This is a genomic window from Dokdonella aquatica (assembly GCF_051987395.1).
In the GTDB taxonomy this organism is placed as follows: domain Bacteria; phylum Pseudomonadota; class Gammaproteobacteria; order Xanthomonadales; family Rhodanobacteraceae; genus Dokdonella.
Map to the genome: position 1 here is coordinate 4,435,738 of NZ_CP197094.1, position 112,672 is coordinate 4,548,409.

Annotated in this window: 104 protein-coding genes, 4 tRNA genes and 1 pseudogene (2 of these 109 running past the window's edge); 43 read left to right on the forward strand and 66 right to left on the reverse strand. The window is 67.5% G+C overall.

All coding sequences use genetic code 11. The features are described from left to right. The 7 genes from ACQQ2N_RS19725 to ACQQ2N_RS19755 form a co-directional block, all read right to left on the reverse strand. Positions 1-330 carry the 5' portion of a DMT family transporter gene (locus ACQQ2N_RS19725; protein WP_440223282.1) on the reverse strand. Its footprint begins 588 nt before the window's first position, so the window shows 330 of its 918 coding nt (coding positions 1-330); its start codon is at positions 328-330; its stop codon lies beyond the left edge, outside the window. Between the two features lie 55 nt (positions 331-385). After that, the gene (gene hutG / locus ACQQ2N_RS19730; protein WP_440223283.1) at positions 386-1,165 is read right to left on the reverse strand and encodes an N-formylglutamate deformylase; all 780 of its coding nucleotides are present in this window, start codon (positions 1,163-1,165) and stop codon (positions 386-388) included. A gap of 41 nt (positions 1,166-1,206) precedes the next feature. Then, positions 1,207-1,677, reverse strand: a complete 471-nt coding sequence (locus ACQQ2N_RS19735; RefSeq protein WP_440223284.1) for an energy transducer TonB — start codon at positions 1,675-1,677, stop codon at positions 1,207-1,209. A 78-nt stretch (positions 1,678-1,755) separates the two neighbouring features. Continuing rightward, positions 1,756-2,304 carry a hypothetical protein gene (locus ACQQ2N_RS19740; protein ID WP_440223285.1) on the reverse strand — a complete coding sequence of 183 codons (549 nt, stop codon included), beginning with the start codon at positions 2,302-2,304 and terminating at the stop codon, positions 1,756-1,758. A 10-nt stretch (positions 2,305-2,314) separates the two neighbouring features. Beyond that, a complete protein-coding gene (pyk, locus tag ACQQ2N_RS19745) occupies positions 2,315-3,778 on the reverse strand; it encodes a pyruvate kinase (RefSeq protein ID WP_440223287.1) in 1,464 nt (487 codons plus the stop codon). Between the two features lie 97 nt (positions 3,779-3,875). Further along, the gene (locus ACQQ2N_RS19750) at positions 3,876-4,856 is read right to left on the reverse strand and encodes a YcjF family protein (RefSeq protein WP_440223288.1); all 981 of its coding nucleotides are present in this window, start codon (positions 4,854-4,856) and stop codon (positions 3,876-3,878) included. Between the two features lie 73 nt (positions 4,857-4,929). After that, complete coding sequence (locus ACQQ2N_RS19755) at positions 4,930-5,715, reverse strand: AraC family transcriptional regulator (protein ID WP_440223289.1); 786 nt, start codon at positions 5,713-5,715, stop codon at positions 4,930-4,932. A 309-nt stretch (positions 5,716-6,024) separates the two neighbouring features. On the opposite strand from ACQQ2N_RS19755, the gene ACQQ2N_RS19760 reads away from it, so the two are divergent. Together ACQQ2N_RS19760 and ACQQ2N_RS19765 are read left to right on the forward strand one after the other, a co-directional pair. After that, positions 6,025-6,246, forward strand: a complete 222-nt coding sequence (locus ACQQ2N_RS19760; protein WP_440223290.1) for an AbrB/MazE/SpoVT family DNA-binding domain-containing protein — start codon at positions 6,025-6,027, stop codon at positions 6,244-6,246. 8 nt (positions 6,247-6,254) lie between these two features. Then, positions 6,255-6,686, forward strand: a complete 432-nt coding sequence (locus ACQQ2N_RS19765) for a type II toxin-antitoxin system death-on-curing family toxin (protein ID WP_440223291.1) — start codon at positions 6,255-6,257, stop codon at positions 6,684-6,686. Between the two features lie 28 nt (positions 6,687-6,714). Here ACQQ2N_RS19765 and ACQQ2N_RS19770 read toward each other — a convergent pair whose 3' ends face one another. Continuing rightward, a complete protein-coding gene (locus ACQQ2N_RS19770; RefSeq protein ID WP_440223292.1) occupies positions 6,715-7,050 on the reverse strand; it encodes a WYL domain-containing protein in 336 nt (111 codons plus the stop codon). A 205-nt stretch (positions 7,051-7,255) separates the two neighbouring features. Here ACQQ2N_RS19770 and ACQQ2N_RS19775 point away from each other — a divergent pair, with 205 nt between their 5' ends. After that, positions 7,256-8,281: a hypothetical protein gene (locus ACQQ2N_RS19775; RefSeq protein ID WP_440223293.1), complete on the forward strand. Its 1,026-nt coding sequence runs from the start codon at positions 7,256-7,258 to the stop codon at positions 8,279-8,281. A 76-nt stretch (positions 8,282-8,357) separates the two neighbouring features. Then, positions 8,358-9,533, forward strand: a complete 1,176-nt coding sequence (locus ACQQ2N_RS19780; RefSeq protein ID WP_440223294.1) for a hypothetical protein — start codon at positions 8,358-8,360, stop codon at positions 9,531-9,533. Positions 9,534-9,560: 27 nt separating this feature from the next. Here the strand turns inward: ACQQ2N_RS19780 and ACQQ2N_RS19785 are convergent, their stop codons facing one another. The 3 genes from ACQQ2N_RS19785 to hisS all read right to left on the reverse strand — a co-directional run bounded on the left by ACQQ2N_RS19785 (position 9,561) and on the right by hisS (position 13,506). Further along, positions 9,561-10,064: a GNAT family N-acetyltransferase gene (locus ACQQ2N_RS19785; RefSeq protein ID WP_440223295.1), complete on the reverse strand. Its 504-nt coding sequence runs from the start codon at positions 10,062-10,064 to the stop codon at positions 9,561-9,563. A gap of 164 nt (positions 10,065-10,228) precedes the next feature. Then, positions 10,229-12,127 (reverse strand): HAL/PAL/TAL family ammonia-lyase, encoded by a 1,899-nt coding sequence (locus tag ACQQ2N_RS19790; protein ID WP_440223296.1) that lies wholly within the window; start codon positions 12,125-12,127, stop codon positions 10,229-10,231. Further along, positions 12,124-13,506, reverse strand: a complete 1,383-nt coding sequence (gene hisS / locus ACQQ2N_RS19795) for a histidine--tRNA ligase (RefSeq protein ID WP_440223297.1) — start codon at positions 13,504-13,506, stop codon at positions 12,124-12,126. Before hisS ends, ACQQ2N_RS19790 begins: the two co-directional genes overlap by 4 nt. Before the next feature lie 152 nt (positions 13,507-13,658). Between hisS and ACQQ2N_RS19800 the strand changes: the two genes are divergently transcribed. The 3 genes from ACQQ2N_RS19800 to ACQQ2N_RS19810 all read left to right on the forward strand — a co-directional run bounded on the left by ACQQ2N_RS19800 (position 13,659) and on the right by ACQQ2N_RS19810 (position 14,661). After that, positions 13,659-13,735: transfer RNA gene (locus tag ACQQ2N_RS19800), tRNA-Pro, on the forward strand. A gap of 25 nt (positions 13,736-13,760) precedes the next feature. Further along, a complete protein-coding gene (locus ACQQ2N_RS19805) occupies positions 13,761-14,045 on the forward strand; it encodes a hypothetical protein (protein ID WP_440223298.1) in 285 nt (94 codons plus the stop codon). A gap of 292 nt (positions 14,046-14,337) precedes the next feature. Further along, entirely contained in the window at positions 14,338-14,661 is a 324-nt protein-coding gene (locus ACQQ2N_RS19810; RefSeq protein ID WP_440223299.1) for a hypothetical protein, read from the forward strand. A gap of 24 nt (positions 14,662-14,685) precedes the next feature. Here the strand turns inward: ACQQ2N_RS19810 and ACQQ2N_RS19815 are convergent, their stop codons facing one another. From ACQQ2N_RS19815 to prpB, 5 genes are all read right to left on the reverse strand, one after another. Beyond that, a complete protein-coding gene (locus ACQQ2N_RS19815) occupies positions 14,686-15,111 on the reverse strand; it encodes an endonuclease domain-containing protein (protein WP_440223300.1) in 426 nt (141 codons plus the stop codon). 830 nt (positions 15,112-15,941) lie between these two features. Continuing rightward, the gene (locus tag ACQQ2N_RS19820) at positions 15,942-16,493 is read right to left on the reverse strand and encodes a 2'-5' RNA ligase family protein (protein ID WP_440223301.1); all 552 of its coding nucleotides are present in this window, start codon (positions 16,491-16,493) and stop codon (positions 15,942-15,944) included. Positions 16,494-16,504: 11 nt separating this feature from the next. Next, a complete protein-coding gene (acnD, locus tag ACQQ2N_RS19825) occupies positions 16,505-19,120 on the reverse strand; it encodes a Fe/S-dependent 2-methylisocitrate dehydratase AcnD (RefSeq protein ID WP_440223303.1) in 2,616 nt (871 codons plus the stop codon). Positions 19,121-19,333: 213 nt separating this feature from the next. After that, positions 19,334-20,485 (reverse strand): bifunctional 2-methylcitrate synthase/citrate synthase, encoded by a 1,152-nt coding sequence (gene prpC, locus ACQQ2N_RS19830; protein WP_440223304.1) that lies wholly within the window; start codon positions 20,483-20,485, stop codon positions 19,334-19,336. Beyond that, entirely contained in the window at positions 20,482-21,384 is a 903-nt protein-coding gene (gene prpB / locus ACQQ2N_RS19835; RefSeq protein ID WP_440223305.1) for a methylisocitrate lyase, read from the reverse strand. The genes prpC and prpB overlap by 4 nt, the downstream gene beginning before the upstream one ends. 129 nt (positions 21,385-21,513) lie before the next feature. Between prpB and ACQQ2N_RS19840 the strand changes: the two genes are divergently transcribed. Next, positions 21,514-22,731 (forward strand): citrate synthase, encoded by a 1,218-nt coding sequence (locus ACQQ2N_RS19840; RefSeq protein WP_440223306.1) that lies wholly within the window; start codon positions 21,514-21,516, stop codon positions 22,729-22,731. 611 nt (positions 22,732-23,342) lie between these two features. Here ACQQ2N_RS19840 and ACQQ2N_RS19845 read toward each other — a convergent pair. Next, positions 23,343-24,182, reverse strand: a complete 840-nt coding sequence (locus tag ACQQ2N_RS19845) for an oxidoreductase (RefSeq protein WP_440223307.1) — start codon at positions 24,180-24,182, stop codon at positions 23,343-23,345. A gap of 135 nt (positions 24,183-24,317) precedes the next feature. On the opposite strand from ACQQ2N_RS19845, the gene ACQQ2N_RS19850 reads away from it, so the two are divergent. From ACQQ2N_RS19850 to ACQQ2N_RS19860, 3 genes are all read left to right on the forward strand, one after another. Then, the gene (locus ACQQ2N_RS19850) at positions 24,318-25,217 is read left to right on the forward strand and encodes an AraC family transcriptional regulator N-terminal domain-containing protein (RefSeq protein WP_440223308.1); all 900 of its coding nucleotides are present in this window, start codon (positions 24,318-24,320) and stop codon (positions 25,215-25,217) included. A 317-nt stretch (positions 25,218-25,534) separates the two neighbouring features. Further along, positions 25,535-26,587 carry an NACHT domain-containing protein gene (locus ACQQ2N_RS19855; protein ID WP_440223309.1) on the forward strand — a complete coding sequence of 351 codons (1,053 nt, stop codon included), beginning with the start codon at positions 25,535-25,537 and terminating at the stop codon, positions 26,585-26,587. A 39-nt stretch (positions 26,588-26,626) separates the two neighbouring features. After that, complete coding sequence (locus ACQQ2N_RS19860) at positions 26,627-30,283, forward strand: AAA family ATPase (protein WP_440223310.1); 3,657 nt, start codon at positions 26,627-26,629, stop codon at positions 30,281-30,283. Between the two features lie 993 nt (positions 30,284-31,276). Here the strand turns inward: ACQQ2N_RS19860 and ACQQ2N_RS19865 are convergent. From ACQQ2N_RS19865 to ACQQ2N_RS19890, 6 genes are all read right to left on the reverse strand, one after another. Continuing rightward, positions 31,277-31,366: transfer RNA gene (locus ACQQ2N_RS19865), tRNA-Ser, on the reverse strand. Positions 31,367-31,794: 428 nt separating this feature from the next. Continuing rightward, on the reverse strand, positions 31,795-33,069 hold the full coding sequence (gene serS, locus ACQQ2N_RS19870) for a serine--tRNA ligase (RefSeq protein WP_440223312.1): 1,275 nt from the start codon (positions 33,067-33,069) through the stop codon (positions 31,795-31,797). Between the two features lie 207 nt (positions 33,070-33,276). Then, positions 33,277-33,633, reverse strand: coding sequence for a VOC family protein (locus ACQQ2N_RS19875; protein ID WP_440223313.1), 357 nt, complete (start codon positions 33,631-33,633; stop codon positions 33,277-33,279). A 514-nt stretch (positions 33,634-34,147) separates the two neighbouring features. After that, entirely contained in the window at positions 34,148-34,708 is a 561-nt protein-coding gene (locus tag ACQQ2N_RS19880) for a hypothetical protein (protein WP_440223314.1), read from the reverse strand. Between the two features lie 305 nt (positions 34,709-35,013). Beyond that, on the reverse strand, positions 35,014-36,588 hold the full coding sequence (gene dacB / locus ACQQ2N_RS19885) for a D-alanyl-D-alanine carboxypeptidase/D-alanyl-D-alanine endopeptidase (protein ID WP_440223315.1): 1,575 nt from the start codon (positions 36,586-36,588) through the stop codon (positions 35,014-35,016). Between the two features lie 59 nt (positions 36,589-36,647). Next, positions 36,648-37,994 (reverse strand): replication-associated recombination protein A, encoded by a 1,347-nt coding sequence (locus ACQQ2N_RS19890; RefSeq protein WP_440223316.1) that lies wholly within the window; start codon positions 37,992-37,994, stop codon positions 36,648-36,650. Positions 37,995-38,074: 80 nt separating this feature from the next. Here ACQQ2N_RS19890 and ACQQ2N_RS19895 point away from each other — a divergent pair, with 80 nt between their 5' ends. Next, positions 38,075-38,824: a CsgG/HfaB family protein gene (locus tag ACQQ2N_RS19895; protein WP_440223317.1), complete on the forward strand. Its 750-nt coding sequence runs from the start codon at positions 38,075-38,077 to the stop codon at positions 38,822-38,824. Next, complete coding sequence (locus tag ACQQ2N_RS19900; protein ID WP_440223318.1) at positions 38,821-39,837, forward strand: hypothetical protein; 1,017 nt, start codon at positions 38,821-38,823, stop codon at positions 39,835-39,837. The genes ACQQ2N_RS19895 and ACQQ2N_RS19900 overlap by 4 nt, the downstream gene beginning before the upstream one ends. A 544-nt stretch (positions 39,838-40,381) precedes the next feature. Here ACQQ2N_RS19900 and ACQQ2N_RS19905 read toward each other — a convergent pair. The 8 genes from ACQQ2N_RS19905 to ACQQ2N_RS19940 all read right to left on the reverse strand — a co-directional run bounded on the left by ACQQ2N_RS19905 (position 40,382) and on the right by ACQQ2N_RS19940 (position 49,353). After that, a complete protein-coding gene (locus tag ACQQ2N_RS19905) occupies positions 40,382-44,254 on the reverse strand; it encodes a YhdP family protein (protein WP_440223319.1) in 3,873 nt (1,290 codons plus the stop codon). A gap of 62 nt (positions 44,255-44,316) precedes the next feature. Then, positions 44,317-45,795 (reverse strand): ribonuclease G, encoded by a 1,479-nt coding sequence (gene rng / locus ACQQ2N_RS19910; protein ID WP_440223320.1) that lies wholly within the window; start codon positions 45,793-45,795, stop codon positions 44,317-44,319. Between the two features lie 101 nt (positions 45,796-45,896). Beyond that, complete coding sequence (locus tag ACQQ2N_RS19915; protein WP_440223321.1) at positions 45,897-46,484, reverse strand: Maf family protein; 588 nt, start codon at positions 46,482-46,484, stop codon at positions 45,897-45,899. Next, positions 46,481-46,966: a 23S rRNA (pseudouridine(1915)-N(3))-methyltransferase RlmH gene (gene rlmH, locus ACQQ2N_RS19920; protein WP_440223322.1), complete on the reverse strand. Its 486-nt coding sequence runs from the start codon at positions 46,964-46,966 to the stop codon at positions 46,481-46,483. The genes ACQQ2N_RS19915 and rlmH overlap by 4 nt, the downstream gene beginning before the upstream one ends. 10 nt (positions 46,967-46,976) lie before the next feature. Further along, entirely contained in the window at positions 46,977-47,315 is a 339-nt protein-coding gene (gene rsfS / locus ACQQ2N_RS19925) for a ribosome silencing factor (protein ID WP_440225809.1), read from the reverse strand. Between the two features lie 375 nt (positions 47,316-47,690). Continuing rightward, positions 47,691-48,557 (reverse strand): sulfurtransferase, encoded by an 867-nt coding sequence (locus ACQQ2N_RS19930; RefSeq protein WP_440223323.1) that lies wholly within the window; start codon positions 48,555-48,557, stop codon positions 47,691-47,693. Next, positions 48,554-49,171: a CoA pyrophosphatase gene (locus ACQQ2N_RS19935; RefSeq protein WP_440223324.1), complete on the reverse strand. Its 618-nt coding sequence runs from the start codon at positions 49,169-49,171 to the stop codon at positions 48,554-48,556. The genes ACQQ2N_RS19930 and ACQQ2N_RS19935 overlap by 4 nt, the downstream gene beginning before the upstream one ends. Further along, on the reverse strand, positions 49,168-49,353 hold the full coding sequence (locus ACQQ2N_RS19940) for a DUF1289 domain-containing protein (RefSeq protein WP_440223325.1): 186 nt from the start codon (positions 49,351-49,353) through the stop codon (positions 49,168-49,170). The genes ACQQ2N_RS19935 and ACQQ2N_RS19940 overlap by 4 nt, the downstream gene beginning before the upstream one ends. A gap of 23 nt (positions 49,354-49,376) precedes the next feature. On the opposite strand from ACQQ2N_RS19940, the gene ACQQ2N_RS19945 reads away from it, so the two are divergent. Then, positions 49,377-49,793, forward strand: coding sequence for a hypothetical protein (locus ACQQ2N_RS19945; RefSeq protein ID WP_440223326.1), 417 nt, complete (start codon positions 49,377-49,379; stop codon positions 49,791-49,793). 72 nt (positions 49,794-49,865) lie between these two features. Here the strand turns inward: ACQQ2N_RS19945 and ACQQ2N_RS19950 are convergent, their stop codons facing one another. Then, a complete protein-coding gene (locus tag ACQQ2N_RS19950) occupies positions 49,866-50,546 on the reverse strand; it encodes an FKBP-type peptidyl-prolyl cis-trans isomerase (protein ID WP_440223327.1) in 681 nt (226 codons plus the stop codon). Positions 50,547-50,758: 212 nt separating this feature from the next. On the opposite strand from ACQQ2N_RS19950, the gene ACQQ2N_RS19955 reads away from it, so the two are divergent. Continuing rightward, positions 50,759-51,541 carry an enoyl-CoA hydratase/isomerase family protein gene (locus ACQQ2N_RS19955; RefSeq protein ID WP_440223328.1) on the forward strand — a complete coding sequence of 261 codons (783 nt, stop codon included), beginning with the start codon at positions 50,759-50,761 and terminating at the stop codon, positions 51,539-51,541. Between the two features lie 16 nt (positions 51,542-51,557). On the opposite strand, the gene ACQQ2N_RS19960 is transcribed toward ACQQ2N_RS19955, so the two are convergent. The 5 genes from ACQQ2N_RS19960 to ACQQ2N_RS19980 all read right to left on the reverse strand — a co-directional run bounded on the left by ACQQ2N_RS19960 (position 51,558) and on the right by ACQQ2N_RS19980 (position 57,771). After that, positions 51,558-52,448, reverse strand: coding sequence for a DUF1684 domain-containing protein (locus tag ACQQ2N_RS19960; protein ID WP_440223329.1), 891 nt, complete (start codon positions 52,446-52,448; stop codon positions 51,558-51,560). 26 nt (positions 52,449-52,474) lie between these two features. Further along, the gene (gene mutL, locus ACQQ2N_RS19965) at positions 52,475-54,313 is read right to left on the reverse strand and encodes a DNA mismatch repair endonuclease MutL (RefSeq protein ID WP_440223330.1); all 1,839 of its coding nucleotides are present in this window, start codon (positions 54,311-54,313) and stop codon (positions 52,475-52,477) included. A gap of 59 nt (positions 54,314-54,372) precedes the next feature. Next, a complete protein-coding gene (locus ACQQ2N_RS19970) occupies positions 54,373-55,698 on the reverse strand; it encodes an N-acetylmuramoyl-L-alanine amidase (protein ID WP_440223331.1) in 1,326 nt (441 codons plus the stop codon). A gap of 106 nt (positions 55,699-55,804) precedes the next feature. Then, a complete protein-coding gene (gene tsaE / locus ACQQ2N_RS19975; RefSeq protein ID WP_440223332.1) occupies positions 55,805-56,284 on the reverse strand; it encodes a tRNA (adenosine(37)-N6)-threonylcarbamoyltransferase complex ATPase subunit type 1 TsaE in 480 nt (159 codons plus the stop codon). After that, positions 56,281-57,771, reverse strand: a complete 1,491-nt coding sequence (locus ACQQ2N_RS19980; protein WP_440223333.1) for an NAD(P)H-hydrate dehydratase — start codon at positions 57,769-57,771, stop codon at positions 56,281-56,283. Before ACQQ2N_RS19980 ends, tsaE begins: the two co-directional genes overlap by 4 nt. 82 nt (positions 57,772-57,853) lie before the next feature. Here ACQQ2N_RS19980 and queG point away from each other — a divergent pair, with 82 nt between their 5' ends. Next, a complete protein-coding gene (queG, locus tag ACQQ2N_RS19985) occupies positions 57,854-58,948 on the forward strand; it encodes a tRNA epoxyqueuosine(34) reductase QueG (RefSeq protein WP_440223334.1) in 1,095 nt (364 codons plus the stop codon). A 4-nt stretch (positions 58,949-58,952) separates the two neighbouring features. Here queG and panD read toward each other — a convergent pair whose 3' ends face one another. The 5 genes from panD to pcnB all read right to left on the reverse strand — a co-directional run bounded on the left by panD (position 58,953) and on the right by pcnB (position 63,353). Continuing rightward, the gene (gene panD / locus ACQQ2N_RS19990) at positions 58,953-59,333 is read right to left on the reverse strand and encodes an aspartate 1-decarboxylase (protein WP_440223335.1); all 381 of its coding nucleotides are present in this window, start codon (positions 59,331-59,333) and stop codon (positions 58,953-58,955) included. Positions 59,334-59,714: 381 nt separating this feature from the next. Next, complete coding sequence (gene panC, locus ACQQ2N_RS19995; protein WP_440223336.1) at positions 59,715-60,575, reverse strand: pantoate--beta-alanine ligase; 861 nt, start codon at positions 60,573-60,575, stop codon at positions 59,715-59,717. A gap of 9 nt (positions 60,576-60,584) precedes the next feature. Further along, positions 60,585-61,406 (reverse strand): 3-methyl-2-oxobutanoate hydroxymethyltransferase, encoded by an 822-nt coding sequence (gene panB / locus ACQQ2N_RS20000; RefSeq protein WP_440223337.1) that lies wholly within the window; start codon positions 61,404-61,406, stop codon positions 60,585-60,587. A gap of 43 nt (positions 61,407-61,449) precedes the next feature. After that, entirely contained in the window at positions 61,450-61,968 is a 519-nt protein-coding gene (gene folK, locus ACQQ2N_RS20005; protein ID WP_440223338.1) for a 2-amino-4-hydroxy-6-hydroxymethyldihydropteridine diphosphokinase, read from the reverse strand. Continuing rightward, a complete protein-coding gene (gene pcnB / locus ACQQ2N_RS20010; RefSeq protein WP_440223339.1) occupies positions 61,965-63,353 on the reverse strand; it encodes a polynucleotide adenylyltransferase PcnB in 1,389 nt (462 codons plus the stop codon). The genes folK and pcnB overlap by 4 nt, the downstream gene beginning before the upstream one ends. Positions 63,354-63,451: 98 nt before the next feature. On the opposite strand from pcnB, the gene ACQQ2N_RS20015 reads away from it, so the two are divergent. Then, a tRNA-Glu gene (locus ACQQ2N_RS20015) sits at positions 63,452-63,527 on the forward strand. 47 nt (positions 63,528-63,574) lie between these two features. Continuing rightward, positions 63,575-63,898 carry a ferredoxin FdxA gene (gene fdxA, locus ACQQ2N_RS20020; RefSeq protein WP_440223340.1) on the forward strand — a complete coding sequence of 108 codons (324 nt, stop codon included), beginning with the start codon at positions 63,575-63,577 and terminating at the stop codon, positions 63,896-63,898. Positions 63,899-63,965: 67 nt separating this feature from the next. On the opposite strand, the gene ACQQ2N_RS20025 is transcribed toward fdxA, so the two are convergent. Both ACQQ2N_RS20025 and dapA read right to left on the reverse strand, forming a co-directional pair. Continuing rightward, the gene (locus tag ACQQ2N_RS20025; RefSeq protein ID WP_440223341.1) at positions 63,966-64,586 is read right to left on the reverse strand and encodes a hypothetical protein; all 621 of its coding nucleotides are present in this window, start codon (positions 64,584-64,586) and stop codon (positions 63,966-63,968) included. Positions 64,587-64,615: 29 nt separating this feature from the next. Beyond that, complete coding sequence (gene dapA / locus ACQQ2N_RS20030; RefSeq protein WP_440223342.1) at positions 64,616-65,518, reverse strand: 4-hydroxy-tetrahydrodipicolinate synthase; 903 nt, start codon at positions 65,516-65,518, stop codon at positions 64,616-64,618. 136 nt (positions 65,519-65,654) lie between these two features. Here dapA and ACQQ2N_RS20035 point away from each other — a divergent pair, with 136 nt between their 5' ends. The 5 genes from ACQQ2N_RS20035 (at position 65,655) to ACQQ2N_RS20055 (ending at position 69,760) form a co-directional block, all read left to right on the forward strand. Next, positions 65,655-66,269 (forward strand): glycine cleavage system protein R, encoded by a 615-nt coding sequence (locus ACQQ2N_RS20035; RefSeq protein ID WP_440225810.1) that lies wholly within the window; start codon positions 65,655-65,657, stop codon positions 66,267-66,269. Positions 66,270-66,286: 17 nt separating this feature from the next. Beyond that, a complete protein-coding gene (locus ACQQ2N_RS20040) occupies positions 66,287-66,763 on the forward strand; it encodes a peroxiredoxin (RefSeq protein WP_440223343.1) in 477 nt (158 codons plus the stop codon). Positions 66,764-66,839: 76 nt separating this feature from the next. Next, entirely contained in the window at positions 66,840-68,237 is a 1,398-nt protein-coding gene (locus ACQQ2N_RS20045; RefSeq protein ID WP_440223344.1) for a PhoH family protein, read from the forward strand. A 61-nt stretch (positions 68,238-68,298) separates the two neighbouring features. After that, positions 68,299-68,862, forward strand: a complete 564-nt coding sequence (locus ACQQ2N_RS20050; protein WP_440223345.1) for a nitroreductase family protein — start codon at positions 68,299-68,301, stop codon at positions 68,860-68,862. A gap of 10 nt (positions 68,863-68,872) precedes the next feature. Continuing rightward, the gene (locus tag ACQQ2N_RS20055; RefSeq protein WP_440223346.1) at positions 68,873-69,760 is read left to right on the forward strand and encodes a 5'-3' exonuclease; all 888 of its coding nucleotides are present in this window, start codon (positions 68,873-68,875) and stop codon (positions 69,758-69,760) included. 6 nt (positions 69,761-69,766) lie between these two features. Here the strand turns inward: ACQQ2N_RS20055 and ACQQ2N_RS20060 are convergent, their stop codons facing one another. Next, complete coding sequence (locus ACQQ2N_RS20060; RefSeq protein ID WP_440223347.1) at positions 69,767-71,281, reverse strand: hypothetical protein; 1,515 nt, start codon at positions 71,279-71,281, stop codon at positions 69,767-69,769. Between the two features lie 201 nt (positions 71,282-71,482). Here ACQQ2N_RS20060 and ACQQ2N_RS20065 point away from each other — a divergent pair, with 201 nt between their 5' ends. Then, the gene (locus ACQQ2N_RS20065) at positions 71,483-72,031 is read left to right on the forward strand and encodes an NUDIX hydrolase (protein ID WP_440223348.1); all 549 of its coding nucleotides are present in this window, start codon (positions 71,483-71,485) and stop codon (positions 72,029-72,031) included. Positions 72,032-72,038: 7 nt separating this feature from the next. Here the strand turns inward: ACQQ2N_RS20065 and ACQQ2N_RS20070 are convergent, their stop codons facing one another. The 9 genes from ACQQ2N_RS20070 to rsmD are packed head-to-tail and all read right to left on the reverse strand — an operon-like array spanning position 72,039 to position 78,302. Continuing rightward, entirely contained in the window at positions 72,039-72,434 is a 396-nt protein-coding gene (locus tag ACQQ2N_RS20070) for an MAPEG family protein (RefSeq protein ID WP_440223349.1), read from the reverse strand. Between the two features lie 12 nt (positions 72,435-72,446). Continuing rightward, positions 72,447-73,133, reverse strand: coding sequence for a TMEM43 family protein (locus ACQQ2N_RS20075; RefSeq protein ID WP_440223350.1), 687 nt, complete (start codon positions 73,131-73,133; stop codon positions 72,447-72,449). 4 nt (positions 73,134-73,137) lie between these two features. Further along, positions 73,138-73,647: a DUF4920 domain-containing protein gene (locus ACQQ2N_RS20080; RefSeq protein ID WP_440223351.1), complete on the reverse strand. Its 510-nt coding sequence runs from the start codon at positions 73,645-73,647 to the stop codon at positions 73,138-73,140. A 59-nt stretch (positions 73,648-73,706) separates the two neighbouring features. Further along, a complete protein-coding gene (locus tag ACQQ2N_RS20085) occupies positions 73,707-74,576 on the reverse strand; it encodes an MBL fold metallo-hydrolase (protein WP_440223352.1) in 870 nt (289 codons plus the stop codon). Between the two features lie 4 nt (positions 74,577-74,580). Further along, complete coding sequence (ggt, locus tag ACQQ2N_RS20090) at positions 74,581-76,338, reverse strand: gamma-glutamyltransferase (RefSeq protein WP_440223353.1); 1,758 nt, start codon at positions 76,336-76,338, stop codon at positions 74,581-74,583. Beyond that, complete coding sequence (locus ACQQ2N_RS20095; RefSeq protein WP_440223354.1) at positions 76,335-76,589, reverse strand: YfhL family 4Fe-4S dicluster ferredoxin; 255 nt, start codon at positions 76,587-76,589, stop codon at positions 76,335-76,337. Before ACQQ2N_RS20095 ends, ggt begins: the two co-directional genes overlap by 4 nt. A gap of 43 nt (positions 76,590-76,632) precedes the next feature. Further along, positions 76,633-77,139, reverse strand: coding sequence for a hypothetical protein (locus ACQQ2N_RS20100; RefSeq protein WP_440223355.1), 507 nt, complete (start codon positions 77,137-77,139; stop codon positions 76,633-76,635). 12 nt (positions 77,140-77,151) lie between these two features. Further along, positions 77,152-77,655 (reverse strand): pantetheine-phosphate adenylyltransferase, encoded by a 504-nt coding sequence (gene coaD / locus ACQQ2N_RS20105; RefSeq protein ID WP_440225811.1) that lies wholly within the window; start codon positions 77,653-77,655, stop codon positions 77,152-77,154. Between the two features lie 47 nt (positions 77,656-77,702). Continuing rightward, positions 77,703-78,302 carry a 16S rRNA (guanine(966)-N(2))-methyltransferase RsmD gene (gene rsmD / locus ACQQ2N_RS20110; protein WP_440223356.1) on the reverse strand — a complete coding sequence of 200 codons (600 nt, stop codon included), beginning with the start codon at positions 78,300-78,302 and terminating at the stop codon, positions 77,703-77,705. A 66-nt stretch (positions 78,303-78,368) separates the two neighbouring features. On the opposite strand from rsmD, the gene ftsY reads away from it, so the two are divergent. From ftsY to ACQQ2N_RS20125, 3 genes are read left to right on the forward strand one after another with little or no spacing between them, the layout of a single operon-like run. Continuing rightward, positions 78,369-79,481 carry a signal recognition particle-docking protein FtsY gene (ftsY, locus tag ACQQ2N_RS20115; RefSeq protein WP_440223357.1) on the forward strand — a complete coding sequence of 371 codons (1,113 nt, stop codon included), beginning with the start codon at positions 78,369-78,371 and terminating at the stop codon, positions 79,479-79,481. A gap of 10 nt (positions 79,482-79,491) precedes the next feature. Then, positions 79,492-80,562 carry an A/G-specific adenine glycosylase gene (gene mutY, locus ACQQ2N_RS20120; protein ID WP_440223359.1) on the forward strand — a complete coding sequence of 357 codons (1,071 nt, stop codon included), beginning with the start codon at positions 79,492-79,494 and terminating at the stop codon, positions 80,560-80,562. Then, entirely contained in the window at positions 80,541-80,813 is a 273-nt protein-coding gene (locus ACQQ2N_RS20125; RefSeq protein WP_440223360.1) for an oxidative damage protection protein, read from the forward strand. The genes mutY and ACQQ2N_RS20125 overlap by 22 nt, the downstream gene beginning before the upstream one ends. Positions 80,814-80,816: 3 nt before the next feature. On the opposite strand, the gene ACQQ2N_RS20130 is transcribed toward ACQQ2N_RS20125, so the two are convergent. Both ACQQ2N_RS20130 and ACQQ2N_RS20135 read right to left on the reverse strand, forming a co-directional pair. Then, a complete protein-coding gene (locus ACQQ2N_RS20130; protein ID WP_440223361.1) occupies positions 80,817-81,221 on the reverse strand; it encodes a DUF6491 family protein in 405 nt (134 codons plus the stop codon). Positions 81,222-81,351: 130 nt separating this feature from the next. Then, the gene (locus ACQQ2N_RS20135) at positions 81,352-81,576 is read right to left on the reverse strand and encodes a hypothetical protein (RefSeq protein ID WP_440223362.1); all 225 of its coding nucleotides are present in this window, start codon (positions 81,574-81,576) and stop codon (positions 81,352-81,354) included. 186 nt (positions 81,577-81,762) lie between these two features. Between ACQQ2N_RS20135 and ACQQ2N_RS20140 the strand changes: the two genes are divergently transcribed. From ACQQ2N_RS20140 to ACQQ2N_RS20150, 3 genes are all read left to right on the forward strand, one after another. Next, the gene (locus ACQQ2N_RS20140; RefSeq protein WP_440223363.1) at positions 81,763-82,065 is read left to right on the forward strand and encodes a hypothetical protein; all 303 of its coding nucleotides are present in this window, start codon (positions 81,763-81,765) and stop codon (positions 82,063-82,065) included. A 345-nt stretch (positions 82,066-82,410) separates the two neighbouring features. Then, positions 82,411-82,698 carry a hypothetical protein gene (locus ACQQ2N_RS20145; RefSeq protein WP_440223364.1) on the forward strand — a complete coding sequence of 96 codons (288 nt, stop codon included), beginning with the start codon at positions 82,411-82,413 and terminating at the stop codon, positions 82,696-82,698. Positions 82,699-82,929: 231 nt separating this feature from the next. Beyond that, positions 82,930-83,322 carry a hypothetical protein gene (locus tag ACQQ2N_RS20150; RefSeq protein ID WP_440223365.1) on the forward strand — a complete coding sequence of 131 codons (393 nt, stop codon included), beginning with the start codon at positions 82,930-82,932 and terminating at the stop codon, positions 83,320-83,322. Positions 83,323-83,482: 160 nt separating this feature from the next. Here the strand turns inward: ACQQ2N_RS20150 and ACQQ2N_RS20155 are convergent. After that, positions 83,483-83,558, reverse strand: a tRNA-Phe gene (locus tag ACQQ2N_RS20155). 197 nt (positions 83,559-83,755) lie between these two features. On the opposite strand from ACQQ2N_RS20155, the gene ACQQ2N_RS20160 reads away from it, so the two are divergent. Then, the gene (locus ACQQ2N_RS20160) at positions 83,756-84,493 is read left to right on the forward strand and encodes a 2OG-Fe dioxygenase family protein (RefSeq protein WP_440223366.1); all 738 of its coding nucleotides are present in this window, start codon (positions 83,756-83,758) and stop codon (positions 84,491-84,493) included. On the opposite strand, the gene recQ is transcribed toward ACQQ2N_RS20160, so the two are convergent. Further along, complete coding sequence (gene recQ, locus ACQQ2N_RS20165; protein ID WP_440223368.1) at positions 84,480-86,294, reverse strand: DNA helicase RecQ; 1,815 nt, start codon at positions 86,292-86,294, stop codon at positions 84,480-84,482. The genes ACQQ2N_RS20160 and recQ overlap by 14 nt on opposite strands. A gap of 139 nt (positions 86,295-86,433) precedes the next feature. On the opposite strand from recQ, the gene ACQQ2N_RS20170 reads away from it, so the two are divergent. Further along, entirely contained in the window at positions 86,434-87,735 is a 1,302-nt protein-coding gene (locus ACQQ2N_RS20170) for a hypothetical protein (RefSeq protein ID WP_440223369.1), read from the forward strand. 4 nt (positions 87,736-87,739) lie between these two features. Here ACQQ2N_RS20170 and ACQQ2N_RS20175 read toward each other — a convergent pair whose 3' ends face one another. Further along, positions 87,740-89,230, reverse strand: a complete 1,491-nt coding sequence (locus ACQQ2N_RS20175) for a rhomboid family intramembrane serine protease (RefSeq protein WP_440223370.1) — start codon at positions 89,228-89,230, stop codon at positions 87,740-87,742. Positions 89,231-89,540: 310 nt separating this feature from the next. Between ACQQ2N_RS20175 and ACQQ2N_RS20180 the strand changes: the two genes are divergently transcribed. Further along, positions 89,541-90,422, forward strand: coding sequence for a DUF1684 domain-containing protein (locus ACQQ2N_RS20180; protein WP_440223371.1), 882 nt, complete (start codon positions 89,541-89,543; stop codon positions 90,420-90,422). A 609-nt stretch (positions 90,423-91,031) separates the two neighbouring features. Here ACQQ2N_RS20180 and ACQQ2N_RS20185 read toward each other — a convergent pair. The 3 genes from ACQQ2N_RS20185 to ACQQ2N_RS20195 all read right to left on the reverse strand — a co-directional run bounded on the left by ACQQ2N_RS20185 (position 91,032) and on the right by ACQQ2N_RS20195 (position 94,186). Beyond that, positions 91,032-91,589, reverse strand: coding sequence for a molybdopterin-dependent oxidoreductase (locus ACQQ2N_RS20185; RefSeq protein WP_440223373.1), 558 nt, complete (start codon positions 91,587-91,589; stop codon positions 91,032-91,034). 14 nt (positions 91,590-91,603) lie between these two features. After that, the gene (locus ACQQ2N_RS20190; protein ID WP_440223374.1) at positions 91,604-93,607 is read right to left on the reverse strand and encodes a TonB-dependent receptor plug domain-containing protein; all 2,004 of its coding nucleotides are present in this window, start codon (positions 93,605-93,607) and stop codon (positions 91,604-91,606) included. Between the two features lie 216 nt (positions 93,608-93,823). Next, positions 93,824-94,186 carry a winged helix-turn-helix domain-containing protein gene (locus ACQQ2N_RS20195; protein WP_440223375.1) on the reverse strand — a complete coding sequence of 121 codons (363 nt, stop codon included), beginning with the start codon at positions 94,184-94,186 and terminating at the stop codon, positions 93,824-93,826. Between the two features lie 47 nt (positions 94,187-94,233). Here ACQQ2N_RS20195 and modA point away from each other — a divergent pair, with 47 nt between their 5' ends. The 7 genes and pseudogenes from modA to ACQQ2N_RS20230 all read left to right on the forward strand — a co-directional run bounded on the left by modA (position 94,234) and on the right by ACQQ2N_RS20230 (position 100,110). Continuing rightward, complete coding sequence (gene modA, locus ACQQ2N_RS20200; protein ID WP_440223376.1) at positions 94,234-95,034, forward strand: molybdate ABC transporter substrate-binding protein; 801 nt, start codon at positions 94,234-94,236, stop codon at positions 95,032-95,034. After that, positions 95,031-95,723, forward strand: coding sequence for a molybdate ABC transporter permease subunit (gene modB / locus ACQQ2N_RS20205; RefSeq protein ID WP_440223377.1), 693 nt, complete (start codon positions 95,031-95,033; stop codon positions 95,721-95,723). Before modA ends, modB begins: the two co-directional genes overlap by 4 nt. Further along, positions 95,716-96,321: pseudogene (locus tag ACQQ2N_RS20210) on the forward strand (ATP-binding cassette domain-containing protein); the annotation flags it as partial. The gene modB and the pseudogene ACQQ2N_RS20210, both read left to right, overlap by 8 nt. Positions 96,322-96,486: 165 nt before the next feature. Then, entirely contained in the window at positions 96,487-96,933 is a 447-nt protein-coding gene (locus ACQQ2N_RS20215; RefSeq protein WP_440223378.1) for a hypothetical protein, read from the forward strand. 31 nt (positions 96,934-96,964) lie between these two features. Continuing rightward, positions 96,965-98,755, forward strand: a complete 1,791-nt coding sequence (locus ACQQ2N_RS20220; protein ID WP_440223379.1) for an acyl-CoA dehydrogenase C-terminal domain-containing protein — start codon at positions 96,965-96,967, stop codon at positions 98,753-98,755. Positions 98,756-98,775: 20 nt separating this feature from the next. Next, on the forward strand, positions 98,776-99,258 hold the full coding sequence (locus ACQQ2N_RS20225; protein ID WP_440223380.1) for an N-acetyltransferase family protein: 483 nt from the start codon (positions 98,776-98,778) through the stop codon (positions 99,256-99,258). Positions 99,259-99,498: 240 nt separating this feature from the next. Next, a complete protein-coding gene (locus ACQQ2N_RS20230; RefSeq protein ID WP_440223381.1) occupies positions 99,499-100,110 on the forward strand; it encodes an HNH endonuclease in 612 nt (203 codons plus the stop codon). Between the two features lie 381 nt (positions 100,111-100,491). On the opposite strand, the gene ACQQ2N_RS20235 is transcribed toward ACQQ2N_RS20230, so the two are convergent. Continuing rightward, positions 100,492-102,048, reverse strand: a complete 1,557-nt coding sequence (locus tag ACQQ2N_RS20235) for a GNAT family N-acetyltransferase (protein WP_440223382.1) — start codon at positions 102,046-102,048, stop codon at positions 100,492-100,494. A gap of 152 nt (positions 102,049-102,200) precedes the next feature. Here ACQQ2N_RS20235 and ACQQ2N_RS20240 point away from each other — a divergent pair, with 152 nt between their 5' ends. Both ACQQ2N_RS20240 and dxs read left to right on the forward strand, forming a co-directional pair. After that, entirely contained in the window at positions 102,201-103,583 is a 1,383-nt protein-coding gene (locus ACQQ2N_RS20240; RefSeq protein WP_440223383.1) for an EAL and HDOD domain-containing protein, read from the forward strand. Between the two features lie 124 nt (positions 103,584-103,707). Next, positions 103,708-105,603 (forward strand): 1-deoxy-D-xylulose-5-phosphate synthase, encoded by a 1,896-nt coding sequence (dxs, locus tag ACQQ2N_RS20245; RefSeq protein ID WP_440223384.1) that lies wholly within the window; start codon positions 103,708-103,710, stop codon positions 105,601-105,603. A 223-nt stretch (positions 105,604-105,826) separates the two neighbouring features. On the opposite strand, the gene prmC is transcribed toward dxs, so the two are convergent. The 3 genes from prmC to ACQQ2N_RS20260 all read right to left on the reverse strand — a co-directional run bounded on the left by prmC (position 105,827) and on the right by ACQQ2N_RS20260 (position 111,567). After that, entirely contained in the window at positions 105,827-106,660 is an 834-nt protein-coding gene (prmC, locus tag ACQQ2N_RS20250) for a peptide chain release factor N(5)-glutamine methyltransferase (protein ID WP_440223385.1), read from the reverse strand. 151 nt (positions 106,661-106,811) lie between these two features. Then, complete coding sequence (locus ACQQ2N_RS20255; protein ID WP_440223386.1) at positions 106,812-110,945, reverse strand: hypothetical protein; 4,134 nt, start codon at positions 110,943-110,945, stop codon at positions 106,812-106,814. Positions 110,946-111,018: 73 nt separating this feature from the next. Further along, positions 111,019-111,567, reverse strand: a complete 549-nt coding sequence (locus tag ACQQ2N_RS20260; protein ID WP_440223388.1) for a Pycsar system effector family protein — start codon at positions 111,565-111,567, stop codon at positions 111,019-111,021. A gap of 851 nt (positions 111,568-112,418) precedes the next feature. Here ACQQ2N_RS20260 and ACQQ2N_RS20265 point away from each other — a divergent pair. After that, a protein-coding gene (locus tag ACQQ2N_RS20265; RefSeq protein ID WP_440223389.1) for a LysR substrate-binding domain-containing protein crosses the window boundary here: on the forward strand, positions 112,419-112,672 show its 5' end (the start). It continues 700 nt past the right edge of the window; the window shows 254 of its 954 coding nt (coding positions 1-254); the start codon lies at positions 112,419-112,421; its stop codon lies off the right edge, out of view.

Below are 112,672 nucleotides of genomic sequence, written 5' to 3' on the forward strand. Positions count from 1 at the left end.
GCGTTCGAGCGTCGCGGTGATGTAGGCCAAGCCGGCGAAGTCGAGGAAGCTCGCGAGGTAATAGCCGAAGAACCCGAGCATCACGATGCGCAGTGCGTCGGGTGTGCCGATGCGCGTGCGCGTGAGCGAACGCCGCGCCCACGCCGCCATGGCGAGGAAGAACGGCAGCGCGACGAGCATGCGCAGCGCGAGCAGCGTGACCGCATCGGCACCGTAGCGGAAGCCGAGCTTGACGATGATCGCCTTGCCCGAGAACGCGATCGCACCGAACGCGGCGAGCGCAAAGCCGATCCAGCGCCGACCTGGATCCCTCGCCGCGGCGGCCGTCACCGACGAAGATCGCTCGCGGCGATCGGCCGGCGTGGCGGTGCCGTGAAGCGTGGTCTCACGCGAGCGCCGCTTCGAGAAGGCGCCTGATCAGCGCCTGGGTCGGTGCCGCGACGTCGTCGCGGTACGCGAAGCTGTCCTCGTCCATGTAGTTGAGCTGGGCGAGCTCGAGCTGCACGGCGTCGACGCCGTGGTCGGGGCGTCCGTAGTGGCGCGTGATGTAGCCGCCCTTGAAGCGGCCGTCGAGCACGACCGAATACGCATCCTGCGCATCGAGGACGCCGCGCAGGCGTTCGCGCAGCGCGGTCGAGCAGCTCGTGCCGGAAGCCGTCCCGACGTTGAAGTCCGGCAGGCGGCCTTCGAAGAGGAACGGCACGAGGCTGCGGATCGAATGGCCTTCCCACAGCACCACGCGGCCGTGCGCGTCGCGCAGCCTCGCGATCTCCTCCGCGAGCGCCTCGTGGTAAGGCCGCCAGTACGTGTCGACGCGCGCCTCGATCTCGTCGCGCGACGGTGCCTGCCCGTCGAGGTACACCGGTTCGCCGCTGAACTGCACGATCGGGCACAGACCCGTCGTGTTCTGGCCCGGGTACAGCGAGACGTCGTCCGGAGGACGGTTGAGGTCGACGACGTAGCGCGAATGGCGCGGCGCGAGGATCGACGCACCGAGTGCTTCGGCGAACGCATAGAGGCGCGAGACGTGCCAGTCGGTATCGGGCACGCGGCGAGCCGATGGCGTGAGCCGCGCGGCGATGCCGTCGGGAACCGCACTGCCGTCATGCGGCAGGCTGATCAGCAACGGCGCGCGGCCGCGGTGCAGCGTGAAGATGTCGGTCATGCGCGCAAGTCTAGCGCGGCGCGACCGCGTGATCCGTCGCGTTACTTCGCCGCGGCGGCAGCCGGACGTGCAGCCGGATCGCTCCAGCGCAGCGGCTCGATCGCGCAGCGCTGCATGATCGCGGTACGCGCCTCGGGATCGGGCGGCAGGTTGAACGGGAAGATCAGCGAGCTGAACATGCGGTCGCGCCCCGCATTGATCATGGTCGGCTCGAACTGCAGGTTCGCCGCGGCGCTGTAGGCCACCGTCGCCAGGTCGCCGGCCGGCTCGACCTTCTGCACCTTGATGTTGCTCGTGCGGCCGTTCTTCTCGACGACGAACGACACCGTCGCACAACCCGGGACGTTCATGTTCTTGCCCGAAAGCGGTACGTCGGCCTGGATCGACGCGTGCATCATGACCCAGTACTTGGACAGGCTTTCGGGACGAACCGATTTCGGAGCGTCCTCCTGCGCGACCGCCGCGAGCGGCAGTCCGGCGAGGGCGAATGACAGGGCGAGATTGCGCAACATCGTGATTCTCCGGATCGACGGCGCGCAGCATAACGCCATGGCGTGAACCCTGCCCGGACGACGTGCTTTCCTCGTCGCTCAGTCCGCGGACGGTGCCGATGACGTCGACGTGGCCGCGGCACGTCCGTGGCGCATGCGATGAAGCAGTGCCACGAGCCCCTTCGATCCGAACACGAGCGCGAGGCCGAGCACGATGTCGAACGCGTAGCCGATGCCTTCGACGACCCGCGCACGCCGCATGTCGTCGGTCAACCGGACGTACTCCGAAGCCGCCGCATGCGAAAGCCCCCAGTACGCCACATGGCTCAGGCCCGTCATGACGAACCACATGCCGAGCACGCTCAGCGCGATCCACTGCAACTCGGCGACACCGATCGGACTCTCGAACACCTCGTGGCGACCGCGGCCGAGCGCGAAGCTCGCGAGCGGCGACGGGAACCGCCACAGCAGCACCGCGATGACGAACGAGACCGCTGCTAGGCCGCCGACCAGCCACGGCGACACGCCGCCTTGCTCGAGCATGCCGCCGGCCACCAGAGCGAGGACCTGCGCGAACGTCGCCCACGCCATCAGCACCGCGCCGAGGCGGATCGCGATGCACAGGATCGAATGGATACTGGTCCTCACACGCGCCGCCTCACAGATCGCCGAGGCCTTCGGCGAGCCCCGCAGGCCCCACGCGCAGCAGCTTGAGCGTGTTGGTGCCGCCGAGACGCCCCGTGTGATCGCCCGTGGTCAGGATCACGCGGTCGTCCTCGGCGAGGTGGCCGAGGTTGAACAGGTGCTGGATCGCCGCGCGTGCGGCCTGGGTCGGGCCGACGTCGTGCGGATCGAACTCGATCGGGTAGACGTCACGGAACAGCAGCATGCGGCGACGCGCGGCCGCGTTGCGCGAGAGCGCGTAGATCGGCACGCTCGAGCGATGCCGCGACAGCCAGCGCGCAGTCGCGCCGGATTCGGTCAGCGCGACGATCGCACGTACGCCGATGCGCGCGGCGAGGAACATCGACGCGAGCGCGATGGCCTGGTCGGTGCGATCCAGCGGTGCACCCGGGGCGAAGTCGGCCGAGGCCTCGAACTGGCGCTCGGCGCCGAGGCAGACACGGCGCATCGCGGCGACGGCCTTGTCGGGATGCTTTCCGGATGCGGTCTCCTGCGAGAGCATGACCGCGTCGGTGCCGTCGATCACCGCGTTGGCGACGTCGAGCACCTCGGCGCGCGTCGGGATCGGCGACTCGACCATCGACTGCATCATCTGCGTGGCCGTGATGACGACGCGGCTGCGCTCGAGCGTCTCGCGGATGATCTTCTTCTGCAGACCCGGCAGCTCGGCATCGCCGATCTCCACGCCGAGGTCGCCTCGCGCGACCATGACCACGTCGCTCGCGTCGATGATCTCGCCGAGCACGGCGATCGCCTCGGTGCGCTCGATCTTCGCGACGATCGCGGCATCGCCGCCGGCTTCGCGCAGCAGCGTGCGCGCCTGCTCGACGTCGGCCGCGTTCTTGACGAACGACACCGCGAGGAATTCGACGCCGAGTTCGGCGGCGAGGCGGATGTCGGCGCGGTCCTTGTCCGACAGCGCGGCGACCGTGAGGCCGCCACCGAGGCGGTTGATGCCCTTGCGGTCGGACAGGCGTCCGCCGACCGTGACCGTGCACTGCACGCTCTGCGGCGCGACCGCGCTCACTTCGAGCGCGACGAGGCCGTCGTCGAGCAGCAGGATGTCGCCCGCGGACACGTCCTGCCAGAGTTCGTGGTAACCGACGCCGACGCGCGTCGCGTCGCCGGGCGGCGCATCGGGACGGCAATCGAGCGTGAACGTCGCGCCGGGTTCGAGGTGGATCGCCCCGTCGGCGAAACGCTCGACGCGGATCTTCGGGCCTTGCAGGTCGCCCAGCACGGCCACTTCGCGTCCGAGCTTCGCGGCAGCCGCGCGCACCGCGCCGGCACGCGCGCGATGGTCGTCCGGATGGCCGTGCGAGAAATTGAGCCGCACCACGTCGACACCTTCGGTGAGCAGGCGTTCGAGCATGCCGGGGGCGTCGGTCGCCGGGCCCAGCGTGGCGATGATGCGGGTACGTCGCAGTTGCGCAGACATCGAGTCCCTCCCTCGAAGTGAGCGCGCAACCTATCACAGCACCCGTGACCGCAACGGCGACGTGCATCGCCGTGCGGCCACGCGGTGCGATGCGGGATCAGCCGTTGCGCACGGTCTGCAGGATCGAGCCCACGTCGAGCGTGCTGGCCTGCTGCTGCATCTGCGGCAGGTAGCGCGAGCTGAGGCCCTTGGCCTCGCCGAGCATGCCCTGGAACGACTCGCGCAGCATCGCCGTCGACAGCGTGCGGCCGCCTGCGTAGTAGCGCTTGGCCACGTGGCCGAGCGCGTAGGTGCTCGCGAAACTCATGCCCGAGCTGACCGCCTGACGGCCGACGCCACGCAGCAGGCCGCCACCGAGCTTGCCGAGCAGGCCGCCGAGCAGCTTGCGTCCGGCCTGTTCGAGATACTGCGACGTTAGGCCGACGCCGGCCGTGGCGAGGAAGTCCTTCACGTGGCCGCGATCGAGCTCGTAGCCGTACGACTTGCCGATGCGGTACACGAGCTTCATCTGCAACGGGATGATGGCCATCGTCGCGAGCGATTCGGGCAGCAGCTCGAGCGCACCGTTGAGGATCGAGGCGTTGAGGATCGTCTTGTCCATCTCGGCCTCGCCCATCGTCGACGTGGCGCCCACGGGGGGCGCATCGGATGCGGACTCGGCCGCGGTCGCCGAATACGCGGCCGCGCCGGTGGCGGCCAGCGGCAAAGCGGCGATCGCCTCGGCCTGGTCGTCGACCTCCTTCACCTGCTGCGCGCCGAAGCCGAGCGCCTCGCGAAGGTTTCCGAGAAACGCCTTCTCGGCCGGCGACTGCGTGCCATCCGCATCGCACACGCACACGGCCATCTCGTAGGCGAGCTGGCGCGATTCGGCCGAGCCCAGCAGCGCCACGCTGTCGGCGATCGACACGCGCTTGAGCAGCACGTCCTGATACAGCGCCGCGACGTTGATCGAGCCCTCTCCGGCCAGCGCATCGGCGATGCGCTTGACCTCGGCGCGTTCGCGCTCGTCCTTGTCGCCGTCGGCGAAGGCCGCCATGAGCGCCAGGGTCAGGATGGCTTTCTGTTCGTTGTCGTTCACGGATCGACCTCTGCAAGGGGACGGGCTTGGGCGGCGACGCGCGCGGAAAGTTCCGCGATGCGTCACGCCACGGTCATGTGGCGCCGGGAGACGGCGAGAAATAGCGGCTCGGCGCGACGCCGATCGTGCGCCGGAACATCGTCGCGAACGCCGAGGCACTCTCGTAGCCGAGGTCGAACGCGATCGTCGTGATCGCGTCGCCCGCGGCGAGCCGCGGCAACGCCGCGAACAGGCTGGCCTGGCGACACCACGCCGCGAAGCTGAATCCCGTTTCGGAACGGAAGCGACGCGTGAACGAACGGCGGCTCATCGCGAGGTCGGCGCACCAGTCGTCGATGGTCTCGTGCGGCGACGGGTGCTGAAGGTACGCGCGGCAGCGCGCGGCGAGGCGCGCGTCGTTCGGGATCGGCACGTTGAGCGGAAGCTCGGCCGCCGCCTCGATCTCGCGCAGCAGCAGCAACAGCACGAGGTCGGTGCGCGAACCACGCAGGTAGCGGTCCGGCAGATCGATCACCTCGCGCATGAGCGCGCCCATGAGCGGCGAAGCGCCGACAACGCGGCAGGTCGCGGGCATCGCGACCGCGTTGCGCGTCGTGTCGATGTAGAGGCTGATCAGATGCGCCGCCGACATCGCGGTGACTTCGTGCGGCACGCCTGCGGGTATCCACACCGCGCGCTCGGACGGCACGATCCAGCTGCCGAGCTCGGTGCCGATCGCGACCACGCCCGACGCCGCGTAGACGAACTGCGCGCGCCAGTGCTGGTGGCGACCGACGTGCTCACCCGCGACGTAGTCGTTGGCGACACCGAGCAGTGCACCGGGCACCGTGTCGACGTCGTACGGATGGATGTCTTTCATGCGGCCCGAACGCGAGGTTTTTTGACCTGAACGATGATGCGGGCAAACCTCCCAACGCGTCTACTGACGCCTTGCCATACCTCCTCGTATGGCGGCAGTACTCCACTGGCTCCCTCCCTCCCGCTGGTGGATTCGGACGAGGCGGTCACGCTCCGGAACTCCCGGGCGGGGCCGCCTCGTTCGGTTTTGTCCCGTGTTCGCCCTCCTTTCTCATGTCGTCCGGACACGTGCCGGCGCGCCCGTGCGCGCGTTGCGTAGACGTCGCACCGAGCGCACTATAACGTCCGTTATAACAACGGACCCGCTGCGATGAAGCTCAAGATCACCACGATCGGCAATTCGGCCGGCGTCATCCTGCCGCGCGAGCTGCTGGCCCGCCTGCGCGTCGGCAAGGGCGACGACCTCCACGTACTCGAAACCCCCGACGGTATCCGGCTCATCGTCTACGACCCCACGCTGGCGGCGCAGATGGAGGTGGCGGAGAAGGTCATGCGTGAAGACCGCGACGTCCTCCGTCAACTCGCCAAGTAGGCACGACGATGATCGTCTGGATCACGCGCGAGCTCGCGCTCGCCATCCACGACCGCCAGCTCGCGGAGCACGGCGGCGGCACGGGTATGCGTCATGAGTCGCTGCTCGAGGCTGCACTCGCACGACCGCTGCGACGTCACGCCTACGGCGATCCACCGCCCGACCTTGCCGCCCTCGCGGCGAGCCTGGCCTTCGGCCTCGCGCGGAAACATCCCTTCGTCGACGGCAACAAGCGCACCGCGCACGTCTGCTATCGCGCGTTCCTCGCGCTCAACGATGCCGATCTCGTCGCGAGCGAAGAACAGAAGTACGCCGCGATGATCGGGCTGGCCGACGGATCGATCGACGAACCGGCATTCACCGACTGGCTGCGCGCACATCTGGTCGTTTCGACCTCGCGAAGCGTGCAGGACACTCCGGGCATCTATCCGACCGGTTGACACGCACTCGCCGACTCGACGACCGGGATCATGTCCCTGACGTCACGCGCGCGACATCGGTCTGGCCGACGGCCGCCGCGAGCCTCTCCGCCAGCACCCTCACATGCTCCCTGAGCTCGGGCGGATCACGCACCTCAAATGCGACCCCGAGCAGCGCGACGTGATACGCGATGACCTCGTGGCGATGCCCGCCGACCTCGAGCACGCAGCGTGACGCATCGAGTCTGCGCAGGCTGCCGATCGAGGGCGGGATGCGTTCGCGCATCGCCTGCAACGGCGCATGCAGGAGGATCTCGGCCTTCGCGGGATACGGTTCGACCGTAATTCCGCTGCCCGAGCAAAGACGGCCCTTTCGAAAACTCATGAGAAATCTTGTAACGCTTTGAGTAAAAAATTTAGCATGACCTTAAGAAATGCACTATCGGCACAGATAGTTTCGTGATCCGCATCACGAAATATTTTTACAGGAGGTACTGCGCTCATGCTCTAATTGTAAAGCTCATTAAAAATTTGGCTCTGATGTAAATCTTAATGAGCAACCTTGGAATGGACATCAAAGGAGCAAAAACGTGAATATCAAGTGCTCGATCGCAGTAGCGGCTACTCTCGCTCTCGGTATCGCCAGCCCTGCAAACTCACAGACCTTGAGCGGCGGAAGCAACTTCAACTGGTACCAGGTGGATAGAGTCTATAACTCCGTAGGCCAGCTTACAGAATGCGTGAGAGAACCTTACGGGGTGATCAAGAACTTCCATAAGGTATCGCATTTAGTGTCTGCCAAACTTAATGAAATGCGCAACGCAGGCCAGAGCAGATTAAGAATGATGATATTTTTCGGGAACGGTTTATCAGGCGGAACGATTATGGACTCCGCCGGAGGAAATCTTTCTCAGCAGCATAGAGACAACTTGAGAGATGTTCTTGAAATGATAAGAAACAAAGGATTCTCCGAGGTAGTAATGGTCTATGGCCCGCAAGGTGCGAATGCTCCTCATAACTGGAGCTCCTGGAACCAGTCGATGGCCGACGAGAATTGGTCGGTAATAAAGAACTTGCATCCAATCATCAGAGCAAGCGGCCTCACATACCGAATTGATCTCGGAAACGAGATGATGACTACAAATAGTGGAAACATAAGAGGCCAATACATCAAGCACATATGGCCAAAATACTGGGACATGTTTCATAGATATTACTATGACTCAGTTGGATTCAGTTTCGCTCCTGGCCAGATTGATGCCATCGACAACATGAACTCCCTATACGGGAACAAATTTCCCGTGATGGCCGACGTCCATATTTATCCTTACGGGAACAACACCGAATACTCATTACTCTCCAAGGCAATGACAAAGTTCACGCAGTTCGGAACAACTGCAGGAAGCTACAGATTTATTATTGGAGAGGCTTACTTCAACGACGCGACATCTGCGCAACAATTCAAGGACAAGTTGGACAACTCAGCTTCAAATCCTTACATTTCAAAACCATGGTATGTTCTTCAGTGGCCGTTAGTAAGAAGTGAGGCCTCAGTTTGCCCGGATGTTTCCACAGACTCCGCAAGCTATAATAATTATTCAAGTCGAGGCTTCTAGTAGTGCACCAAGGCCGCCGGGACATCCCTGCGGCCTTCCAACAAGAAATTGGAGCGTACGTAACAGCATGTCCTGGATGAATCACAAAAATATCATAAATCATCTGCCAAACTTCAGCAGAGATTCCATCTTAGGGCTGTCTTTAAAAGCTTTCGTACTTTCGCGGATCATCGTATTTTCTTGCCTCATACTTCCCTCGCTTTTTAATAGCGCCATCGAGCATGAATTCCGCAATGTAATTATCGAGTTCAAGCCGCAAAAAGCACTTGATCATCTGCGAGATATATCCAGAAGAAATGATGCGGGATGGTACTGGAGTATTGCAGAAGGCGGCTACGAAAAGCGTCCTTTTTCTGATGATAAATCCGCCAATTGGGCATTCTTTCCCGGAAACCCATTACTTATGTCCTTAGCTTCAAAATTTGCAAATGACAAACTTTCTACAACAATTGTGATCAACAACTTATTATTCCTCATCAGCCTTTATTCGATTGGATGCTTGGCTTCACTATACGGCCTAAACAATCAATCGATAAAAATGGCTATATTTGCCACGGCATTCTTTCCAACCTCGTATTTTTTCTCACTTCCTTGGAGTGAATCACTTTTTCTATTCTTATCGCTAGCGTGCGCATTAGCCATAAAGAGAAAGGCTTGGATTTATGTTGCCATTTTTGGATATGCATGTGCGATGACAAGATTTTCTGGACTTTTCATGGTCATTTACGCCGCAACCGAGATAATTAGGTCGGAAGATGCGAGGAAAATTAAACCTTGGATCGCGACCTGCTTTATTCCGTTGGGCTTGGCAACATTTATGGGAATGCTTTGGCATGCGTCTGGTAATCCACTCGCTTTCTCTGATATACAAACAGCTTGGGGAAGAGAGCTATCCATTCCATTTCGAGCAATCGGCATAGTTATCCTGATTCCATGGGAAATCGCCGTCGACTGGAATGTGCGGCCCCTCAATCTGGCAGCGCTGGCCATCGCCGTCGTCGCGATAGCCAAACTCAGGTCTAAGAACATGCACGGAATGATGTTCTATGTGCTCCTCTCTGCCTTGGCGCCACTCATGACCGGAACGCTCGTTTCTTATTCCCGCTACATGTCGACGCTGTTCCCGATCCACCTTATGTCAAAAGCCATGTTCGGCAAAACATTCTGGACGGTCGTGATCATCGTCTACACGGCTTTGCTTGTCTTCATGACTACATCGTTCTCCTACGGTTTGTCATACGCCGGAGCGTAACGACGCGGCGCCGGCACCCCATGACCGCTACGCGCGTCCTTCATACAGCGCACATCTGACCACCTGCTGCCTCTGCGCGAGCTCGCGCGTCATGAACACGCTGAACGGATCGTCGGTGTAGCCGTCGAACGGGCCGCAGCGGTCGAAGCCGAATCCCGCATACAAGGCGTGCGCGGGTTCGAAGGCGGGACCCGATCCGGTCTCGAGGCTCAAGCGGCGATAGCCGCGCCGGCCCGCCTCGTCGAGGATCGTGCGCAGCAGTGCCGCGGCGACGCCCTTGCGCACATGCGCCGCGGCCGTGCGCATCGACTTGATCTCGCCGTGTGTCGCATCGATCGCCTTGAGCGCGCCGCAGCCGAGAAGATCCCCACCCTGCCATGCCGACCAGAACGTGATGTGCGGCTGGCGCAAAGCATCGAGGTCGAGCGCGTGCACGCTCCCGGGCGGCGAATGCGCATGCATGCCGCGCAGGTGCTCGGCCAGCAGTCCGGCGATCTCGGGACCGCGCAGGTCGTCGATGCGGATGTCCATGCGTGGTTCCCCGTGGAGACGAGGTGATCCTAGCAACGGCAGCGACGTACCGGAATCCACGCATGTCGATGCCGGCGATTCGCTGCCATCATCCGGATCATCACCCGCGCTTCTTCCGCAGAGTGACGGGAAGCGGCATCCCCTGCCCGGACCCGTGTCCGGCCTCAGTGCGTTGCAGGCGCACCATCCAGCAGCTCGTCGCGTTCGATCATCGTGCAGATCGTGCGCACGTCGCCGTCCATCGCGCGGTCGCGCGCCATGAACGCGATGCGCTCACGGATGCGCGCATGCGCCGCGCGCACGGCGCCGCCGGCGTGGAAATCCTCCGACGCGGCGAGCGCCTGCATGAGCGCGCGCACCTCGGCTTCGAACGCCGCGGTGTCGCCTCCTGCCACGGGACCGCCCGACACCTTCGCCGCGAGCGCCTGCCAGTCGCCGCGTGCGGCGAGGCGACGCGCCGCGTTGAGCATGTCCTGACGATACTCGAGCGCCTGTGCGGCCGTGTACAGCTCGAGCGCGAGCACGTGGCCGAGGTCCTCTGTCATGTCGAGCACATGGCGGGCCTCGTTGGTGCCCATCGACACGTGATCCTCGGCATTCGCGCTGGTCGGGATCGAGTACACCGAGGCCGGATGCGCGCGCGTGGCGAGATCGTTCACGAGCGCCGCGGCCGTGTACTGCACGATCATGAAGCCCGAGTCGGTGGCGTCCTCGTTGCCGATCAGGAACGCCGGCAGGCCGTCGTTCGTCGACGGATCCACGAGCTTGGCGAGGCGGCGCTCGGAGATCGAGGCGAGCACGGGCACCGCAGTCTTGACGTAGCTCATCGCGAGCGCGAGCGGCATGCCGTGGAAATGGCCGGCCGAGATGACCTGGTCCTCGATGAAGCGCGGGTTTTCCGCATCGGGGAACACGAGCGGGTTGTCGGTGACCGCATTGAGCTCGATGTCGAATACGCGGCAGGCCTGCGCCCACGCGTCGCGCACGGCGCCGTGCACCTGCGGCATGCAGCGCAGGCAGTAGGCATCCTGCGGCTGGTGCTTCTTGCCGCCCTTGAACGGCAGGAAGCGGTCGTAGAATGCTTCACGGCCATGGCGCTGTGACGGCGGCACGTAGTCCCAGGCGATGTCGAAGCGCTGCGCCTGGTCGGCCGGATCGCTCCATGCCGCCGCAGTCCACGTGCGGAAGCGCGGCACGAGGTGGTACGGGATGTCGACGAGCGTGGAGCCCTCGAGCAGGCCGCGCAGCGACTCGGCCGTCGCGACCTGGCCCGGATGCGGGCGCAGCGCGTGCACCTCGGGACGCAGCGCGCCGCTGCGCCCCGCGAACGCGTCGAGCGTCATCGCCGCGGCGAGATCGGCCGTCGCGAGCAGGCGCTCGATGCGATCGAGCGCGAGCGCGCCGGTCGCGAGCATCTGCGCGGTGCCGTTGTTGAGTGCGAGGCCTTCCTTGAAGGACAGCTTGACCGGCGCGATGCCGGCGCGGCGGATCGCTTCGGCACCGGGCAAGCGCTCATCGCCGAAGAACGCTTCGCCGCCACCGAGCAGCACGATCGCCAGATGCGACAGCGGCGCGAGGTCGCCGCTCGCGCCGACCGAGCCCTTCTCGGGAATCACGGGGATCACGTCGCGATTGAGCAGCTCGGCGAGCGACTGCAGCGTGCCCACACGGATGCCCGAGTGGCCACGCAGCAACGTGTTGACGCGGATCGCGAGCATCGCGCGCACGACCTCGCGCGCAAGCGGCTTGCCGACGCACACGGCGTGCGTGACGACGAGGTTGTGCTGGAGTTCTTCCAGCAGCGTGCCGTCGTGCGATTCCGGATTGCCGCCCGGCAGCTCGTCGCGCGCGCGGTGCGCGCCGAGCAGCTTGTCGGCGTTGCTGCCGAAACCCGTGGTGACGCCGTAGACCGGCTCACCGCAGCTGACCTTGTCGGCGAGGAAATCGGCGGCGCGCTGCACGCGTTCGAGCGCGCCGGCGTCGAGTTCGATCGTCTCCCCGTGGCGCGCGATCGCGACGAGCTGCGCACGCGTCAGCGACACGCCGTCGAGGCGCACGCTCACGGACGCGCTCCCATCACGGCGGCCTGCTCGAGCTCGACGCGCAGCGTGCGCGCGAGGTCGGCCCGCGCGACCTGGAACTGGTCCTCGCGGCGCATGTCCTTGAGCGTGACCGTGCCGTTGGCGATCTCGTCGTCGCCGAGCACGGCGACGAAACGGATGCCGGCGCGATCGGCGTACTTGAACTGCTTGCCGAGCTTGGATGGCTCCATGACGATCTCGGTGTTGATGCCGGCCGCGCGCAGTTCGCCGGCGAGCGCGAGGTACTCGGGCAGCTTCGCTTCGTCCATCTGCGTGACCAGCACCTGCACGGAACTTGTCGCCGTCCCGATCAGCTTGGCCTCGCGCAGCTGCCAGTACAGGCGCGACGCACCGATCGAGATGCCGACGCCCGGCAGCTTCGACTTGGTGTAGTTGCCGGCAAGGTTCTCGTAGCGGCCACCCGAGCAGATCGAGCCGATCTGCGGATGGTCGTTGAGCGTCGTCTCGTAGACGGTGCCGGTGTAGTAGTCGAGGCCGCGCGCGATCGACAGGTTCAGCGCGAAGTGCGTCTCGGGCACGCCGAAGGCCTTGATGAGATCGAGCACCTCGCGCAGTTCGGCGCGGCCCTGCTCGAACGTCTCGCTGCCGCTGCCGAGCGCATCGAGCCTGGCGTGCGCGTCGGCGAGCGAATTCGAACGCACCTGGACGAACGCGAGGATGCGCGCGACGACGTCCGCATCGAGGCCGAAGCCCTCGCCTTCGAGCGTCTGGCGCACGTGGTCCTCGCCGCGCTTGTCGAGCTTGTCGACCTCGCGCAGCACGGCCATCTGGCGTTCGCCGTCGGCGATGCCGAGCCCTTCGAACCAGCCGCGCATGAGGCGACGGTTGTTGAGCTGGATCGTGAACGGGCCGATCGCGAGATCGCGGAACACGGAGTAGATGGTCGCCGGCAGTTCGGCGTCGTAGCGCACCGACAGCGCGTCCTTGCCGATCACGTCGATGTCGCACTGGTAGAACTCGCGGAAACGCCCGCGCTGCGCGCGCTCGCCGCGGTAGACGCGCTGGATCTGGTAGCGACGGAACGGGAAGCTGAGGTCGTGCTCGTGCTCGGCCACGTAGCGTGCGAGCGGCACGGTGAGATCGAAGCGCAGCGCCTGGTCGGGCTTCTCGCCCTGCTCGAGCGCGCCCGTCGACTGCACGAAGTACACTTGGCGCTCGGTCTCGCCGCCCGACTTCGTCAGCAGCACGTCGGCATACTCCATGACCGGCGTCTCGATCGGCAGGAAGCCGAAGCGCTCGAAGTTGCCACGGATCGTGTCGAGCATGCCCTGGAACGCGATCTGGTCGAGCGGCAGCAGTTCGAGCACGCCGGGCGGCGTGCGGGCGGGTGTCAGGGCCATCGGAATCCTCGGCGGAAAGCAGCCGCGGCGCGAGGCCGGGCGCGGCGAAACGGGTCGCGCAGTTTAACAGAACACCCTCATGCGCGATCCGACCGTTGCATGCCGCGCGCGCCGTCGCTATGATGCGCGCCCCGCTCGCTGCGGGGTCTTATCGGGGTGTAGCTCAGTCTGGTAGAGCGCTACGTTCGGGACGTAGAGGTCGCAGGTTCGAATCCTGTCTCCCCGACCAATCTAGTGAAAAACGAAACCCGGCCTTGCGCCGGGTTTCGTTTTTTCGGGGCCGCCGGCAACATCGATTCACGGGTGACATTCCTCCGGAACCGTTCGACTTTTCATCGGTCGCAGTGATCCCGATCATCACGTCGCGCGCCATGTCCATCAGGGAACGCATCGAGACCGCCATCGCCTGGATCGTCTGCGCGTTCTGTGCGCTCGTGTTCGGCATGATCGTGGGCCACGTCATCTTGGAGTGCCTCGGCCTGGCCCCAAACGTTCACTACGACGGCGTCTGGATGTCCGCGGGCAAGCCGGGTACGTGAAGATGCGTTCCAGAGCTCGAGAGCGTTGCAGCGAACCGATGCGACGACGCCTCGCCGTGACGCCGCGATGACATGCGCGACACGACACGAGCGCGCGATCCCTTCACGAAACCTTTCCTTGCGCTCGTCACGGCATGCGCGTAGGGTGGATCGTGCTCCTCCCCTACCCGCGCACGTAAGCCGACGCTCCCTCGTTCGGGGACCGCTTGCCCACTGGGCCGCAATGGCCAGCGCGTTCACCGGTAGCCGCTCAGCATCATGCCGGGTTTCACCGGCCCACCGGATGACCCTCATGACTCCGCGATCCAACGGCATTCCGCCGGAGGAATGTTTCGCGTTCATCGAGGTCGACGAGCTCGGTCCGGATCCTCGCCCCCTTCTCGACGACATCGATCCCTCCCTCGTCATCGCACGCTCGGCGAGTTCGCCCGCCGGCTTCTCGTGGTTCGAACTCGGCGTCAAAGGCCACCCGATCGAGCGCCAGGCCGCGATCGCGGGCGCAGCGCTCCGCGTGCTCAGCGATGCCGCGGCCGGCGGCGCGCTGCTCGATTTCCGCATCATCCGCGGTGCGCATTTCCTGGACATGGCGACGCCGGCAGCCGACGCGACGATCTGACGTCGCGACGTTCGGCGCCGCGCATCAAGACTCGACCGATGTATGCGCGGCGCTCGGGTGCGCGCCATGCGGCGACGTGGTCGTTCCGACACGCCGGCCCGCATGGTCTGCGCGAACGTCCTCGCGCTCGATGGCGAGGACGATCTCCGCGAGAACCTCGTCCGTACGCAGCAGGATGTCGTCGTTCCAGAAACGCATCACCGTGAAGCCCTTGCCGCCGAGCCAGGCATCACGTGCCCCGTCGCGCGTGGATCCCGCATGGCCACCGCCATCGGCTTCCACGATCACGCGCGACGCGAAGTGAACGAAGTCCACGACGTAAGGCCCGATCGGTTGCTGACGCCGGAACTTGGCACCGAGGAAGCGGTGCGCGCGCAGGTGGAACCACAATCGGCGCTCGGCGTCCGTCATGTCCGAACGCAACGCCTTGGCGAACGCACGCTTGTCCATGAGTCCCCTCTCCCCAACCCCTCTCCCGCAAGGGGAGAGGGGCTGCAAGCTTCCATCCGTGGAATGCATCGCGTTGTCGCGGCGGTGCGAACCGCATCAGCTGGGAATGTACTACGCCTTTGTCGGCGCTTGAGGCTTGTTACGACAGCAGCCCTCTCCCCAACCCCTCTCCCGCAAGGGGAGAGGGGCTGCAGGCTTCCATCCGTAGAATGCATCGCGTTGTCGCGGCGGTGCGTACGGCACCCGCTGGAAAAATACTACGCCTTTGTCGACGCTCGAAGCTTGTTACGACAGCGCCCCTCTCCCCAACCCCTCTCCCGCAAGGGGAGAGGGGCTGCAAGCTTTCGTACGTGGAACGTGTCGTGCTGTCGCGGCAGTGCGAACCTCATCAGCCGGAAATGTACTGCGCCTTCGTCGGCGCTCGAGGCTTTTCGCGACAGCCCCCCCTCTCCCCAACCCCTCTCCCGCGAGGGGAGAGGGGCTGCAAGCTTTCATCCGTGAGATGCATCGCGTTATCGCGGCGGTGCGTATCGCACCCGCTGGGAATGTACTGCGCCGTTGTTGGCGCTCGAGCCTTGTCACGACAGTGAGCCCCACCCCTCTCCCACCTGCGGAGAGGGCTGCAAGCAAGCTTCCATCCGTGGAACGCGTTGATCTCTACAGGGGTCGAGCCGGGTCGCGCAGAGAACCATCCACGCAGCCGCCAGCGATGTGCAGACCGTCTTGCTCCCCTCTCCCCTTGCGGGAGAGGGGCCGGGGGAGAGGGGAAGCCTTTCCCGATCCGACAACACTGGATCGCGTGCAGAATGCGCCTTTCCCGCGCTCGGCGATCAGCCGAACAACCCGCCCTGTGGTGACGGATCGAGGGGCCAGCGATCGATCGTCTCGTAGCCGTACGGATCACCGCCGCCGTGGACGAGTTCGAGGTGGTCGAGGGTCCACATCACCGGCGTGATCGACACGGAGCCTTCAAGCGGAGACGGCGCGTCGTAACTCAGCGTGATGTGCGGCGTGTTGCCGACGACGTCGACGAGACCTTCTGCAGCTTCGGCCACGCGCAAAGCATTGAGCAGCTCGGCGAAGCCCTCGGGTTGGCCCTGCGCGAGCAGGGTCCAATGCAGTCGAGGCGACTCGCCGCGGTTCACGACGCGATTCAGGATCATCTTCACCTGCGTCGCCCGCACACGCGCACCGGCACGCTGCATCGCGTCGACCTTGGAGATATGCCACTGCCTGTCCGAGAGCGACTGATGCCAGTTTTCGATCGCGAAGGCCGCATCGCCGAGACGCGCGCGCAAGCCGACCGCATCGAGTGCAGCCGCGATCGCGTCGCGTACGGACTCCGGCGGCCTCGCCACGAACAGCCAGCGCGATCGGCTCACCTTGGCCTTCCTCACGCCGCCTGCGACGACGCGAGGAAGTCCTGTGCGAAGCGCTGCAGCACGCCGCCGGCCGCGTAGATCGAGACTTCCTCGTCCGAGTCCAGGCGACACGTCACCGGCACCTCGACCGTGCTGCCGTCGCGACGATGGATCACGACCGTGAGGTCGCCGCGTGGCGTGCGCGTGCCGACCACGTCGAAGGTCTCGGTGCCATCGATGCCGAGCGTGAGGCGCGTCGTGCCCGGCTTGAACTCGAGCGGCAGCACGCCCATGCCGATGAGGTTGGTGCGGTGGATGCGCTCGAAGCCCTCGGCGACGATCGCCTCGACGCCGGCGAGGCGCACGCCCTTCGCCGCCCAGTCGCGCGAGCTGCCCTGGCCGTAGTCGGCACCGGCGATGATGATGAGCGGCTGCTTGCGGTCCATGTAGGTCTCGATCGCCTCCCACATGCGCATGACCGTGCCCTCGGGCTCGAGGCGCGCGAGCGAGCCGGCCTTCACCTTGCCGTCCACCACGACCATCTCGTTGACGAGCTTCGGGTTCGCGAACGTCGCCCGCTGCGCGGTGAGGTGGTCGCCGCGGTGCGTGGCGTACGAATTGAAGTCCTCTTCGGGTACGCCCATCTTCGCGAGGTACTCGCCGGCCGCGCTGTCGAGCATGATCGCGTTCGACGGCGACAGATGATCGGTCGTGATGTTGTCGGGCAACACCGCGAGCGCGCGCATGCCGCGCAGCGTGCGTTCGCCGGCGAGCGCGCCTTCCCAGTACGGCGGACGGCGGATGTAGGTGCTCATCGGGCGCCAGTCGTAGAGCGGGCTCACGCGCTCGCCGCTGTCGACGGCGATGCGGAACATCGGCTCGTAGACCTTGCGGAAATGCTCGGGCTTGACGCTCGCACGCACGACCGCGTCGATCTCGGCGTCGCTCGGCCAGATGTCCTTGAGCGTGACCGGATTCCCGTCGGCGTCGACGCCGAGCGCATCCTTCTCGATGTCGAAGCGCACCGTGCCCGCGATCGCGTAGGCGATCACGAGCGGCGGCGAGGCGAGGAAGGCCTGCTTCGCGTACGGATGGATGCGGCCGTCGAAGTTGCGGTTGCCGCTCAGCACGGCGGTCGCGTAGAGGTCGCGATCGATGATCTCCTGCTGGATCACCGGATCGAGCGCGCCACTCATGCCGTTGCACGTCGTGCACGCGAACGCGACGATGCCGAAACCGAGCTTCTCGAGTTCGGGCAGCAGGCCGGCTTCCTCGAGGTAGAGCTGCACGGCCTTCGAACCCGGCGCGAGCGAACTCTTGACCCACGGCTTGCGCACGAGGCCCTTCGCGTTCGCGTTGCGCGCGAGCAGGGCCGCGGCGATGACGTTGCGCGGGTTGGAGGTGTTCGTGCAGCTCGTGATCGCGGCGATGATGACGGCGCCGTCGGGCATCAGGCCCTGCGCCTCTTCGCCCCTGCCCGCCTCGAGCTTGGCCTCGTCGGCGATGCCGCGCTCGGCCAGCGCCGAGGTCGGCAGGCGCTTGTGCGGGTTCGACGGCCCGGCCATGTTGCGCACGACCGTGGACAGATCGAACTGCAGCGTGCGCCCGTACTCGGCCGTGGCGAGATCATCCGCCCACAGGCCAGCCGTCCTCGCGTAGGTCTCGACCAGCGCGACCTGCTCGTCGCTGCGGCCGGTCAGGCGCAGATAGTCGAGCGTGTTGCCGTCGATGAAGAACATCGCCGCTGTCGCGCCGTACTCGGGCGCCATGTTCGAGATCGTCGCGCGGTCGCCGATCGTGAGCGCGGCGGCACCCTCGCCACGGAACTCGAGGTAGGCACCGACGACCTTCTGCTGGCGCAGGAACTCGGTCAGCGCGAGCACGACGTCGGTCGCGGTGATGCCGGGCGCAGGACGGCCCGTGAGCTCGACGCCGACGATGTCCGGAAGGCGCATCCACGACGCGCGGCCGAGCATGACGTTCTCGGCCTCGAGACCGCCGACGCCGATCGCGATGACGCCGAGCGCATCGACGTGCGGCGTGTGGCTGTCGGTGCCGACGCAGGTGTCGGGGAACGCGACACCGTCCTGCACGTAGACCACGGGCGACATCTTCTCGAGGTTGATCTGATGCATGATCCCGTTGCCCGGCGGGATCACGTCGACGTTGCGGAACGCGAGCTTCGTCCAGTCGATGAAGTGGAAGCGGTCCTCGTTGCGGCGATCCTCGATCGCGCGGTTCTTCGCGAACGCCTGCGGATCCGCACCGCCGCACTCGACCGCGAGCGAATGGTCGACGATGAGCTGCACCGGCACGACCGGGTTCACCTGCGCCGGGTCGCCGCCCATGTCGGCGATCGCGTCGCGCAGGCCGGCGAGATCCACGAGCGCGGTCTGGCCGAGGATGTCGTGGCAGACCACGCGCACCGGAAACCACGGGAAATCGAGGTCGCGTCGACGCTCGACGAGCTGCCCGAGGTAATCGCTAAGGCGCGCGGGATCGGCGCGCCGCACGAGGTTCTCGGCATGCACGCGCGCCGTGTACGGCAGCGTCGCCCAGGCACCGGGACGGATCGCATCGACGGCTTCACGCGCGTCGAACCAGTCGAGGGAAGTACCGGGAAGCGGCTTGCGGTGCTGGCTGTTCATGGCTGGCCTGGTGCAATGGGTGGAAATCGGGGCACGACGCCCGCTTGCCCTTCTCCCGCCGGGAGAAGGTGGCCCGAAGGGCCGGATGAGGGTGCGGGCATGTGACGAGGCATGCAGACGTCGTCACTTCACCGGACCCTCTCCCCAACCCCTCTCCCGGAGGGAGAGGGGCTCAGGAGCCCCTTCCCCCTCGCGGAGAGGGAAGGACACGACTCACGTGCGCTGGCCGATCGGCACGAACGTGAGGTCTTCCGGACCGGTGTAGTTCGCGCTCGGGCGGATGATCTTGCCGTCGATGCGCTGCTCGATCACGTGCGCGCTCCAGCCCGACGTGCGCGCGATCACGAACAGCGGCGTGAACATCGCGGTCGGCACGCCCATCATGTGGTAGCTCACCGCGCTGAACCAGTCGAGGTTCGGGAACATCTTCTTGATGTCCCACATCACCGACTCGAGGCGCTCGGCGATGTCGTACATCTTGCGGCTGCCCTGCTCGTCCGAGAGCTCCTTCGCGACCTGCTTGATGACCTTGTTGCGCGGATCGCCGACCGTGTAGACCGGATGGCCGAAGCCGATCACGACTTCCTTGCGCTCGACGCGCGCCTTGATGTCGGCCTCGGCCTCGTCGGGCGTGTCGTAGCGCTTCTGCACCTCGAACGCGACCTCGTTGGCGCCGCCGTGCTTCGGGCCGCGCAGCGCGCCGATGCCGCCGGCGATGCAGCTGTGCATGTCGCTGCCGGTGCCGGCGATGACGCGGCAGGTGAACGTCGAGGCGTTGAATTCGTGCTCGGCGTAGAGGATCAGCGAGGTATGCATCGCGCGCACCCACGAGTCGCGCGGCTTCTCGCCGTGCAGCAGGTGCAGGAAATGCCCGCCGATCGAGTCGTCGTCGGTCTCGACGTCCATGCGCTTGCCGTTGTGGCTGAAGTGGTACCAGTACAGCAGCATCGAGCCGAGCGAGGCCATGAGCTTGTCGGCGATGTCGCGCGCGCCGGGATGGTTGTGGTCGTCCTTCTCCGGCGACACGCAGCCGAGCACCGACACGGCCGTGCGCATGACGTCCATCGGATGCGCCGACGGCGGCAGCTGCTCGAGCGCGGACTTGACCGCGGCCGGCACGCCGCGCAGCGACTTGAGCTTGGCCTTGTAGCCGGCGAGCTCGGCGCTGGTCGGCAGCTTGCCGTGCACGAGCAGGTAGGCGATCTCCTCGAACTCGCAGGCATTGGCGACATCGAGGATGTCGTAGCCGCGGTAGTGCAGGTCGTTGCCGCTGCGGCCGACCGTGCACAGCGCGGTGTTGCCCGCGGCCGTGCCGCTCAGCGCGACGGACTTCTTGGGCTTGAACGGGATGGCGGCTTCGCTCACGGCGTGTCTCCTTGTTTCTTCGCGGCGAACAGCGCGTCGAGGCGCTGCTCGAAATCGTGGTAGCCGATGCGCTCGTAGAGTTCCTCGCGCGTCTGCATCGTGTCGACGACGTTCTTCTGGTGGCCGTCGCGGCGGATCGCCTCGTAGACGTTCTCGGCGGCCTTGTTCATCGCGCGGAACGCCGACAGCGGATAGAGCTGGATCGCGACGCCGACCGAGGCGAGCTCGTCGCGCGTGAACAGCGGGGTCTTGCCGAACTCGGTGATGTTGGCGAGCACCGGCACCTTCACGGCGTCTACGAAGCACTTGTAGGTCGGCAGGTCGTAGGCGGCCTCGGCGAAGATGCCGTCGGCACCGGCCTCGACGCAGGCGACGGCGCGCTCGATCGCGGCGTCGACGCCGTCGACCTGGATCGCGTCGGTGCGCGCGATCAGGAAGAACGCCGGATCGGTCTTCGCATCGGCGGCCGCCTTGACGCGGTCGACCATCTCGCCCTGCGAAACGATCTCCTTGCCCGGGCGATGGCCGCAGCGCTTGGCGCCGACCTGGTCCTCGATGTGGCACGCGGCGGCGCCGGCCTTGATCAGCGATTGCACCGTGCGCGCGATGTTGAACGCGCTCGGGCCGAAGCCCGTGTCGATGTCGACCATGAGCGGCAGGTCGCAGACGTCGGTGATGCGGCGCACGTCGATGAGCACGTCCTCGAGCGTGTTGATGCCGAGGTCCGGCAGGCCGAGCGAGCCGGCGGCGACGCCGCCGCCCGACAGGTAGATCGCGCGGTAGCCGGCGCGTCGCGCGAGCAGGGCGTGGTTGGCGTTGATCGCGCCGATCACCTGCAGCGGCGATTCTTCGGCGAGGGCGGCGCGGAAGCGCGCGCCGGCGGAAAGCGATGGGGTCATGGACGGTTCCCGGGAGCGATGGCGGGGCGGGACCATGGCGCGGCGTTCGATGCCGTGGTCGGGCCGGTACGGAACACCGCCCAATCTGGCACCATCGCTCGCATTGATCAATCTTGATCGTGTCGATCAATGTATCCAGACGACAGCGACTACATCCCCGCCCACGAAGCCACCGCGCGCCTCGGCATCAGCACGGCCACGCTGTATGCCTACGTGAGCCGCGGCCTCGTCGAATCGCGTCCCGGCGAGGACCACCGCAGCCGCCTCTACCGCCTGCGCGACGTCGAGCGCCTCGCCGCGCGCAAGCGCGCAGGACGCGGTGCGGCGCGCGGTGCCGCGCAAAGCCTCGATCGCGGCCTGCCCGTCATGGAAACGGCGATCTCGCTGATCCGCCCCGAAGGCCCGTACTACCGCGGCCGCTCGGCGATCGCGCTCGCGCGTGACGGCGCCAGCCTAGAGGACGCCGCGCGCCTGCTCTGGGAATGCGGCGACCACGATCCGTTCGCGACGCCACCGCCGGCCTGGCCCGCCACGGCCGTCGACCTCGCGACGAACCTCGCCTTGCCGCCGCTCGAACGCGCGCTCGCGACGATGCCGCTGCTCGCCCTCGGCTCGCCGCAGTCGCTGCACGCCGGCGCCGCGGTGCGACGCGGCACGGCCGCCCTGCTGCTGCGCCAGAACGCGGCATTGCTCGCCGGCACCGCACCGAGCGCCGAGCCCGTGCACGCGCTGCTCGCGCATCGCTGGAGACCCGGCGACGCGGCCTTCGCCGATCTGCTGCGTCGCGCGCTCGTGCTGTGCGCCGATCACGAGCTCAACGTGTCGGCGTTCGCCGCACGCGTCGTCGCCTCGACCGGCGCGCACCTGCACGCGACCGTCTGCGCAGGCCTGTCGGCACTCACGGGACCGCGCCACGGCGGCGCGACCGCGCGTGCCCTCGCCTTCCTGCGCGAAGCCCACCAGGCCGACGATCTCGCCGCCTGGGTCGGCGAACGTTGGCGCCGCGGCGACGACCTGCCCGGCTTCGGCCATGCGCTGTATCCGGACGGCGATCCGCGCGGCGCGGCCGTGCTCGCGGCTCTACGCGCACTGCCGACGCCACCGCCGCGCCTCGACGCGACGCTGCGCGTCATCGACGAAGTCGAAGCCGCGAGCGGCCAGCGCCCGAACATCGACCTCATGCTCGCCGCGATCGTCGAACACCACGGCCTCGACGCACCGGCCGCCCTCGCCTTGTTCGCCGCCGGCCGCGTCGCCGGCTGGCTCGCGCATGCGCTCGAACAACAGACGCAAGGTGGCCTGATCCGGCCGCGCGCGCGCTACATCGGTGCAGAGCCGGCGGGTTGAGGGCACGGTGTCACGCGCGCCATCGCGCGGCGCGTGTCGCGCGATCCGAGCATGTTTCCACTTGAGTAGGGCGGATGGGGACCGGCGGAACCCGCGCAGCGGATTCGGACGTGCGTCGACGACACGACGACGATCTCATCGAATGCACGTCATGGCATGGGCGTGGAACCTGGCATCGCATCGTCGGCACGGAACCCATACGTCGACAGTCCGTTGCCCCCTCTCACCGAGGTCGACTGGCTCTCCGCGCACGCCCGCCACCGCGGCACCCGCTCAAAGGACACGTCGCCCCGGCGCAGGCCGGGGCCCAGCGCCTTCCCGCGTGAAGCGTGGCGTCCCCCATCCGCGCGACGTCGCATACAAAGACCCACACCCCGCTTTTCGCTTTCAAGCGCACCGTCACATCGAAAGGCACTGGGCCCCGGCCTGCGCCGGGGCGACGAGATGCTTGGTTGCGGGCGGGATGCCATCGTCCATGACGTCACTCCGCACGGCGAATCGCCGTACTCCCCAGCATCCGTAACGCTGCGCTCGACGTGGAGCGCATCGAGCGCACGGCATGCTCGACATCCACAGCGGAACCCGCACCGCGAGTTCCGCCGTGGATCACCTCACGCCCAGCTTCCATCCACCGACCGCGAAAGATCGGCATAGGCATCACGCTCCTGCTTGAGCGACGCGAGGCGCGTGTCGAGGATCTCGAGTGCATCGCTGCCGGCCGAGAAACGTAGCGGCGGCGCCTTCTCGGCGGCGAGCTGCAGGAACGCCTCGGCCAGGCGCACCGGATCGCCGGCCTGCTGGTGGCTGCGATCCTCGAAGAAGCCGCGCAGCTCGGCCGACAAGGCCGCGTAGTCGTCCACCGACGTCGTCGCGAAGCGCACCGAGCGCGCATCGAGGAAGTCGGTGCGGATGTAGCCGGGGCCGACGATCGTGACGTGGATGCCGAAGCCCTTCACTTCGTCGGCGAGCGAGATCGAGAAGCCCTCGACCGCGAACTTCGTCGAACAGTACAGGCTGCCCGACGCCGCGCCCGAGATACCGCCGACCGACGACACGTTGAACACGTGGCCGCGACGCTGCGCACGCATCACCGGCAGCACCGCGCGCGTCACCGCGAACAGGCCGAACACGTTGGTCTCGAACTGCGCGCGCACGTCGTCCTCGGTCGATTCCTCGAACAGGCCGAGGTAGCCGTAACCCGCGTTGTTGACGAGCACGTCGATGCCGCCGAAACGTGCCTGCGTCGCGGCGACCGCGGCTGCGATCTGTGAGCTGTCGGTCACGTCGAGGTCGAGCGCGAGCAAGCCTTCGTGCGTGCCGAGCGCGGCGACGATGTCGGCATGGCGGCGCGAGGTCGCCGCGACACGATGGCCGGCGGCCAGCGCGGCGCGCGCGAGTTCGAGGCCGATGCCGCGGCTCGCGCCGGTGATGAACCAGGTTTGGGAAGTCATGGGGAACGTCCTGCTCGTGGGGGGCGTGCAGGTTCGTCCTCCGGCGCCCCGGGGCGTGAGCCCGTTCGTGGCCGAAGCTTGCCTGATCCTGTCAACGCGGCCGGCCACGCGCCCCGCGCCTGCTATCGTCGCAGCATGGCGACGACGACTCTCCCTGCCCTGCTGCCGCTGCGCGACCTGCTGCTGCACCACGCGCGCGACGGCAGCCATGCCACCGCGATCCCCGGCGTGGACCTGCACCGCTCGTCGGTGCAGACCACGCCGCTGCCGATCGTCTACGAGCCGATGCTGTGCGTGATCGTGCAGGGCCGAAAGCGCCTCGTGCTCGGCGACCACGTATGCCATTACGACGCCGCGAACTACCTCGTCGTGTCGCTCGACCTGCCCGTCGTCGGCGCGATCGTCGACGCCACGCAGGCCTCGCCCTACCTCGCGCTGTCGCTGCGCCTGGACCGCACCGAACTCGCCTCGCTGCTGATGCAGGTCGAACCGAAACCTGCCGCGCCGCTGCGCGCCGGCCTCGACATCGCCGCGATGTCGACCGACCTCGCCGACGCCTGCCTGCGCCTCGCGCGCCTGCTCGAATCGCCACACGACATCGCGATCGTCGCGCCGCTCGTGCGCCGCGAGATCCTCTACCGCCTGCTCACCGGCCCGTACGGCCCGACTTTGCAGCAGATCGCCCGCGGCGAAGGCCGCATCGGCCAGGTCCAGCAGGCGATCGCGTGGATCCGCACGCACTACGACCAGCCGCTGCGCATCGACGACCTCGCCGCACACGTCGCGCTGAGCCCCTCGTCGCTGCACCGCCATTTCAAGACCGCCACGCGCCAGAGCCCGCTGCAGTACCAGAAGCAGGTGCGCCTGCAGGCCGCCCGCGAACGCCTCATGGCCGAACCCGCCGACGCCGCCGCGGTCGCCTATGCGGTCGGCTACGAAAGCGCCTCGCAGTTCAGCCGCGAATTCAAGCGCTTGTTCGGGCAGCCGCCGGCGGAGGCGGCACGCAGGTGGCGAGAGCAGGCGGTGGTGGCGTAGCTAGTGCGGTACCGCACAACGACCCGGAGCCCGCATCAAGACTGACACCGTCGTAACTACTACCCGGTAGAAGGAAGCCGTTGAGCGCAGATCGCTGGAAGTGACTCCTGCCCTGTGTCAACTTTGGACGTCCGAGTGCCGCCTAGACATCAGATATCCATTGCGCGCACGACTTGCAAAGCAACAAGAAATTGTGCAGAAATTTAGCTAGAGAAGAAACTGTCTTATCGCCACACTCGGTCGCACTCGATGGCAAGCCGTCATGATCTTCCGTAAGTTGGAATACATAAGAATCACACCTCAATAGAGGGCGGGCGATGAACAAAGCAAATGAAAAAGACCACCTGGAAAGATCAGTAAGGAAAGCCAAGCTCAACACCGACGCCTTAACAAGTATCCGGTCTTGGGTTGCTGAGCAGCTCGCGGCGCACGAGTATGCCAAGCTTGAACAAGGAGGACATACTAACACCCAGATCCCGCTTAGGAGCGTGTTCATCGATCTACCAATATCCGAAAGTCCGGCTGCTCAAGAGCATCGAGGAAGCCGGCGACCGTTTCTCGATGGCCTACTTAAATCTAAGCCGGTCAAGTTAGCTCGAAGGATTGAAAGCCTCGCCATGGGGCGCGTTCTCCAATCGGGAGCGGGCGATGAAGCCTCGAAAAACTCACAGGAATCGCTTGGCATATCCAAGGGAACTAACGATGCCATTTTGCTTATCGGTGGACCTGGCCAAGGAAAATCAACTTTAGGACAGCTAGCCTGCCAACTTCATAGATCCATCTTGATCAGGCCATTCTTGAATGAGCTCCCGACGTCCACGCAAGAAATAGTTAAATCATTCACGAATCGTCGACAGTCGAAAAACCTGCAATCAGGCGATGAGACGACCTTTCTACCCAAGTCCCCGTTGATCCCCATTCAGGTATCACTGCCAGAGCTCGCAGTATGGCTTGGTACACAGGCCCAACCCAGAGAATCAAATATACCAAGCATTATTAATTTTGTAACAAGTACACCCAGCGCCAAGCAGAATGGCGTTACTGCTGAGATGCTAGCAGAACTGATATCGCACTCACCTTCCATTATCGTACTTGACGGTTTAGACGAAGTAGGCGCCGCTGAAGACAGAGAGAGAATCGTCGAATCTTCACGCAGAATGTTCGCGTATCTCGCGAGCAGAAACGCCAGCGCTCAGATTTTGGCTACAACAAGACCACAAGGCTATTCTGAAGAGTTATCACAAGTAGGCCTAAACTTCACCAAGTTTTATTTATCTCCTTTAAACAAGTTAGAGGCGATTTCGTATGCAGAGAAACTTATTGCTGCAAAAATGCAGGGGGCCGATCAGAGGCAGAAGGCGGTTGACTGAATAAAGGAAGCGGCTAACGAGCCTGCGACTGAGAGGCTTTTGAGTACGCCGCTTCAAGTGACGATTCTCACGGCTCTAGTGCAGCAGCTAGGCAGAGCTCCTAAAGAGCGATGGAATCTCTTTTCTAGATACTTTGCTTACACATACGACCGAGAAATTGAAAGAAACACGTTCGCCTCGGCTCTACTAGCCGACCACAGAACGCACATCGAAAGAATACATGCTAGAACTGGACTTTTACTTCAAGTTGAAGCTGAAAGAGCTGGTGGTGCATCGTCTCGCATGTCTCGAGAGCAGCTCGAGTTCGTAATTGATTCCGTTCTCCAAGAAGATGAAGTTGCTTCTTCTGATAGGATAGAACTTGTTAAAGATATTGCATTAGCGGCTGAGAACCGACTTGTTTTCTTAGTCGAGCCAGAACCAGGAAAATTCGGCTTTGAGATAAGATCTCTCCAAGAATTTATGGCTGCTTGGGCACTTAGCTCTGGTCGCGATAGCGAGATTGAAGCGCGCATGAAGCAAGTTGCGGACGCGCCGATGTTCAGAAACGTACTCTTGTTCATGGCTAGCAAATTTTTCGGAGAAGGCTCTCCGCTTCGTGACGTTTATTCAGAGCAAATATGCGGGAATACCAAGGAGAACGACATCGCTTGGGATCTCACTCGCGCCGGCTCTCTCTTGTCGCTGGAGACGCTTGAAGAAGGAGCAGCACTATCACAGCCCAAACGCGGCCGAATGCTCATGTCCGTGGCGGTTGATTTATTGCAGCTTCCGCCAGGTCCAGAGCATCGCAGACTTGGCCGAGTCGCAGACAAAGCTACATCAGAAGTACTAAGCGATAGGATACTCAACCTAAAGAGTGAGAGGGTAGAAGGAATTATCGACCAAAGCTCAGCCTGGGTTGCTCTAGTCAGTGCTTCCGACAAGAACGATGACTGGGCTCAAAAATGCGGAAACTTGCTATGGCCGCCAAGAGACGGATACCCTTCTCTATTTGAGGCGTTGGCGTTGTCTGAGTCTCCTCTGAGCGGATGGCTTTCAGATAAAGTAACTCAATCTTCGGATCAAATAGATCCGGCCCTTTTCTGCGGGAAAATAAAAGCAAGCTCCGACACTAACCCATCAAGTAGCTGGGCAGCTTGGCTGATGGATTTTTATGGGCGAAAAGAATACTGGCCTTACAGTAGTCGCTTTAGTATCTTCAGTATTAGTCCACTGAGAACCAACCAAGTTTCCGTCACGGAACCATCCAGCATAGAACCCGAATCAGCCAAATGGCAAGCCTGGATAACTGCCGCACGTTATGAAAACAACCCGAGTGTTGAGACACTTTGTACTGCTTTGGAGTTCCTAGCTCCAATTTTCTCGCTCGGCTCATGGGATCAGCTCCAAGAGATGTCTTCTTGGCCCCTTAAAGCATGCCTAGTTACTGCGGAAAGCGGTGACGATCTCATCAATTTTGCGAACCAATTGAGGTCGGGAGAGTTGGGCGATGAGAAGGCCTGGAAGAGTGCAGAGGACGCCTGGGCTTCAGGCCACATTTCATTCAACGGCTTTATCGAGGGGATTGACCCAACGACGCCGTGGTCGGCTAGCACTGTTGATCAACTTCCTCCGTTTTCACTAATTCCCGCATGGATCTATTTAGACATCGACTCTTGGCGATCAAGTAGGATTGCCCGCAAGCCCTTGCTGAACAAGATAATTCTTGCGTTCGATGAGTGTCGTAACAAGAAGATCAAGTCGACTCTCGCAACCATCTGCCTCGTATTATGGAAATTGACGCGGTCGAAGAATGAGCACGTTGAATCAAGACTCCTCGAATGGATCGAGTTGTCACCTTGGGCAGCATCCTTACTTATACCTCGACCACAAACTTTGGATCACTCCAGGTGGATTGAACTCTTAAATAAATGTCAGGTCGACAGCAGCACTTGGATCGATAATATCGATTCCGGAATCACCTCCTTTGTTGAGGCCGCTAGCCATCCTTTGGTCGTGCGCAAAGTCTCTGAGCGAATAATAGGCCATCTCGGGCATAAAATTGAGGACATCATTGGTATCGATAGAGTTGATAAACTATCGCGAGCTATTCATCAGAATATATCAGCAGAACCGGACGTGGAAGTTAATCAGCTTATTCTGCTGGTCGCGCTAGGCAAAGCGTCGGATGTCCACATCGATAGAATCGTAATAATAATCAGTACTCTGACGACCATGAGGGATTATTACGTGCGATACTTACTTCTTGCACTTGATGGTTACACCGGGTCGACTTCAAAAGTGCTGAAGACTCTAAATTGGATAATCCAGCACTACAAAGACAACCGCGATATCGTAATACTTGCGATTTCGCGCCTTAGAGCTTTACTTCAGAAGCGCGCATCCGACTTAAACGAGCATGCGAATTGGAACAGGCTTGGCCTTCCTTTGCCACAGCCGTCCTCGTCGGCTACCGATAACATAAAGAACGCATTTCCATTGAACTCGATTGCGGTCTCATCGGTTAGCCTAAAAAATATTTGTGGAATTCAGAACCTTACTCTTAATTTTGAAGTTCCAGACATTGATAAAGGGCAATGGATACTACTACTTGGTCCAAATGGAGTGGGAAAGACAACTCTACTTAGAAGTTTCGCTCTTGCGCTGCGTAGCATTCGCTTCCCTGGCATTTGGCCGAGAGGGGCTTTTTCCAATCAATGGAAGCATATATCTTTACTTGCGAAGCAGGAAACTCAAGAATCATCTATCTTAGTTTCCCTGTCCGATGGTACAGAGCATAAAACCACAATCAGGGCTGGTGGATCTATCGGTTTTTCACAGTCTCCCGAGCAGATTGAGCCGAGGCTTTTTCCTCTGTTTGCGTATGGGTGTCGGAGAGGATCTGCTCTTGGAGGTGCTTCTCGTCAAGTGAATCTCGAAGATGATGATGGGCCAGAGATAGCTACCTTGTTTGATGATGGTGCAGACTTAATACAGGCCGAGACTTGGCTTGTTTCGCTCGAAGGTGATTCGCTAAAGAACGATAGAAGCAGACTAATATTTCGGCATGTTACTGAGTCACTTAAAAAGCTACTAAATGTACAAGAAATTGAAATTATAGATCAAAAACTTTGGGTTTCTGATTACTCCGGCCCAAGACTCCCGTTTGGTTCGCTTAGTGATGGCTATTTATCTAGCGCAGGATGGTTCTTGGATATCATTGCGCGATGGCTTAACTTGGCTGATAGGTCAGACCACGTAATTAGCGAGGATTTCATTAGCCAAATACGGGGACTTGTTCTAATAGACGAGATCGATCTCCATCTTCACCCTCGATGGCAGGTTGAGATTGTGGAACGGACAAGAGAAATCCTGCCGAGAATGTCGTTCATAGCGACTACACATAACCCCTTAACCTTAGTCGGCGCTGATGCAAATGAGATTTGGATGCTCACGAAGCAAGATAGTCATGTAAAGGGCTCGCAGGGACTTGACACTCCAGCGCTACTTTCAGGTGGTCAGCTTTACAGGAGATATTTCGGAATCGAAGATATATACCCAAAAAAGGTAGGTCAGAAGCTCAAGCGTTATGCTTTTCTTTCCGGTTACGCCCAACGCAATAGTTCTGAAGAACAAGAATTGGATGACTTAAAGAAGGAGCTTTCCGAGAGTGGAGTTGATCCAGGCTGGGAAGTTGTTCCTAGATCAGTTTAAAGAAACCCTCATTTTCTACTAGGGATAATTGACTGTGATAAACATTACGAGAGGCACGGAGCCCCCGATGTTGACTCAAGTCCGCAACGATAGGCTTCCAATTCTACGTGCACTGGGGCGCGCACCTACGTCCAAAGACATCCTAGGATACAATGTTGTCGCGAATGAACTATGGCAACAGCAGCATTACAAGTGCTGTTATTGCGAAATTAAAATCAAGAGGCAATTCAACGATGTTGAACACTATAGGCCGAAGATAAGATGCAACCGATCGCCGGGATGCAATTTAACTCATGGTTACTGGTGGCTTGCCTATAGCTGGGACAATCTCCTTTTTGCATGTCCAACGTGTAATCGATCTGAGAAAAACGATTTATTCCCGTTAGCTGCTGGTAGCCGCTCACTGCAGCCAGAAGATCCCAATCCTGGGCATGAAGTACCGCTATTACTAGATCCGAGCGGACAGATAAATCCCGTTGAGCATATTGTATTCGCTCCAGTTATGTATGGCCAATCAAAGCCAGTAAGGTCTTGGCGCGCCTACCCTCGCAACGGAAGCGAGTTGGGAAAGGCCACAATTGAAGTATGCGGCCTTAACAATCAAGACCTTCTCGAGCTCAGAGAAGATCATGCGATTAGTATTCTGGAGCCTATTGCCAACGAGTTACTAAATGCAGCTTTACAATTCAACGTAAATGATACGCAAAGGGCTTTTGAGCGATGTCTTGCACTATTTTCTTCACGTAGCGTGCTCGCCGCGTTTTCTTACGATTCGCTCAGATATTTTGTGGATAATACCAGATTAAGATTTTCTGGATTGTCATGGCCGGAGCCAAATAATATACCGACATGATAATTATTTGATCAACCTCCGCTATATTATTTCACCATCATGCCAAGACTTACCGTCTCGCAGCTTACTGGTTCCGCCGTCGTTATTTATTTATAATCATTGCAAACGCTTTTTATCCAATTACTCTTTGAGTGCAATGTTGGCGGAGAGAGTGGGATTCGAACCCACGGTAGGCTTGCACCTACGGCAGTTTTCAAGACTGCTGCCTTAAACCACTCGGCCATCTCTCCGTTGTCTGACGCGTACCGCTTCGGTCAGGGACTACCCACGGCAGTTTGACTCGGGGCGTCCCGCCCCTCGCCCCTTCGGGGCCATCGATCGTACCGATCGATGTTCGCTCCGGCATCCATGCCTCCGCGAGCAAGACTGCTGCCTTAAACCACTCGGCCATCTCTCCGTTGTCTGACGCGTACCGCTTCGGTCAGGGACTGCCCACGGCAGTTTGACTCGGGGCGTCCCGCCCCTTGCCCCTTCGGGGCCATCGATCGTGTCGATCGATGTTCGCTCGGGCATCCCTGCCTTTGCGTTGGACTTGCCGACTGAACCAGCGTCCCGATGGATTGGAAGGCGCTGGATCCCGGCCTTCGCCGGGATGACGCAAGTAGGTGACTTACCGCGCTACTGCGGCGAAGAACAAAAGCATGCCGCTGCGTGAAGTCTAGCCCAGCCGCGTCACGCCGCCCATGTAGCGGTGCAGCGCTTCGGGGACGTCGATCGTGCCGTCGGCGTTCTGGTAGTTCTCCATCACGGCGATCAGCGCGCGGCCGACGGCGGTGCCGGAGCCGTTGAGGGTGTGCACGAGTTCGGTCTTGCCGGCTTCGTTGCGGAAGCGCGCGAGCATGCGGCGGGCCTGGAAATCGGTGCAGTTGGAGCAGGACGAGATCTCGCGGTAGACGCCCTGGCTCGGCAGCCACACTTCGAGGTCGAACGTCTTGGAGGCCGAGAAGCCCATGTCGCCCGTGCACAGCAGCATGCGGCGGTACGGCAGGCCGAGGCGCTCGAGCACGACTTCGGCGCTGCGCGTCATGCGCTCGTGTTCCTCGGCGCTCTGCGCGGGCGTGGTGATGCTGACGAGTTCGACCTTCTCGAACTGGTGCTGGCGGATCATGCCGCGCACGTCGCGGCCGCCGGAGCCGGCCTCGGCGCGGAAGCACATCGAGTGTGCGGTCATGCGCAGCGGCAGCGAGGCCGCGTCGACGATGCTGTCGCGTACGATGTTGGTGAGCGGCACTTCGGAGGTCGGGATCAGGTAGCGGCGCGAGTCGTTGATCTCGACGCCGAACAGGTCGTCCTCGAACTTCGGCAGCTGGCCGGTGCCCTGCATCGATTCCTGGTTGACGATGACCGGCACGTTGGTCTCGAGGTAGCCGTGCTCCTCGGTGTGCAGGTCGAGCATGAACTGGGCGAGCGCACGGTGCAGGCGCGCGAGGCCGCCGCGCAGCACGGTGAAGCGCGAGCCGGACAGCTTGGCCGCCGTCTCGCCGTCGAGCCAGCCGTTGTGCGCGCCGAGTTCGACGTGGTCCTTGACCGGGAAATCGAACGTGCGCGGCGTGCCCCAGCGGTGCTGCTCGACGTTCTGCGTCTCGTCCGCACCGGCCGGCACCGAGGCGTCGGGCAGGTTCGGCACGCGCAGCGTGATCGCGGCGAGCTGGTGCTGGATCGCGGCGAGCTGCTGCTCGTTGTCCTTGAGCTGGTCGCCGATGCCGGCCACTTCGGTCATGAGCGCGGCCGTGTCCTCGCCCTTGCCCTTGGCGATGCCGATCGCCTTGGAGCGCGTGTTGCGCAGGTTCTGCAGCTCCTGCGTCTGCGTCTGCACGGCCTTGCGCTGGCTCTCGAGCGCGTCGATCGCGGCGGTGTCGAGGGCGAAGCCGCGCACGGCGAGGCGTTCGGCGACGACGTCGAGCTGGCCGCGCAGGAGGGCGGGATCGAGCATGGGAACGGTCCGGATCGGTCGGGAAGACCGCGGATTATCGCCGTGCGGTGCCCTGCCCCGCAAACGCGGGTGTCACGCCGTGATCGATTGGCGCCGCAGACACGGCGTGCGTGACCGTCACGCGGCGCCACGACATGGGGTCAGGTTCATTTTTCACCCCTGCGCCGAGGCATGGCGGGCGCGAAAAAATTAACCTGACCCCATGCGTCACTCGGCACTCCAGACGGCAAGTTCGTAGCCGTCGGGATCGAGGAAATGGAATCGGCGGCCGCCCGGGAACGCGAATACGGGCTTGCTGATCGTCGCGCCTACCGCCTCGAGGCGTTCCTGGGCCAGCGCGAGGTCCTTCGCGTAGACGATCACGAGCGGGCCGCCCGGCCGCACCTCGCCGTCGGTCGTGAAGCCGCCCTTGATGCGGCCGTCATCGAACTCGGTGTAGCCGGGACCGTAGTCGGTGAAGGTCCAGCCGAACGCGGCACCGTAGAACACCTTGCTGCGGTGGATGTTGCTGACGTTGAACTCGATGTTGTCGATGCGGCGGTCGGCGCCGGCGTGGTCGGTCATGCGGTGTCTCCGTGGCGGTCCATGAGCATACGGCGGCGGCGCTCGTGGGCGGAGACTGTGCGTCGACGACCGCACCCGGATGCGGCACGTATGTGTCGTGTGCCGTCGTTCCCCCTCTCCCCCCAGCCCCTCTCCCGCGAGGGGAGAGGGGAGCGGGCGCGCGGCAGGGGCGCGCGATCGACATTCGAAGGTTTGGCGCGGATGTGTCGTGTGCCGTCGTTACCTCTCCCGCAGCCCCTCTCCCGCAAGAGGAGAGGGGAGTGGGCACGCGGCGGGGGCGCGCGATCGACATTCGGAGGTGCGGCACGGAGGTGTCGTGCGCCGCCGTTCCCCCTCTCCCGCGAGGGGAGAGGGGAGCGGGCACGCGGCAAAGTCGAGCGACGATATTCGGAGATGCGGCGCGGAGGTGTCCTGCGCCGCCGTTCCCCCTCTCCCCCCGGCCCCTCTCCCGCAAGGGGAGAGGGGAGCGAGCAGGCTCGTGACGAACGGGGTCGAAGGGTGCCGAAGCGAGTGCTCAGCGGCGGCGGCCGAGCCAGCCCGCGATCGCGAGGCCTGCGAGCAGCCAGCCCACGCCTTGCTCGATGAGGCCGCCGATCATGAAGTCGGCCGGGAAGCGGTACCAGTTCCATTGCGGCACGACGCAGGCGAGCCAGCCAAAGACGCCGAACAGCGCGCTGCCGATCACGCGTGGCGCGAACGTCCATGCGGTCGACGCGAGCACGAGCGCGATGATGAGCGCCGAGAGCAGGTTCGTCGTGAACTGCACGCCGAGTTCCTTGCCCATCGACATCGGTTCGGCCTTCTGCTCCGACACGACCACGAACGCGAACGGATTCTGCCTGGCCTTCGCCTGCCAGGCGTTGACCACGGCCTCGTCGTTCATGCCCTCGGGCGACAGGTACGGCAGCATGTAAATGCCCGGCGGCGGCAACTCGGCCTTGATCGCCTGCAGCACGACATCCTCGTTCTGCGGCGCGCGCATGCCCATTTCCCCGATCGGCAGCACCATGTGCGACAGCATCTGCCAGATGAACATCACGATGGCCCCGAGCAGGCCGGCGACAGCGATACGCATGACACGCTCCCCAGAGTGTTTGCGCCGTGCACGCTACGCCGGCGCCTCGACGGGGACAAGAGGGAAACCGTCAGATTCCGTGACGCGTCCGTCCTGCGAGGGAACGATGGCGCACGCCAGCGCCCCGACGTGGGTTCCGGGCTGGCCATGCGGCTTCACGGCCCGGCGCAGATCCGGCCGTGCGGCATGCCACGCACGTCGACACGGCTCGCCCCGACTCGGCGAAAACGACGTCAGTGTCACGCGCGATGCGCCATCCATCGGGTCGGCGGCGAAGCACGGCATCCAGCCCCGCGGACCGAACGTCAACGCTGGCCGGCGGGCTCTTCCGTCGGTTCCGCGGGTGTCGGTACGGTCGGCAGCGGCACGGGTGCGGGCGGCATGGCCGGCACGGACGGCGGCGCCACGCTGCGTTCGCTGAGTTCGGCCAGCGCGATCGCGATCGCATCGAGCTCGGCCGACGGCCGCCGAGGCGGTGTGGTTCCGGCGGGCTGCCGGAACTGGTTGAGCAGGATCGCGAACGCGAGGCGCTCGCCGGCGGCCGTCTCGGCGTAGCCCGCGAGCGAATACGTGTGCGCCATGCTGCCGGTCTTGGCGTGGACGCGGTTCTGCGCGGGCGTGTTGCGCATGCGCACCGTGAGCGAGCCGTCGACGCCGGCCTCGGGCAGCGCGCGACGGAACGCGGCACCGGCCGGCGAGGTGCCTTCGTGCACGAGCAGCGTCACGAGCGCCGAGGGCGAGGTCAGGTTGCGGCGCGACAGGCCCGCGCCGTCCTCGATCGTCGCGGCATCGGGCGTGATGCCGAGCCGGGCGAGGAACGTGCGCAGCGCATCGACGCCGCGGTTCTCGGTGCTGCGGAACGCCGTCGGCACGGCGACCATGAGCGCGTCGTCCTGCGCCTTGCGGCCGACCAGCAGCAGCAGGTTCTGCAGGTAGAGGTTCTGCGAGACCTTGAGGCCACGCATGACGATCTCCGACAGCGGCGGCGACCAGATGTCGCCGATGCGCTGCAAGGTGTCGGAGGCGAGCGCATCGTGCGTGTGCGGCCAGTAGACGCTGCGCAGCTTGCCGCCGAGCGTGACGCCCTGGCGCGCGAGCGCCTCTCGCAGCTGTGCCGCCGCGGCGAGCGCGGGATCGTGCAGCGCGACGCGGTAGGTCTGCTCGGCACTGCCCGCGGCGACGGCGCCGAACGCGTGCAGGCGCGTGTCGCCCGGCGCGCGGTACAGGTTGATGTCGCTGCCCTCGCGCTTCTCGCGCGTGGTCAGCGTGGTCTCGACTTCGGGTGCCGAGGCTTCGGGCTCGAAACGCAGCTTGGCGGGCGAACCGGGCTTGGGCCCCGGCATGACGAACGCGCGCACGATGTTCTCGTCGACGCTGAGCGCGCTCGCGGGCACGCCGAACCAGCTCTGCAGGTCGCCGGCCTCCCAGCCGTTGCCGAACGTCGGCGACGAGAACCACGTCGCGTCGGCGATCAGGTCGCCGCGCACGCGCGTCGTGCCGGTCTTGCGCAACGCGATCGCGAACGTGTCGGCCCACGAGGTGCGCGTATCGAAGCCGAGTGTCGGATCGCCGTAGCCGACGAGCACGAGATCGCCGCGCAGCTCGCCGTCGCGCGCAGGTTTCGCCGTCGCGAACAGGCTCGTCGCGACGCGGTGATCGGGACCGAACGTGTCGAGCGCGAGCGCCGCCGTGAACAGCTTGGCGGTCGACGCGGGCACGAACAGCGCGTCGGGATGACGCGCGTACAGCGTCGCGCCGGTGTCGAGCGAGACGACCTTGACGCCCCACGCCGCCGCGGCGAAGCGCGGATCGTCGACATGGGCATCGAGCCGCGCGGCGAGCGTCGACAGGCGCGTGTCGGCCGGCGGCACTGCCGCCATGACGGTGCACGACGATGAAACGGACAGGCACGCAACGAGGACGCGCAGCATCGTGCGCCTCATGCGTCGCCACCCTCGCCGCGCGCCTTGGCGCGCGCCTCGCGCAGTGCCGTGAGCTTCTCGCCGATCTTGAGCTCGAGCCCGCGCGGCACAGGCGCATAGAACACGCGACCCGCGAGCGCGTCGGGCAGGCATTGCTGATCGAGCGCGACGCCACCCTCGGCATCGTGGTCGTACTGGTAATCCTTGCCGTAGCCGAGGCCTTTCATGAGCTTGGTCGGCGCGTTGCGCAGGTGCATCGGCACCTCTAGCGTACCGTTCGCGCGCACCTCGGCCTTGGCGTGGTTGAACGCCATGTAGGCCGCGTTGCTCTTGGCCGCGATCGCGAGGTAGATCGCGAGCTCGGCGAATGCGAGCTCGCCTTCGGGCGAGCCGAGGCGGTCGTAGGTGTTCCAGGCCTCGAGCGCGAGCGTGAGCGCGCGCGGATCGGCGAGGCCGATGTCCTCGATCGCCATGCGCGTCATGCGCCGCGCGAGGTAGGCCGGGTCCACGCCGCCGTCGAGCATGCGCGTGCACCAGTACAGCGCGGCATCGGGATCGGACGAGCGCACGGACTTGTGCAGCGCCGAGATCTGGTCATAGAACTGCTCGCCGCTCTTGTCGAAGCGGCGCGTGCGATCGGCCAGCACCTGGGTCAGCGTGGCCTCGTCGATGCGGCCGCCCTCGGCGAGTTCGGCGGCAATTTCGAGCAAGGTCAGTGCGCGACGCACGTCGCCGTCGGCAGCCTGCGCGATGAGGCCGAGTGCTTCGTCGTCGACCGCGAGCTGCTGCGTGCCGAGGCCGCGCTCGCTGTCGTCGAGCGCGCGGCGCAGCGCGGCGGCGATGTCGGCCGGCGATACCGCCTCGAGCACGTGCACGCGGCAGCGCGACAGCAGCGCCGAGTTGAGCTCGAACGACGGGTTCTCGGTGGTCGCACCGACCATGATGATGACGCCGCGCTCGATGTGCGGCAGGAACGCGTCCTGTTGCGCCTTGTTGAAGCGATGCACCTCGTCGACGAACAGCACGGTGCGCTTGCCCTGGCCGAAGTTGGCCTCGGCCTCGGCGAGTGCCGCGCGCACGTCGGCGAGGCCGGACAGCACGGCGGAGATGGCCTTGAAATCGGCGTCGGCGTAGCGCGCGAGCAGCAGCGCGAGCGTGGTCTTGCCGCAACCGGGCGGCCCCCACAGGATCATCGAGTGGATGCGGCCGCTCTCGATCGCACGGCGCAGCGGGCGGCCTTCGGCGACGAGGCGAGACTGGCCGACCACTTCGTCGAGCGTGCGCGGACGCATGCGCTCGGCGAGCGGCTTGAGGCCTTCGGGTTCGCCGAACAGCGTCGGCGCGGCGGTTTTTCGGCGGGGCATGCCGCGATGATACGCGGGCCGCGCGATAGGTTCCGCGGCGGTTTCGCGTCATGGGCATCGAACCCTCCTTCGGAACCCCGATGCGCCCTGCCCGTGTCCTTCGACGTCACCTGCTGCACGCCGCCCTGGCCGGCATCGCTGCACTCATGCCTGCGCTCGCCACGGCCGGCGACGCGGATCGCCCCGTTCTCGGCGTGATCAAGTTCCAGGACGAGACCGGCGCGATGCCGTTCCAGGGCGGCGTCGGCCGCGTGTTCACGAACATCCTTACCAACGAGCTCGCGGCACGCCCGGTCTTCACCGTGGTCGAACGCCGCCGCCTCGCCGCCGTGCTCGAGGAGCAGGATCTCGCCGCTTCGGGACATCTCAAGCCCGGCGACGGCGCACGCATCGGCGAACTCACCGGCGCCGACTACCTCGTCATGGGCACGGTCACGGCGTTCGAGCGCGGCGTCGAGAAGAAGACCGCGCGCGGCATGCTGGCCGGCTTCGGCGGCTCGCGCGAATCCGAGACGGCGTATCTCGCGATCGACCTGCGCGTCGTCGACGCGACGACGGGCGAGATCGCCTGGGCCCGTTCGGTCGAAGGCCGCACGACGAAGACGCGTGCGTCGGCAGGCGCCGACCTCGGCGGCCTCGGCTTCGGCTACGAGTCGCTGAACGGCGAGGCCGACGCCAAGGTTGTCCGCGCGGCGATCCTCGAGGTCATCGATTACCTGGAATGCGCGATGGTCGTGCGCGACGCCTGCCTCGCCACGTTCGCCGACAAGGACCAGCGCCGCGTCGCGACGACACGCCGCGTGCTCAAGCACGACGGAGGCACGCGATGAACCTGTCGATCGCGCGAAGCACGACGTACCCGGCCCTGATGCTCGCAGCGCTGCTGGCCGCGGCGCCTGCATCCGCCGGCACGCGCCTCGCCTACGAACGCACGGGCAGCTGCACGACCGAGTTCGACACGATGACGATGGACGGCCTTCACGCACGCGTCGACATGGACTTCGAGGGCATGCGCGTGTCGACGCTGTACGACGACGACGAGCGCCTCATGCACACGCTCCTGCACATGACGCGCAACGTGGTGACGATGGAATCCGACGACGATGCGGTGGACTTCCAGGGCGATGTCGGCAAGAGCTCGCTGATCGCCGCGGACAAGCAGGCCGAGGCACTCACCGGCATGGACCAGGACGCGACGATCGCGCTGTTCCGCGCGCAGCAGGTGCAGACCTGCCCCGATCTCGCCGACAAGGGCGTCGGCGATCCCGACTACGCCGAGGCGGCGATGCGCTGTGCGGAACGCATGAGCGCGCAGGTCCCGGCAGTGGACCCCGCACCGCACCGTGGCGCGAAGGGCCGGCGCCGGCATGCCGATCAGCCGGTCCAGCCGCCCGCACCCGAAGCGGTGCCGCTGGTGTCGCGCACGACCACCACCGATCGCGATGCCGGCCACGACACCGTGGACGGCATCGCGTGCACGATCGAGCGCACGCGCCGCGGCGATGCCGTGCTGCAGGAGGATTGCGTCGCGCCGCTCGAGACGCTCGGCGTCGAGGCGTCGGCGATGCGGCGCCTCAGGCGCATGGTCACGATCGGCCAGGGCCTCGGCGACGGCATCGCGAGCCTGACCCCGCAGCTCGCCGAACCACGCCGCGCGCCGACGATCGCGTTGCGGCGCACCTGTTACCGCGATGGCCGCGAGGCTGGCACCGCGACGCTGCGCATCGACGCCGCCGCGACGATCGACGCGGCGACGTTCGCGATCCCGCAAGGCTACACGCCCATCATGGACGGGACGCGGGACGTCGAGCACGGCGTGCAGTTGCGGCCGCCGGGGTGGTGATCACTGTCCAATGGTGAGGTGCGTGACGCCCGGGTGATGACGATTCTTCCACTGGGGAGTTGCGTGAATTCGTCGGCGGAAAAGCATGTCGGAAGAGAGAGCCGCATCCGAGCCTCATGGCGTCACTCTTCGCTGAGCGCTCAAGGGGATTCCGGCTTGACCAGCCATTCGGCTGTTGAGAGCCGCCGGAATGACGAGAAGTGGTTGCATGTAGGCGAGTGCCGTATTCGTCGGGGACGCTCGCGCAGCCGCGCTCGGAGCAATCGAACCCTCAGGGAGTTTCGTCATTCCGGCGAAAGCCGGAGGTGCTTCACAACAGCGCGTAGCGCTGGTCATCCCCTTGAGCGTCGCACACGGAGTCAACGCCTCACGACCACTCGATCTTCATCGATGCCAGATCCAGGTCGATTCCAAAGCCGAAGCGGCTGCCATGTCATGCCGTGCGAAACCAACAGCTCGAGGAGTGCGATCCATAAACGCGTCATGGGAATGCACGACACCCAATCGCTGCGACATTCTCAGGCAGCGCCGCCACGTACCGAACTCAACGCCTCCCACCCTTCCCGTTCCCCGCCGGCTCGGTCTGCTCCACCGCCGGCTTTCCGGACTCCGCCTTCGGCGTGCCCTTCGGCGTCTCGCGCGACAGCAGCGTGATGACCGGCTTGTCCCAGGTGCCGGCGACCTGGTAGCGCGAACGTGCGGCCTGGTTGATCTGCTTGCCGACGAGGCCTTGCACGACGAGGCCGGCGGCGGCGCCGACCGGACCGCCCGCGAGCGCGCCGACGACCGGCAGCGCGACGCCGGCACGTGGCGTCACCACCATCTGCTGGTCGTAGTCGCGGCCGCGCAGGCCGGTGCGGCCCGTGATCTCGATGTCGGCGGCCGGACTGTTGATGTGCAGGCGTTCGGCGAACGCGTTGCCGTCGCGCAGCGCGAAGCGGCCTTCGATGCTGTTGAAGCTCATGCCGGACTTGAACAGGTCGCTGAAATCGAGCGACAGGCGGCGCGGGATCTCGCGCAGCGACAGCAGGCCGAACAGTCGGCCGCCCGCACCGGGATCGACGTCGAGGATGCGGCCCTTGTCGACCGTGACCTCGAGCGCGCCGTCGAGGTCGGCGAGCGCGAACGACGTCGGACCGCCCGGCCAGCCCGCATCGATGTGCGCGAGTGTCGCGCCGCCGTCGATGATGCCGGCGAAGCCGAGCGCGTCGAGCATGCGGCCGAGGCTGTGCGCGGTCATGTCGATGCGCAGCTGCGAGCGGCTTGCGCTGGCGTCGCCGTTCCATGTGCCCGAGGCGCGGATGTCGACGTTCGGCGACTTGGTCTCGAGCAGGTCGATGCGCATGCCTTCCGAGGTCGGACTGCTCTCGAGGCGTGCCTCGCCGAAGCTGCCGTTGCCGAAGCGCAGGTCGCCGACCCACAGGCGCAGCGGCGGGATCGTCGACGGCGCGATGCCCGACAGCGCAGCCTCGCTGCCTTCGGGTGCCTCGGGCCAGTGCAGGCGCTTGAACTGCGCGGTCACGCCACGGCGCGCCATCTGCGCGAACGGCGGCAGCGTGATCTCGCCTTCCAGCGAAGGGCCTGCGAAGCGCAGGCGCGTGTCGTCGCCGGGCTCGATGTCGACACGCACATCCGGGATGCGTCGTCCCGCGACGCGCAGCTCGCCGACATCGAGGCCGAGGCCGCGGAACGTGCCGATCGCATCGCCCGCACCACCGAGCAGCCCCATCCATCCGCCCGCGTCGACCGCGCCGACACGGCCACCGATCGCGATGCCGTCGGTCGGTACCGGACGCGTCGCCTCGCCACCGAAATCGAGCAGCGCGGCAAGCGGCGTCGTATCGGTCGGCAAGGTACCGCGCACGGCGAGTTCGCTGCCGAGACGCATCGAGAACGGCCTGCCCGAAGGCGGCAACTCGATGTCGAGTGCGAACGGCAGCGCCGCCTCGGGAGCCTTCTCGAGCGGTGCCGGCAGACCGAGCGTGATGCCGGCGAGGTCGCTGCGCACGTTCAAGGTGTTGGGAACGTCGGGACGGGCACCGACGCCGACCGCGATGTCCCAGTGCGCACTGCCGGGCAAGGCCATGACGGCGGCAGGTAGATCGGGCGCTCGCTCGAAGACGGCCGATGCGGGCAGCGTGCCGCCGAGCGTTGCTTCGAACACGTTGCGGGCATCGCGCACCGCGGCACCGACCGCGACGCCGAGCGTGACCGGCGACGTGCCGTACATGGCCTTGAGTTCCGGCGCTGCGAGCGCGTCCTTGCGGAAGTTCACGCGGCCGTTGACCTTGGGGAAACGCAGCGACCACGTCGAGTCGACGAGATCGGCATCGGCGAGATCAACGCTGCCGTCGAGCACGAGATCCTCGCTGCGCTTGAGCGGGACGTCGATCTTCACGTCGGCCTTGCCGGTACCGCCGATCGACAAGCCCCTGGTGGGCTCACGGAAGCGCTCGCCGACCGGCGTCGAGCGCAGGAAGCCGAGCAGCGCCTTGCCCTCGCCTTCCGCCTTGGCGTGCAACAGCATGCGCGATTCGGCAAACGAGGCGATTTCCGCCGTCGCGGATTCCAGGCGCAATGCCTGCACGCTGCCACCGGTCGCCTCGGCCTGCATGCCATTGTTGATGAACGCGGCCTCGACATCGAGCTCGCGTCCCTCGGGCCAGTGCTCGAGGTAGTCGAGCGTGAGGTCGCGGATCGACGCGCGCGCCTCGAAACGGCCGCTCAGATCGGCGAACGGCCAGCGATCGAGATCACCGTGCACGGCGACGCGACCGGCCACGACCTGGCCGCTCACGAGCGCGCGGTCGAGCCAGCCGATCGTATTCGCCGACATCGTGGTGATCGGCCAGAACAGCTTGGCTGCGGGCACTTCGGCGCGATGCACGATCGCGGTCGCGTCGAGCAGCGGACGCGTGCCGTCGCCCTGAAACACGAGACCGCCGCGGATCTCGCCGGCATGGTCGCGCGCGTCGAACACGAACGCCGGCGTCTGCACATGCCACATGCCGAGATCATCCGGCCAGGCGGCAAGTTCGCCACCGAATGCGTCGTACACGAAGGGCTTGCGGAACACGCCCGGGTAGTCGATGCGCGTCGGCGATGCCGGGATCTCGGCGAGCAGGCCTTGCGCGTCGCCGCGCACGCGCAGTTCGAGCGGGTCGATGCCGGGGATCTTCGCGGCGCCGCGCACGACGACACCTTCCACGTGGGCATCGACATCGAAATCCTGCGCCGAGCGCCAGCGCAGCGTGCCTCCCGCGAGCGTGCCGCGCGGGCTCGACAGATAGAGCCAGCGTCGCATCGCGGAGGGCAGCGCGTCGGCGAGCATCGCGATCGCGGCCGGTGTCCCGAGGTCGACGCCCGACGCCTCGACACGCGTTTCGCCGTCGCCCGCGCGTGCCATCACGATGCGCGCAGGTCCGGCCGTCTCGCCCTGGCGCGTGACGTTCGCATCGGCGATGTCCACGTTCCAGCCATCGCCTTCTCGCCGCCAGCGCGCGAGCAGCCCGAGATGCTCGAACAGCGCGCGCGGCAGCACGGCGAGGGTATCGGTGGCGTCGACCGGCTTCGTCGCGGCAAGCACCGCCTCGGCGAGGCCGAGCCGTGTACGCACGTCGACGACGCGGCCGTCACGCCACTCGCCCCACACCTCGACATCGGCCGTGCCTGCCGCCAACGCGATGCCGCCCGGCGCATGCAGGCTTCCGAAGCGCGCGAGGTCGAGTTCGTTGCCGGCGACGTAGACACGCCCCGAGCGGCGCTCGAGGTCCACGTCGGCGACCACCGCGAAACCCGCGAGCGGCGAATCCGCGAGCGCGACGCGTCCGAGCACGTGCGTGAGCGGCGCACGATTGATGACGCGCAGTTCGGGCACGTGCAGCGCGAGATCGAGGTTCTTCGCGGGATCGGCGATCGCGAGCTTGAGGTCGACCAGCACGAGCGCGCCGAGCGCACCCATCGAGGGCATCGCCGTCGCGTCCGCCCCCTCGGGCACATCGAGATCGAGGCCGTGCAGCTGCCAGGCGCCATCGTCGCCACGCGAGAGCGCGAGGTCTAGGCCGACGAGGCGGAACTCGTTCCAGGCGCGGTTGCGCTGGAGCGCGGCGAACAGGTTCACCGCGAGCTCGGCATGCGGCAGCGTCAGCGTGCGTCCGCCGGGCGAAGAGGGTCCCAGGCGTACGTCCTCGAGCACGAGGCGCGGACCGCCGCGCGTCCACTGCCCTTCGACCGTGCCGATGCGCACCTCGCGCCCGCTGCGCTCGCTGAGCCAGGCCTCCACGCGCTGCGGGTTGCGTACCAGCCACGGCAGCGCGAGCTGCGCGAGGCCCATCAGCACGGCGACGAGCACGAGCGTGCCCGCGACCGCCGACACGAGCGCGAAACGGACGCGCCGCCAGCGTCGTGGCGTGGTCACGCGCGATCCGACGCGTGGCGCGCCTGCGCCACGGTCATGCCGCGTCCCGCGACAGGCTGCGGTTACAGCAGGACCACATCGAACTGTTCCTGCGAGTAGTTCTCTTCGGGCTGGAAGCGGATCGTCTTGCCGATGAACTCCTCGAGCTCGGCGACGGCCGCCGAATCCTCGTCGAGGATGCGCGAGACGACCTTGGGTGCGGCAAGAACGAGCAGCTTGGGCGCATCGAACTGGCGCACCGCACGCGTGATCTCGCGGAAGATCTCGTAGGTGATCGTCTCGGCGGTCTTGAGCGCGCCACGACCGGCGCAGGTCGGGCACGGCTCGCAGAGCTGGCGTTCGAGGCTCTCGGTGGTGCGCTTGCGCGTCATCTCGACGAGGCCGAGCGGCGACATGTCGTAGACCGTGGTCTTGGCGTGGTCGCGCACGAGCGACTTCTCGAGCTGGCGGATCACCTGGCGCTTGTGCTCGTCGTCGACCATGTCGATGAAGTCGATGATGATGATGCCGCCGAGGTTGCGCAGGCGCAGGTGCCGCGCGGCCGCCTGCGCGGCCTCGAGGTTGGTGCGGTACACGGTCTCCTCGAGGTTGCGCGTGCCGAGGAAGCCGCCCGTGTTGACGTCGATCGTGGTCATCGCCTCGGTCTGGTCGACGATCAGGTAGCCGCCGGACTTGAGCGGAACCTCCTTGCGCAGCGCACGCTGGATCTCGTCCTCGACGCCGTAGAGATCGAAGATCGGCCGCTCGCCGGGGTAATGTTCGAGCCGCTCGGCCAACTCGGGCATGAACTGGCGAGCGAAATCCTGCGCGCGATCGAGCGTCTCGCGCGAATCCACGCGCACCTTCTCGATGTTCGGGCTCATGAAGTCGCGCAGCGCGCGCAGCGCGAGCGGCAGGTCCTCGTAGACACGCGAGCCGACCTTCGCCTCGGCCATGCGCACGCGCAGGCTCGCCCACAGCTTCTCGAGGTAGTCGATGTCCTCGGCGAGCGCCTCGCGCGATTGGCCTTCGGCGTTGGTGCGCACGATGTAGCCGAGCGGCTGCTCGCCGAGTGCGCCGCTGAGCAGTTCCTTGAGTCGCGCGCGCTCGCCCTCGTCCTCGATGCGCACCGACACGCCGAGCACGGTGCTGTAGGGCAGCAGCACGAGGTAGCGCGACGGGATCGACAGGTGTGTCGTCAGGCGCGCGCCCTTGGTGCCGATCGGATCCTTGACCACCTGCACGACGATGTCCTGGCCTTCGCGCAGCAGCTCGTTGATCGGCGGCGTCGCGGTCGGCACGGCGTCGCCGTTCTCGTTCAGCAGCGAGGCGTGCGGCCGCATGATGTCGGAGGCGTGCAGGAAGGCCGCGCGATCCAGGCCGATCTCGACGAACGCGGCCTGCATGCCCGGCATGACCCGGCTGACCTTGCCCTTGTACACGTTGCCGACGTAGCCGCGCCGGCTCGCACGCTCGACGTGCAGCTCCTGCAGCATGCCGTTCTCGACGAGCGCGACGCGGGTTTCGCGCGGTGTCACGTTGATCAGGATTTCTTCGGACACGGCAAGGACTTGGAAAGGATTATTGAGACGGGTTATAGCGGCCGCATGGCCTCGTTGTCGATGCGCCGTCCTGCAGGCCGGCGACATCGGCGCACTGCGGTTCAGTCGCGCGGCGCGGCCTCGACCGCCGGCCATGCCTCGAGCAGCTGCGCGGTCTCGTGCAGGGGCAGGCCCATGACGCCGGAATAGCTGCCTTCGAGGCGGCTCACGAATGCACCGGCCCTGCCCTGGATCGCGTAGGCGCCGGCCTTGCCGAACGGCTCGCCGGTGGCGACGTAGGCCGCGATGCGCGCCGCGTCGAGCGGCATGAAACGCACACGCGACACCGACACGGCGTGCTCCTCGCGACCTGCCGAGACTGCCCAGACCACCGAGACCACCTCGTGCTCGCGGCCGGACAACCGCGCGAGCATCGCGGCCGCCTCGTCGGCGTCGCGCGGCTTGCCGAACACCTCGTCGTCGAGCACGACCTCGGTGTCGGCGCCGATCACGATCGCGCCGGGCACGGCGGCGACCTGCAGCAGGCCGGCACCGGCTTTTTCGCGCGCGACGCGGCTCACGTAGTCGATCGCGGGTTCGCCGACGCCGCGCACTTCGGGCACGTCGACCTCGATCACCTCGAACACGATGCCGATCTGCGCGAGCAGCTCGCGCCTCCGCGGCGACTGTGAGGCGAGGAAGACCGTCACCGCGCGACCTGGCCGGCGCGGTGGTAGGGATGCCCGGCCAGCTGCGTCGCGGCGCGGTAGAGCTGCTCGACGACGACGAGGCGTACCAGCATGTGCGGCAGCGTCAGCGGACCGAGCGACCAGCGCTGCGCAGAGCGCGCGAGCACCTCGGTCGCATGGCCGTCGGGGCCGCCGATGACGAGGGCGAGATCGCGCCCGGCCATGCGCCAGGCCGCGAGCTGCTGCGCTAGCTCCTCGCTCGACCATGGCTTGCCGCTGCCATCGAGCGCGACGACATGGGCATCCTTCGGCAAGGCGGCGAGGACGGCGGCGCCCTCCTCGGCCGTGGCACGCACGGGATCGCGCGTGCGGCCGCGGTTGCCGAGCGGGATCTCGACGAGATCCATCGGCAACTCGCGCGACAGGCGCTTGCGGTATTCGGCGAATCCCTCGCCGACCCAGGCGGGCATGCGCTCGCCCACCGAGATCAGGCGCGTGCGCATGCGGAGCCGGTCAGCCGGCGAGCGCCGTCTCGGGGGTGTCGTCGCCGACCGTCCACAGGCGCTCGAGGCCGTAGAACTCGCGCGTACGCGGCAGCATGACGTGCACGATGATGTCGCCGAGGTCGACGAGCACCCATTCGGCTTCGCGCTGGCCTTCGACGCCGAGCGGCGGCAAACCGGCCTTCTTGGCCGAACGCACGACTTCGTCGGCGATCGACTTCACGTGGCGCGTCGAGGTGCCGCTCGCGACGATGACGATGTCGGTGACCGAGGTCTTGCCGCGCACGTCGATCTCGCGCACGTCCTTGGCCTTGAGGTCGTCGAGGGCGGTCTTGACCACCTCGTGCAGGCGCGCGACGACATCCTGCTCGACGGCGGGCTTGACGCGCTTGCGCGGCGCGCGCGGCGGCGCGGCGACGGCCTTCGTGGTGGTGGTCTTGGCAGCGGCGCGCGGCTTGGCGGGAGCCTTGCGGGCGGCGGTGGCCTTCGTGGCGACCTTGCGTGGCGCGGTACCGGTGGCGGATTTCGCGGCCTTCTTCACGGCGGCCTTGGCGGGTGCCGCCTTCTTCGGCGCGGCCTTCTTGGCCGGCTTCTTGGTGGTGGTCAAGGGGAAATCGACCTCAGCGCTAGCGTCGCGCCGGGACTGGCGCGCGGGCAGTATAGGCCCAAATCCCGCGCGAAAGGTTGCGGCCAACCCCAGTGGCGCCGCCACTCCCGGACGTGTTCAGGCCGGCGCGCCGGGCTCCGCACCGAGGGCGACCGGGCGTGCCGGATCGGCGATCCAGCCGCTCCACGACGGCGCGTAGAGGCGCGAACCGTGCAGGCCGGCGTGTTCCATCGCGAGCAGGTTGTGGCAGGCGGTGACGCCCGAGCCGCACATGTGGACGACCTCGTTCGGCGCATGCGCGCCGATGATCGACGTGAACGCCTCGCGCAGGTCGTCTGCGGGCCGGAACCTGCCGTCCTCGCGCAGGTTGTCCTGGAACGGCCGGTTGCATGCCCCGGGCACGTGGCCGGCCTTCGCGTCGAGCGGCTCGACCTCGCCGCGGTAGCGCGGCGCGGCGCGTGCATCGAGCACGCACAGGCTGCCGTCGGCGAGACCGTCACGCAGGTGCTGCGCGTCGACGAGCTGGCGGGTATCCCAGGCCACGTCGACGCGGCTCGGTGCGGGCATCGCGGCGGGCGCGACATCCAGGGCGAGACCGGCACGCTGCCATGCCGCGATGCCGCCATCGAGCACGCGCACATGGCGCGCGCCGACCAGGCGCAGCATCCACCACAGGCGCGCCGCGGCCATCGCGCCGCCGGCGGCGTCGTAGGCGACGACCTCGACCTCAGGCGTCCAGCCCCAGCGCGCAAGCACCGCAGCGAACGCCTCCGCATCGGGCAGCGGATGGCGACCGAGGCCTTGCTTGCCGAGATCGGAAAGATCGGTATCGAGCTCGGCATGCAGCGCGCCGGGAAGATGAGCGGATTCGTAGGCCGCGCGTCCGGCCTGCGGGTCGGCGAGGTCCTTGCGGCAGTCCACGAGCAGCACGCCGCCCTGGGCCAGGCGCGTGGCGAGCGTAGCCGCATCGACGAGTACGGTCATGCGAGGGCCTCCAGTCGGCGCAACAGGTTCTGCAGGATCGCCGCGGTCGCGCCCCAGATGCGCTTGCCGGCGTATTCGAATTCGAAGATCTCGCGCGCGCGGCCGTGCCAGAGGATCTCCTGGCGGCGCATGCGATCGGGCGCGAGGATGTAGTCGAGCGGCACCTCGAACACCTCCGCGACCTCGCGCGGATCGGGCGCGAGCGTGAAACCGGCGTCGACGAGTCCGACGACCGGGCACACGGTGTAGCCCGAGATCGTGTCGAAGCAGTCGAGGAAACCGAACGGACGCACGAAGTCGCGCGCGATGCCGGTCTCCTCGAGCGTTTCGCGCAAGGCCGCGTCGACCGCATCGGCATCGTCGTGCTCGAGCGCGCCGCCCGGGAAGCTCACCTGCCCGGCGTGATGGCGCATCTGCTCGTTGCGGCGCGTGAACAGCATGCTCAGCGCGTCGCCGCGCTGCACGATCGGCAGCAGCACCGCCGCCGCGCGCAGCGGCGTGTCGTCGGACCACAGCTCGGGGAAATCGGTGGCGTTCCAGCCCGGCGGCTGCGGTGGATCGTCGAGCGCGCGCACGGCGCGGCGCAGGCGCACGATGTCGACGTGCTCGCTCACGCGCGCTCGGCCTCGCGACGCGGCAGCTCGATGTCCATGTAGTACGAACGCTGCGCAGGCGTCATCGTGATCCAGCGCATGATCTCGTCGCCGCTGCGCAGGCAGCCCTCGCACAGCCCGTCGGCACCGAGCCTGCACAGGCCGATGCACGGACTCAGCACGGGGGTGACGACATCGGCCATGCGCTCCTCGGGATTGCGGTCGCGTGACCGCGTGCTGGTACAGTGACGGCCGTTTTCACGAGACCGGTATATCGATGCTCGGCATGGCGACCAAGGTGGTCAGCGACTACGGCAAGGTGCTCTCGCGCGTCGAGCCGGGCGTGTACGGGCTGCCCGAGAGCGCGTTGCCGCATGCGCGCGAGACGATCCGCTACGCGATCCTCACGCTGCTCAAGCAGCTGGGCCCCGAGCATACCGAAGTCAAGGAAGGCCTGCGCCAGGGCTACGTCTACCTCGCCCAGTTCGTCGCCGACGACGAAGCCGACCTCGTCGCGCGCGGCCAGGCCAGCGTCGCCGCGGTCGCCACCGACGATGCGAGCACCGAACCCGCGATGCGCATCATCAACCGCATCAAGCTCGCGATGGAGCATGCGGTCGACGAGATGCGCGCCTATCCCTGACGCGCTTCGAGCGGTCCCGGAACGACGAACGCCGCGGCAAGCCGCGGCGTTCGTGGCGATCCGACCCGTCGATTACTTCGAGTCGATGATCTTGAGGTCGAACACGAGCGCCTCGTTCGGGCCGATGCGCGGCGGCTGGCCGCGTTCGCCGTAGGCGAGGTCGGCCGGAATGAACACCTGCCAGTGATCGCCCACCTTCATGCGCGGCAGCACTTCCTGCCAGCCCTTGATGACCTCGTTGACCTTGAACTTGACCGGCTCGCCGCGCGCGAACGAGCTGTCGAACTCGAGGCCGTCGGTCAGCGATCCGCGGTAGTGGACCGTGGCTTCGGCCGTCGCGGTGACCTGCTTGCCGTTGCCTTCCTCGATCACGCGGTACTGCACGCCCGACGGCAGTGCGGTAATGCCCTTCTTGGCGCGGTTGGTCGCCATGAACGCATCGCTCTTGGTCTTGTTCGCCGACGCGACCTTGTCGAACTGCGCCTTCGCCTCACCGACCATCTTCTGCTGGAACTTGGTCAGCGTGTCGCGCATGACCTCTTCCGACACGGCCGGGTTGCGCTTGGCGTAGGCGTCCTGCATCGCGCGCACGATGGTGTTGATGTCGACGTCCATCTGGCGCTCGGTGAAATCCTTGCCGATCTGGTAGCCGATCGAGTACGAAAGCTTGCCCTTCTCGGACGTCGTGTCCTGGGCGAGGGCGGACCCCGCCGTGAGCATCGTCGCCAGAGCGAGTGACCAACGCAAATTCATGCTGCCTCCAGAAGAACGCGAAACACGGATGACGATGCGGCGCAGGCACCGCCCGTCGGCTGAACAAAAGGCCCGGTAGTGTACCCGAGCGCGTGCCGCGCTCCAATCGAAGTGCCGGCCCCCGCGGGGAACGTGGGAACGCGCGGAAAGGCGAAAGTTCGGGCGCTGGTATCATCCGACGCCTTTCTGAACCCTGCCGATACGGAGACGCCATGGCCTTCCGCAATCTTTCCAGCCGCGACCGCGACGGCGTGCGCACGCTGACCATCGAGCGCCCCGACAAGCTCAACGCACTCAACCGCGAGACGATCGGCGAGCTCGCGATCGCGTTCACGCAGGCGCGCCACGACGACGCCGTGCGTGCCGTCGTGCTGGCCGGCTCGGGCGAGAAGGCTTTCGTGGCCGGCGCCGACATCGCCGAGCTCACCGCGATGTCGCCCGTGCAGGCACAGGCGTTCTCGCGCGCGGGCCAGCAGATGATGCGCGGCATCGAGACGCTCGGGAAACCCGTGGTCGCGCGCATCCAGGGTTTCGCGCTCGGCGGCGGCCTCGAGCTCGCGATGAGCTGCCACCTGCGCATCGGCAGCGAGAAGGCGAAGCTCGGCCTGCCCGAGATCACGCTCGGCCTGCTGCCCGGCTTCGCGGGGACGCAGCGCATCGCGCGCCTGGCCGGCCGCGCCGCCGCACTCGAACTCGCCCTGCTCGGCAAGCCCGTGGACGCCGCGCGCGCGCATGCGCTGGGCCTGCTCACGCGTGTGGTCGCGCCGGAAGCGCTCGATGCCGAGGTCGAGGCGGTCGCTTCGCAGCTGGCCGCGTCGGCACCGCATGCGCTCGCCGGCATCCTCGACGCGATCGTGCTCGGCGGCGAGGCCGCGTTCGAACAAGGCGCGGACTACGAGAGCAAGGCGTTCGCGGTGTGCTTCTCGACCGCCGACATGCGCGAAGGCACGGCCGCCTTCCTCGAGCGCCGCAAGCCCGTCTTCACGGGCGCGTGAGGGCCGGGTGCCGCGCTCAGTGCGCGGCGCCGCGGTACTTCAGTTCGCCGGCCTCGACCGCGATCGCGAGCCGGTTCTCGGGCGGCGCGAGCGGGCACGTCGCGTACGGCGTGAACGCGCACGGCGGGTTGTAGGCCTTGTTGAAGTCGAGCACGACCTTGCCGTCCTTCGCGAGATCGCTGTAAAGGAAGCGGCCGGCGCCGTAGGTCTGCTTGCTGCTCGTGCGGTCGGCGAGGATGAAGAACAGCTGCTTGGCATCATCCGATTCGACCACCGGCAGCAGCTCGAAGCGCTTGCCGTCGCGCTCGAACACGGCCTTGCCGGGCACCTTCATGTGCTCGACCTGACCCGTGATGTTCGGGATCTCGAGCGTGCGCGGCGGATCGAACGCGACCCACTCGGCCTCCACGCGCCACGACGCGTCGATCGGGAAATGCTCGAGGCCGAGGAAGCCCGTGCGCGTCGGCGCCGCGGTGTCCTTGAAGCGCAGCGCCTTCTGGCCGGAACGATCGATGAGGTAGAAGCTCGTCGTGCCGAACGCGATCGTGGTCGGCTTCTCGTTCGAATCGTCGAGCAGCGTCGCGGTGCGTGCGCTGCCGCCGTCGATCGTCGCGTCGACGCCGTCGGCGAGCGCGAACGTCACCGCATCGGCCGACCACATGACCGTGCCGAGGTGCGCGGGCGCACCGGCGAGCACGATGTCGTTGTCCTTCGCGCTGCCGACGCGGTTCGCGCCCTGCTTGAGCCAGTCGAGGCCGACCAGCGACAGCCAGCCGCCGGGCGCCTTGAGCCGCTCGCTGCGCTGCGCGTGCCAGGCCTCGATGTCTTTCAGATAAGCCTCGTCGGTGGCCGCGGCCGCGACGGGCGTGAGGGCGATCGAGGCGACGAGCAGGCTGGCGATGAGCATGGCGGTGATCCGTGGACGATGCGCGGTCAGCGGCCGCGCAGGAAGAGTTTGTCGAGCTCGTGCATGCCGAGCTGGACCCAGGTCGGGCGGCCGTGGTTGCACTGGCCCGAGCGTTCGGTGATCTCCATCTCGCGCAACAATGCGTCCATTTCCGGCAGCGTCAAGCGGCGGTTCGCGCGCACCGAGCCGTGGCAGGCCATCGTCGCGAGCAGTTCGTTGCCGGCCTCCTCGATGCGTCGCGAGCGGCCGTTCGCGGCGAGGTCGCCGATCACGTCGCGCACGAGCTGCGGCAGGTCGCCGTTGGCGAGCAGGCTCGGCACGCGACGCACCGTGATGCCTTGCGGGCCGCTGCGCACGATGTCGAAACCGAGCTCGGCGAAGCGCTCGCCGTGCTCCTCGACCGTCGCCGCCTCGCGCTCGCTGACCGCGATCGGCAACGGCACGAGCAGCATCTGCGCGCGGATGCCTTCGCCGTCCTGCGCGAGCTTGAGCTTCTCGTAGGTGATGCGCTCGTGCGCGGCGTGCATGTCGACGAGGATGAGTCCGTGGGCATTCTGCGCAAGCACGTAGACGCCGTGCAGCTGCGCCAGCGCGAAACCGAGCGGCGGAATATCCACGTCCGCATCGGCCACTGGCAACGAAGCAGGCGTTCTGTCGTCATGCCCGATCGACGCCGTGGCGTACGGCGACGTGCCGAGCAGCGCCGCGTATTCGGCGAGCGGCTCGCGCACGCCGAGGCCGAGGCCACCCTGGTGCCGGTACTCGGGACGCGCGAAACCGCCCTGCACGCCGCCACCGAGTCCCGCCATCGGCAACGACGATGGCGGCATCGCGGCGGCATCCACGGCCGTCGGCTGCGCGCCTGCGCGCGTCGCCGCGAGTGCCTCGTGCAGGCTGCGGTAGAGGAAGTCGTGGATCAGGCGCGACTCGCGGAAGCGCACCTCGCTCTTGGCCGGGTGCACGTTGACGTCGACGAGCGCGGGATCGAGATCGAGGAACAGCACGAACGCGGGATGGCGTCCGTGGAACAGCACGTCGGCATAGGCCTGGCGCACCGCATGGGCGACGGTGCGGTCGCGCACGAGGCGCCCGTTGACGTGGAAGTACTGCTGGTCGGCCTGCGCACGCGACGACGTCGGCAGGCCGACCCAGCCGTGCAGCGACAGACCTGCCCCGGCGTGTTCGATGCGCAGGCTGTCGCCGATGAAGCCGTCGCCGAGCACGTCACCGACGCGGCGCGCCGCATCGGCGAGATCCTGCACGGGCTTGTAGACGCGCACGGCCTTGCCGTTGTGGTTCAGGCGCAGGTCGATGCCCGGTCGCGCGAGCGCGATCGAACGCACGAGGTCGTCGATGTGGTTGAACTCAGTACGCTCGGCACGCAGGAACTTGCGCCGCGCCGGTACGTTGTAGAACAGGTCGCGCACCTCGATCGTGGTGCCTTGCCCGTGCTGCGCGGGCCGCTGCGACGAAGCCTTGCCACCATCGACCTCGAGGCGCATCGCGTGGTCCGCGCCCGCGCGCCGCGAGGTCAGCGCGAAACGCGACACCGACGCGATCGACGGCAGCGCCTCGCCACGGAAGCCGAGCGTGCCGACGCGTTCGAGATCCTCGAAGCTCGTGATCTTGCTGGTCGCGTGCGAGGTGACCGCGAGCGCGAGATCGTCAGCCTCGATGCCGTCGCCGTCGTCGCGGATGCGGATCAGGCGCGCACCGCCCTCCTCGACATCGATCTCGACGCGGCGTGCGCCGGCATCGAGGCTGTTCTCGACGAGTTCCTTGACGACGGACGCGGGGCGCTCGATGACCTCGCCGGCGGCGATCTGGTTGACGAGTTCGGGGGGAAGCGGGCGGATGCGCGACATGCGGGATACGGCGTGCGTGGACGCCGCATCATAGCGCCGCGCGTGCGGCGCCGCCGTCGTCAGCCCTGCGGGATCTCGAGCACGTCGCCGACGCGCACGTCGTCGCGGGCGAGCTTGTTGGCACTGCGCAGCGCGGTCACCGAGGTACCGTGGCGTGCCGCGATGACGCTGAGCGTCTCGCCGCGCGACACCACGTGGCGGCTCGCCTTGTCGCGGCCGAAGTTGGCCGCGAACCACGTGCCGGGCGGCGGTGCCATGCGGTAGTAATTGCGGATGCCCTCGAGGATCGCCTCGGCGAGCTTGGTGCGCTCGGCGGCGTTCTTGAGGCGCTTCTCCTCGGCGGGGTTCGAGATGAACGCGGTCTCGACGAGGATCGACGGCACGTCGGGCGAGCGCAGCACGATGAAGTTCGCGCTCTCGACGTGGTTCTTGTGGGTCGGTCCGACCTTGCGCATCGAGGCCAGCACCTGGCCGGCGATGCTCTGGCTGACCTCCATCGTCGCGCCCTGCGAGAGGTCCAGCAGCACCGCTGCGAGCGTGTTCTCGCGCGTGTCGAGCGAGACGCCGCCGACGAGGTCGGCGCGGTTCTCGCGATCGGCGAGCCAGCGTGCCGCTTCGCTCGTCGCGCCGCGCGGCGACAGCACCCAGACCGAACCGCCGCGCGCCTCGGGCTTGGTGAACGCGTCGGCGTGGATCGACACGAACAGGTCGGCCTTGGCGTCGCGCGCCTTCTGGTAGCGCTCCTTGTGCGGGATGAAGTAGTCGCCGTCGCGCGTGAGCTCGGCACTCATGCCGGGCTCCTTGTCGAGCAGGCGCTTGAGTTCGCGCGCGACCGCGAGCGTGATGATCTTCTCGTGCGTGCCGCTGGGACCGATCGAACCCGGATCCTCGCCGCCGTGGCCGGCATCTATCGTCACGAGCACGTTGCGCGAACTGCCCGGCGGCAGCACCTTCTCGATCGTCTTGACGACCGGCGGCGCGTTCTTCGGATAGAGATCGAGTACGAGGCGATAGCCGAGCTTCTCCGCCGGCGGCAGCAGGAAGCTCTTCGGGCGCACGCCCTGCGCGAGGTCGAACACGACGCGCAGGTCCTTGTCGCCCTGCTTGCCGCTGCGCACGGCCTTGAGCAGGCCTTTCGCGTCGGGCGTGCCGTAACTGCCCGAGAACGTGCTGCCACGCAGGTCGAGCACGAGGCGATCGGGGCCGCTGAGGTCGAACAGCTTGTAGTCGAGCGGACCCGAAACATCGAACACGGCGCGCGTGTACTCGGGGCCGGCCCAGATGCGCAACGCCTTCACTTCGGCCGCATGCACGGTGCCGCCCGCAACGCCTGCGAGGACGAAAGCAAGCAGCGTGCGGAGGTATGTCCCGACCGGAGTGCGCATGGGTGCGTATTCAATCCCAAAGCGCGGCCGCTTGACAAGACCCTTTTCCTTTACAAATCCGGATCCTGCACAACCTTCCTAAGGTTGAATCCGCACTCGCCTGGGTTCAGCCTCCATTGGGCCTGCCGAAACCCGCGAGCCAAGCCTCGCCACGGATCGAAAAGGCCACCGCCTCGAGGTCGCGGACCTCGCCCGCATGCGCGAGCGCGAGGCGAAGATCCGGCGGCGGAAGCGCCCCCGTGCCGCGCTCGGGCCATTCCACGACGAGCAGCGAACGCCCCTCGAGGAGATCCTGCAGGCCCAGCCATTCGAGCTCGCCCGCATCGGCGATGCGGTAGAGATCCAGGTGATGCACGCGCAGGTCGTCGCCGACGCGGTACGACTCGATGAGGCTGTAGGTCGGGCTCTTGATGCGACCCTCGACGCCGAGCGCGACGAGCAGCGCACGCGCGAACGTGGTCTTGCCGGCGCCGAGGTCACCGACCAGATGCAGCACGCCGCCTTCGACGAGATGCGGCGCGAGCGTGCGTGCGAGCGCCTGCAAGGCAGCCTCGTCGATGCCCTGCACGTTATGCGACACGCTCATGCCGACTCCGGATTGACGAGACGCCGCAGCGGCTCGAAGAGATCGCTTGCGACGAGCCCGCGCGGTGACGTGCCCGCCGCGAGATCGCCGGCGCGTGCGTGCACGACGACGCCGGCACATGCGGCCTGCCAGGCGTCGAGGCCTTGCGCGAGCAGGCCGGCGACGACGCCGGTCAGCACGTCGCCCATGCCGCCGCTGGCCATGCCCGGATTGCCGAACGGACACAGTGCGATACGACCTGCCGGATCGGCGACGAGGCTGCCGGCGCCCTTGAGTACGACCACGGCTCGGTGCCTTTGCGCGAGTTCGCGCACGGCCACGAAGCGATCGGCCTGAACCTCCGCCACCGATACGCCGAGCAGGCGCGCGGCCTCGCCCGGATGCGGCGTCAGCACGCAGGCTTCGGGCAATGCGAGCGGATCGCGCGCGAGCAGGTTGAGGCCATCCGCATCGAGCACGAGCGGCTTGCCGCTGCGCAGGGCCACGTCCCACAGCGCGTGTGACCACGCCGACGTGCCGAGTCCGGGCCCGACCGCGAGCACGCTCGCGCGTTCGACCAGCGGCGCGATCGCCTGCGGACCGTCGACGCTACGCGCCATGAGTTCGGGACGTGCGGCGTTGAGCGCCGTGACGTGCGCGCCGCGCGTCGCGACGCTGACGAGGCCGGCGCCGACACGCAATGCGGCTTCGGCCGCGAGGCGCACGGCCCCGGCCATGCCGTCGTCGCCGCCGATCGCGAGCACGTGGCCGTGGCGGCCCTTGTTCGTGTTGGCCGCGCGCGGCGCGAGCACGTCGCGCACCTCGCCGTCGAGCCGCTCGGCGTCGTGGCCGACCGATTCGAACAGGGCCGCGGGCACGCCGAGCGTGTCGAGTTCGCAGGCGCCCGTATGATCCGGACCGTCGGCCGTGAACAGGCCGCGCTTCCAGCCGATGAAGACGACCGTTCGCGTCGCGCGCACGGCAATGCCGCGCACGCTGCCGGTATCGGCATCGAGACCTGAAGGCACATCGAGTGCGAGCACGGGCTTGCGCGAGACGTTGATCGCGGCGACGAGTGCGGCCGCCGCGCCTTCGAGCGGACGGCGCAAGCCGCTGCCGAACAGGCCGTCGACGACGACGTCGGCCGATGCGAGGCGATCGCCGGCATCGGTCGGCGACAGGATCGGGCCGCGCGCACGCCAGGCTTCACGTGCCGCCCGCGCATCGGCCGTCGCCGCATCGCCGAGGGCGACCACGTCGACATCGAGCCCCGCCGCATGCGCCTCGCAGGCGACCAGGTAGGCGTCGCCGCCGTTGTTGCCGGGCCCGGCGAGCACGGCGAGACGCCGCGCCAAAGGCCAGGATCGACGCAGCACCGCGAACGCACCGGCCGCCGCACGGCTCATCAGCGTCGCGCCGTCGAGTGCGGACGCTTCGCCCGCCCGCGCATCGAGCAGGCGGACCTGTGTGGCTGTGTAGAGGGCTCTCGAGGGAGGAAGCGCAGTCATCGCGCGATGATACGACGCCTCGCGACGCGTCCAGGCTGCCATTATCCTCGTGCGCCCCGCGAGCCTGCCGCCAGCCCACGTCGTGACCACCGCTTCCGCCACGCCGCCGATCGACCACGCACGTCTCGTCGACGAGATCCGCGCGTGGGCGCGCGAGCTGGGCTTCCAGCAGGCCGGCATCGCCGGCGTCGACCTCGGCGCGGACGAGACCCACCTGCTCAACTGGCTCGCGGAAGGTCGCCACGGCGAGATGGACTACATGGAGCGCCACGGCACGCGGCGCAGCCGCCCGCAGGATCTCGTGGCGGGCACGGTGCGCGTGATCTCGGTACGCATGGACTACCTGCCCGCCGCCGCGCGCGACGGCTGGGACACGCTCGGCGATCCGGATGCGGCCTACGTCGCGCGCTACGCGCTCGGCCGCGACTACCACAAGGTCATGCGCAACCGGCTGCAGAAACTCGCCGACCGCATCGCGACGCGCACGGGTCCGTTCGGCTATCGCGCGTTCGTCGACTCGGCGCCCGTGCTCGAGCGCGCGCTCGCGCGCAACGCCGGACTCGGCTGGATCGGCAAGCACACCTGCCTGATCAACAAGGACGCCGGTTCGTGGTTCTTCCTCGGCGAGATCTACACCGACCTGCCGCTGCCGCTCGATGCCGAGGCGAGCGCGCACTGCGGCACCTGCACGCGCTGCCTCGAGGTCTGCCCGACCCAGGCGATCGTCGCGCCTTACCAGGTCGACGCACGACGCTGCATCGCCTACCTCACGATCGAGTTCGGCGGATCGATCCCGCTCGAGCTGCGCCGACCGATGGGCAACCGCATCTACGGCTGCGACGACTGCCAGCTCGCCTGCCCGTGGAACAAGTTCGCGGTGCCGACACCCGAGGCCGATTTCCTGCCGCGGCACGGCCTCGACGACAGCACGCTGCTCGCGCTGTTCGCGTGGACCGAGGAGGATTTCCTGTCACGCACGGAAGGCTCGCCGATACGCCGCACGGGCTACGTCGGCTGGCTGCGCAACATCGCCGTCGCGCTCGGCAATGCACCGTTCTCGCCGGCGACGCTGGCCGCGCTCGACGCGAGACGCGACCACCCCTCCGACCTCGTGCGCGAGCACGTCGCCTGGGCGCTGGACGAGCAGCTCGCGCGCCGCGATGCCGCGGCGCGCTGAAGCGTCAGGCAGCCTGCTTCGGAATCGAATCGTTGGTGTGGGTCAGGCGGTTGTGGCGGTCGACGTAGACCAGCGTCGGCTTGAACGTCGCAGCCTGCGCCTCGTCGAGCAGGCCATAGGCACAGATGATGATGATGTCGCCGGGCTGGGCCAGATGGGCGGCCGCGCCGTTGATCGACACGGTGCCGGCGCCTTCCTCGGCGCGGATCGCGTAGGTGCTGAAGCGCGTGCCGCTGTTCACGTTGTAGATGTGGATCTGCTCGTACTGGCGGATGCCCGAGATATCGAGCAGGCGGCCATCGATGGCGCAGGAGCCTTCGTAGTGGAGCTCGGCATGGGTGACGGTGGCCCGATGGATCTTGGCCTTGAGCATGTTCAGGTGCATGGCGGAGCCTTCACGACAATGTTGCAGGAAAACAACGAAAAGATGATACCGGGCGTGGTGTCGAGTGATCGACCTGACAAACGCCTGCGTACGGTCTGCAGGTCCCCATCCAGTTGACACGACGTCAATTAAATAAAAATCAATGACTTGAGATATCTATAGTGCGAACTCGAGACAAAAAAAACCCTCGCAGCGAGATCGCGCGAGGGTCCAGATTGGAGTGACGACTACCTGCAATGCGCCCTGGTGGCCTCGAGGTCTTGCAACATCCGTTGCGAAAACCCCTAGGACGGTGGTGACAATACCACAGCGTGTTGCGAAGTGCCATACCGGTCACACAACTTTTTCGACCGCCAGCACGGCGCCTGAACCGGGACCGGCTCAGGGCGCCGGATCGTCGACCGCGAGGTTGTCGATCAGCCGCACCCCGCCGAAGCGCGCCGCCACGAGCGCCACGAGGCCCTCGCGCACGTCCGGGCCAGGAATCGCCAGGGTCGTCGCGTTTCGGAACACGGCGTAATCGGGTGCAAAGCCCGCCTCGACGAGGCGACGCGACGCGCCGGCCTCGATCGCCTCGAGCGGACGCTCGCCTTCACGAAACTCGCCGACCATCGCACGCAACGTGGCGTGGACCTCACGTGCCGCCTGACGCTGGCCGGCATCGAGGTACTGGTTGCGCGAACTCATCGCGAGACCGCCCTCCTCGCGCACGATCGGCGCGCCGACGATCTCGATGCCGAAACACAGATCGAGCACGAGCCGGCGGATCACGAGGAGCTGCTGGTAGTCCTTGCGGCCGAACACGGCCACATCGGGCTGCACGAGGTTGAACAGCTTCGACACGACGGTCGCCACGCCGTCGAAATGACCGGGACGGATCGCGCCCTCGAGCACGTCGGACAGGCCCGGCACACAGACACGCACACCGTCGTCCGCGCCGAGCGGATACATCGTCGCGACGTCGGGAAGGAACAGCACATCGCAACCGTGCGCGGCGAGTCCGCGCGCGTCCTCGTCGGGCGTGCGTGGATAGCGCGCGAAGTCCTCGTTCGGCCCGAACTGGGTCGGGTTGACGAACACGCTCGCGACGACCAGCGAGGCACGTTCGCGCGCGAGCGCGACGAGCGAATGATGGCCTGCGTGCAGGTTGCCCATCGTCGGCACGAGACCGATCGAGCCACCGTCGCGGCGGGTGGCGCGCGTGAGGGCGCGGAGGTCGTCGATCGACGTGACGATCTGCATGACGCCCCCTCAGTACGCGTGTTCGGCGGCCGGGAAGGCCTTCGTGCGCACGGCCTCGACGTAGGCGGCGACCGCAGCCGCGACCGAGCCCTGTCCGGCGAGGAAGTCCTTGCTGAAGCGCGGACGCTTGCCCGGCGTGACACCGAGCAGGTCGTGGATCACGAGCACCTGGCCGTCGCAGTCGGCGCCGGCACCGATGCCGATCGTCGGGATCGCGAGCTCCTGCGTGATGCGCGCGGCGAGCGCGGCCGGCACGCACTCGAGCACGAGCAGGTCGGCACCGGCCTCGGCGACGGCATGCGCCTCGGCGACGAGGCGCTCGGCCTCCGACGCCTGGCGACCCTGCACGCGGTAGCCGCCGAAGCGATGCACCGACTGCGGCGTGAGACCGAGATGCGCGCAGACCGGGATGTCGCGCTCGGCGAGCGCTGCGATCGATTCCAGCACGTAACCGGCGCCTTCGAGCTTGACCATCGCCGCGCCACCCTCGGCGACGAGGCGCGCCGCCGATGCGAGTGCCGTCGGCACGTCGCGGTAGGTCATGAACGGCAGGTCCGCGACCAGCAAGGCCTTGCGCAGGCCGCGTGCGACCGCGGCCGTGTGGTAGACGACGTGGTCGAGCGTCACCGGCAGCGTGCTCGAGTGGCCTTGCACGACCATGCCGAGCGAATCGCCGACGAGCACGACGTCGACGCCGTTCGCATCGAGGCAGGCCGCGAAGCTCGCGTCGTAGCAGGTCAGCGAGGCGATCTTGCTGCCGTCAGCCTTGCGCTGGGCCAGCGACGGGACGGTGATCGGTGCCGTGGCGGCACCGGGAGACGAGGCATACATGGATGAAGGGATGACGCGGCGTGCCGGGACGGCAGCGGGACCGCTATCGTAACGTGCCCTGCACCGGCGCCGCGATGTCGAGGCGCGTGCAGGCCGTGGCGTCGACGCCGGCGAGCAGCGCGTCCACGCGTCCCTGCCCCGGAACCTCGAGCGACGGCGCGACTTCGGCCAGCGGCACGAGCACGAACGCACGTTCGCGCAGGCGCGGGTGCGGCACGACGAGTCCTTCCTCGTCGACGCGCTGGTCGCCGTAGACGAGCAGGTCGAGATCGATGCGACGCGGCCCCCAGCGCTCGCCGTCACGCACGCGCCCGAGCGCTCGCTCGATCGCGAGCAGGGCGTCGAGCAGCGCGCGCGGCGCGAGTCCGGTGGCGATCCCGGCCACCGCGTTGACGAATGCGGGTTGCTCGATCACGCCCCACGGCGGCGTGCGCCAGAGGCCCGACGTGGCGACCAGCCGCGTGCCGGGCAACTCCGCGATGCGATCGAGAGCGAGAGCGAGCTGGCGAGGTGGATCGTCGAGGTTGCTGCCGAGTCCGATGAAGGCGCGGACCGAACTCACTCCACCGCGTCCACCGGCGCCCCGCCACCCGCACCGGGCGCCTTGCGGCGGCGACGCCGCGGACGCTTGCGTGCAGGCGCGCGCTCGATGCCTTCGTCGTCGCCGGCAGGGGCAGGCTGCGTGAGCATGCGCGACAGTTCGGCACCGCCGGCTTCCTGCGCCTCGGTCCACCAGTCGACCAGTTCGACGAGCTCGGCCTCCTCGTTGGCGCGCAGCACGAGGAAATCGAACGCGGCGCGGAATCGCGGATGCGACAGCAGGCGGTTCACGCGCTTCTTCTGGCGCTGTTCGAAGCGCGGCTGCAACGCCCAGATCTCCTCCATGCCGAGGCCGAAGCGGCGCGGTATCGCGACGCGCGAGGCCTGCTCGTGCATGACGCGATCGGCGGCGACGGGCCACGCCACGGCGGGCTCGGTGCCTTCGTCGATGAGCTTCTGCGCGGTGGCGCGCACGGGTTCCCACAGCATCGCCGCGAACAGGAACGCCGGCGTGACGGTCTTGTCGCTGCGCACGCGCTCGTCGGTGCTCTCGAACGTGTAGCCGAGCATGCGGCCGAACGTCGCACGGTTGGGTCCCGCGAGTGCAGCGGCCGTGGCCGGGAAGATCTGGCCGAGCAGGTCGTGGTTGTGCAGGCCGCGCAGGCTGGCGAGGCCGTGCCCTGCGAGGAACAGCTTGAGCGACTCGTCGAACAGGCGTGCCGGCGCGACGTCGGCGAGCAGTGGCGCGAGGCGCTGGATCGGTTCGGCCGCTTCGGGCGCGATCGTGAAGCCGAGCTTCGCCGCAAGGCGTACCGCACGCAGCATGCGTACGGGGTCCTCGCGATAGCGCTGTTCCGGATCGCCGATCAGGCGCATCGCATGCGAATGCAGGTCCTCGAGGCCGCCGACGTAGTCGCGCACGCTGAAATCCGCGATGTCGTAGTACAGCGCGTTGACCGTGAAGTCGCGACGGATCGCGTCCTCCTCGATCGAGCCGTACACGTTGTCGCGCAGGATGCGTCCATCGACCACCTGACGATCGGCGTTGCCGTCTTCACCTATGCCGCGGAACGTCGCGACCTCGACGATCTCGCGCCCGAACACGACATGCGCGAGGCGGAAGCGGCGCCCGATCAGTCGACAGTTGCGGAACAGCGCGCGCGTCTGCTCGGGCGTCGCGTCGGTGGCGACGTCGAAATCCTTCGGATGCCCGCCGAGCAGCAGGTCACGCACGGCACCGCCGACGAGGAAAGCCTTGTAGCCGGCTTCGTGCAGTCGATACAGCACGCGCAGTGCGCCGCTGGAAATGTTCTTGCGCGAGATGCCGTGCTCGGAGCGCGGCACGATGCGCGGGACGATCGCTGCTGCGGAGGTCGTCGATGAGGACTGCGGCGCTGCTGGGTTCATTCAGTGATCACGTTGGAAGCGGTTCCGTGCAACGGGACGATTGTCGTCGGTTACGAATCCGTTATACTACGCCCCCCACGCAGTTTGCCCCAAACAACGCTCCCTTCGTCTAGTGGTCCAGGACACCGCCCTCTCAAGGCGGGAACACGAGTTCGAACCTCGTAGGGAGCGCCAACTGCCTGCCTCGCCTCCTCCGCTTCGCACGCCGCCGCACTGATCGCATGCCCTTCGTCGTCACCGAGAACTGCGTCAAGTGCAAGTACACCGACTGCGTCGAAGTCTGTCCGGTGGACTGCTTCCACGAAGGCGCGAACTTCCTCGTGATCGATCCCGAGGAATGCATCGACTGCACGCTGTGCGAGCCCGAGTGCCCCGCGAACGCGATCTATCCCGAGGACGACGTCCCGGCCGGGCAGGAAGCCTTCATCGCGCTCAACGCCGAACTCGCCAAGGCCTGGCCCGTGCTGACCGAACGGCGTGACCCGCCGGCCGACGCCAAGGAATGGGACGGCAAGCCCGGCAAGATCGATCTCATCGAACGCTGACCGGCACCTTCAGGTCAAAAAAAAACGCCGCTGACGCGGCGTTTTTTCGTTGCGGCGGCGGTATCGCTCAGGACAGGCGTTCGCGCAGCACCGACAGCACGTCGCGCGCGGCATTCTTCGATGCCTCGTCACTGCCGCTTTCGACGGTGACAACGCTCGCGTCACCCTCGCCCGTCACGCGCACCGTCAGCGCGACCGACGTCGAGACCTTCTTGCCGCCGGCCTTGCCGAACGTGACCGCGCGCTTGAGCCAGCCCGCACGCTGCGTCGTCGTGCCGCTGCCCTGGATGTCGTAGGTGCCCGCCGACGCATCGCTCGAGCGTACCGTCGCGATGCCCGAACGCTCGAGCGCGAGGCCGACGCGACGGAAGGTGCTGTCGGCCGTGTCGGCGACGCGCAGGCCCTCGCCGACGACACCGACACCGGTGCCGATCGCGGGCGCCGTATCACCGGGAGCGGCGGACGGCGGCACGGCCGTGCCCGATGCCGCGCCACCCGCAGCCTCCGGAATCACGAGCGAACCACCGGTGTTGGGCACGTCGAGATCGGGCGGCACTTCCAGCGGCCGTTCCTGGCGAGCCTTCTTGTAGGCGTCGTTGTTGCCGAACTTGGTGCGCAGCCAGCTGCAGCCGCCGAGCATCGACACGGAGATGACCGCACAGGCGACGATCTTGAGGGTTCTGTTCACGGGAAGGGTTTCCATGGTTCGTGTGGCACTCAACCGGCCGCGCGGGCCGCGTCGACGAGGCCGAGATCGACGAGGATGCGGCGCGCGCGCTCGTGATGCGCGGCGGACAGTGCGACGAGCGGCAGCCGAGGCTGCGCGTCGCCGAGTCCGAGCGCCTGCAGGCACCACTTGACGGGAATCGGATTCGGTTCGGCACCGAGCAGGTCGTACAGCGCGTGCAGGCGCACGTCGAGGGACGAGGCCGTCGCCGCGTCGCCGCGTGCGGCCGCCTCGCAGATCTGCTGCATCGCGTGTGGGGCGACGTTGGCGGCGACCGAGATTACGCCCGCCGCACCCGCGCCGATGGCCCGCACACAGGTCGGGTCGTCACCGGACAGCACGACGAAACCCTCTCCGCGCAGCGCGAGCAGCTCGCTCATTCGCGTCGCGTCGGGCACGGCTTCCTTGATGCCGACGATCCCCGCGGTATCCACGAGCCGGGCGACGGTCGAAGGCAGCAGATCGCAGGCACTGCGCGACGGCACGTTGTAGAGGATCACCGGCAGACCGCCGTGTGCGGCGACCTCGGCGAAATGGCGATGCAGGCCTTCCTGCGTCGGGCGCACATAGGCCGGCGTCACCACAAGTGCGGCATCCGCACCGAGTTCGGCTGCGAGACGCGTCTGCGCGATCGTCTTGCGCGTGGACTGCAGGCCCGTGCCGGCGATCACCGGCACGCGGCGCGCGACGCGCTCGACCGCGAAGGACAGCAGTGCCGTGAACTCGTCGGTTTCGAGTGCCGCGCCTTCGCCGGTCGATCCGGCGACGACGAGCGCTCGCGTGCCCGCGTCGAGCTGGTAGTCGATGAGGCGCGCGAACGCTTCGAGGTCGAGGGAGTCGCCGCCCGACGCGAAAGGCGTGGCCAGCGCGCAGATGCTTCCGGAGAGGTTCAAGGCGGGGTCGGCATGCGCATCGTCAATCGACGGATGGTATGGCCAAGCACGGGCGAAGTCCAATGCCCGGAAACGCGCCACGAGGCGTGTCTTGCGGGGTCCATGGACGGCCAGTATGCTCGGTTCGCAGGCCTCGATGCGGCTGCGCCACCGCGCCGCACACGCCGTGAAAAAGGCAGGAAAGCAGCTCTTGAGCGACCGCGCGCCACGTCCGACGACGAACGAGAACCACCTGCTCGTGAGCGTCTTCGCGAGTGCCGAGCAGTCGCCCCTCGTGGCCGTCACCAAGCGCATCGCCGACTGCGGCTGCAACGTCGCCGAGGCACGCGTCGCCTCGCTCGGCAGCGACCTCGGCGTGCAGGTCCTCGCGCAGGGCTCGTGGGATGCGATCGCCAAGCTCGAGAACGCGCTCGGCAAGCTCGATCGCGACGGCGGCATGCGCGTACTGCACTTCCGCACGGGCGCCAAGCAGCAGCAGGTCAGCCTGCTGCCGTATGTCGTCGAGGTCATCGCCGCCGACAAACCCGGCGTGCTGTTCCAGCTCGCCGAGTTCTTCGCCGGCCACAACATCACGATCGAACAACTGCACTCGACGCGCTACCGCGCGATGCAGACCGGTGCCGACATGTTCTCGGCGCAGATCACCATCGGGATTCCCAACACGATGCACCTCGCCGCGCTGCGCGACGATTTCCTCGAGTTCTGCGACGGGCTCAACCTCGACGCGATCATGGACCCGATGAAGTTCTGAAACCGCAGACGAACGACATGACGACGACCACCACGCCGGCCATCGGCAAGCGCGTCCCCGCCCTCGAAGGCGTCACCGGCGACGGCACGACGCTGTCGCTCGCCGACCTGCGCGGCAAATGGGTGGTGCTCTACTTCTATCCCAAGGACGCGACACCGGGCTGCACGCGCCAGGCGCAGGATTTCCGCGACCTTCACGACACCTTCGCGGAACGTGGCGCGGTCGTGGTCGGCGTGTCGCGCGACGGTGCCTCGTCGCATGCACGCTTCAGCACGAAGCAGGCGATCCCGTTCACCTTGATCGCGGACACCGACGAACGCTGGTGCCGCGCGTTCGACGTCATCCACGAGAAGGTGCTGTACGGCAAACGCCACATGGGCGTCGTGCGCAGCACGTTCCTGATCGACCCCGACGGGGTCCTGCGCGCCGAATGGCGCGGCGTCAAGGTGCCGGGCCACGCGGCCGCGGTGCTGGAGCGACTGGGCGGCGCGTGACCGACCTTCGCGCGCACGCCATCATCCCACGCGCAACCTGCGCACCTTCTTCTTCCCCGCCGGACGAGGCCTTCGCATGACCCGAGGCAAGCGCATCTACGTGCTCGATACGAACGTGCTCATGCACGATCCGACCGCCTTGTTCCGCTTCGAGGAGCACGACGTGTTCCTGCCGATGACGGTGCTCGAGGAACTCGATGCCGCCAAGAAGGGCCAGTCGGAGGTGTCGCGCAACGCGCGCCAGGTCAGCCGCTTCATCAACGAACTCATCGAGACCGGCAAGGGCCGCCACATCGACGAGGGTCTCGATCTCCTGCTGCCGCAGGGCCTGCGCCTCAACCGCGCGAACACGGTCGGCAAGCTGTACTTCCAGACCCAGGTACCGGAGCCGTCCGCGGGACCGCGCAAGCGCAGCGTGCCCGACAACCTGATCCTCGCCTCGGTGGTCGCGCTGCGCGATGCGCACCCGGAGACGCCGGTCGTCCTCGTCACCAAGGACATCAACCTGCGCATCAAGGCCTCGATCTTCGGCGTCACCGCCGAGGACTACGAGAACGACCGTGCGCTAGACGATTTCAGCCTGCTCTATGCCGGCCACAACGAACTGTCCGAGGACTTCTGGGAGCAGCACGCCGACCTGCGCTCGTGGTCGGAGCGCGGCCACACGTTCTACGAGGTCACGCTGCGCAAGGACGAGGACTGGCATCCGCACCAGTTCCTGTACCTGCCCGGCGAGAACGAGATCGAGCTGCGCGTGCTGCAGGTCGCCAACGGCAAGGCCACGCTGCAGATCGTCGACGACTACCGCAGCGGTTCGCACACCGTGTGGGGCATCTCGGCACGCAACCGCGAGCAGAACTTCGCGCTCAACGCGCTCATGGATCCCGATGTCGACTTCATCACCCTGCTCGGCACGGCGGGCACCGGCAAGACGCTCCTCGCGCTCGCCGCGGGCCTCGCCCAGGTCATGGACCAGCAGCGTTACCGCGAGATCATCATGACGCGCGCGACCGTGTCGGTCGGCGAGGACATCGGCTTCCTGCCCGGTACCGAGGAGGAGAAGATGACGCCGTGGATGGGCGCGCTGACCGACAACCTCGAGGTGCTGACCTCGCCGCAGGAAGGTGGTGCCTGGGGCCGCGCGGCGACCAACGACCTGCTCGCCTCGCGCATCAAGATCCGCTCGATGAACTTCATGCGCGGCCGCACGTTCCTGTCGCGCTACGTGATCATCGACGAGGCGCAGAACCTCACGCCCAAGCAGATGAAGACGCTGATCACGCGTGCCGGCCCCGGCACCAAGATCGTCTGCCTCGGCAACGTCGAGCAGATCGACACGCCCTACCTCACCGAGACCACCTCGGGCCTGACCTACGCGGTCGACCGCTTCAAGCACTGGGCGCATTCGGCGCACCTGACGCTGCGTCGCGGCGAGCGCTCGCGCCTGGCCGATTTCGCTTCCGAAGTGCTCTGATCCACCCTCGGCGGCGCGTCCTCGGGGCGTGCCGCCTTCCATCCGTTTCCAGGAAGTCCGCATGTCGCTCGCCCCGCTCCAGCAACGCCTTTCCGTCCCCTCGCGCCAGCTCGGCGCTCCCGGCCCCGACGCCGCCCAGCTCGATGCCCTGCTCGAAGCCGCGGTGCGCGTGCCCGACCACGGCCGGCTGACGCCGTATCGCCTGGTCCTCGTGCGCGGCGATGCGCGCCAGCGCCTCGGCGAGGCGACCGCGGAGATCCACGCCCGCAACGAGCCCGGCGCACCGGCCGGCGCACTCGCCAAGGACCGCGAGCGCTTCAACCAGGCACCGGTCATCGTCGTCGTCGTTGCGCGCGTGACCGCGGGCCACAAGGTTCCCGAGATCGAACAGGTCCTCACGTCGGGGTGCATCGCCTACAACCTGCTGCTCGGTGCGCAGGCGCTCGGTTTCGGCGCACAGTGGCTGACCGGCTGGGCCGCCTACGACCGCGACGTCGCCAGCCTGCTCGGGCTCGCCGCGAACGAGTCGATCACCGGCTTCGTGCACATCGGCAGCGTGCTGCAGCCCGCGCCGCAGCATCCGCGTGCCGCACTCGCCGACGTGCTCGGCGAGTGGCAGGGCTGAGCGCCCGCACGTGCCCACGACGGTCCATCTGGTCGATGCGAGCCTCTACGTGTTCCGGGCGTGGCATTCGATCCCGCCCGACTTCACCGATGTCGACGGCCATCCCGTCAACGCCGTGCACGGCTTCACGCGCTTCCTGCTCGAGCTGCTCGAGCGGGCGCAGCCGAGCCACGTCGCGATCGCTTTCGACGAGTCGCTGACGAGCTCGTTCCGCAACGGCATCTATCCCGAGTACAAGGCCAACCGCGCGCTGCCGCCCGAGGAACTCGTGCGCCAGTTCGGGTATTGCCGCGAGGTCGCCACGGCACTCGGGCTCACCGTGCTCACGGATACGCTCTACGAAGCCGACGACCTCATCGGCAGCGCGATCCACGCACTGGGCCGCCACGCGTGCCACGCGGTGATCGTCTCGGCCGACAAGGATTTCGGCCAGCTGATCGGCGACCGCGTCGAGCAATGGGACTATGCGCGCAACGAACGCTGGGGTGCCGACGGCGTCCTGCAGCGCTTCGGCATCCATCCACGGCAGGTGCCCGACTACCTGGCCCTGATGGGCGACACGGTGGACAACATCCCGGGCGTGCCCGGCATCGGTGCGAAGACCGCGGCCGCCCTGCTCGCGCATTTCGACACGCTCGACGCCCTGCTCGAGCGGGTCGACGAGGTCGGTTTCCTGCGCCTGCGCGGCGCGGCGGCGACCGCACGCAAGCTGCGCGAGCACACGGCGCTGGCGCGCCTGTCACGCTCGCTCACGGCGATCGCACTCGATGCGCCGGTACCCCTCGAAGTCGCGCATTACGCGCGACGCGCACCCGATGCAGCGGGCACCGAAGCACTGTTCGACCGACTGAAGCTCGGCCCGCTGACGCGAGCGCGCGTGCGCGCGCTCGCGGGCTGAAGCGCATCAGCCCCCGGGCTTCTTCTCGGCCGGCTTCTCGCCGCCCCTGTCGAGGCTCGGGCGCTCCTGCATGAGCTTCTTGCCTTCCTCGAACGAGGCTTCGCGGACCGGAAGTGCGTTGGTCGTCACGCCGGTCTCGTTCCAGGCGAAGCGCAGGTCGCTGCGGAACACCTTGACCGCCTCGAGCTTCGACGCGTCCCGGACGTCACCGTACTGCCCGTAGAGCGCCTTCTGGCTGTTGGCGACGAAGTACAGCTTGCCATCGGCGACCGTGCCGTAGGTCGGCACGCTCAGTGCGGGGTTCGCCGCATCGAGCGGCATCGCCTTCGTGATCGCCGAGCCTTCCTGCGAGAGGGTGAGGCGCATGACGCGTTTGGGCATCATGCCGCTCGCGATCGTCACGAGCGTACCGTCGTACCAGTAGAGTCCGTCGATGCCGCCGAGCACGAGCACCTCGGGGTTGAACTGCACGGCGAAACCGGTACCGGACGACAGGTGCACACCGAACAGGCCGAGCTGATAGTCGGCGAAGTACAGCAACTTGCCGTCGTCGCTGACCGCGAGGCCGCGGATGCTGGTGAGGTTCGGATCGGAAGCCGCGACCTTGAGCTTCTTGCCTTCGATCGTGTAGATCACGTTGCGCACGCCGTCGGCGACGAACATCTGGCCGCCCTTGCCGACCGTGATGCTCGACAGCGTGTGCACGCCACCACCCTCGACGAGGTAGCGGTCGACGAGCTTGCCGGTCGACAGGCGGAACGCGAACACACCGGCCTTGCCGAAGTCGTCCTGCTTGAAGCCCTTGAAGTAGACCGACGAGGTCGAGGCGACGTAGAGCAGGTCGCGCTCGGCATCGACGGCGAGCGCGTAGACGCTCCACAAGCCGTTCGTCGCATCGGCCTTGATGAAATCGGATGTCTTGCCCTTGTCGTCGACGAGCTGGATGCTGCCGTCGCGCGCGCTGCCGACGAGGAACTTCTTGCGCTTGGGGTCCCAGCCGAGCGACTCGGCGAGCGTGTCGCCCTTGGGCAACTCGAACGCGACCTTGCCTTCGCCGAAGGTCTGCAGGTTCGACTTGAGGTTGTTGGCCACGTACTCCCACACGCGGGTGTCGGCGATCTTCTCGAAACGCTTGTCCTTGCCGATGTCGTAGCCGAAGCCCTGCGACTTCATGCGCATGAGCAGGTCGTAGGCCTTGGTCTTCTCGCCCGTGTTGGCGTAGACCACGGCGAGCGCGAACTTGTACTCGCCGACGTTGGGCAGCACCGCCGTGAGGCGCTCGAGCGTCCAGCCGAGGCGCTGGAAGTCGCCGCTGCGGCGATACACCGCCATGAGCTGCTTGAGCGCCTTCGGATCGGCGATCCCGGCGATCTGCTCCTGCGTCAGGACCGGCATCTGGCGCTGCGGAGCAGCGTCCTCGGTCGTGGCATCCTCGGAGCCTTGCGGCGCCGGCGACTGGGCCGCCACGCCGAACGAGAGCGCGCCGATCACGAGTGCGCACAGCCAATGCTTGGTCATCATCTGGATATCCCTGGATACTGTCGGGCTGGTCGGGAAAAAGGGGGCGCCGCCGAGGGCGCGGGCTGCCGGTCCGGCGCTTCATGCCACGGAGCGTCGACAAGCCCATAATCGGGGACCTGCGCCGCCGGAGCGCGACCGGATGCGGAAACCGAGGCGATCGAGACCTTGCCTCGCATCGAAAGTTTCACGGAGCCAGTTACGATGACGGAAACGATTACGCTTTGCAACGGCACCTGGCTGCGCCTCAAGAAGCGCGGCCGCTGGGAATATGCCGAGCGCACCAACCCGGGCGGCGGCGTCATGATCATCGCCGTCACCCCCGAGGACAAGGTGCTGTTCGTCGAACAGTACCGTCCCGCGCTCGAGTGCATGACGATCGAGATGCCGGCCGGCCTCGTCGGCGACCAGGCCGACAGCAGCGGCGAGAGCGCTGTCGAGGCCGCACACCGTGAGCTCATCGAAGAGACCGGCTACGCGGCCGGCCGCGTCGAGTTCATCATGGCCGGCCCGACCTCGGCCGGCATGAGCAACGAGATCCTCGCGTTCGTGCGCGCCCTCGATCTCGAACGCGTGCACGCCGGCGGCGGCGACGAAACCGAGGACATCGTGGTCCACGAGATCCCGCGCGCCGAAGCGGCGCGCTGGCTGGTCCGCAAGATGGCCGACGGCTACTCGGTCGACCCCAAGATGTTCGCCGGCATGTTCTTTCTCGACAACGCCGACCTCATGCGCGACCGCGCGGCCGGCTGAGCGGCGTTCAGGCCGTCGCGAGCACGGCGGCCTGCCACAGCAGCAGCACGGCCATGCCGATGATCGCCAGCAGCGTGAGCAGGGTGCCGACGGCACGCCCCGCGCTGACCTTGGACGAGCGCGAGAGTCCGAACGCGTGGGCGAGGCGTCCGGCCACGAGCATGATGCCGAACACGTGCACGACCAGCGGAAGGGTCTGGTTGAGCTCGACGATCAGCAGCAGCAGCAACGCGAGCGGGAGGTACTCGACCGCGTTGGCATGCGCGCGGATGCGCTTGGCCAGCTCGTGGTCGCCGCCGTCGCCGATGCCGATGCGCGCCTCGCGCCGGCGCAGTACGACGCGGATCGTGAGCACGATGACGAGCAACGCGGACAACGCCGCGTAGATTCCGGTGATGCGCATGACCGCTCCCCTTCAGTCGGTGGACGTCGCCGCCGGCTCGAGCCGGTCGGCGCGCTGGATGCCGGTCAGCACGACATCGCCGACCGGCACGACGCGGTAGCTTACGCGCAAGTCGCCGATCATGGGCTTGTCGGGATCACCGTCGGCGTAGAGCACGCCGTCGTGCTCGCCGAAGCTCGCTTCGAGGTTCGGGTGGACGTCGCGCAGGCCGACCGGATGCGGCTTCGTGCCGAGGCTCTCGGTGACCAGCGCGGGATCGACCACGAACGCGCCGAGCAGGATGCGCCCCGCCGGGAAGCGCGCGCGCTCGAACGGGAAACGGCCCGGGTTGACGTTGCCGGTGCGCTCGCGGAACGCGTTCGAGTCGATCACCTCGGACGACCATACGGCCTTCTGGCCGCAGGCATTCGCGATGCACTGCTCCTGCCACTGGTACATCTCGACATCGCGCAGCAGTGCGACCGCGTCGGTCGACACGCCGAGCTGGGTGTCGACCGCGCGCGCATCGATGCGCAAGGTGCCGGCGATGCTGACGAGGCGCCCTTCGTTGGCCGGATCGACGGCGTCGGCCTTGACCGCCGTCGGCGTGCCCTGTCCCGGCACCTCCGGCGCAGCGTCGCGCGCACGCAATCCCCACCAGGCGACTCCCGCGGCGAGCGCGGCGAAGCCGACGACGAGGCCGATGCGCGCGACGGACATCCTCTCAGCCCGCCGTCTTGATCAGGACGGTGTCGGCGTCGATCTGCAGCTCGCGCGGCGTCGGCGCCTTCGCACCATCCGACTTGAGATGGGCGATCTCGGCCTCGCTGAGCGACTTCTCGCTGAGCGTGCCGTAGACCACGGCCTGGCCGCTCGCGTCCTTGGGCACGCTGAACGCGTGGTCGTGCATGAACACGCGTGCGAGCTCGCCCTTCTCGCCGGCGAGCACGAGCCAGCAGCCCTTCTTCTGGCAGACCTGGGTGATGCGGCCGCTGAACGCACCGGGCTTGCCGAGGTGCGGCTTCGCATCGGCGGCGACGGCGTCGATATCGACCGCGGCCGGACGCGCCGCCGGCAGCGCGGCACCGTAAATCTCGCCTTCGGCGGTCTTCGCGACCGGCGCGGGACCGGCAGGCGTGCGACTGTGGTCGCGCTCGCCGGCAGCATGGGCATGGTCATCGTGGGCCTGCGCGCCGGTGGCGCAGAGGGCGAGCATCAGGACAAGGGCACGCATCGGACTCTCCTTGGTGGGTGCGTTGGCGATCGGCTCACGCGGGGTGATCGGAAGAACGTTCAGGCCGCGAGCGGCCAGGCGGCGAGTTCGGCATGTTCGTCGCGCGTCGAGTAGCGGCCGCCGTCGTCGCGCGCGACCGCGGCCATGGCGCAGGCGCTGTCGTGGGTGAAGAACAGGCGCACGTTGCGCGCGAGCTTGTCGGCGAGGAACGCGCGCTTCTCGTCGATGAGCAGTTCGGGATAGCGGTCGTAGCCCATCGTGATCGGCAGATGCACCCACGGACGTCCCGGGATCAGGTCGGCGCAGAACACCACGCCGCCGCCGTCCGCGACGATCTCGGCGAGCAGCAGGCCGGGCGTGTGGCCATCGGACACCTCGAACCTCACGTGCTCGCCGAGCGCCTTCGCATGCGCACCGTCGACGAGTTCGAGGCGACCGCTGTCGCGCAGCAACGGCACGAGTTCGGGGATGAACGACGCACGGTCACGTGGATGCGGTTGGACCGCACGCTCCCAGTGGCGCGCACCAACCACGAACGTCGCGTTCGGAAACAGCAGGCCAGGCGCCGCACCCTCCGACCACGCCGCGAGCAGGCCGCCGGCATGGTCGAAGTGCAGGTGCGAAAGCACGACCACGTCGATGTCCTCGTGCGAGAAGCCCGCCGCGGCGAGTGAATCGAGCAGCACGTGACGATCCTCGAGCACGCCGTAGCGCGCGCGCAGCTTCGGCTCGAAGAACGCGCCGATGCCGGTTTCGAAAAGCACGGTACGTCCGTCGAGGTCCTCGGCGAGCAGGCAGCGGCAGGCCAGCGGGATGCCGTTGTCGGCATCGGGGGCGATCCACTTCTGCCACACCGCGCGCGGTGCGTTGCCGAACATCGCGCCGCCGTCGAGGCGTTGCGAGTTGCCGAGGAGCGACCAGAGCTTCATCCGCTCATTGTACGCGAGCGCTGCTCATCTCTTCACGCGGGTCCGAGCCGCCCTCGACGGTACCGTCCTTGCGGTTCCAGCCGACCACGTTCATGAGGCCCCAGGTGCGTTCGGCATCGTTGACGATATGCCCCATGTCCTGCAGCGCACGCGTCTCGTCGCGCGTGAACGCGTTCGGCTCGGCCGACACGACATCGGGCAGGTACTGGTGATGGTAGCGCGGGTTAGCGGCGACCTGCTGCGCCGACTGGCCATCGACGAACGCGAGGATGCCCTCGAACACCATCGTGATGATGCGGCTGCCACCGGGCGTGCCGATCACGCCCACGCGGTCCTCGCCGATCACGAAGCTCGGCGTCATCGACGACAGCGGGCGATGCCCGGGCTTCGGCGCGTTGGCGTCGCCGCCGACGAGGCCGAATGCATTCGGCTGGCCCGGCAGCAGCGCGAAATCGTCCATCTCGTTGTTGAGCACGAAGCCGGTGCCTTCGACGACGAAGCCCGAGCCCAGCGCGAGATTCACGGTCTTGGTCACCGCGGCGAGGTTGCCGTCGGCGTCCATGATCGAATAATGCGTCGTGTGCTCGGCCTCGACCGGCGGCATGTACCCCGGCAGCATGTCGCTCGGCGTCGCCCTCGACGGATGGATCGACGCGCGCAGGCCGGCCGCGTACAGCGGGCTCGTGAGCTCGGCGATCGGCATCTTCACGTAGTCGGGATCGCCGAGGTATTCGGCGCGGTCGCGGTAGGCGCGACGCATCGCCTCGATCGTGAGGTGCACGCGCGGCATGCGCTCGAGCTTGGCGAGGTCGTAGCCCGCGAGGATGTTGAGCATCTCGGCCAGTGCGATGCCGCCCGACGAAGGCGGCGGTGCGGTGACGATGCGCCAGCCGCGGTAGTCGAGCGTGATCGGCTCGCGCTCGCGCACCTGGTAGGCGGCGAGATCCTCGATCGTCCACGTGCCCCCGGCAGCCTGCACGGCATCGGCGAGTCGCTTCGCGAACTCGCCCTTGTAGAAGCCGTCTGCCCCTTTCGACGCGATCAGTTCGAGCGTCGTGGCGAGATCGGGATTGCGGAACACCGCCCCCTCGACCGGCGCCTCGCCCGATTCGCCGAGGTACAGCGCCGCCGACGACGGCCAGCGCGACAGCACGGGCTTGCGCGAGGCGATGCTTTTCGCGAAACGTCCGTAGACTGGGAATCCGTCGCGCGCGAGACGGATCGCCGGCGCGAGCGATTCCGACAGCGGCAGTTTGCCGTAATGCTGCGCGAGCCATGCGAACGCGGCCGGCTCGCCCGGGATGCCGGCCGACAACGGACCATTGATCGACTTGTCGCGATCGAGCTTGCCCTGCGGGTCGGTCCACAGCTCCGGCCTGCTCGCCGCGGGTGCGGTCTCGCGTGCATCGAGGAACACCTGGCGATCATCGCTCGCGCGACGCAGCAGGAAGAAACCACCTCCGCCGATGCCCGAACTCTGCGGCTCGACGACCGCCAGTGCTGCGCCGACCGCGATCGCCGCATCGAACGCATTGCCGCCCTTGCCGAGCACCTCGAAACCCGCGTCGGTCGCGAGTGCGTGCGCACTCGCGATCGCGGCCTTGCCCGGGCGCCCCGTGATCGACGGCGCACGTGCGGCCCCGTCGTTCGTTGCCGCGGGCGTGGCGTCCGGCGGCGCCTGGTTGGCGGTGGCAGGGGGCTGCGGCACACCGCACGCGGCGAGCACCACGCACAGCGCGGCGGCGAGGAAGGTCTGCTTCAAGGATTCGATCCGGTCAGATGGGCGTACTTGGCCATGAGCTCGTCCCGCGATTCGGGATGCTCGGGGTCAAGGATGATGCACTCGACCGGACAGACCTCGATACATTGCGGAACATCGAAATGCCCGACGCATTCGGTGCAGTTCGAGGGCGCGATCTCGTAGATCTCGCTACCGGGCGCGATCGCCGCGTTCGGACACACCGGCTCGCAGACGTCGCAGTTGATGCACTGGTCGGTGATCTTGAGGGCCATGCGCGGGGAGACGGCGCCGCTTTGCGCGGCGCCGTCGCGTGAATCACTTCATTTCGGCGAAGCGGTAGGTCGCGCCGACCGTCGCGAGCGCGTCGCGCACGCGGTCGGAATCCTCCTGCTTGCCGATGAACAGCACGAACACGTCCTTGAACGTGCCGGCGCTGGCACCGTCGAACGCGTCGACGATGAGGTCGCCCGTGATCTTCGAATCCGGGCCGCCGAACGCGACCATGTTGCCCGGCAGGACGCCGCGCGCGATGACCGTCTGCACGTTGTCGAGCTGGTTGCTGCGATCGAGCTGCGCCTTGCCGTCATCGCCGCCCGGCACGAAGTACATGTACGGACGCGTCGTGTTGACGCCCTGCATGTTCTGCATGACGACCGCCGCGAGGTACTTCTTCCACGCGTTCTGGTCGTTCGCGTCGGTCGGCAGTGCGACGGTCTCGACCTGCTGCTCGGCGGTCTGCTGCGGCGCAGCTTCGTCCTTGTTGCAGCCTGCGAGCGTGACGGCGAGGCCGAACGCGACGGCGGCGATGAGATGCTTGGACATGGTTTCCACTCCCTAACTGGATGCTGACGGATTGGACCAGCGACGCGCGAGCGCCTCCTGGACGACCGGGTGCACGAACCCGGACACATCGCCACCGAGGCGCGCGATCTCGCGCACGAGCGACGACGAAATGAAGCTGTACTGTTCGGCCGGCGTGAGGAACAGCGTCTCGGCATCGGGAATCAGATGCCGGTTCATGCTGGCCAGCTGGAACTCGTACTCGAAATCGGAGACCGCGCGCAGTCCGCGCAGGATCACGCCTGCGCCGATCTCGTTGACGAAATTGGCGAGCAGCGTCGCGAAACCGCGCACTTCGACGTTAGGGACGCCGGCCAGCGCGCGCCGAGCGAGATCGAGGCGATCATCGAGCGAGAAGCTCGGTCCCTTGGTCTGGCTGTCGGCGATCGCGACCACGAAGCGATCGAACAGCGGCGCCGCGCGGCACACGAGGTCGATGTGGCCGTTGGTGATCGGATCGAACGTGCCGGGGTAGACCGCCACGCGTGCTCGCGACATGGAAACGGACATCGACGGAATCGGGCCTGCGCTCAACCTGAATCCTCTTAGCTTAGCGGATCGGGCGCGGCGCGACGATAGAGGCCGTGACGGACCCCGCCGGCCTGCCCCTCGCGATGGATCCGCCATGTGGCCGGCAGCGCGAGCGGCTCGGTGATCGGCGATTCGACGTACAGCCACGCACCGACGGCCAGGCAACCCGATGTCTCGAGTCCGTCCGCCGCGACGTTCCAGAGTTTCGCCTCGAACGGCGGGTCGATGAACACGAGATCGAACATGCCTTGCGCAGCGCGCAGCCAGGTCGCCGCATCGGCGTTGACGACGCGGGCGTCGCCCGCATCGAGGCGCTCGAGGTTGCCCTCGAGTCCCTGCGCGAGCGCGCGGTCGCGCTCGATGAACGTGCAATGCGCGGCGCCACGCGACAAGGCCTCGATCCCGAGTGCGCCGGTGCCGGCGAAAAGGTCGAGGCAGCGCATGCCCTGCACGACCGGCGCGAGCCAGTTGAACAGCGTCTCGCGCACGCGGTCGCCGGTAGGCCGCAGGCCGGGCGACGATGGCACGTCGAGACGGCTGCCTCGCAACCGCCCCGCGACGATGCGCAGGCGACCGGAGGTTGCGGATGGGCGCGACGAAGGCCGCTTGGGCATGCGGGACGGGAGTTCAGCGGCGGAGTGATAGCATGCCGCCGATCGACTGCCCCGTACACACCCCTGATGCTCAAGTTCTGGAAGAAGAAGGACGCGCCGGCAGCCGCCACGGCGCCCGAACCTGACGCGCCCGCCGCTCCTGCAGGCGAGGATGTCGCGCTCGTCGAGCCCGGCATGATCTCCGCCGACGTCCTCGCTCCCCAGCCGCCCGTCGTCGAGCCGATGCCTGTCCCGGAGCACCCGGCGGCTGCGGAGCCCGCGGCTCCGGCCAGGCGCAGCTGGCGCGAGCGCCTCGCCGGCAGCGGTTTCGCGCGCAGCCTCGGCAGCCTGTTCGTGCGCCACGCCAAACTCGACGACGAGTTCCTCGATACGCTCGAGACCGCACTGATCACAGCCGATGTCGGCGTCGGCGCGTCGACCGATCTCATCGCACGCCTGCGCAAGCGCGTCGACAAGCGCGAATTCGCCGATGCAGGCGCCCTGCTCGCGGCACTGCGCAGCGAACTGCTCGGCATGCTCGCCGGCGTCGAGAAACCGCTCGACGTGCGTGGTCGTGCCCCGTTCGTGCTGCTCACCGTCGGCGTCAACGGCGTCGGCAAGACCACCACGATCGGCAAGCTCGCGCACCGTTTCCAGTCCGAGGGCCGCTCGCTCATGCTCGCCGCGGGCGACACGTTCCGCGCCGCGGCGGTCGAGCAGCTGCAGACCTGGGGCGCCCGCAACAACGTGCCCGTCGTCGCGCAGGGCTCGGGCGCCGATTCGGCCAGCGTGATCTTCGATGCGCTGCAGGCTGCGCGCTCGCGCGGCACCGAGCTGCTCATCGCCGATACCGCGGGCCGCCTGCACACGCAGACCGGCCTCATGGACGAACTCTCCAAGATCCGCCGCGTGCTCGCCAAGCTCGATCCGGAAGCCCCGCACGAGGTGCTCATGGTCATCGACGGCACCACGGGCCAGAACGCGATCAGCCAGGTGCGCCAGTTCCGCGAGGCGATCGGCGTGACCGGCCTCGTCGTGACCAAGCTCGACGGCACGGCGAAGGGCGGCGTCGTCTTCGCGCTCGCGCGCGAGTTCGGCCTGCCGATCCGCTTCGTCGGCCTCGGCGAAGGGATCGAGGACCTGCGCACGTTCGACGCCCGCGCGTTCGTGGAGGGCCTTCTGCCCGCCTCGCTCGGCTGAGCCCGCCACGATGGACGCGTTCGCCACGCGCCTGCTCGGCTGGTTCGATCGCCACGGCCGGCGCAACCTGCCGTGGCAGCATCCACGCACGCCGTACCGTGTCTGGCTCAGCGAGGTCATGCTGCAGCAGACCCAGGTGCGCACGGTCATCCCGTATTTCGAACGCTTCGTCGCCGCACTGCCGTCGCTAGAAGCCCTCGCCGCCGCACCGCTCGACCAGGTGCTCGCGCTGTGGTCGGGCCTCGGCTACTACCGGCGTGCCCGCCACCTGCACGAGTGCGCAAAGCGCTGCATGGCCGAACACGGCGGCGAGCTGCCGCGCGACATCGAGGCGCTCGCGGCACTGCCGGGCATCGGTCGCTCGACCGCCGCGGCGATCCTCGCCCAGGCGCATGGCGAGCCGCATGCGATCCTCGACGGCAACGTTCGCCGCGTGCTCGCGCGGCATCGCGCGGTGCACGGCTGGACCGGCCTGCCTGCCGTGCAGCGCGAACTCTGGCGCATCGCCGAGGCGTACACGCCGGACGCGCGCGCCGCCGACTACACGCAGGCGATCATGGATCTCGGTGCGCTCGTCTGCACGCGACGCAAGCCCCTGTGCCCCGCCTGCCCGGTCCATGCGGACTGCGTCGCACACCTCGAGGCGCTCACCGACGTTCTGCCCGAAGCGAAGCCGACACGCGCCGTACCGACACGCGCGACGCACATGCTCGTCGTGCGCGACGGCGAAGGACGCGTGCTGCTAGAACGCCGACCGCCGACCGGCGTCTGGGCGCGACTCTGGAGCCTGCCCGAAGGCGATGGTGTCGTCGAAGGTACGAGCGTGCTGGCCCGCCGTCATGGCGTCACCGCGGCCTCGCCTCGCGTGCTCGCGGACTTCGTGCACGTGTTCAGCCACTACAAGCTGCTCGTGACGCCCGTGCTCTACGTTGCCACGCACGTCGACGATACGGTGGCTGATGACGGCGACACCCTGTGGGTGCGCCGCGACGACCTCGGCGCGATCGGCCTGCCCGCGCCCGTGCGCACCCTGCTCGAAACCCTGATGGAGGACGCCCCATGCGAACCGTGCACTGCGTGAAGACCGGCCGCGAAGCCGAAGGCCTGCCGTTCGCGCCCTGGCCCGGCGAACTCGGCAAGCGCATCTACGACGGCGTGTCGAAGGAGGCCTGGGCCGAGTGGCTTGCCCATCAGACCATGCTCATCAACGAGAACCGCCTCAATCCGCTCGACGCCAAGACCCGCGCCTTCCTCGCCGGCGAGATGGAGAAGTACTTCTTCGGCGAGGGTTCCGCCAAGCCCGACGGCTATACCTCGCCCGAGGTGCCCTGAAGGTCAGGACGCCTTGTCTTCGCGCCGCGCGACCTGGAACGCCTTGTAGTCGAGCGGTCGGATTTCCTGGATGCGGCAGGTGTCCGCGCCCGCCTTGACCGAATCGAAGCGCCGGCTCACGCGGTTGGCGGTCGAGGTGATGCCGATCGACTGCGCCCACTCGAGTTCGCGGCAAGGCTTGTCGACGGTGAGCAGGAAGGCATCGTTGAGGCGCGGCCAGACGATGACCTTGTCCTCGCCCACGAGCTCCCATTTCTGCAGGTTGAAGAACTGGAACTGCTCGACCGGCTGTCCGAGGAACGGCGCATAGGCCTCGAGGTTCTGCTTCTGCGTGTCGCGCGTCTGCGCATGAACGCCGTACAGGGACATGCCGGCGAGCGCGGCGAGGACGAGAACCGTGACTTTCATGACGTGACCACCTGCGGGCTGGAGCGTTGTCGATCGTCACGCGCCTCGCGCGGACGGCCTGTCGGGAAACACCTGTCGCCTCGGGACGGCGCAGCGCAGCGAAACGTCGCCGCGATACCGTCCATGCGCTTCATACCCGCTCGAGTCCACGCTCGGCGAGCAGTTCGTCGAGCTCGGCGAACGTGTCGAAATCGTCGCTGTCCTCGAACGAGAGCAGCGCCTGGTCGACGTACTGGCGTTCCACGCGGATGTCGGAAATGTACCTGACGAGTTCGAGGACACGCTTGGCCTTGTCACCGATCTGCGCCGGGCCGAACGAGTCCCAACGCCGTTGCACCTGTACCGTCGAACGCATGTCCTGATCCACTGATGTTGCGATTGATTTTGCGAAGCCCGGCGATCGTGCCCGTGGGCGCATGAACGTGGCTCGATCGCGAGCGTGTCGGGGATGTGACCGTTGTGTTCGGTTCACGCATGCCGTCCGGCACGCCTCGGGGGGAGTCGGTTCGCGCTACCATCGGCACCTCACGGGGAGAGTCAGATGATGTCGGTCGACACCGCGCACGTGCGGTCGGAACAGCCCTTGCCCGATGGGCACTACCTCGCCGTGACGCTGCTCAACCGCGGCCCTTACGGCATCATGGTGTGGAGCGGCCGCCTGCATCCCCTCGCCGCGGAGTCGACCGCCGACGAGATCTCGCCCGGCGACTACGTCCAGCGCGAAAGCGTCAGCTTCATGAGCTGGCACGACGCTATCGATTATTTCCGCGATCGCGACGTCGCTCCCCTGCTCGCCGACCTCGTCGGGCGTTCACGCCGCAACGAGTTGCCGTCGCAGGCCTGACGCACTCGGGCCGACGCCGCGTAAGGGCGAGGATTTCACGCCGGCTGCAAGACAGGCTCCAACGCGCAATCGGCGTGCCCGCATCGGCAGGTGTCACCGCCACGCGCATCCTCGTCCCGGCAATGGGTGCAGCAGTAGGCGTCATCGCCTTCGACGAGGCAGACGCACGGCGCATGGGCACAGGGATGAAGATCGGCTGACATGGGGAGTGTTCTGCACGTACCGAGCTGAACTCGCCCCGTCTTCACGGAGTCATACTCCGTCGACGGCCGGACGCGCCGTCCTCGCCGGCGCCGGAAGCGAACCTGTACACCTGCATCGTGATCCGCCCGAGGAGACGACGCGATGACGGACCACCCGATCCAGCCCGATGTCCCCACCGGCATCGACGCCGAACACGTCGGCGAGAAGCTCGCCGAAGCCGTGCACAAGCTCGATCTCGCCGGCATGAAGCTCGACATGACCTACCAGGCGCTGCAGGAAGGCGGCCACCTCGACGCCGCCCAGATCGTCAACGCCGCCCACCTCGACACGACGACCGCGTCACTCGACGTCGTGCAGTCGATCGAGGCCCTCGGCATCGGCGTGGCGCGCGGGTTCCGGCGCAGGCGCGGGGAGTTGCGGGGGGACTGAGGACGAGATCACGTCGCTCGGCGATGCAAATCCGGCGAATGCATGCGTGCGATGCATGCAGTCGGCCCGGGCCGATCCCAGCTATCGGGCGTGCTAGCATCGAAGCGTCACATGGACGTGTGGAACGCCGCGCGTTCCGGTGACGCCGTCGAGTCGGATGTCCGACTCGGACCGCCAAGGGAGTGCCGGTGGATGCAAGGCAGACTTCGGTCAGTGGAACGATTCGCCGCGATGCTGCGCAGGACACGCCGCAAGCTCGTCCCGAGCCTCATCGCCATCATGTTCGCGATGCCGGCGCACGGCAGCACCGACACCGAGTTCTGGACGGGTGCGGGGTGCCTCCGCGGCTTGTTGGGGGACGGGCTGCTCCGATGCGGAAGCGTCGACAACAGCGAGTTGCTGTTCATCGTGTCGGTCGACGCTGCGTCGAACGTGACGAAGATCGCGTCTGCCGACCCCGATGCACCTCCCGCGGTCCATGAAGCCGCCCGGTGCTTGCTGGACCGCCCGCCCGGCAACCTCAGGAAGCTCGCCGCCCGTGCCTCCGCGGAGCGCCTCGCATCGTTCGAGTACGGGCCTTTCACGGTGCACTGCGACGGAGCGGGACAGGCATCCACGCGCTGAGCACGCCCGTCCGGCGCGAGAGGCAGGAAGTCAGCCGGTATACGGCACGCGAATCGCGACGGCATGCATGAAGCGAAGGAAATGCGCGAGTACGTCGCGCACGATCGAGCCGGAGCTGAGGCTCACGTCGGCGATCGAAACGGTATACGACTGGAGGAAATGGTGGCCGGGGACGGAATCGAACCGCCGACACGGGGATTTTCAATCCCCTGCTCTACCAACTGAGCTACCCGGCCACGGGACTTTCGCAGCGGCGCTGATGGCCGTGCGGGAAGGGCGCGTATTAGAGCGATTGGCGTCGCGCGCGTCAAGCGATCGCACGCACTTCGTGAGCGATCGAGCCGCGACGTCGCGTCGCGGAGGCGCAGCGCTCCACGTGCGGGGCCGCTGCTCCTACACTACGCGCCCCGCGTCCTCGCATCGCCGCATCGCCATGTCGCCTTCGATTCCCCGCATCGCCGACGCGCTCGACCAGCAGGGCTTCGCGTTCGTCGAGGCACCGACGATGCGCGAGGCGTTATCGGGGGCAGGCGGGCTCGACGACTGGGACGTGTTCGCGGCGAGCTGGAACGACCTTCATCTCGATCGCCACATGGCCGACGGCGGACGCTACCGTCGGCGTCGCCATGCGGCGTTCCGTGCCATCGCCGGTGGCGAGACGACGCGCCAGGCACACCAGCCGCACTACCAGAGCCTCGACTACAACACGCTCAACGGCGGCATCGAGCGCTGGTTCGAGCCGGTCGAGGATGCGATCGCGCGAGGCACCGCGCTCGCGACGATCCTGCGCTGGAGCAACGCGACGTTCAGCGCGTTGTCGCCGGGTGTGACCGACTGGCACGTCGAGATGCACCAGTTCCGCATCGAGGCTTCACCGGGCCACGCCGGCCAGCCGACACCCGAGGGCATGCACCGCGACGGCGTCGACCACGTGCTCGTGCTGCTCGTGCGGCGCGAGAACATCGCCAGCGGCACGACCTCGATCCATGGTCTCGACGGCAGCGAACTCGGCAGCTTCACGCTGACGCGACCGCTGGATTCTGCGCTCGTCGAGGACCGCCGCGTGTTCCACGGCGTCACCGCGGTCGAACCGGTCGATGCATCCAGGCCGGCGTTCCGCGACGTGCTCGTGCTGACCTGGCGCGACGCACGCGAGCTCAGGCCGCGGTGAGCACCTCGAGGAACGCTTCACCGTAACGCGCGAGCTTGCTCTCGCCGACGCCGCTGATCCCGCCGAGTTCGCGCAGCGACTGCGGCCGCTCGCGCAGCATCGCGAGCAGCGTGGCGTCGTGGAAGATCACATAGGCCGGTACGCCCTGCTCCTTCGCGAGCCTTGCGCGCGCTTCGCGCAGCGCATTCCAGACCTCGGCCTCGTGTGGCGCGATGTCGATCGAGGCACGCGCCTTGCCGTTGCGGTCCGACTTGCGTGAAGCGCGTCGCTCGGCGCGGTCGGCGACGCGGCGCTGGCGCACGACCGTCTCGCCGCGCAGCACGGCGCGGCTGGCCTCGGTCAGGCGCAGCGTCGCGTAACCCTCCTCATCGGTCGCAAGCAGGCCCGCAGCGACGAGCTGGCGGAAGATGCCGCGCCACTGGCGTTCGTCGAACTCGCTGCCGATGCCGTGCACGCTGAGGCTGTCGTGGCCGAGCTGGCGCACGCGCTCGTCGTCCTCGCCGCGCAGCACCGCGGTGAGATGCCCGACGCCGTAGCGCTGGCCGGTGCGGTACACGCACGACAACGCCTTCTGCGCGGCCACCGTCGCATCCCAGGTCTGCGGCGGATCGAGGCAGTTGTCGCAGTTGCCGCAGGCCTCGGCGCGCGCCTCGCCGAAGTACGCCAGAAGGCGCTGCCGGCGGCAGGCCGTCGTCTCGGCATAACCGAGCAGCGCATCGAGCTTGGCGCGCTCGACGCGCTTGCGCTCCTCGCCGGAGTCGGATTGCGTGATGAACTGCACGAGCGTGACGAGGTCGCCGAGGCCGTAGCACATCCAGGCTTCCGAAGGCAGGCCGTCGCGTCCCGCGCGACCGGTTTCCTGGTAGTAGCCCTCGAGGCTCTTGGGCAGATCCATGTGGGCGACGAAGCGCACGTCGGGCTTGTCGATGCCCATGCCGAACGCGATCGTCGCGACCATCACGATACCGTCCTCGCGCAGGAAGCGCTGCTGGTGGTGGGCGCGCTGCGCCGATTCCATGCCGGCGTGGTACGCCAGCGCCTCGATGCCATCCTCGACCAGCGCGGCCGCGGTCTCGTCGACCTTGCGGCGTGACAGACAGTAGACGATGCCCGACTCGCCGCGATGCGCGACGAGGAAGTCGCGCAGCTGGCGGCGCGCGTTGTCCTTCTCGACCACGCGGTAACGGATGTTCGGGCGGTCGAAGCTCGCGACGAAACTGCGCGCCTCGTCGAGGCCGAGCCGCTCGACGATCTCGCGCCGCGTCGGCGCGTCGGCCGTGGCCGTCAGCGCGATGCGCGGCACGCGCGGGTAACGCTCGTGCAGCATCGTGAGCTGGCGGTACTCGGGGCGGAAATCGTGCCCCCACTGCGAGACGCAATGCGCCTCGTCGATCGCGAACAGCGCGATCTCGGTACGGTCGAGCAGATCGAGGAAGCGCTCCGTGAGCAGGCGCTCGGGCGCCACGTAGAGCAGCTTGAGATCGCCTGCGCGCAGGCGGGTCTCGACATCGCGCTGGGCGATCGCATCGAGGCTCGAATTGAGGAACGCCGCCTCGATGCCGTACTGATGGAGCGCCTCGACCTGATCCTGCATGAGCGCGATCAGCGGCGACACGACGATGGCCGTCCCGGGCCGCAGGAGCGCGGGGATCTGGTAGCACAGCGACTTGCCGCCGCCGGTCGGCATCAGCACGAGGGCGTCTCCGCCATCGGCGACGTGCCCAATGATGGCTTCCTGCTCGCCGCGAAACGCGGGATAGCCGAAGACGGTGTTGAGGATCTGCAGGGCGGATTCAGGCATCCGGCCATGCTAGCAAAGCGCGGTCATCTGCCGCCCCGCATGCGACCCCGCGCCACTCGATCCAACCGCGTTGCGCGCTGCTATGCTGCGCGCCGCCGACGGCCCGCGTCGCGGTCCCGGCCTTGGGGAAAATCACCGAATGTCCACCCGCCAGCCGCAGTCCACGCCGGACCCGCGCCGTATCGAGCCGTTCTGGTCGCGCCTTCCCGCGATCGCGATGTATCCGCTGCACTCGTCCGCACTGCTGACGATCTTCGTCCTCGCGCTGTGCCGCCTGTCGATCTACCTGCCGCTGGGCTGGCTGTGGCACCTGCTCGTGTGGATCCCGTTCTACAAGTACGCCGCCGAATGCCTGCGCGCGAGCGCGAACGGCGTGCTGACGCCTCCCGAAGTCGCAACGCGCGTCGACGATTCGAGCGGCTGGTCGATCGTGTGGCTGCAGGTCATCTACATCGTCCTCGTCGTGCTCGCCATGATCTTCCTCGGACCGGTCGCCGGACTGGTCACGCTGATCGCATTCGGCATCGGCATGCCCGCGATGACGATGTCGGTCGCGATGGACGGCAGCCTCGGTCACGCGCTCAACCCGGCGACTTGGCTCTCGGTGATCGCACGCATCGGCGTGCCTTACCTGATCCTGATCGGGCTCACCTTCCTGTTCAATGCGAGTGAATCGAGGGTGATGGCGCTGCTGCTGCCCCTGTTGCCGGGACCGGTCGCGGTCGTCGCGTACTACGCCATCGCGCAATACGTCGCGCTCGTGACGTTCCATCTCATGGGCTACATGATCTGGCAGTACCAGAGCGAACTCGGCTTCGAGCCGCAGATCGAGAACGTGGCACCGCTTGCCGCGCGCCGCGACGATCCCGACGGCGAGCTGCTCGAGCAGAGCCAGGCGCTGGTCCGCGAGGGCGAGATCGACGCCGCCATCGCATTGCTGCGCGAACACATCCGCAGCCGCGGCGGCACGCCGTCGGTGCATACGCAGTACCGCAAGCTGCTGGCCCTAGGCGACCATCGCGAGGAATCGCTGCGCCACGGCCGCGAGTGGCTCGACATCCTCATCGGCCAGGATGACAACCGGCGTGCGCTCGCACTGCTGCGTGAATGCGTCGCGCTCGATCCCGCCTTCAAGCCGCCGGCGGACACGGTGCTGCGCCTCGCCACGCTCGCGTCGGAGGCGAGCCAGACCCAGCTCGCGCTGGGCTTGCTGTCGGGCTTCCACCGCACCAACCCCAAGCACAAGGACCTGCCGGCGAACTACCTGCTCGCCGCGCGCCTGCTCGCCGAGCGCATGGGGCGCGACGCCGAGGCGCGCAAGCTGCTCGACCACCTGCTCGGTGCGTTCCCGCAGCATGCGCTTCGCGAGGACATCGCACGCTACCGCGCCTTCCTCGAGACGTTGGCCACGCCGGTGCCTGCACGCGCGCCGAACGGCTGACGGATCAGCCGGACACGCGCGCGGTGTCTCCAAGCAGCACGCGCGCCTTGCCGGCCTCCGGCGTAGACGGCAAGGCGCGCACGATGGCTTCGAGCAGCGGGCGTGCCACGGCGGTTTCCCCGCTCGCGATCGCGCGTTGCGCGACCGCCAGGCAATCGCCAGCGAGGCTCGCGGCGGCCGGTTCGGCGAGGTCGATCGTCGCGAGCACGCGCAGTGCCGGTGCGAACTGGCCGAGGCGTGCCCACTGGCGCGCCGCCGACACGCGCAGCGCGGCCGGCAGGCGTACCGCTCCCGGTGCGATGCGCGACACATCGTCGAACACGCGACGCTGGCTCGCGACATCGTCGGCATCCCTCGGCACGATGCCGAGCACCGCCGTGGCGGCTTCGACGAGACGAGGCTGTCCCTTCTCGCAACGCGCACAGCGGTAGAGCGCTTCGAGCACGTCGAGGTCGGCCGGGTTGCGCGCCGCGAGCGGCTCTAGCAGCTTGCGCGCCGCGGGAATCTCGAGGCGGCCGACGTGATCGAGCGCACGCTCGAGATCGTCGCGCGCCTGCACGGCCGCATCGGCGCGTTCCTCCTCGTCGAGGAAATCGCGCCGTTGCCAGCCGAGGGCGACCACGGCCAGGCCGAGAAGCGCGCCCGACACGATGCCGCCGGCATGCGCTTCGAATCCGATGCCGGCACCCTTCGTGAACGCGAGGTTGTAGAGCTCCCAGCCGAGCCATGCCGGAAGCAACACCAGCGCGGGCGCCTTGACGTAGTTGAAGATGAAGAAGAACCACCAGAAGAAGCGCACGCGACGCATGCCCCACAGCACGCAGTAGGCCCCCATCAACGCCGCGATCGCACCCGAGGCGCCGAGCGCGCCGCCGGGCTCGCCCCAGTTCCAGGCGAGCGACGCGAGCGAGGCACCGAAGCCTCCGAGCGTGTACAGCGCGAAGAACAGGCCGGCACCGAGCGCACCTTCCACGAGCAACCCGAGCATGACGAGGAACACGAGGTTGCCGACGAGGTGACCGAAACCGCCGTGGAGATAGGTCGCGGAGATCATCCTGACCGGATCGAAGCGATCGAAGCGCTGCAGCCAACGCTCGGTGAACACGGCGTTCCAGGCCCGCGTGAACACGTCGCGCCGCACGCGCCAGTCCGCCATGTCCTCGGCTCGCGGCACGACGGTGCCTGCATCCAGCGCCGACGTGAAGCGATCGTCGTGGTTGAGGACGAGGGCGGCGTGCTTCGGGTTCGCCGACGCGACGCCCCCGAATTCCCTCGCGCGTTCGTTGTCGCCTTTCGCCGCAAGCCATTCCGCGTACGCCGGGAACTCCAGAGCCCCGAGGCCTGAAGCGACGTAGACCTCGATGGCGCGTTCGCGCGCACGCTCCCCGCCGAGCTGCCATCCCGTGAAGACGAACACGTTCACGAGCACGAGGGCGAGCGTCACCCACGGGAACGTGGCCCGTGTGGGCAGGCGGTGGAGCGGCAGGATCAGCATGTGCGTGGGGTCCCCGGTTCGGTGCGCATCATAGCCTCGTGGCAGTGACCGGAGATGCGTGGTGCCGGAACGCGCACCGATGATCCGACCATCGCTTCCAGCGTCCCGGCATGCGTACCGACGTGTCACTCCACCGGTCGTGGCAGAGCCACGCGACGCGGATCCCTGCGCGTGCCGCGACACGGCCGGTCTCGCGACGCCCGAACGTCACCCGCCCCGGAACGGACCGGCATGTGCTCATGCCGGCATGGCGCACCGGCATGCGCCATCCCGACGCCTATACTGGCGGCCCCGCATCCGGAACGCCTGCATGATCCGTCGCCTGCTCCTGTCCTGCCTCGTCCTCGCCAGCGCAGCTGCGCACGCGGCGGACGACTACACCGCATCCGTCGAGGCCTGGCGCGCCGATCGCTACGCCTCGCTGCGTCAGCCCGAAGGCTGGTTCAGCTTCATCGGTTCGGGCATCGTCAACGCGGGCACGAGTACGGTCGGCAGCGCCGAGGACAACGCGATCGTGCTGCCGTCGGGCCCCAAGCACGTCGGCACGCTGACGCTCGGCGCGGACGGCGTGCCGCGCTTCCGCGTGCTGGCCGAAAGCGGTGCGCGCGTCGAAGGTACCGACAGCGAAGGCGAGCAGATCCTCAAGACCAATCTCGACGGTAAGCCGACGCGCGTCACGTTCGGCAGCCGCTGGTTCTACGTGGTCAAGTCCGGCGACACGACGGGCTGGCGCCTTCGCGACACCGAGTCACCCGCGCGCAAGGCGTTCACGCACATCGAACACTTCCCGGTCGACGCGACGTGGCGCGTGCAGGCCGACTGGGTGCCGTTCGACCCGCCGCGTGCGATCGAGCTCGTCACGATCATCAACACGCTCGAGAAGGCGACCGTGCCCGGCAAGGCCGTGTTCGAACGCGACGGCAAGCGCTACGAGCTCGAGCCCGTGACCGAGGACGACGGCCGCCTGTTCTTCATCATCGCCGACCGCACCAGCGGCAAGGAAACCTACGGCGCCGCGCGCTTCCTCTACGCCGACGCCCCGAAGGACGGCAAGGTCGAACTCGATTTCAACAAGGCCTACAACCCGCCGTGCGCATTGTCGCCGCACGTGGTCTGCCCGACCGCCCCGCCGGGCAACCGCCTCGCCGTGCGCGTCGAGGCCGGCGAGAAGACGTACGCGAAGGCGCATTGAGCGGTTACGGGTAAGCCGTCCGTGTCGACACGATCGTCACGTGCCTCGTGCGGGAAGCGGCTCAGCCGCAACATCGCCGCAGGAACACCGCGGAATCCGCTGTGCGGGTTCCGCCCTGCCGGAGAAGCGCGTCACGTGTAGGGCGTCACGCGTAGGGCGGAGCCGCCGCAGGCGATTCCGCCGTGGCGGGTGTCGTCGCCACATGCTTGCGGACGCTGCCTTTGCCGCGCTGGAGGCTGCTGCCGCGCACCACTGCGCATGACGGCGGAATCCGCTGCGCGGGTTCCGCCCTACCGGAGAAGCGCGTCACCTGTAGGGCGTCACGCGTAGGGCGGAACCGCCGCAGGCGATTCCGCCGTGGCGGGTGTCGTCGCCGCATGCTTGCGGACGCTGCCTTTCCTGCGGTGGAGGCGGCTGCCACGCACCACTGCGCATGTCGGCGGAATCCGCTGCGCGGGTTCCGCCCTACCTGAGAAACGCGTCACGTGCACGGCGGAACCGCTGCAGACGATTCCGCCGTGTCCCGTGCTGCCGCATCACGAGCGAGCTTCCCGGTCATGCGTCGACGTCGATGGCCGAATCCGCGCTACCGTTGCGGCGTTCGGGCGCTCACTCCGGGGCGCGCAGCACGTCGATGCGCGTGACCTGACGCGCGCAGCGGCCCGGGCGCTTCTCGACCGGCGCGACGAGGCGGAACGGACCTTCGGTCGCGTCGAGCGGCTTGCCGTCCTTCGTGTCGACGAGCAGCACGCCGTCGTCGCGGAACTTCGGATCGAGCTCGGCGAGCGCGTAGACGACGCGGTAGCCGTCAGCCGCGCTCACGCGCACGTACAGCGCGAGGTTCTTCCCGCGCAGCGTCTCGCCGACCGGCGCACCGGCCGCACGCAGCACCTCCACGAGCGGCACGCCGCCGTACTCGCCTTCGACGCCGTGCGCGCTGGCCTTGACCGTCTTGCGCGGCATCGTCGCGAGTTTCGCGGCGTCGAGCACGAGCGGCGTGGCGACCTCGCCGCCGATCGCGACCGTGGTCGAGGTGTTCGCGACGGGCTCCGCGTGCTTGTGCGGTTCGGCGGCGAACGCTGCATGGGACATGCACAACGCGAGGCCGAACAGCCAGCCGGCACGGCGCAGGGACATCGGCATCGCGCGGTCGATCGAACGGGGCATCGGAACCTCCTGCATCAGTAGCGGTAGTCGACCTGGAACGTCCACGTGCGGCCCGGCTCGGGATAGCCTTCCTCGTAGAAGAAGCGCTTGTCGCTCAGGTTGCGCACGCCGGCCGAGGCGGCGATGGCGTCGGTCGCCTGCCAGCGCACGCGTGCATCGTAGACCGTGAAGCCCGGCGCGACGCGCGTGCCGTTGGTCGCGCTGTTGCGGCGGCTTTCCGAGGTGGCGCTGGCGAGCGCGGTCCAGCGCGGCGCGAAATCGTAGCCGACGCTCGCGAACAGTTTCTCGCGCGGCGTGTCGGTCGGCAGGATCTCGGGACGCGTGCGGTTCTCGCGATGCAGGTAGGTGTAGTTCGCCGACACGCGCAAGGCGTCGGTGATCGCGTAGTCCATCGACAGCTCCACGCCTTCATTGCGCTGCTCGCCGATGTTGCGCAGCTGCGAGCACGGCGGCGCGGTGCACGCGGTCGGCGCGAGCGTGACGCTGTCGATCGCGTCGGTGAGGCGGCTGTGGAACAGCGCGACGCGGTAACCGAACGACGCCAGCGTCGCCTCGTAGCCGAGTTCGACGTGGGTGCCGCGCTCGGCGGCCAGGTCGGGGTTCGGCAGCGCCGAGCCCATGCGGTAGGAGTAGCGGTCCTTGAGCGTCGGGAAGCGCGTCTTGCGGCTGACACCGCCGAACACGCGCGCGTCGTCGCCGAGTGCGTAGCCGACCGCGACCTGCGCGTTGACCGCGTCGTTGGTCTCGAGGTCGAACGGCACGATCGCGCCGGCGACGAGGTTGTCGGCCTGGCGACCTTCGAGCTCGTTCCACGACACGCCCGGCGTGATCGTCCAGGCCGCGGAAGGCTTCCACTCGTGCTCGAGGCCGACCGATGTCGTACGGTCGATGAAATGCTGCTGCGGCGAGCCGATCGCGGCGATCTCGCGGTGCACGTCGCGCTTGCCGTGCACGGCGAGGCGCGTGACCTGGGCATCCGACCAGCGCTGCTCGAACTCGGCGCTGAGGCCGGTCGTGAAGTCGTCGTAGAGGCTCGAGAACGCGTACGGCCGCGTCTGCGTCGTGTAGGTCGCGTTGTCGTAGGAATCGAGCTGGTTGTAGAAGCTGTCGTGGTAGGCACGCAGGCGCAGCGTCGCGCTGTCGCCGATCGCCGTGCGCGAGATCAGGTACAGGCTTTCCTTGTCCCAGTCGGGCCAGCGCCAGAAACGCGCATTGACGCCCGCGGCGCGGCCGGCGTACGGCGGATCCTGCTTCTCGCCGTCCTGGCGGTAGTAACTGAGTACGTATTCGTCGGTCGCGTTCGGCGTCCAGCCGAGCTTGGCCGTGAACAGGCGGTCGTTGCTGGCCGAATTCTCGCGACGCCCACCGTCCTCGTTCGCGGTCGGCGAGAAGCGCGACGGCAGGCGGAAGAAATCGGCATCGGCGTACGACGCAGTGACCTGCGCGTACCACGCCTCCTGACGGGTCGCCATGCGCGCACCGGCGCGCCGACCCTGCGTGTCGCCTTCGCGGTCGAGATCGAAGCCGGCATAGGCCGAGGCCTCGAACGGCGCGGTCGGACGGCGGCTCACGAGGTTGACGCTGCCGCCGAGTGCGTTCGGACCGTACAGCACCGAGGTCAGGCCCTTCGTGACGAGGATCTGCGACAGCGAATCGACGCCGAAGCGCGCGAGGTCGATGTTGCCGTCGTACGGCACGTAGACCGGGATGCCGTCGATGTAGATCGGCACCTGGCGGCTGTTGAAGCCGCGGATCCAGACCATGCGCTCGCGACGCTGGCCGATGTTCTGCAAGGTGAGGCCCGGCAGCAGGTTGAGCGCCTCGGACACGTCGCGACGGTCGTGCTGGCGCATCGTCTCGAGGTCGATGCGTTCGACGCCCGGCGCAGGCTTCGCGGGCGCCTCGGCGATCACTTCGACGACGCCGAGCGGGAACACCTCGTCGTCCTTCGCCGCCTGCGCGAAGGCGAACGAGATCGAAAGCGGCAGCAGGCACAGCGCGGGCAGGAATCGGGGCATGGCGGGGTCCGTCGCAGGGATTCGTTGTATCCGATCGACTATAGCGAACGGCGATGCGCCGCGTCACCGGGACACGCTTGTCGGCCGATCCACGCTGTCGATGAAACACGCTACCCGTCGCCGCGCGCTCGCCGCGCCTGACCGCTATGTCCTCATGACCACAACGCTGGCGACCTGCAACACGATCTCCGCATAATGCGGCGCATGGTCCCAGCCCTACCCGTCCGGACGCAGCGCAGCGCACAACGCCGCGATGTCGGCGTGCGCGGCACGCTCGCAGCGGCGCTGCAGCGCGCGAAAGCGCGCGAGCACGGCCGTGCCGGTCGCGGTCAGCTGCGCGCCACCGCCACCGCTGCCTCCGGTACTGGCCTCGACGACGGGTTCGGCGAAACACGCGTTCATCTCGTCGACGAGCTGCCAGGCGCGCTTGTAGCTCATCTTCATGCGCCGTCCCGCCGCCGAGATCGATCCGCTGTCGCGGATGCCTTCGAGCAGGTCCGCCTTGCCGGGCCCCATCGCGACACGCGCACCGTGCATGATGCGGATGCGCAGTTCGCCGCTCGCATGCGACCGGGGCATGGCGTCACTTCCTTCGTTTCGACCTCGCGATCATAACGGGACGCCCCATGTCGACCACCGCCTCCGCCTCCTCGCTGCGCCGGTTCGCGCGCCGCACCCTGCTCGCCGCCACGTTCGCGGTGTCGCTGCTCGCGGCACCGGTGCACGCCGCCGAGGTGCTCGTGTTCGCCGCGGCCAGCCTCAAGCCCGCGCTCGACGCGATCCTGGCCAAGCCCGACGCGAAGGCGATCGGCACGATCAAGGTCAGCTACGCGGCCTCGTCGCAGCTCGCGCGGCAGATCGAGCACGGCGCGCCGGCGGCCGTGTTCATCTCGGCCGACCTCGACTGGATGGATCACGTCGAGAAGCTCGGCAAGCTCGAGGTCGGCACGCGCGCCAACCTGCTCGGCAACGCGCTCGTGCTGGTCGCGCCCAAGGACAGCGACGCCAGGGTCGACCTCGCCAGCGGCGGTTCGGTCGGCGACGCACTTGGACCCTCCGGCCGCCTCGCGGTAGGCGAACCCAACAGTGTGCCGGCCGGCAAGTACGCCAAGGCCGCGCTGACCTCGCTCGGCCAGTGGGATGCGCTCGCCGCACGCGCGGTGTCGGCCGACAACGTGCGTTCGGCACTCAACTTCGTCGCACGCAAGGAAGCCGCGCTCGGCATCGTCTATCGCACCGACGCGCTGTCGGAGCCCGCCGTGCGCATCGTCGACACGTTCCCGGCGGCGACGCACGCGCCGATCGTCTACCCGATCGGCCTGCTCGCGCCGGCCGGCGACGAGGCGCGCAAGCTGCACGCGCTGCTGCTGTCGCCTGGCGTGCAGGCCGAGTTCGTCGCGGCCGGGTTCGATCCGCGTCCGCGATGACGCCGCTCTCACCCGACGAATGGCAGGCGCTGTCGCTGAGCCTGCGCGTCGCGCTGCTCAGCATCGCGGCCTCGCTGCCGTTCGCGCTCGGGCTGGCCTGGCTGCTGTCGCGCACGCGCTTCCCGGGGCGCTTTCTCGTCGAGGCGCTGCTGTTCCTGCCGCTGACGCTGCCGCCCGTGGTGACAGGCTACGCCCTGCTCGTCGTGTTCGGCACGCAGGGCTGGGCCGGCGCATGGCTCGCCGAGCACGGCATCGTGTTCGCGTTCCGCTGGACCGGCGCCGTGCTCGCCGCGGCGGTGATGGGGTTTCCGCTGCTCGTGCTGTCGATCCGCGTCGCGTTCGACAACGTCGACCGCCGCCTCGAGCAGGCCGCCGAGACGCTCGGCGCCGGCGCATGGCGACGCTTCGCGACCGTGGTCGTACCGCTGGCCTCGCGCGGCATCATTGCCGGCTGCGTGCTCGCGTTCGCGCGTGCCTTCGGCGAATTCGGCGCGACGATCAGCTTCGTCTCGAACATCCCGGGCGAGACGCGCACGCTGCCGATCGCGATCTACGAACTCATGACCACACCCGGCGGCGAGCCGGGCGTGCAGCGCCTGACGCTGGTGTCGCTGGCCGTCGCGTTCGCCGCGACGCTCGTCGCCGCCGTGCTCGGCGGCGCGGCCTGGGGACGTCGCCGCGATGATTGAGCTGGCCGTACGCCACGCCTACCGCGACCTCGCGATCGACATCGCGTTCTCGTCGTCGTCGCGCGCGCTCGCGCTGTTCGGCGATTCGGGCGCCGGCAAGACCAGCGTGCTGCACGCGATCGCGGGCCTCGTGCGTCCCGACGCGGGCCGCATCGTGCTCGACGAGCGCGTGCTGTTCGATCGCGCCGCGGGCATCGACATCAAGGCCACGCGCCGCGGCGTCGGCTACGTGTTCCAGGACGGACGCCTGTTCCCGCACCTCGACGTCACCGCGAACCTGCTCTACGGCGCAAGGCGCGCGCAGCGCGGTGAACCGTTCCGGCGCCTCATCGACCTGCTCGACCTCGGTGCGCTGCTCGACCGCCGCCCCGACACGCTGTCCGGCGGCGAGCGCCAGCGCGTCGCGATCGGCCGTGCGCTGCTGCGCGCGCCGCGCATCCTGCTGCTCGACGAGCCGCTGACCGGCCTGCACCGCGAGGCGCGGACCCAGGTGCTCGAACACCTGCGCAGGCTCAAGAAGGAATTGCCGGTGGCGACCCTGCTCGTGAGCCACCATGCCGACGAAGTGACCGCGCTCGCCGACGAAGTCGTGCTGCTGCGTGCAGGCGGTGTCGCGGGCCACGTCGATGTCGCCGCGTTCGCCGCAATGCAGCACGTCGCGACGCCGACCTACCTCGTCTGACCAACCGCTCCGGGACGCTTTGCGGACCCTCCCGAACCCGCTACGCTAGGGCCGTTCGAACGATCGTTTGAGGGGTTCTCCATGAAGATGCTCCACCTCGCCATGATGCTGGCCGCAGGCGGCCTGCTCGTGGCGTGCAGCAGCGGCCCGGTACGCCGCGTCAGTCCGCCGACCGCGTCGATCCAGGAGCTCGTGCTGCAGCCCGGAGGCGAGTGGAAGCTCATCGTGCGCGTGCAGAACTTCAGCAACGTGCCGATGACGTTCAGCAACCTCGACGCGAAGCTCCACATCACGGGCAAGGAAGTCGCGACCGTGCGATCGACCGTCGACCTCGACATCCCCGGCGAGAGTGCCGACGTGTTTTCGCTCGTCGTCACACCGGCCTCCGGTTCGAAACTCGATCCGGGCCACGATTTCGCCTACGAACTCAAGGGCACGATCGAGAGCCGTGATCCGAAGGGCACGTTCCCGTTCGAGCGCACGAGCCGCCTGTCGCCCGTGCCCGGCCTGTCCAATACCTGGCGCTGAACCGCGCGCCGCTCCTCGACAAGGATTCCCGATGACCCGTTACGCCGCCCCGCTCAAGGATGTCCGCTTCGCGCTGTACGACGTGCTCGGCGCCGAAGCGCTGTTCCAGCGCCTGCCCGGTTTCGAATCGGCGACGCCCGACATCGTCGACGCGGTGCTCGAGGAGGCCGCGAAGTTCGCCGAGCAGGTGCTCGCGCCGATCAACCACAGCGGCGACCAGGAAGGCTGCGTGCTCGACAAGGCCTCGGCCAGCGTGACCACGCCGAAGGGCTTCAAGGAGGCCTACGCGACCTATGTCGACGGCGGCTGGTCGACGCTGACGACGCCCGAGAAGTTCGGCGGCCAGGGCCTGCCCGAGACGGTCGGCGCGATCGTCAAGGAGTTCATCGACGCGGCCAACGTGTCGTGGGGCAACTTCCCGATGCTGTCGCACGGTTCGGTCGAGGCGCTCAAGGCGCACGGCGAGGCGTGGCAGCAGGAAGCCTTCCTCAAGCCGATCACCGACGGCCGCTGGACCGGCACGATGTGCCTGACCGAACCGCATTGCGGCACCGACCTCGGCCTGCTCAAGACGCGCGCCGAACCGCAGGCCGACGGCAGCTACCGCGTCACCGGCACCAAGATCTTCATCACCGCGGGCGAGCACGACCTCACCGAGAACATCGTGCATCTCGTGCTCGCGCGCCTGCCCGACGCCCCTCCGGGCGTGAAGGGCATCTCGCTGTTCATCGTGCCGAAGTTCAAGGTCGGCAAGGACGGCGTCGCCGGCGAGCGCAACACGCTCGCGGTCGGCTCGATCGAGCACAAGATGGGCATCAAGGCCTCGGTCACCTGCGTCATGAACTTCGACGGCGCCGAAGGCTGGCTGATCGGCGCACCGCACAAGGGCCTCAACGCGATGTTCACGATGATGAACACCGCGCGCCTCGCGGTCGGCGTGCAAGGCCTCGGCCTCACCGAGCGCGCTTACCAGAACGCGCTCGCCTACGCGCGCGACCGCGTGCAGATGCGTGCGCTGACCGGCGCCAAGTTCCCCGAGAAGCCGGCCGATCCGCTGCTCGTGCACCCCGACATCCGTCGCATGCTGCTCACGCAGAAGGCGTTCGCGGAAGGCTGCCGCGTGCTCGCGCTGTACGCCTATCTGCAGCACGACATCGCCACGCACTCGCCCGATGCCGAGGAGCGCGAACGCGCCGACCAGCTCGTCTCGTTCCTCACGCCGATCGTCAAGGGCCTGCTGACCGAGCTCGCCCAGGAGGCCACCTACGACGCCGTGCAGGTGTTCGGCGGACACGGCTATATCGCCGAGACCGGCGTCGAGCAGTACGCACGCGATGCGCGCATCACGACGATCTACGAAGGCACCACGCAGATCCAGGCCAACGACCTGCTCGGCCGCAAGATCCTGCAACTGCAGGGTGCCGGCCTCAAGCATTTCCTCGGCGAGATCTCGGCGTTCTGCCAGTCCGCCGCGGCCGATCCCGCCCTCGGCGAGTTCGTCGCGCCGCTCGCGATCGTGACCAAGGAATGGAGCGACATCACCCAGGAAGTCGCCCGCCGCGCCCAGGCCAATCCCGACGAGATCGGCGCAGCCGCGGTCGACTACCTGTTCTACTCGGGCTACGTCGCGCTCGCCTACTTCTGGGTGCGCAGCGTCGCCGCCGCGGAAACCTCGTCGCACGGTGCCGACTTCAAGGATTCCAAGCGCCACACCGCACGCTTCTATTTCAGCCGCATCCTGCCGCGCATCCATGCGCATGGCGCCGCGATACGCGCCGGCGCGGACACGCTCATGGCGATGCCGGATGCCCAGTTCGGATAGTCCTCCCACGGTGAACCACGATGGATTCGCAGGCCGACCTCCACATCCGACTCGCCGACGTCGATGACGACGCGTTCATCCTCGGCCTCGTCGATCGATTCGTCGACGGCTTCGAGGTGCCGAAGCTGCGACGACGCGGCGAGTACAAGGAAGGCATCCGCCGCGACCTCGCGCGCCACCTGAGCGAGCAGCCGGCCGGTACCCACGTGTTCGTCGCCGAGAACGACGACGGCGAACGCGTCGGCTTCCTGCACCTGCACACCAACATCGATTTCTTCTCGGGCCTGCCGAACTGTCACATCGCCGACCTCGCCGTCGCGCCGGGCCACGATGGCCACGGCGTCGGCACCGGCCTGCTCGCCTACGCGGAACGCTGGGCACGCGACCACCGCTGCCGCTGGCTCGGCCTCGCCGTATTCCCCGGCAACACGCGGGCGCGAGAGCTCTACGAGCGCAGCGGTTTCGAGGTCGAGACGCTGCGCATGGTCAAGCCGCTGCGCTGATCGCGGCAGCGGCTTCACGGCGTGCCGCCTCGCGCGGCTCGTCGGACGGAGCAACGCGTATTCCATCGCCTCGCGTCGATCGCACACGCGGCAACGCTCCGCATGCACGATCTCCGGTCATGCCGCCACACGCAAGCTGTCGCGCACATGTCACCGGGTTTGGTCTATGCTCCGCCGGCGCAATGCAGTGCATGGACCGGCGGTTACGGTGCCGGTGACGTTTCCTCGAAGGAGGTGCGAATGCTGGCGGACGTGCGAAGACCAGGCGATCACATCGCGACGCGGGTGCTGTCCCTCGACGCGGGCGGGCGCATCATGGACTGGATCTCGTGGCAGGAAGCCACCTGCCTCTACGTGCGCAATGCCGTCGCGTGGACGCTCGGCGAGCCGTGCCTGACCATCCATGGCGGCACCAGCCGCCTGACCGGGCAGACCAGCACGCTCGACCTGCACCCGATCGTCGCGAGCACGGGCCATGCGCGCATCCGCGCGATCGACCCCGCGCCTGCCCTGACCAACGTCGCGCTGTTCTCGCGCGACCGCATGCTGTGCCTGTATTGCGGACAGCATTTCTCGCGTGGCGACCTCACGCGCGACCACGTGATCCCGATCTCGCGCGGTGGCCGCGACACCTGGCAGAACGTCGTCACCGCCTGCCTCGCCTGCAATGTGCGCAAGGGTTGCCGCACACCGCAGCAGGCCAAGATGCCGCTGCTCGCCGTGCCGTATCGCCCGAGCTGGGTCGAGCACCTGATCCTCTCGAACCGCAACATCCTCGCCGACCAGATGGAATTCCTGGTCAGCCACCTGCCGAAGAAGCAGCCGCGCGCGGAGATGCCGTTGCCGGTGTGAGTCGCGACCGATCAGGTGTGCGACCGAATGGCGTCGACGCATCGACGCATGCGTCTTTTGCTGCAGCGATCCGATCGATCCTGAGTTCGCCCGCCTCGCTCCGGCGCAAGCGGGAAGCGCGTCAACAGCGCGCAGCAGGAGTCATGTCCTCAAGTACCGCAGCGCACTCGCCGCTTCGCGATCGCGCAGAGCGTCGATCGCCCTGCTGGCAGGTGTTGGATCGGACGGAGGCGCTGGATCCCGGCCTTCGCCGGGATGACGAGCCCTTGCATGACGGGGTCCGATGACACGGTTGTGTCTGCATTTCGGGGCACGGATCACACGCCTCACGCCTCACGCCTCACGCCTCACGCCTCACGCCTCACACCTCACACACGACCATCACGTATCGCGCCGCGGGCCACTCCAGCGCGTGCCGTAGAGGTCGTGGCGGCGATCCTTGAGGTTCTGCACGGTGCCGTCGTTGCGCGCGCGGGCGAGATCCTCGAGGCGCAGGTCGGCCCACAGCACCATCTCGGTGTTCGGCGTCGAATCGGCGGCGACACCATCGCGCGCGAACGGGAAGTCGCACGGCGTCAGGATGCAGCTCTGCGCGTACTGGATATCGAAGTTGTTGACGCCCGGCAGGTTGCCGACGTTGCCCGACAGCACCACGTAGCACTGGTTCTCGACCGCGCGTGCCTGGCTGCAGTAGCGCACGCGCAGGTAGCTCTGTCGTTCGTCGGTGCAGAACGGCACGAACAGGATCAGCGCCCCTTGGTCGATGAGGTGGCGCGCGAGTTCGGGGAATTCCGAGTCGTAGCAGATCAGCACGCCGATCGGGCCGCAGTCGGTCGGGATCGCCGCGGCGCGGCTGCCGCCCTTGATGCCCCACCACGTGCGTTCGTTCGGCGTCGGGTGGATCTTCTCCTGCACGTGCACGGAACCGTCGCGCAGGCAGACGTGGCAGAGGTTGCGCATCGTGCCGTCGACGAGGGTCGGATGCGAGCCGCCGATGATGTTGATGTTGTAGCGCACGGCCAGGTCCGAGAACAGCGCGCGCACGCGCGCCGTGTAGTCGGTGATGCGCCGGATCGCCTCGACCGAGGGCAGCCTCGCGTTCTCGATCGACAGCAGTTGCAGCGTGATCATCTCGGGAAAGACCACGAAATCCGATTCGTAGCCCGCGGCGATGTCGACGAAGTACTCGACCTGCGTCGCGAACGCCTCGAACGAGTCGATGCGGCGCTGCTGGTACTGGATCGTCGCGACACGCACGCGGTCCGGCAGGCGCGCGGCATGGCGCGGCGTCGGCGTCTCGGGCTGGTCGTGGCGATCCGGATTGCGCCACGCGAGATGCGCGGCATAGCCCATCGACTCGCGGTCACCGGGCACGTAGTGCTCGAGCACGCCGATCAGTTCGAAGCCGTTGCGCAGCTGGAAGCTCAGCGCCGCGTCGCGCTGGCGCCCCTCGCGTACGGCCTCGACGTAGGCATCGACCGAGCCGAGGCTGCGGATGCGTTTCTCGAGGCCCGGCAGGCGTCCGCCGAACACGATGCCGCGCAGGCGCAGGGATCGGCACAGTTTCTTGCGCGCCTCGTACAGGCGGCGGCCGATACGCAGGCCGCGGAACGCCGGATCCACGCACACGTCCATGCCGTACAGCCAGTCGCCATCGGGATCGTGGCGCGACGCGTAGCCGCCGCCCGTGATCTCGTCCCAGGCGTGTGGTGCCATCGCGGTGGCCTCGTCGATGCGGAACGTCGCGCAGAAGCCGACCACCTTGCCGTCGTACGCGGCGACGAACTGGCCTTGCGGGAAGCGAGCCTGCTGGCCGCGCACCATGTCGGCCGAATGCCCCCACTCGGCGCCGTAGACACGAGCGGTGAGATCGACGATCGCGTCGATGTCGGCGGCGCCGGCCTGGCGCACGACGAGGCGGGGAGCGGGAGTCGTCATCGGCGGACACTCGCATGAAGGACACGGCAGCCTAGCGCGGCGGCGCCTCGGCGCCGCTGAACGCCGGACGGCACGTTCCCGGTCATGGAGGCATGGCGTATGCTCGGGCGATCCGCGTCGCCACGAGGCGCCGCGTACGGGGGGATTCGTTCATGTTCAAGCGGCTTCTGGCCCGACTGTTCGGCACTGCCGGACGCAAGCCAGGCACCCAGGAAAGGGATTTCGAAACGCTCAACCGCCACGCGCCGCTGCGCTCGGCGACCGCGACGCCGCGCCCGGAAGGCCACGCCGAGCCCGAGCCCCCGAGCGGCTTCATCTGCCGCGAGACGATCCTCGGCCGCGACCACCGCGTCGCCGGCTACCAGTTCATGCTCCAGCACGGCACGCGCGAGCGCATCCGTTCGCGCAGCCGGCGCATCCACCACGTGTACGCCGAAGTGCTCGTGCGCAACATCCTCAAGCTGGACGTGCTGCGCCTGCTCGGCCACCGCAGGGCGTTCCTCGACGTGCCCGATTCGTTCCTCGAGCACCCGTCGATCACCGAACTGCCGCCGGCCGCGACCGTGCTGATCGTCGGCACGATCCCGTCCGCCGAGCCGATCGATCCGTCCAGGGTGATCGAGTCGGTGCGGCGCCTGCGCGCCCTCGGCTACCGAATCGCGATCGACGTGTCGACCGCCGACGCACCGGGGCTGTACCTGCTGCCGCAAGCCGATTTTGCCGTCGTCGACGCCGGCGTCGGCGATCCGGAACGCCTGCGCACGGTGGCCGACCAGCTGCGCAAGTCCGGCGCCAAGACCCAGATCCTCGCGCGCGACATCCCCACGCACGACGACTTCCTGTTCTGCTTCGGCCTCGGTACGGCGCTGTTCCAGGGTCCGTTCATCACGCGCCGCGAGGACTGGTCCGGCAACACGATGGGCCCGAACACCGCGCGCATCGCCGACCTGCTCGCGCGCCTGCGCCGCGAGGAATCCGACGCCCATGAAATCGCGCAGATCCTGCAACAGGATCCTGCGCTCTCGCTGCGCCTCATGCGCTACATCAACTCCGCCTCGATAGGCATGCGCGACGAGATCACCTCGATCGAGCGCGCCCTCCTGCTGCTCGGCCGCGAGAAGACCTACCGCTGGCTCATGCTGCTGATCTACAGCGCGGACAAGGGCTCGGCACGATCGGCGGCACTGCTCGAGAGCGCGCTCGTGCGCGCACGCATGATGGAACTGGTCGGCGCGAACCGCCCCGAGCGCGAACGCGACGCGCTGTTCCTGGTCGGCCTGCTCTCGCTCGTCGACGCGATGCTGCAGATCCCCCTGCAGGAGGCCATGGCCTCGCTGTCGACGGCCCCCGAGATCGAAGCCGCCGTGGTGCGCGGCGAAGGCCCGATGGCCGACCTGCTCACGCTCGCGATCGCCTGCGAGAACGACGATCTCGGCTCGCTCACCGCCGCGGCCGAGAAGTGCGGCGTCACGCCGGAATACGCGAGCGAACAGCATCTGCTGGCCCTCGTCTGGGCGCTCGACGTGGCGGATTGACGCGGCATCGGTCTGACCTGCCCTGAACCGGCCCGGAAGCCGCCACGGCGGCGCCACCGGCGTTCCTTGCCCCGCCCTGCCGGGTGGCCGAAAATACGCGCCTGACCGCCGGCAACTCCCCTGAATGATCGATCCGACCCGCTATCCGCGCCTCTCGCGCATCGAAAGCCCCGCCGACCTGCGTCGCTTCCCCGAGTCCGAACTCGTCGACGTCGCGCGCGAAGTGCGCGACTACCTCGTCGAGTCCGTCGCGAGCTCCGGTGGCCACTTCGGCGCGGGGCTCGGCGTCATCGAGCTGACGGTCGCCCTGCACTACCTCTACGAGACGCCCGAAGACCGCCTCGTCTGGGATGTCGGCCACCAGTGCTACCCGCACAAGATCCTGACCGGCCGCCGCGACCGCATCACGACGATCAAGAAGAAGGACGGCCTCGCGCCGTTCCCGCGCCGCGAGGAGAGTCCCTACGACACGTTCGGCGTCGGCCATTCGTCGACGTCGATCGGCGCCGCGCTCGGCATGGCCATCGCCGCACAGCGCAAGGCCGACCCTCGCCGCATCGTCGCGGTGATCGGTGACGGCGCGATGACGGCCGGCATGGCGTTCGAGGCGCTCAACCACGGCGGCGACGTCAAGCCCGACATGCTGGTGATCCTCAACGACAACCAGATGTCGATCAGCGAGAACGTCGGCGCGCTGACGCAGATGCTCGCGCGCCTCATGGCCAGCCGCACGCTCAACCGCATGCGCGAGCACGGCAAGCGCATGATGAAGCGCGAGGGCTTCCTGTGGCGCTTCCTCAAGCGCTGGGAGGAACATGCCAAGGGCATGTTCATGCCGAGCACGCTGTTCGAGGAATTCGGGTTCCACTACACGGGGCCGATCGACGGCCACGACCTGCCGCAGCTCCTGCACGCGCTCAAGACGCTGCGCGAACTCAAGGGTCCACAGTTCCTGCACGTCGTCACCACCAAGGGCAAGGGCTACGCACCCGCCGAGCGCGAGCAGATCGAGTACCACGCGGTCGGGCCGTTTGATCCCGGCAAGGGACTCGCCAAGAAGGCGGGCGCGGCAAAGCCGACCTATACCGAGATCTTCGGGGACTGGCTCTGCGACATGGCCGTCGCGGACGACCGCCTCCACGCCATCACGCCGGCGATGCGCGAAGGCTCGGGCCTCGTGCGCTTCTCGCGCGAACACCCCGAGCGCTACTTCGACGTCGGCATCGCCGAGCAGCACGCGGTCACGTTCGGCGCCGGCATGGCCTGCGAAGGCGCCAAGCCGGTCGTCGCGATCTACTCGACGTTCCTGCAGCGCGCCTACGACCAGCTCATCCACGACGTCGCCCTGCAGGACCTCGACGTGCTGTTCGCGATCGACCGCGCCGGCCTCGTCGGTCCGGACGGCGCGACGCACTCGGGCAGCTTCGACCTGTCGTTCCTGCGCTGCGTCCCGAACATGGTCGTGATGGCGCCGTCCGACGAGAACGAATGCCGTCGCATGCTGACCACGGGCTTCCTGCACCAGGGTCCGGCCGCCGTGCGCTATCCGCGCGGCACCGGCACCGGCGCCGCACTCGACGCGGGCCTCGAGCCGCTGCCGATCGGCAAGGGCATCGTGCGCCGCCACGGCCACGGCATCGCGCTGCTCGCGTTTGGCGCACTCGTAACACCGGCCGCGAAGGTCGCCGACGCACTCGATGCGACGCTCGTCGACATGCGCTTCGTCAAGCCGCTCGACGAGGCCCTCGTGCTCGACCTCGCGCGCACGCACGGCGCGTTCGTGACGCTCGAGGACAACGCGATCCAGGGCGGTGCCGGCAGCGGCGTGGCCGAATGCCTCGCCGCGCACGGCGTGGTCGTGCCCGTGCTGCACCTCGGCCTCGCCGACAGCTACCTCGAGCACGCGAGCCGCGAGGAACTGCTCGCCGAGTCGGGCCTTGACGCAGCGGGCATCGAGTCCGCCGTGCGCACGCGCTTCGGCGACCTCGTGCCTGTCCCGGCGATGCGCAGCGCGGGCTGAGCCCGCGACGGCGGAATCGCCTGCGGCGGTTCCGCCCTACCCGAGAAGCGCGTCACGCGTAGGGCGGAACCCGCGCAGCGGATTCCGCCTTGCACCTGCGGCATCGTCACATGCGGCGTCGACGCGCGCCCCTCCCGTTCCGCCGATGGATCCAGCGGATGCGGCCGTATCGATGCGACGCACCTCCTGGATAGACGGCGGAATCGCCTGCGGCGGTTTCGCCCTATTCCGCAACGCGTCCGAGCGTGACGCGGTCACGTGATTCGAGGTCCTGCGCCGTCGTGACGTCCGCAAAACCGTTCGCGGAGAGGATCGCACGCACCGCCTCGCCCTGGTTCCAGCCGTGCTCGACGAGCAGCCAACCGCCCGGCACCAGGTGGCGCGGCGCCTGCGCGGCGATCGTGCGGATCGCGTCGAGGCCATCCTCACCGGACGCGAGCGCAGCGGCCGGTTCGAAACGCAGGTCGCCTTCGCCCAAGTGCACATCACCGGCTTCGATGTAGGGCGGGTTCGAGGCGATCACGTCGAAACGGCGCGTGCCGAGCGGCACGCACCAGTCACCTTGCGAGAACGTCACGTTGCCGATGCCCAGGCGCTGTGCGTTGCCACGCGCGACCGCGAGCGCTGCTTCGCTCGCATCGGTGGCGAGCACACGCGCCTGCGGACGCTCGCTCGCGAGCGCTAGCGCGATCGCGCCCGATCCCGTACCGAGGTCGGCGACGTCGCACACGGCATCGGGCGGAATGCGCTCGAGCGCGAGCTCGACGAGGCGCTCGGTATCGGCACGCGGGATCAGCACATCGGGCGTGACGACGAGATCGAAGGTCCAGAAGCCGCGCTGGCCGACGAGGTAGGCGATCGGTGTACCGTTGCGACGCGCGGCCACCAGCGTCTGGAAGCGTTGCCGCTGCGCATCGTCCGGCACCGCATCGGCGTGTGCGAACAGCCATGCCCGCGACCGCTCGAGCGCGTGCGCGAGCAGCAGCTCGGCCTCGTGGCGCGCCTCGCCGCCTCCGGGTGGAGCGGCACCACGCAGCAGATCGGCGACCGTGGTCATCGCGCATCTCCGGGACACGACCATGCAGGGACACGGGAATGACCTGTCCCGACGCGCGCACGCTGCGCTGTCGGCATGCTGGCGCCGGGTCCCGACGACGCAACATCGTCGCATCGCCGGAACCGGCATCCACGACGGCGCGGGCGTGGGCTCACGCCGCACCTGCAGCCGGCGGCGGAGGCGGCGGCACGTCGATCGCCGGTTGCGGACGGCGCCACGGCGTCCAGTAGCCGCCGCGCGTCCACGCCGCGAACGCCGCACGCGACCAGCGCACGAGCGCCGCGGCGAGCCACAGCGCCCAGGCGAGCATCGCGAGGTTGTACGCCCACAACGGCAGCGACACGATGCTCGCAACCGGCAGCACGTCGTCGGCGTGATCGGCGAACCAGTTCAGGATGCTGCCCCAGGACTGGGCGCCGCGCACGACCATGTCCGGCGAGCCGAGCAGGCCGTTGTGCACGCTCGCGAACAGACAGCTGAACGCGATCAGGGTCAGGCCCGCGAGCGCAACCTGCGCGAGGTTGAAGCGCCAGCCCGGCACGACTTCGCGGCGGGCGCGCCAGTCGAACGCGAACAGCCATGCGACGACGACACCGAGCGCGAGCCACGAGAACGTCGAGAAGCCGATGCCGAGCAGCAGCCACTGATGGAAGCGCAGCGGACCCGGTCGCCAGCGCGACAGCAGCCATGCGAGCACGACCATCGCGAGCAGTTCGCCCCAGAACAGCACGGCAGGACCGACCGGCGGGCCGAACGCGGCGAGCAGCCAGCGGTCTCCCGGAACGGTGACGCGCAGATCGATGTTCGCGGACGGCATGCCGAGTGCGAAGGCGGGCGTGGCCGAACGCATGCCGATCGGCGTCGCGTCGCGCAGGCGCACCTCGTAGCGCTGCGTGCCGGGCGATACCGGCAGGCTCAGCACGCCGTCACGCGGCCGCACGCCGAGCGTCGCGCCGTCGCGCGTGACCGCAAGCACCTCGAGGCCCTTGGGCAGGCGAACGGCATGCTCGCCGCCCTGGCTCGCACGCACCGTGAATGCGAGCGTTTGCGTCGTCGCACGCTCGCCGATCTCGCTGGAGACCTGCACGCCGTCGATCGCGCGCGTCGCGCCGTCGACAGCAGCCGGTCGCGTGACCGTGATCGTGAGCGTTTCGCCGGGCAACGGATGGAACACGAACTCGCGATGGCCGCCCGTGGCGGCACCGCCTTCCGGCGCCGATTCCGGCACCCCGGCGAACGTGACGTGCCAGGTCGGACTTGCGGCGACACGCCAGACCTCGGCGCGTTCGCCGAGCGGCGGCGCGACGAGCGTGATCGTGTCCGTGTTGTCGAGCGTGGCATCCCAGCCGGTCTCGTCCGCGCCGTCGGCGAGCGCGGCGGTGACACGGCCGTTGCGCACGCGCAGGCCAGGCGTCGACACGCGCTCGCCCGTGAGCACCGGCACATCGACCGTGAAACCGCCACTCTCCGGAGCAAGCCGCTCGACGTCCGTACGGGTGGACCACTCGAGATCGAGCGACAACACGCGCGTGACGCGCACATAGGCCGGGAACTGCTGCACCTCCTCCGCCGCCGGGCCACCAGCCGCATCGCGCGTGCGCAGCAGCGTCAGCGTTTCGGTCATGAGGCGGTCGTCGACGAGACCGCCGGCCTGCCAGTCGCCCCCCTCGGCGACCTCCACACGACGCGGCGCGAGCGTGAACGCGAGGTCGACCTTGTCGCGCGCGGCGGCGAACACGAGCTCGACGCGATGCACACCGCGGCCGAGCGCGATCCACGGTTTGCCGCCGACACGCGCGAGGCTGTCGTCCGCTGCGCCATCGACACGCAGCGAGCGCAACACGAGCCCCTTCTCGTCGATCGGCAACGGCACGGCGACGCGCTCGAGGGCGTGCACCTCGAGCACGACACGGATCTCGTCGGCGCGCGCCGTGACCTGGGCGAGCGGCATCGAGGCACAGGCGGACGCGCACTTCGGCACCTCGACGAGACGCTCGCGCCATTGCTGCAGAAGCTCCTGCGACGGCCAGCCCTGCGCTTGCGCCGGCGCGACCATCGAGAACGGCAGCAGCGACACCAGCGTCATGCCCGCGAGTGCAGGAACCGACGCACGGCGCGGCCGCCACGACACGCCGCGCAGCAGGCGCCAGGCCAGCCAGCCCAGCAGCGCGACGAGGATGAGGCGCAGCGGGCGCACGACCCACGGCGGCGCGACGAGCAGGTTGACGGTCTGCGATGCCGGCACCGGGCCGGACCACGTCAGCGTGTGACGCGTCCCGAGGCGCCAGCCGGGCTCGCCGCCACCGGTCTGCACGACGGTGTTCTCGCTGTACTTCTTCATGATGTCGACGCTGCGCAGTCGGGAGCCGGTGACCACGACCGATTCGAGCGCGTCGGACGAGCCGGCCTCGGCGCGACTGCCCTTGTGCTTCCACAGTCCCTGCACGGGCGCTTCCGCCGCCACACTCGGCTTGGGTGCAGGTGGCGGCGGCGGCGGAGGCTCGAGATTCGGCGCCGCATCGGTGTAACGGTCGACGTTGTCTTCATAGAACCCGGCCGGATACGCGACCGCGCCGGTGTCGTCGGCGAGCTGCGGATACAGCGCCGTGCGCAGCTGCGTCGCCATGAACGGCACCGCGACGATCACGAACACGACGAGCGCGGCGATGCGCAGGCCGCCCGTGAACCGCGAGAGTCGTCCCACCGGCAGCGCGCGTACGACGAGCGCGAGCACGATCACCGCGAGCAGCGACCACAGCGGCGAGCCTCCTTCCTGGAAGCCGAGCAGCAGGTAGGCAGCCGCGACGACACCACCGATCGGTCCGAGCAGGCGCGCCGCGAGCATGACGAGGATCGCGACGAGGAACACGTCGAGCAGCGTCCAGCGCGACAGCCAGCTGCCGTTCGCACGGTCACTGCCCGGTGCGGCGACGAGCCGGTAGCCGTACGGCAGGTTCACGGTCGTCGTGACCTGGTCGAAGGTCTGCTGCCAGCCGCCGATCGGCAAGGTGCCGGTACCGTGCGCGATGCGTACGCCTGCAGCGAGGTTCACCTGCGGGATGCGCCACTCGACACCACTCGTACCCTCGCCCTCCCCGCGCGTGACGAGCAGCGCGTCGCCGTCGCCCTCGGCACGCTGCAGCGCGAACGGCGGCGCGACATCGAGGCGCCATCCGCTGTTCATGTGTCCCATCACGCGATCACGCGCGAACCAGCCGTCACCCGAGAAGTCGAGCCAGGCCTCGCGCGCGAGGATCAGACGGTTCGCCTCGTTCTCGAGCTGGCCACGCGATCGGACGTCGATCGTGATGGCATCACCTTCGCCGAGTGCGAACGCCGGCAGCCCATGCCATTCATCGGGAACGTCGGCCTGCGATGGGTCGACCTGCACGGCACCGCTCGCGTGCGTGGTCCGCAGCGACGGCACCGCCTCGTAGCTCCAGATCTCCTGGCGCTGCGCGTCGGCGAGCGCGCGCGCGACGATCTTGTCGATCGGAGCCGTCGCTCGCGCGCGCAAGGTCAGTTCCGCATAGCCTGGCTGCACCTGCACGTGCAGGCGCCCCTGCTCGTCGAGGCGTGCGGGCCAGCCATCGCTGTCGAGCGCGAGCGGCGCGAACCCTTCGGGCAGCACCGGTGCGAGTGCGACTTCACGAACCTGGCCCGATACGTAGAGACGGAACTGCGTCTCGAGCTCGCCGGGCAACGTGTCGGTGAACTTGCGGAACACGCGCACGTCGAGGCTGTCGGCTTCGACCGTGGCATCGGCGGCACGTCCCAGCGTGACGCGATCACCTTCACGCTGCACGGGTGTCACCGCGCGACCGTCGATCGTCAACGCGACGATCGCGGTCGGCGACGGCACGGCCAGCTGCTGCGGGCGCTCGCGCCACGGAATGCGCGCGCGCAGCACATGCGTGCCTGCGGTCAGCCAGACATTCGGACCGTTGCGATCGACGACCGGCGCGGGTTGGCCGTCGACGGTGACCTGCTGCGGCCAATGCTCGGCATCGCCGGGCAGTGCGACCCAGGCATCGATGTCGACGCGCCAGCGCTGTTCGAGCGCCGCGCCGTTCGCGTCGGCGACGATCGACAAGGTGCCGGGCCACGTGCACGCGTAGTCGTCGCGGCCCTGCCCTGCTCGTCCGGCGATCAGCGGGCAGGCGCGGAACTCCTCGCCCTTGAGCACCCAGCCGCGCCAGGCCTCGAGCGAGGACGGCGTCTGCGCCCATGACGTTGCGATGCCTGCGCAAAGCAGGGCGAGGACCACGAGCCACCATCGACGCACGGGAGTCTCCTTCTCATGGGATGCGCAGGTGCAACGCGGTGCGCCGCGTCGCGGGATTTCGTGAAGCGCGCGGTCAGTGCGCGAGCAGGCGCCAGCCCTGCTCGAGGCAGGCCAGCACGAAACCGGTCAGGAAGAACAGGTAGCTGTAGCGCAGGTAGCGGTACTTGTGGTGCGCGAGGTAGGTGCCGAGCGAGTAGACGTCGGACGCCCAGGTCGCATACGGCGTGCCGTCGGGCATCAGCACGCGATTCATCTCGCGCAGGTAGCGCTCGCGCGAGAGCTCGGCGAAGTGGCCGAAGAACAGAAGATTGAAGTGCGGCGGCAAGGTCTCGTCCTTGAGCCGGATCGGCCGGTATTTCGGCAGCACGGCGAGGATCGCGAGCAGCAGCGCGAGCAGCGTGAAGCCGGCGAGGATCAGCACCGACGTGCGCAACTCGGGATCGGCGAGACGTCCGAGCGACAGCGTCAGCACGATCGACGACACCGTGATGATGATGTTGGCCTTGGTGTCGGCCATCGCCGACAACTGCACGTGGTGCTGCTGCGCGGTGCGCAGCACGTTGTCGGCGGTATTGCGCTCGGGAATCTGCGCGTAGTCCAGCGGGGGCGGCGTCTCGCTCATGCGCAGGCGTTCCGGATCGGGTCCGGCGGCATCTTACTGCGCCACCGGCCCGCCGCGGCGACACGGCCCGGCGGCGTGCCACACTGGCGGCGCCGGCACGCGCCATGACGCGCCGCATGCAGGGCACGCTCGTCGGCACGCACGCGACGACTCGATTCACGGCGGAATCCGCTGAGCGGGTTCCGCCCTACCCGAACCCCTTCTGCGGAATCGGGGGGATGCGTAGGGCGGAGCCCCCGCAGGCGATTCCGCCGTGAGCCTCGCGATCACGCCCAGTCCCTCTTGAGCCAACCGGACCCGGTTCTCGTCGGACATGCATCGACGTGGTCGAGCATGAAGCGACGACTCGATTCACGGCGGAATCCGCTGCGCGGGTTCCGCCCTACCCGATCGTCGCGAGGTACTCGCGATGCTGCAAAGGCGTGAAACGCGGGAGGAACCGCCGCAGGCGATTCCTCCGTGGACGCGAGGACCGTCCGGTCACGCGTCGGCGCAGCCGTCAGGCGCGGGGGCCTCGTCGAGCGCGACGGGTGACTCGGCAGGCGCGCCAACGAAAAAGCCCGGGCACGAGGCCCGGGCTTTGCTTCCAAGAGGGGGGCGGCGGATTCGGGGAGGAAATCCGCCGCCCGGGACGGCGCAGCCTTGGGGAGGGGGGTGCAGACGCCGTCCGTGCGTCGAGCGGGCAAAGCCGCGGCATCGACGCCCAGACGAGATGGGGCCCGCCTTCGCGGGCACAAGGGCTGCGTCATTCCGCCCCACCTCAAGGCCTTCGAACGCACTGCCCGACGCGGGTGTGTCGCGTTCGTGGCGGCCCGATATGATGCGGTGATGATCGTCACCGACCGCTCCCGATGAACCTGCGCGACCTGCGCTACCTCGTCGCGCTCGCCGAGACGCGCCACTTCGGCCGCGCCGCCGAAGCGAGCTTCGTGAGCCAGCCGACCCTGTCGACGCAGATCCGCAAGCTCGAGGAGGAGCTCGGCGTCGCGCTCGTCGAGCGCACCCCGCGCAAGGTGCTGCTGACCGAGGTCGGCCGCGAGATCGCGCAGCGCGCGCGCGACGTGCTCAACGAGGTCGACCAGATCAAGGCGATCGCACGACGCAC

What these genes read in the sequence shown, in the direction of transcription:
- hutG (WP_440223283.1), bottom strand. Translation starts at nt 1,165, where the DNA reads ATGACCGACATCTTCACGCTGCACCGCGGCCGCGCGCCGTTGCTGATC.
- ACQQ2N_RS19735 (WP_440223284.1), bottom strand. Translation starts at nt 1,677, where the DNA reads ATGTTGCGCAATCTCGCCCTGTCATTCGCCCTCGCCGGACTGCCGCTC.
- pyk (WP_440223287.1), bottom strand. Translation starts at nt 3,778, where the DNA reads ATGTCTGCGCAACTGCGACGTACCCGCATCATCGCCACGCTGGGCCCG.
- ACQQ2N_RS19755 (WP_440223289.1), bottom strand. Translation starts at nt 5,715, where the DNA reads ATGAAAGACATCCATCCGTACGACGTCGACACGGTGCCCGGTGCACTG.
- ACQQ2N_RS19760 (WP_440223290.1), top strand. Translation starts at nt 6,025, where the DNA reads ATGAAGCTCAAGATCACCACGATCGGCAATTCGGCCGGCGTCATCCTG.
- ACQQ2N_RS19765 (WP_440223291.1), top strand. Translation starts at nt 6,255, where the DNA reads ATGATCGTCTGGATCACGCGCGAGCTCGCGCTCGCCATCCACGACCGC.
- ACQQ2N_RS19770 (WP_440223292.1), bottom strand. Translation starts at nt 7,050, where the DNA reads ATGAGTTTTCGAAAGGGCCGTCTTTGCTCGGGCAGCGGAATTACGGTC.
- ACQQ2N_RS19780 (WP_440223294.1), top strand. Translation starts at nt 8,358, where the DNA reads ATGAATCACAAAAATATCATAAATCATCTGCCAAACTTCAGCAGAGAT.
- ACQQ2N_RS19785 (WP_440223295.1), bottom strand. Translation starts at nt 10,064, where the DNA reads ATGGACATCCGCATCGACGACCTGCGCGGTCCCGAGATCGCCGGACTG.
- hisS (WP_440223297.1), bottom strand. Translation starts at nt 13,506, where the DNA reads ATGGCCCTGACACCCGCCCGCACGCCGCCCGGCGTGCTCGAACTGCTG.
- ACQQ2N_RS19810 (WP_440223299.1), top strand. Translation starts at nt 14,338, where the DNA reads ATGACTCCGCGATCCAACGGCATTCCGCCGGAGGAATGTTTCGCGTTC.
- ACQQ2N_RS19815 (WP_440223300.1), bottom strand. Translation starts at nt 15,111, where the DNA reads ATGGACAAGCGTGCGTTCGCCAAGGCGTTGCGTTCGGACATGACGGAC.
- acnD (WP_440223303.1), bottom strand. Translation starts at nt 19,120, where the DNA reads ATGAACAGCCAGCACCGCAAGCCGCTTCCCGGTACTTCCCTCGACTGG.
- prpB (WP_440223305.1), bottom strand. Translation starts at nt 21,384, where the DNA reads ATGACCCCATCGCTTTCCGCCGGCGCGCGCTTCCGCGCCGCCCTCGCC.
- ACQQ2N_RS19840 (WP_440223306.1), top strand. Translation starts at nt 21,514, where the DNA reads ATGTATCCAGACGACAGCGACTACATCCCCGCCCACGAAGCCACCGCG.
- ACQQ2N_RS19845 (WP_440223307.1), bottom strand. Translation starts at nt 24,182, where the DNA reads ATGACTTCCCAAACCTGGTTCATCACCGGCGCGAGCCGCGGCATCGGC.
- ACQQ2N_RS19850 (WP_440223308.1), top strand. Translation starts at nt 24,318, where the DNA reads ATGGCGACGACGACTCTCCCTGCCCTGCTGCCGCTGCGCGACCTGCTG.
- ACQQ2N_RS19855 (WP_440223309.1), top strand. Translation starts at nt 25,535, where the DNA reads ATGAACAAAGCAAATGAAAAAGACCACCTGGAAAGATCAGTAAGGAAA.
- serS (WP_440223312.1), bottom strand. Translation starts at nt 33,069, where the DNA reads ATGCTCGATCCCGCCCTCCTGCGCGGCCAGCTCGACGTCGTCGCCGAA.
- ACQQ2N_RS19875 (WP_440223313.1), bottom strand. Translation starts at nt 33,633, where the DNA reads ATGACCGACCACGCCGGCGCCGACCGCCGCATCGACAACATCGAGTTC.
- ACQQ2N_RS19880 (WP_440223314.1), bottom strand. Translation starts at nt 34,708, where the DNA reads ATGCGTATCGCTGTCGCCGGCCTGCTCGGGGCCATCGTGATGTTCATC.
- dacB (WP_440223315.1), bottom strand. Translation starts at nt 36,588, where the DNA reads ATGGCGGCAGTGCCGCCGGCCGACACGCGCCTGTCGACGCTCGCCGCG.
- ACQQ2N_RS19890 (WP_440223316.1), bottom strand. Translation starts at nt 37,994, where the DNA reads ATGCCCCGCCGAAAAACCGCCGCGCCGACGCTGTTCGGCGAACCCGAA.
- ACQQ2N_RS19895 (WP_440223317.1), top strand. Translation starts at nt 38,075, where the DNA reads ATGCGCCCTGCCCGTGTCCTTCGACGTCACCTGCTGCACGCCGCCCTG.
- ACQQ2N_RS19900 (WP_440223318.1), top strand. Translation starts at nt 38,821, where the DNA reads ATGAACCTGTCGATCGCGCGAAGCACGACGTACCCGGCCCTGATGCTC.
- rlmH (WP_440223322.1), bottom strand. Translation starts at nt 46,966, where the DNA reads ATGCGCACGCGCCTGATCTCGGTGGGCGAGCGCATGCCCGCCTGGGTC.
- ACQQ2N_RS19930 (WP_440223323.1), bottom strand. Translation starts at nt 48,557, where the DNA reads ATGACCGTACTCGTCGATGCGGCTACGCTCGCCACGCGCCTGGCCCAG.
- ACQQ2N_RS19940 (WP_440223325.1), bottom strand. Translation starts at nt 49,353, where the DNA reads ATGGCCGATGTCGTCACCCCCGTGCTGAGTCCGTGCATCGGCCTGTGC.
- ACQQ2N_RS19950 (WP_440223327.1), bottom strand. Translation starts at nt 50,546, where the DNA reads ATGAATTTGCGTTGGTCACTCGCTCTGGCGACGATGCTCACGGCGGGG.
- ACQQ2N_RS19955 (WP_440223328.1), top strand. Translation starts at nt 50,759, where the DNA reads ATGGCCTTCCGCAATCTTTCCAGCCGCGACCGCGACGGCGTGCGCACG.
- ACQQ2N_RS19960 (WP_440223329.1), bottom strand. Translation starts at nt 52,448, where the DNA reads ATGCTCATCGCCAGCCTGCTCGTCGCCTCGATCGCCCTCACGCCCGTC.
- mutL (WP_440223330.1), bottom strand. Translation starts at nt 54,313, where the DNA reads ATGTCGCGCATCCGCCCGCTTCCCCCCGAACTCGTCAACCAGATCGCC.
- ACQQ2N_RS19970 (WP_440223331.1), bottom strand. Translation starts at nt 55,698, where the DNA reads ATGCGCACTCCGGTCGGGACATACCTCCGCACGCTGCTTGCTTTCGTC.
- tsaE (WP_440223332.1), bottom strand. Translation starts at nt 56,284, where the DNA reads ATGAGCGTGTCGCATAACGTGCAGGGCATCGACGAGGCTGCCTTGCAG.
- ACQQ2N_RS19980 (WP_440223333.1), bottom strand. Translation starts at nt 57,771, where the DNA reads ATGACTGCGCTTCCTCCCTCGAGAGCCCTCTACACAGCCACACAGGTC.
- panD (WP_440223335.1), bottom strand. Translation starts at nt 59,333, where the DNA reads ATGCACCTGAACATGCTCAAGGCCAAGATCCATCGGGCCACCGTCACC.
- panC (WP_440223336.1), bottom strand. Translation starts at nt 60,575, where the DNA reads ATGCAGATCGTCACGTCGATCGACGACCTCCGCGCCCTCACGCGCGCC.
- panB (WP_440223337.1), bottom strand. Translation starts at nt 61,406, where the DNA reads ATGTATGCCTCGTCTCCCGGTGCCGCCACGGCACCGATCACCGTCCCG.
- pcnB (WP_440223339.1), bottom strand. Translation starts at nt 63,353, where the DNA reads ATGAACCCAGCAGCGCCGCAGTCCTCATCGACGACCTCCGCAGCAGCG.
- fdxA (WP_440223340.1), top strand. Translation starts at nt 63,575, where the DNA reads ATGCCCTTCGTCGTCACCGAGAACTGCGTCAAGTGCAAGTACACCGAC.
- ACQQ2N_RS20035 (WP_440225810.1), top strand. Translation starts at nt 65,655, where the DNA reads ATGCGGCTGCGCCACCGCGCCGCACACGCCGTGAAAAAGGCAGGAAAG.
- ACQQ2N_RS20040 (WP_440223343.1), top strand. Translation starts at nt 66,287, where the DNA reads ATGACGACGACCACCACGCCGGCCATCGGCAAGCGCGTCCCCGCCCTC.
- ACQQ2N_RS20045 (WP_440223344.1), top strand. Translation starts at nt 66,840, where the DNA reads ATGACCCGAGGCAAGCGCATCTACGTGCTCGATACGAACGTGCTCATG.
- ACQQ2N_RS20050 (WP_440223345.1), top strand. Translation starts at nt 68,299, where the DNA reads ATGTCGCTCGCCCCGCTCCAGCAACGCCTTTCCGTCCCCTCGCGCCAG.
- ACQQ2N_RS20060 (WP_440223347.1), bottom strand. Translation starts at nt 71,281, where the DNA reads ATGATGACCAAGCATTGGCTGTGCGCACTCGTGATCGGCGCGCTCTCG.
- ACQQ2N_RS20065 (WP_440223348.1), top strand. Translation starts at nt 71,483, where the DNA reads ATGACGGAAACGATTACGCTTTGCAACGGCACCTGGCTGCGCCTCAAG.
- ACQQ2N_RS20070 (WP_440223349.1), bottom strand. Translation starts at nt 72,434, where the DNA reads ATGCGCATCACCGGAATCTACGCGGCGTTGTCCGCGTTGCTCGTCATC.
- ACQQ2N_RS20075 (WP_440223350.1), bottom strand. Translation starts at nt 73,133, where the DNA reads ATGTCCGTCGCGCGCATCGGCCTCGTCGTCGGCTTCGCCGCGCTCGCC.
- ACQQ2N_RS20080 (WP_440223351.1), bottom strand. Translation starts at nt 73,647, where the DNA reads ATGCGTGCCCTTGTCCTGATGCTCGCCCTCTGCGCCACCGGCGCGCAG.
- ACQQ2N_RS20085 (WP_440223352.1), bottom strand. Translation starts at nt 74,576, where the DNA reads ATGAAGCTCTGGTCGCTCCTCGGCAACTCGCAACGCCTCGACGGCGGC.
- ACQQ2N_RS20095 (WP_440223354.1), bottom strand. Translation starts at nt 76,589, where the DNA reads ATGGCCCTCAAGATCACCGACCAGTGCATCAACTGCGACGTCTGCGAG.
- ACQQ2N_RS20100 (WP_440223355.1), bottom strand. Translation starts at nt 77,139, where the DNA reads ATGTCCAAGCATCTCATCGCCGCCGTCGCGTTCGGCCTCGCCGTCACG.
- coaD (WP_440225811.1), bottom strand. Translation starts at nt 77,655, where the DNA reads ATGTCGCGAGCACGCGTGGCGGTCTACCCCGGCACGTTCGATCCGATC.
- rsmD (WP_440223356.1), bottom strand. Translation starts at nt 78,302, where the DNA reads ATGCCCAAGCGGCCTTCGTCGCGCCCATCCGCAACCTCCGGTCGCCTG.
- ftsY (WP_440223357.1), top strand. Translation starts at nt 78,369, where the DNA reads ATGCTCAAGTTCTGGAAGAAGAAGGACGCGCCGGCAGCCGCCACGGCG.
- mutY (WP_440223359.1), top strand. Translation starts at nt 79,492, where the DNA reads ATGGACGCGTTCGCCACGCGCCTGCTCGGCTGGTTCGATCGCCACGGC.
- ACQQ2N_RS20125 (WP_440223360.1), top strand. Translation starts at nt 80,541, where the DNA reads ATGCGAACCGTGCACTGCGTGAAGACCGGCCGCGAAGCCGAAGGCCTG.
- ACQQ2N_RS20130 (WP_440223361.1), bottom strand. Translation starts at nt 81,221, where the DNA reads ATGAAAGTCACGGTTCTCGTCCTCGCCGCGCTCGCCGGCATGTCCCTG.
- ACQQ2N_RS20135 (WP_440223362.1), bottom strand. Translation starts at nt 81,576, where the DNA reads ATGCGTTCGACGGTACAGGTGCAACGGCGTTGGGACTCGTTCGGCCCG.
- ACQQ2N_RS20140 (WP_440223363.1), top strand. Translation starts at nt 81,763, where the DNA reads ATGATGTCGGTCGACACCGCGCACGTGCGGTCGGAACAGCCCTTGCCC.
- ACQQ2N_RS20145 (WP_440223364.1), top strand. Translation starts at nt 82,411, where the DNA reads ATGACGGACCACCCGATCCAGCCCGATGTCCCCACCGGCATCGACGCC.
- ACQQ2N_RS20150 (WP_440223365.1), top strand. Translation starts at nt 82,930, where the DNA reads ATGCTGCGCAGGACACGCCGCAAGCTCGTCCCGAGCCTCATCGCCATC.
- ACQQ2N_RS20160 (WP_440223366.1), top strand. Translation starts at nt 83,756, where the DNA reads ATGTCGCCTTCGATTCCCCGCATCGCCGACGCGCTCGACCAGCAGGGC.
- recQ (WP_440223368.1), bottom strand. Translation starts at nt 86,294, where the DNA reads ATGCCTGAATCCGCCCTGCAGATCCTCAACACCGTCTTCGGCTATCCC.
- ACQQ2N_RS20170 (WP_440223369.1), top strand. Translation starts at nt 86,434, where the DNA reads ATGTCCACCCGCCAGCCGCAGTCCACGCCGGACCCGCGCCGTATCGAG.
- ACQQ2N_RS20175 (WP_440223370.1), bottom strand. Translation starts at nt 89,230, where the DNA reads ATGCTGATCCTGCCGCTCCACCGCCTGCCCACACGGGCCACGTTCCCG.
- ACQQ2N_RS20180 (WP_440223371.1), top strand. Translation starts at nt 89,541, where the DNA reads ATGATCCGTCGCCTGCTCCTGTCCTGCCTCGTCCTCGCCAGCGCAGCT.
- ACQQ2N_RS20185 (WP_440223373.1), bottom strand. Translation starts at nt 91,589, where the DNA reads ATGCCCCGTTCGATCGACCGCGCGATGCCGATGTCCCTGCGCCGTGCC.
- ACQQ2N_RS20190 (WP_440223374.1), bottom strand. Translation starts at nt 93,607, where the DNA reads ATGCCCCGATTCCTGCCCGCGCTGTGCCTGCTGCCGCTTTCGATCTCG.
- ACQQ2N_RS20195 (WP_440223375.1), bottom strand. Translation starts at nt 94,186, where the DNA reads ATGCCCCGGTCGCATGCGAGCGGCGAACTGCGCATCCGCATCATGCAC.
- modA (WP_440223376.1), top strand. Translation starts at nt 94,234, where the DNA reads ATGTCGACCACCGCCTCCGCCTCCTCGCTGCGCCGGTTCGCGCGCCGC.
- modB (WP_440223377.1), top strand. Translation starts at nt 95,031, where the DNA reads ATGACGCCGCTCTCACCCGACGAATGGCAGGCGCTGTCGCTGAGCCTG.
- ACQQ2N_RS20215 (WP_440223378.1), top strand. Translation starts at nt 96,487, where the DNA reads ATGAAGATGCTCCACCTCGCCATGATGCTGGCCGCAGGCGGCCTGCTC.
- ACQQ2N_RS20220 (WP_440223379.1), top strand. Translation starts at nt 96,965, where the DNA reads ATGACCCGTTACGCCGCCCCGCTCAAGGATGTCCGCTTCGCGCTGTAC.
- ACQQ2N_RS20225 (WP_440223380.1), top strand. Translation starts at nt 98,776, where the DNA reads ATGGATTCGCAGGCCGACCTCCACATCCGACTCGCCGACGTCGATGAC.
- ACQQ2N_RS20230 (WP_440223381.1), top strand. Translation starts at nt 99,499, where the DNA reads ATGCTGGCGGACGTGCGAAGACCAGGCGATCACATCGCGACGCGGGTG.
- ACQQ2N_RS20235 (WP_440223382.1), bottom strand. Translation starts at nt 102,048, where the DNA reads ATGACGACTCCCGCTCCCCGCCTCGTCGTGCGCCAGGCCGGCGCCGCC.
- ACQQ2N_RS20240 (WP_440223383.1), top strand. Translation starts at nt 102,201, where the DNA reads ATGTTCAAGCGGCTTCTGGCCCGACTGTTCGGCACTGCCGGACGCAAG.
- dxs (WP_440223384.1), top strand. Translation starts at nt 103,708, where the DNA reads ATGATCGATCCGACCCGCTATCCGCGCCTCTCGCGCATCGAAAGCCCC.
- prmC (WP_440223385.1), bottom strand. Translation starts at nt 106,660, where the DNA reads ATGACCACGGTCGCCGATCTGCTGCGTGGTGCCGCTCCACCCGGAGGC.
- ACQQ2N_RS20260 (WP_440223388.1), bottom strand. Translation starts at nt 111,567, where the DNA reads ATGAGCGAGACGCCGCCCCCGCTGGACTACGCGCAGATTCCCGAGCGC.